At 69.7% G+C, this 82,974-nt stretch carries 70 protein-coding genes, 5 tRNA genes and 2 pseudogenes (1 of these 77 only partly in view); 56 read left to right on the top strand and 21 right to left on the bottom strand.

Annotation, left to right across the window (positions count from 1 at the left end; all coding sequences use genetic code 11):
* Positions 1–98 precede the first annotated feature (98 nt).
* The 5 genes from ACFT7S_RS24920 to ACFT7S_RS24900 all read left to right on the top strand — a co-directional run bounded on the left by ACFT7S_RS24920 (position 99) and on the right by ACFT7S_RS24900 (position 8,218).
* Complete coding sequence (locus ACFT7S_RS24920; RefSeq protein ID WP_382735387.1) at positions 99–716, top strand: TetR/AcrR family transcriptional regulator; 618 nt, start codon at positions 99–101, stop codon at positions 714–716.
* A 347-nt stretch (positions 717–1,063) separates the two neighbouring features.
* Positions 1,064–2,671: a citramalate synthase gene (cimA, locus tag ACFT7S_RS24915; RefSeq protein WP_382735385.1), complete on the top strand. Its 1,608-nt coding sequence runs from the start codon at positions 1,064–1,066 to the stop codon at positions 2,669–2,671.
* 268 nt (positions 2,672–2,939) lie between these two features.
* Entirely contained in the window at positions 2,940–4,307 is a 1,368-nt protein-coding gene (locus tag ACFT7S_RS24910) for a hypothetical protein (protein ID WP_382735383.1), read from the top strand.
* 257 nt (positions 4,308–4,564) lie between these two features.
* The gene (locus ACFT7S_RS24905) at positions 4,565–7,162 is read left to right on the top strand and encodes a SpoIIE family protein phosphatase (protein WP_382735404.1); all 2,598 of its coding nucleotides are present in this window, start codon (positions 4,565–4,567) and stop codon (positions 7,160–7,162) included.
* Between the two features lie 93 nt (positions 7,163–7,255).
* Positions 7,256–8,218, top strand: a complete 963-nt coding sequence (locus ACFT7S_RS24900; protein ID WP_382735381.1) for an NAD(P)/FAD-dependent oxidoreductase — start codon at positions 7,256–7,258, stop codon at positions 8,216–8,218.
* Positions 8,219–8,311: 93 nt separating this feature from the next.
* On the opposite strand, the gene ACFT7S_RS24895 is transcribed toward ACFT7S_RS24900, so the two are convergent.
* Entirely contained in the window at positions 8,312–8,929 is a 618-nt protein-coding gene (locus tag ACFT7S_RS24895; RefSeq protein ID WP_382735380.1) for a YceI family protein, read from the bottom strand.
* A 246-nt stretch (positions 8,930–9,175) separates the two neighbouring features.
* On the opposite strand from ACFT7S_RS24895, the gene ACFT7S_RS24890 reads away from it, so the two are divergent.
* Positions 9,176–9,697: a hypothetical protein gene (locus tag ACFT7S_RS24890; RefSeq protein ID WP_382735378.1), complete on the top strand. Its 522-nt coding sequence runs from the start codon at positions 9,176–9,178 to the stop codon at positions 9,695–9,697.
* A 62-nt stretch (positions 9,698–9,759) separates the two neighbouring features.
* On the opposite strand, the gene ACFT7S_RS24885 is transcribed toward ACFT7S_RS24890, so the two are convergent.
* A complete protein-coding gene (locus tag ACFT7S_RS24885) occupies positions 9,760–10,986 on the bottom strand; it encodes a glycoside hydrolase family 64 protein (RefSeq protein WP_382735376.1) in 1,227 nt (408 codons plus the stop codon).
* Between the two features lie 357 nt (positions 10,987–11,343).
* Here ACFT7S_RS24885 and ACFT7S_RS24880 point away from each other — a divergent pair, with 357 nt between their 5' ends.
* The 4 genes from ACFT7S_RS24880 to ACFT7S_RS24865 all read left to right on the top strand — a co-directional run bounded on the left by ACFT7S_RS24880 (position 11,344) and on the right by ACFT7S_RS24865 (position 19,772).
* Positions 11,344–15,216, top strand: a complete 3,873-nt coding sequence (locus ACFT7S_RS24880) for an endo-alpha-N-acetylgalactosaminidase family protein (protein WP_382735374.1) — start codon at positions 11,344–11,346, stop codon at positions 15,214–15,216.
* A gap of 190 nt (positions 15,217–15,406) precedes the next feature.
* Positions 15,407–17,740, top strand: a complete 2,334-nt coding sequence (locus ACFT7S_RS24875; RefSeq protein WP_382735402.1) for a polysaccharide lyase 8 family protein — start codon at positions 15,407–15,409, stop codon at positions 17,738–17,740.
* Between the two features lie 178 nt (positions 17,741–17,918).
* On the top strand, positions 17,919–19,502 hold the full coding sequence (locus tag ACFT7S_RS24870; RefSeq protein WP_382735372.1) for an acyl-CoA carboxylase subunit beta: 1,584 nt from the start codon (positions 17,919–17,921) through the stop codon (positions 19,500–19,502).
* Between the two features lie 66 nt (positions 19,503–19,568).
* Positions 19,569–19,772, top strand: a complete 204-nt coding sequence (locus ACFT7S_RS24865; RefSeq protein WP_382735370.1) for an acyl-CoA carboxylase subunit epsilon — start codon at positions 19,569–19,571, stop codon at positions 19,770–19,772.
* 86 nt (positions 19,773–19,858) lie between these two features.
* Here ACFT7S_RS24865 and ACFT7S_RS24860 read toward each other — a convergent pair whose 3' ends face one another.
* The 8 genes from ACFT7S_RS24860 to ACFT7S_RS24825 form a co-directional block, all read right to left on the bottom strand.
* Positions 19,859–20,440 (bottom strand): ATP/GTP-binding protein, encoded by a 582-nt coding sequence (locus ACFT7S_RS24860; protein WP_205022613.1) that lies wholly within the window; start codon positions 20,438–20,440, stop codon positions 19,859–19,861.
* Positions 20,421–21,065, bottom strand: coding sequence for a DUF742 domain-containing protein (locus tag ACFT7S_RS24855; protein WP_382735368.1), 645 nt, complete (start codon positions 21,063–21,065; stop codon positions 20,421–20,423). Before ACFT7S_RS24855 ends, ACFT7S_RS24860 begins: the two co-directional genes overlap by 20 nt.
* A 90-nt stretch (positions 21,066–21,155) precedes the next feature.
* Positions 21,156–21,569, bottom strand: a complete 414-nt coding sequence (locus ACFT7S_RS24850) for a roadblock/LC7 domain-containing protein (protein WP_382735366.1) — start codon at positions 21,567–21,569, stop codon at positions 21,156–21,158.
* A 10-nt stretch (positions 21,570–21,579) separates the two neighbouring features.
* Positions 21,580–24,741, bottom strand: coding sequence for a nitrate- and nitrite sensing domain-containing protein (locus ACFT7S_RS24845; RefSeq protein WP_382735364.1), 3,162 nt, complete (start codon positions 24,739–24,741; stop codon positions 21,580–21,582).
* Between the two features lie 349 nt (positions 24,742–25,090).
* On the bottom strand, positions 25,091–25,672 hold the full coding sequence (locus ACFT7S_RS24840; RefSeq protein ID WP_328906053.1) for an ATP/GTP-binding protein: 582 nt from the start codon (positions 25,670–25,672) through the stop codon (positions 25,091–25,093).
* A complete protein-coding gene (locus ACFT7S_RS24835) occupies positions 25,653–26,060 on the bottom strand; it encodes a DUF742 domain-containing protein (RefSeq protein WP_003966010.1) in 408 nt (135 codons plus the stop codon). The genes ACFT7S_RS24840 and ACFT7S_RS24835 overlap by 20 nt, the downstream gene beginning before the upstream one ends.
* Positions 26,061–26,194: 134 nt before the next feature.
* Positions 26,195–26,608, bottom strand: coding sequence for a roadblock/LC7 domain-containing protein (locus tag ACFT7S_RS24830; RefSeq protein WP_024495006.1), 414 nt, complete (start codon positions 26,606–26,608; stop codon positions 26,195–26,197).
* 9 nt (positions 26,609–26,617) lie between these two features.
* Positions 26,618–30,289, bottom strand: a complete 3,672-nt coding sequence (locus ACFT7S_RS24825; RefSeq protein WP_382735362.1) for a nitrate- and nitrite sensing domain-containing protein — start codon at positions 30,287–30,289, stop codon at positions 26,618–26,620.
* Between the two features lie 606 nt (positions 30,290–30,895).
* On the opposite strand from ACFT7S_RS24825, the gene ACFT7S_RS24820 reads away from it, so the two are divergent.
* From ACFT7S_RS24820 to ACFT7S_RS24775, 10 genes are all read left to right on the top strand, one after another.
* Entirely contained in the window at positions 30,896–31,078 is a 183-nt protein-coding gene (locus ACFT7S_RS24820; RefSeq protein ID WP_382735360.1) for a hypothetical protein, read from the top strand.
* A 279-nt stretch (positions 31,079–31,357) separates the two neighbouring features.
* On the top strand, positions 31,358–32,143 hold the full coding sequence (locus ACFT7S_RS24815; RefSeq protein WP_328906056.1) for a fumarylacetoacetate hydrolase family protein: 786 nt from the start codon (positions 31,358–31,360) through the stop codon (positions 32,141–32,143).
* Positions 32,136–33,608 (top strand): glutamate--tRNA ligase, encoded by a 1,473-nt coding sequence (gene gltX, locus ACFT7S_RS24810; RefSeq protein ID WP_382735357.1) that lies wholly within the window; start codon positions 32,136–32,138, stop codon positions 33,606–33,608. Before ACFT7S_RS24815 ends, gltX begins: the two co-directional genes overlap by 8 nt.
* Positions 33,609–33,697: 89 nt before the next feature.
* Positions 33,698–34,417, top strand: coding sequence for an HAD family hydrolase (locus ACFT7S_RS24805; RefSeq protein WP_382735355.1), 720 nt, complete (start codon positions 33,698–33,700; stop codon positions 34,415–34,417).
* 440 nt (positions 34,418–34,857) lie between these two features.
* Entirely contained in the window at positions 34,858–35,442 is a 585-nt protein-coding gene (locus ACFT7S_RS24800) for a hypothetical protein (protein ID WP_382735354.1), read from the top strand.
* Between the two features lie 1,144 nt (positions 35,443–36,586).
* Positions 36,587–36,658 (top strand) — tRNA-Gln (locus ACFT7S_RS24795).
* Positions 36,659–36,677: 19 nt separating this feature from the next.
* A tRNA-Glu gene (locus ACFT7S_RS24790) sits at positions 36,678–36,750 on the top strand.
* Between the two features lie 60 nt (positions 36,751–36,810).
* Positions 36,811–36,883 (top strand) — tRNA-Glu (locus tag ACFT7S_RS24785).
* Between the two features lie 12 nt (positions 36,884–36,895).
* Positions 36,896–36,967, top strand: a tRNA-Gln gene (locus ACFT7S_RS24780).
* A 19-nt stretch (positions 36,968–36,986) separates the two neighbouring features.
* A tRNA-Glu gene (locus tag ACFT7S_RS24775) sits at positions 36,987–37,059 on the top strand.
* 77 nt (positions 37,060–37,136) lie between these two features.
* Here ACFT7S_RS24775 and ACFT7S_RS24770 read toward each other — a convergent pair.
* Positions 37,137–37,298, bottom strand: a pseudogene (locus ACFT7S_RS24770) (transcriptional regulator); the annotation flags it as partial.
* Here ACFT7S_RS24770 and ACFT7S_RS24765 point away from each other — a divergent pair.
* A pseudogene (locus tag ACFT7S_RS24765) lies at positions 37,298–37,441 on the top strand (DUF4188 domain-containing protein); the annotation flags it as partial. The pseudogenes ACFT7S_RS24770 and ACFT7S_RS24765 overlap by 1 nt on opposite strands.
* An 84-nt stretch (positions 37,442–37,525) precedes the next feature.
* Here the strand turns inward: ACFT7S_RS24765 and ndgR are convergent.
* Positions 37,526–38,242: an IclR family transcriptional regulator NdgR gene (gene ndgR, locus ACFT7S_RS24760; RefSeq protein ID WP_003966003.1), complete on the bottom strand. Its 717-nt coding sequence runs from the start codon at positions 38,240–38,242 to the stop codon at positions 37,526–37,528.
* A 174-nt stretch (positions 38,243–38,416) separates the two neighbouring features.
* Here ndgR and leuC point away from each other — a divergent pair, with 174 nt between their 5' ends.
* From leuC to ACFT7S_RS24740, 4 genes are all read left to right on the top strand, one after another.
* Complete coding sequence (gene leuC / locus ACFT7S_RS24755) at positions 38,417–39,844, top strand: 3-isopropylmalate dehydratase large subunit (RefSeq protein WP_382735352.1); 1,428 nt, start codon at positions 38,417–38,419, stop codon at positions 39,842–39,844.
* Between the two features lie 2 nt (positions 39,845–39,846).
* Entirely contained in the window at positions 39,847–40,440 is a 594-nt protein-coding gene (leuD, locus tag ACFT7S_RS24750; RefSeq protein ID WP_382735350.1) for a 3-isopropylmalate dehydratase small subunit, read from the top strand.
* A 104-nt stretch (positions 40,441–40,544) separates the two neighbouring features.
* Positions 40,545–40,772 (top strand): hypothetical protein, encoded by a 228-nt coding sequence (locus ACFT7S_RS24745; RefSeq protein ID WP_382735349.1) that lies wholly within the window; start codon positions 40,545–40,547, stop codon positions 40,770–40,772.
* Between the two features lie 143 nt (positions 40,773–40,915).
* Positions 40,916–41,593, top strand: coding sequence for an HU family DNA-binding protein (locus ACFT7S_RS24740; RefSeq protein ID WP_382735347.1), 678 nt, complete (start codon positions 40,916–40,918; stop codon positions 41,591–41,593).
* A gap of 102 nt (positions 41,594–41,695) precedes the next feature.
* Here ACFT7S_RS24740 and ACFT7S_RS24735 read toward each other — a convergent pair whose 3' ends face one another.
* A complete protein-coding gene (locus tag ACFT7S_RS24735; protein ID WP_382735345.1) occupies positions 41,696–41,899 on the bottom strand; it encodes a hypothetical protein in 204 nt (67 codons plus the stop codon).
* A gap of 10 nt (positions 41,900–41,909) precedes the next feature.
* Positions 41,910–42,593, bottom strand: coding sequence for a 2-phospho-L-lactate guanylyltransferase (cofC, locus tag ACFT7S_RS24730; protein ID WP_382735343.1), 684 nt, complete (start codon positions 42,591–42,593; stop codon positions 41,910–41,912).
* A 149-nt stretch (positions 42,594–42,742) separates the two neighbouring features.
* Here cofC and ACFT7S_RS24725 point away from each other — a divergent pair, with 149 nt between their 5' ends.
* The 3 genes from ACFT7S_RS24725 to ACFT7S_RS24715 all read left to right on the top strand — a co-directional run bounded on the left by ACFT7S_RS24725 (position 42,743) and on the right by ACFT7S_RS24715 (position 45,753).
* On the top strand, positions 42,743–43,495 hold the full coding sequence (locus tag ACFT7S_RS24725) for a lysophospholipid acyltransferase family protein (RefSeq protein ID WP_382735341.1): 753 nt from the start codon (positions 42,743–42,745) through the stop codon (positions 43,493–43,495).
* Positions 43,492–44,502, top strand: a complete 1,011-nt coding sequence (locus ACFT7S_RS24720; protein ID WP_382735339.1) for an NAD(P)H-dependent glycerol-3-phosphate dehydrogenase — start codon at positions 43,492–43,494, stop codon at positions 44,500–44,502. The genes ACFT7S_RS24725 and ACFT7S_RS24720 overlap by 4 nt, the downstream gene beginning before the upstream one ends.
* 78 nt (positions 44,503–44,580) lie before the next feature.
* Entirely contained in the window at positions 44,581–45,753 is a 1,173-nt protein-coding gene (locus ACFT7S_RS24715) for a D-alanine--D-alanine ligase family protein (protein ID WP_382735337.1), read from the top strand.
* Between the two features lie 37 nt (positions 45,754–45,790).
* Here the strand turns inward: ACFT7S_RS24715 and ACFT7S_RS24710 are convergent, their stop codons facing one another.
* Together ACFT7S_RS24710 and ACFT7S_RS24705 are read right to left on the bottom strand one after the other, a co-directional pair.
* On the bottom strand, positions 45,791–46,279 hold the full coding sequence (locus ACFT7S_RS24710; protein ID WP_382735336.1) for a DUF3515 domain-containing protein: 489 nt from the start codon (positions 46,277–46,279) through the stop codon (positions 45,791–45,793).
* Between the two features lie 20 nt (positions 46,280–46,299).
* Positions 46,300–46,533 (bottom strand): Lrp/AsnC family transcriptional regulator, encoded by a 234-nt coding sequence (locus ACFT7S_RS24705; RefSeq protein ID WP_382735334.1) that lies wholly within the window; start codon positions 46,531–46,533, stop codon positions 46,300–46,302.
* 320 nt (positions 46,534–46,853) lie between these two features.
* Between ACFT7S_RS24705 and ACFT7S_RS24700 the strand changes: the two genes are divergently transcribed.
* On the top strand, positions 46,854–47,825 hold the full coding sequence (locus tag ACFT7S_RS24700) for a thiamine-phosphate kinase (protein ID WP_185298270.1): 972 nt from the start codon (positions 46,854–46,856) through the stop codon (positions 47,823–47,825).
* A 10-nt stretch (positions 47,826–47,835) separates the two neighbouring features.
* Positions 47,836–48,645 carry a bifunctional hydroxymethylpyrimidine kinase/phosphomethylpyrimidine kinase gene (gene thiD, locus ACFT7S_RS24695; RefSeq protein ID WP_382735332.1) on the top strand — a complete coding sequence of 270 codons (810 nt, stop codon included), beginning with the start codon at positions 47,836–47,838 and terminating at the stop codon, positions 48,643–48,645.
* Positions 48,646–48,741: 96 nt separating this feature from the next.
* Here thiD and rpmB read toward each other — a convergent pair whose 3' ends face one another.
* Entirely contained in the window at positions 48,742–48,927 is a 186-nt protein-coding gene (rpmB, locus tag ACFT7S_RS24690) for a 50S ribosomal protein L28 (protein WP_003965989.1), read from the bottom strand.
* A 259-nt stretch (positions 48,928–49,186) separates the two neighbouring features.
* Between rpmB and ACFT7S_RS24685 the strand changes: the two genes are divergently transcribed.
* The 9 genes from ACFT7S_RS24685 to mutM all read left to right on the top strand — a co-directional run bounded on the left by ACFT7S_RS24685 (position 49,187) and on the right by mutM (position 58,278).
* The gene (locus ACFT7S_RS24685; protein WP_382735400.1) at positions 49,187–50,803 is read left to right on the top strand and encodes a DAK2 domain-containing protein; all 1,617 of its coding nucleotides are present in this window, start codon (positions 49,187–49,189) and stop codon (positions 50,801–50,803) included.
* A 58-nt stretch (positions 50,804–50,861) separates the two neighbouring features.
* Entirely contained in the window at positions 50,862–53,096 is a 2,235-nt protein-coding gene (gene recG / locus ACFT7S_RS24680) for an ATP-dependent DNA helicase RecG (RefSeq protein WP_382735330.1), read from the top strand.
* Positions 53,097–53,186: 90 nt separating this feature from the next.
* Positions 53,187–53,771, top strand: a complete 585-nt coding sequence (rsmD, locus tag ACFT7S_RS24675; protein ID WP_382735328.1) for a 16S rRNA (guanine(966)-N(2))-methyltransferase RsmD — start codon at positions 53,187–53,189, stop codon at positions 53,769–53,771.
* 26 nt (positions 53,772–53,797) lie between these two features.
* Positions 53,798–54,277, top strand: coding sequence for a pantetheine-phosphate adenylyltransferase (coaD, locus tag ACFT7S_RS24670; protein WP_382735398.1), 480 nt, complete (start codon positions 53,798–53,800; stop codon positions 54,275–54,277).
* Positions 54,278–54,374: 97 nt separating this feature from the next.
* Complete coding sequence (locus ACFT7S_RS24665; RefSeq protein WP_382735326.1) at positions 54,375–55,490, top strand: cell division initiation protein; 1,116 nt, start codon at positions 54,375–54,377, stop codon at positions 55,488–55,490.
* A gap of 149 nt (positions 55,491–55,639) precedes the next feature.
* Positions 55,640–56,305 carry a YceD family protein gene (locus ACFT7S_RS24660; protein ID WP_382735324.1) on the top strand — a complete coding sequence of 222 codons (666 nt, stop codon included), beginning with the start codon at positions 55,640–55,642 and terminating at the stop codon, positions 56,303–56,305.
* 2 nt (positions 56,306–56,307) lie between these two features.
* Entirely contained in the window at positions 56,308–56,481 is a 174-nt protein-coding gene (gene rpmF / locus ACFT7S_RS24655) for a 50S ribosomal protein L32 (RefSeq protein WP_003965982.1), read from the top strand.
* 19 nt (positions 56,482–56,500) lie between these two features.
* The gene (gene rnc, locus ACFT7S_RS24650) at positions 56,501–57,328 is read left to right on the top strand and encodes a ribonuclease III (RefSeq protein ID WP_382735323.1); all 828 of its coding nucleotides are present in this window, start codon (positions 56,501–56,503) and stop codon (positions 57,326–57,328) included.
* A gap of 83 nt (positions 57,329–57,411) precedes the next feature.
* A complete protein-coding gene (gene mutM / locus ACFT7S_RS24645; protein WP_382735321.1) occupies positions 57,412–58,278 on the top strand; it encodes a bifunctional DNA-formamidopyrimidine glycosylase/DNA-(apurinic or apyrimidinic site) lyase in 867 nt (288 codons plus the stop codon).
* 531 nt (positions 58,279–58,809) lie between these two features.
* Here the strand turns inward: mutM and ACFT7S_RS24640 are convergent.
* Positions 58,810–59,700: a CAP domain-containing protein gene (locus ACFT7S_RS24640; protein WP_382735319.1), complete on the bottom strand. Its 891-nt coding sequence runs from the start codon at positions 59,698–59,700 to the stop codon at positions 58,810–58,812.
* 155 nt (positions 59,701–59,855) lie between these two features.
* Here ACFT7S_RS24640 and ACFT7S_RS24635 point away from each other — a divergent pair, with 155 nt between their 5' ends.
* From ACFT7S_RS24635 to ACFT7S_RS24620, 4 genes are all read left to right on the top strand, one after another.
* Positions 59,856–60,137, top strand: coding sequence for an acylphosphatase (locus ACFT7S_RS24635; protein WP_382735317.1), 282 nt, complete (start codon positions 59,856–59,858; stop codon positions 60,135–60,137).
* Positions 60,138–60,575: 438 nt separating this feature from the next.
* Positions 60,576–60,788 carry a hypothetical protein gene (locus ACFT7S_RS24630; protein WP_018551753.1) on the top strand — a complete coding sequence of 71 codons (213 nt, stop codon included), beginning with the start codon at positions 60,576–60,578 and terminating at the stop codon, positions 60,786–60,788.
* 291 nt (positions 60,789–61,079) lie between these two features.
* Positions 61,080–64,658, top strand: coding sequence for a chromosome segregation protein SMC (gene smc, locus ACFT7S_RS24625; RefSeq protein WP_382735315.1), 3,579 nt, complete (start codon positions 61,080–61,082; stop codon positions 64,656–64,658).
* A gap of 247 nt (positions 64,659–64,905) precedes the next feature.
* Positions 64,906–66,324 (top strand): sugar porter family MFS transporter, encoded by a 1,419-nt coding sequence (locus ACFT7S_RS24620; protein ID WP_382735313.1) that lies wholly within the window; start codon positions 64,906–64,908, stop codon positions 66,322–66,324.
* Between the two features lie 41 nt (positions 66,325–66,365).
* On the opposite strand, the gene ACFT7S_RS24615 is transcribed toward ACFT7S_RS24620, so the two are convergent.
* The gene (locus tag ACFT7S_RS24615) at positions 66,366–67,349 is read right to left on the bottom strand and encodes an LLM class flavin-dependent oxidoreductase (protein WP_382735311.1); all 984 of its coding nucleotides are present in this window, start codon (positions 67,347–67,349) and stop codon (positions 66,366–66,368) included.
* A gap of 211 nt (positions 67,350–67,560) precedes the next feature.
* Between ACFT7S_RS24615 and ftsY the strand changes: the two genes are divergently transcribed.
* Positions 67,561–68,772 (top strand): signal recognition particle-docking protein FtsY, encoded by a 1,212-nt coding sequence (gene ftsY / locus ACFT7S_RS24610; RefSeq protein WP_382735309.1) that lies wholly within the window; start codon positions 67,561–67,563, stop codon positions 68,770–68,772.
* Between the two features lie 89 nt (positions 68,773–68,861).
* Here ftsY and ACFT7S_RS24605 read toward each other — a convergent pair whose 3' ends face one another.
* Positions 68,862–69,509, bottom strand: coding sequence for a bifunctional DNA primase/polymerase (locus ACFT7S_RS24605; protein WP_382735307.1), 648 nt, complete (start codon positions 69,507–69,509; stop codon positions 68,862–68,864).
* A 422-nt stretch (positions 69,510–69,931) separates the two neighbouring features.
* Here ACFT7S_RS24605 and ACFT7S_RS24600 point away from each other — a divergent pair, with 422 nt between their 5' ends.
* The 5 genes from ACFT7S_RS24600 to ffh all read left to right on the top strand — a co-directional run bounded on the left by ACFT7S_RS24600 (position 69,932) and on the right by ffh (position 77,635).
* Positions 69,932–71,407, top strand: coding sequence for a hypothetical protein (locus ACFT7S_RS24600; protein ID WP_382735306.1), 1,476 nt, complete (start codon positions 69,932–69,934; stop codon positions 71,405–71,407).
* 344 nt (positions 71,408–71,751) lie between these two features.
* Positions 71,752–73,095, top strand: coding sequence for an ammonium transporter (locus ACFT7S_RS24595; RefSeq protein WP_382735304.1), 1,344 nt, complete (start codon positions 71,752–71,754; stop codon positions 73,093–73,095).
* Positions 73,092–73,430, top strand: coding sequence for a P-II family nitrogen regulator (locus tag ACFT7S_RS24590; RefSeq protein ID WP_266924282.1), 339 nt, complete (start codon positions 73,092–73,094; stop codon positions 73,428–73,430). Before ACFT7S_RS24595 ends, ACFT7S_RS24590 begins: the two co-directional genes overlap by 4 nt.
* A 28-nt stretch (positions 73,431–73,458) precedes the next feature.
* A complete protein-coding gene (locus ACFT7S_RS24585; protein WP_382735301.1) occupies positions 73,459–75,921 on the top strand; it encodes a [protein-PII] uridylyltransferase in 2,463 nt (820 codons plus the stop codon).
* Between the two features lie 166 nt (positions 75,922–76,087).
* Positions 76,088–77,635 carry a signal recognition particle protein gene (ffh, locus tag ACFT7S_RS24580; protein WP_382735299.1) on the top strand — a complete coding sequence of 516 codons (1,548 nt, stop codon included), beginning with the start codon at positions 76,088–76,090 and terminating at the stop codon, positions 77,633–77,635.
* 72 nt (positions 77,636–77,707) lie between these two features.
* On the opposite strand, the gene ACFT7S_RS24575 is transcribed toward ffh, so the two are convergent.
* On the bottom strand, positions 77,708–78,580 hold the full coding sequence (locus ACFT7S_RS24575; protein ID WP_382735297.1) for a methyltransferase domain-containing protein: 873 nt from the start codon (positions 78,578–78,580) through the stop codon (positions 77,708–77,710).
* Between the two features lie 594 nt (positions 78,581–79,174).
* Between ACFT7S_RS24575 and ACFT7S_RS24570 the strand changes: the two genes are divergently transcribed.
* The 7 genes from ACFT7S_RS24570 to lepB all read left to right on the top strand — a co-directional run.
* A complete protein-coding gene (locus ACFT7S_RS24570; protein WP_185298247.1) occupies positions 79,175–79,768 on the top strand; it encodes a hypothetical protein in 594 nt (197 codons plus the stop codon).
* Positions 79,769–79,924: 156 nt separating this feature from the next.
* Positions 79,925–80,362 (top strand): 30S ribosomal protein S16, encoded by a 438-nt coding sequence (rpsP, locus tag ACFT7S_RS24565; RefSeq protein ID WP_185298246.1) that lies wholly within the window; start codon positions 79,925–79,927, stop codon positions 80,360–80,362.
* Positions 80,363–80,364: 2 nt separating this feature from the next.
* Entirely contained in the window at positions 80,365–80,604 is a 240-nt protein-coding gene (locus ACFT7S_RS24560) for an RNA-binding protein (protein ID WP_173316147.1), read from the top strand.
* 86 nt (positions 80,605–80,690) lie between these two features.
* Positions 80,691–81,290 carry a ribosome maturation factor RimM gene (rimM, locus tag ACFT7S_RS24555; protein ID WP_382735294.1) on the top strand — a complete coding sequence of 200 codons (600 nt, stop codon included), beginning with the start codon at positions 80,691–80,693 and terminating at the stop codon, positions 81,288–81,290.
* A complete protein-coding gene (gene trmD, locus ACFT7S_RS24550; protein ID WP_382735292.1) occupies positions 81,287–82,108 on the top strand; it encodes a tRNA (guanosine(37)-N1)-methyltransferase TrmD in 822 nt (273 codons plus the stop codon). The genes rimM and trmD overlap by 4 nt, the downstream gene beginning before the upstream one ends.
* A gap of 127 nt (positions 82,109–82,235) precedes the next feature.
* On the top strand, positions 82,236–82,586 hold the full coding sequence (gene rplS / locus ACFT7S_RS24545; RefSeq protein WP_382735290.1) for a 50S ribosomal protein L19: 351 nt from the start codon (positions 82,236–82,238) through the stop codon (positions 82,584–82,586).
* 44 nt (positions 82,587–82,630) lie between these two features.
* Positions 82,631–82,974, top strand: the beginning of a protein-coding gene (gene lepB / locus ACFT7S_RS24540; protein WP_382735288.1) for a signal peptidase I. The gene runs 427 nt beyond the window's last position; only the first 344 of its 771 coding nucleotides appear in the window; the start codon lies at positions 82,631–82,633; its stop codon lies beyond the right edge, outside the window.

Below are 82,974 nucleotides of genomic sequence, written 5' to 3'. Positions count from 1 at the left end.
GGGCCACGCCGCGTCCAACCCGGCCCTGATCCGCCGGACAGGCCCTAGATCCGGTAGAACGTACGGGTGAACGAGATGCGCTGCGCGTCGGCCGCAGCATGACCCAGCCACCCGCCCGCCGTCGCAATATCGCCCCGCCCCGGGAGTCCGTGCTCGTAGCGGCCATGGCCACCATCGCCGAGCACGGGCTCGACGGGCTGACCATGGCCGGGCTCGGGCGCGAGGTCGGGATGAGCAGTGGGCACCTCCTCTACTACTTCCGGACCAAGGACGAACTGCTCCTCCAGACCCTGGAATGGAGCGAGGGCCGGCTCGGCGCCGAGCGCAGTGCCCTGCTCTCCCGGCAGGCGCCCGTCGCCGAGCGGCTCGACGCGTACGTGGATCTGTACGTACCCGAGGGGCCGCGCGACCCCCACTGGACGCTCTGGCTGGAGGTCTGGAACCGCTCGCAGAACGCCGACGCGGACGCGCGCGGACGGCAGGCCGCGATCGAAGGGGCCTGGCACCGGGACCTGGCGGCGCTCCTCGCCGAGGGGATCTCGCGCGGCGAGTTCCGTTCCGTGGATCCGGACCGCTTCGCCTCCCGGCTGCGGGCCCTGCTCGACGGATTCAGCGTCCATGTCGCCGTCGGCATACCGGGTACGGGGCGCGAGCAGGTCCTCTCCCATGTGCGGGAGTTCCTGAGGGACGCGCTGTTCCCCTCTCCCGCGCCGTGAATCCGCGCTCGGCATCCGCGCCGTGAATCCGGGGGAGCAGCCTGCGACGGACGTCACGACCGCATTCTGAGACGGGCCGGGGGAGGGGGGCAGCGCTGTGCAAGACTGCCTCCGTGTCCTCGTTCGTCATGATTATTGGCAACAGGCGCGCCGGTCCGCAGTGATCGTCCCGTACCACCTGTACGGCGCGGCCACCGTGCCCCAGACCCGCGCGCAGACCTCTCGCACCCGCGAGAGGTTTTTTCGTTTTCCGGCCCTCACCTCGGCCGGGGCGGAGCACGCGGGATGATGGGGGCAAGTGGAGCCCGATCGTCCGGTATCCACTCATCCGACAGGAGTCAGACAGCATGACCACCAAGGCCACAGCCACCGACGACAGCTTCCATGTCTTCGACACCACACTGCGCGACGGTGCACAGCGTGAAGGCATCAACCTGACGGTCGCCGACAAGCTGACCATTGCCCGGCATCTGGACGACTTCGGCGTCGGCTTCATCGAGGGCGGCTGGCCGGGCGCCAACCCGCGGGACACGGAGTTCTTCGCCCGCGCCGCGCAGGAGATCCAGTTCGCCCACGCTCAGCTGGTCGCCTTCGGGGCGACCCGCAGAGCGGGCGGCCGAGCGGCCGACGACCCGCAGGTCAAGGCGCTCCTCGACTCCGGCGCGCCGGTGATCACCCTGGTCGCCAAGTCGCACGACCGCCATGTCGAACTCGCCCTGCGCACCACTCTGGAGGAGAACCTGGAGATGGTCCGCGACACCGTCTCCCACCTCCGTGAGCAGGGTCGGCGCGTCTTCGTCGACTGCGAGCACTTCTTCGACGGCTACCGCGCCAACGCCGAGTACGCCAAGGCCGTCGTCCGGGCCGCCTCCGAGGCGGGCGCCGACGTCGTCATCCTGTGCGACACCAACGGCGGCATGCTCCCCGCCCAGATCCAGGCTGTCGTCGCCACCGTCCTCGCGGACACCGGGGCCCGCCTCGGTATCCACGCCCAGGACGACACCGGCTGCGCCGTGGCCAACACCCTCGCCGCCGTCGACGCGGGCGCCACCCACGTCCAGTGCACGGCCAACGGCTACGGCGAGCGGGTCGGCAACGCCAACCTCTTCCCCGTCGTCGCCGCCCTGGAACTCAAGTACGGCAAGACCGTCCTCCCCGAGGGCGCGCTCGCCGACATGACCCGGATCTCGCACGCCATCGCCGAGGTCGTCAACCTCACGCCCTCCACCCATCAGCCCTACGTCGGTGTCTCCGCCTTCGCCCACAAGGCCGGACTGCACGCCTCCGCGATCAAGGTCGACCCGGACCTGTACCAGCACATCGATCCGGAGCTCGTCGGCAACACCATGCGGATGCTCGTCTCCGACATGGCGGGCCGCGCCTCGATCGAGCTCAAGGGCAAGGAGCTCGGCATCGACCTCGGGGACGACCGCGAGCTCGTCGGGCGGGTCGTGGCACGGGTCAAGGAGCGCGAGCTCCAGGGCTACACGTACGAGGCCGCCGACGCCTCCTTCGAACTCCTGCTGCGCAGCGAGGTCGAGGGCCGGGCCCGCCGTTATTTCCGTACGGAGTCCTGGCGCGTCATCACCGAGGACCGCCCCGACGGCACGCACGCCAACGAGGCGACTGTGAAGCTCTGGGCCAAGGGTGAGCGGATCGTCGCCACCGCGGAGGGCAACGGACCGGTCAACGCGCTGGACCGGGCCCTGCGCGTCGGTCTGGAGCGGATCTACCCGCAGCTGGCCAAGCTGGAGCTGGTCGACTACAAGGTCCGCATCCTGGAGGGCACGACCGGCACCGACTCCACCACCCGGGTACTGATCACCACGGGTGACGGAGCAGGCGACTGGTCGACGGTGGGAGTGGCGGAGAACATCATCGCGGCCTCCCGGCAGTCACTGGAGGACGCGTACACCTACGGCCTCCTGCGGGCCGGCGTCGAGCCCCAGGACTAGGGCCTTTCGTTTGGATCAGGCCAGACCCCTGGATCAGGCCAGACCCCGCGAGCCCGGCATGATCCAAACGAGAGGCCCTGGATCCTCACTGGAGCCGCCACTTCTGGTTGGCGGCTCCGGTGCAGGTCCACGATCTGACGGTGCGGTGGCGAAGCTCCGAGCGCATACCACGCCGCGTGAACGCGCACCCGTACAAAACCGCGTAACAGTACAAAAGAGGCTCAAGTGCGCGGGCGCATTTGCCGCCCACTTGGGTTACTTTCGGAGTATGCGGAAGAGGCTGTTCGCGCTCATGTGGGCCGGCCTGCTGCTGATCTTCTCGGCGGCCGTGCTGGCGATGTCCCCCGCTGCGCCGTCCGCCCTCGCCACGATCGACGACGCCGCCCAGGCTCTGCGCCAGGGCCCGGTCTACGTCGACCCGGCGGCGGCCGGCCAGCTCTCCTCGTCCGAGGCGGACGCCCTGGAGAAGAAGATCAAGGACGCCGACAAACCGGTGTTCGTGGCCGTCCTGCCGCAGTCGGCGGAATTCCCCGAAGAGGGCCTCCTCGCCAACCTGCGCAACGACACCGGGATCACGGGCCTCTACGCGGTCCGTCTCGGCGACGGCTTCGACGCGGGCGCGGACGGCAGCGTGATGCCGGTGCGGGCCGTCGACAATCTGGTCGACTCCGTGAAGACGCAGGACGCCCGGTCTGACGCGGCGACGCAGCTCAACGCCTTCGTCGACCAGGCCGTCGAACAGGCCCGGGGCAACGCACCCGCCTCCTGGTCCGGCGGGGCCGCGGACGACGCGGGACCCTCCGCGACCGGCCTGATCGCACTCGGCGCGGTGGCCGTGGCAGGCGGCGCCGGTGCGTACGCCATCGTCCGCCGCAACCGGCGCCGCAAGGAGGAAGAAGAGCGGGCCGCGCTCGACAAGCTGAGGGTCGTCGTCGACGAGGACATCACCGCGTACGGCGAAACCCTGGAACGGCTCGACTTCCACCCCGCCGAACCGGGCGCCAGCGACACGATGCGCGCCGACTACGAGCGCGCACTCGACTCGTACGAGAGCGCCAAGACGAGGATGGAGCGCGCCGCGCACCCCTCCGAGGTGCGAGGCGTCACCCAGGCCCTGGAGGACGGCCGCTACTCCCTTGCCGTCCTGGAAGCCCGCAGGACGGGCGCGGAACTCCCCGCCCGCCGCCCGCCCTGCTTCTTCGACCCCCGTCACGGTCCCTCGGTCGCCGACGCCCTGTGGACGCCGTCCGGCGGCTCCGCCCGCGAGGTCCCGGTCTGCGGCGCCGACGAGATCCGGCTGCGCGAGGGCGAGGACCCGATGAGCCGCACCGTCGACGTCGGGGACGGCCGCCGCCGCCCGTACTGGGAGGCGGGACCGGCGTACGGCCCCTGGGCGGGCGGCTACTTCGGCGGCGGGCTGCTCCCGGGTCTGCTGGTGGGCACGATGCTCGGCTCGATGCTGTCGTCCCCCGCGTACGCCGGTGAGTACGGCGGCGGTGACTTCGGCTCCGGCTCCGGCGGCGAATGGAGCGGCGGCGATGTCTCGGGCTCCGACTTCAGCTCGTCGGACTTCGGCGGCTTCGGTGACGGCGGAGGTTTCGGGGGCGGCGGAGGGTTCGACGGGGGCGGGTTCTAGAGACGGGGCGGGGCGTCTGCCACACCGTTCGAGAAGCGGCAATCCGTGCTAAACCTGAGATTATGTGGGGTTACGGTCGATTTCGGGCGTGGTTCCGTCGCCCCGCCCGGCGGCCGCATCGGCACAGCGACGGAGGCCCGGGCCATGCCGAAGGGGCGCCGCCCGGCAACGGCAGTGCGGACCGGCCCACGCGTGTACGTGTACGTGTGCGTGCGCTGTTCAGCGTGCGCACGGTGGCCGGGCAGGTCTTCTGCCTCATGCTGGGACTTGTGGTGCTGCTCGTCACCGCCGCGGCCGTCGCGCTCGTCGTCCAGGGGCGGCGCGACACCATGCAGGAGGCCAGGCTCCACACCCTGGGCGTCGCCGAGACCTTCGCCCACGCGCCTGGCATCGTGGCGGCGCTCGACAGCGCCGACCCCAAGACCGCGCTCCAGCCGCTCGCCGAGCAGGTCCGCGAGAGGGCCGATGTCGACTACGTGGTCGTCTCCGACCGCCGGGCGATCCGGCTCACGCACCCGGACCCGGAGCTGATCGGGAAGCACCTCGTCGGCCCGTACCGCAAGGCTCTGGAAGGTGAGTCGTTCACCCGGACCTTCGAGGGGGTCCGCGGGCGCTCGGTCAACTCGGTGGTGCCCGTCCCCCGGCCGGACGGTTCGGTCGCCGGGCTGGTGTCCGTCGGCATCACGGTGGAATCGCTGGAGCACCTGGCGGACCGGAGCCTCCCGTTCATCATCGGTGCGTCGGTGGGGGCACTCGTCCTCGCCGCGGGCGCCGCCGCACTGGTCAGCAGACGTCTGGGCCGCCAGACGCACGGGCTCGGACCGGCCGGGATGACGCGGATGTACGAGCACCACGACGCGGTGCTGCACGCGGTCCGCGAAGGGGTGCTCATCATCGAGCCCGACGGCCGGCTGCTGCTCGCCAACGACGAGGCCCGCCGGCTCCTCGATCTCCCCGCGGACGCCGAGGGCCGGGCCGTGACCGCTCTGGGTCTGGACGACCGCACCGCCGAACTCCTGGCCTCGGGCCGGCGCGTCACCGACGAGGTGCGGCGGGCCGGAAACCGGCTGCTGGCCATCAACCTCCGTCCCACCGACCCGGGCGGCGGCCCTCCCAGCATCGTCGCCACCCTGCGGGACACCACCGAACTGCGCGCGATCACCGGCACGGCGGAGCAGGTGCGGGAGCGTCTCCTGCTCCTGTACGAGGCCGGGGAGCGGATCGGCACCACCCTCGACGTCACCAGGACGGCCGAGGAGCTGACGGAGGTGGCGGCCCCGGGATTCGCCGACTTCGCCTCGGTCGACCTCGTCGACGCGGTCCTGCGCGGCGAGGAACCGCCTCTGCCGACGGGTGACGTACTGGAGATGCGGCGCACCGCCATCGCGGGCGTCGACCCCGGCAACCCCCTCTACCCTGTCGGCCGGGCGGTGGGCTTCATGCCCAGCAGTGCCGGCGCCGTGGGCACGAGTACGGGACACACCTGGATGGAGTCCGATCTGTCGGCGGCGCGGTTCTGGCGGCAGCGGGACCCCGAGCGCGGGGCGAGGGTCCTGGCGTACGGCATCCACTCCCTCATCTCCGTACCGCTGCACGCGCGCGGCGTCATCCTCGGCATGGCCAACTTCTGGCGCGCCGGGAATCCGGAGCCCTTCGACGGGGAAGACCTCTCCTTCGCCGAGGAGCTGGTGGCGCGGGCGGCCGTCAGCATCGACAACGCCCGCCGCTACACCCGCGAGCACGAGATGGCCGTCACGCTCCAGCGCAGCCTGCTGCCGAGGGGGGTGCCCGATCAGAACGCCCTCGATGTGGCCTACCGCTATCTGCCGGCCCAGGCGGGGGTGGGCGGCGACTGGTTCGACGTGATCCCGCTGTCCGGCGCCCGGGTCGCCCTGGTGGTCGGCGACGTCGTCGGCCACGGGCTGCACGCGGCGGCCACGATGGGCCGGCTGCGCACCACGGTCCACAACTTCTCCACGCTGGACCTGCCGCCCGACGAGCTCCTCAGCCACCTCGACGAGCTCGTCGCCCGGATGGACCAGGACGAGACGGACGACGGCTCCGACGTGGGGATCGCCGGGGCGACCTGTCTGTACGCGATCTACGACGGGGTCTCCGGGAACTGTTGCATGGCCAGGGCCGGCCACCCCGGCCCGGCGCTGGTCCTGCCCGACGGGACCGTGGAGTTCCCCGAGACGCCCGCGGGCCAGCCGCTCGGCATCGGCGGCATGCCCTTCGAGTCGGCCGAGTTCAGCGTGCCCGAGGGCAGCCGCCTGGTTCTGTACACCGACGGCCTCGTCGAACGCCGCGACCGGGACTCCGGCATCGGCCTCGACATGCTGCGCACCGCTCTCGCGCACACCGGCCGGACCCCGGAGGAGACCTGTGACGACGTGATCGACGCCCTCCTGCCCACCCGCCCCACCGACGACGTCGCTCTCCTGGTGGCCCGCACCCGTCGGCTCGACCCCGGCCGGGTCGCCCAGTGGGACGTGGAACCCGAGCCCTCGGCGGTCGCCGGAGTCCGCAAGGGAGTGGCCCGCTGGCTCGGCGAGCGGGGTCTGGACGAGGAGGCGTTCGTCACCGAGCTCATCCTGAGCGAGCTGGTCACCAACGCCATCCGCTACGCCTCCGGACCGATCGTGGTGCGGCTGCTGCACGACCGCAGCCTGGTCTGCGAGGTCTCCGATGCCAGCAGCACGTCACCGCATCTGCGCTACGCGGCGACGACCGACGAGGGCGGCCGCGGCCTGTTCCTCGTCTCCCAGTTCGCCGAACGCTGGGGTACCCGCTACACACCCACGGGCAAGGTCATCTGGTCGGAGCAGCCGCTCGGCCCGACCGGCGACGACTAGATCAAGCCACAGTCCGCAATTGCCGTTATGGCAATCAAACTTGTCGCTCCGGCCGCTCTCCGCGCACCATCTCCGTCCATGGAGGTGTTTCGTATGGACGACAGCAAGCGGTACGACGTGGTGGTGGTGGGCGGCGGAGCGGCCGGTCTGAGCGGTGCGGTGGCCCTGTCCCGGGCGAGGCGTTCGGTGCTGGTGATCGACGCGGGACGCCCGCGCAACGCGCCCGCGTCCCACGTGCACAACTACCTGGGCCGTGAGGGCACCGCCCCCTCGGAGCTCCTGGCCGTCGGGCGCGAGGAGGCGGCCGGGTACGGCGCCGAGATCGCCGAGGGCACCGTGGTGTCCGCCGAGAAGCTCCCCGAAGGGGAGGGCTTCCGCGTCGTAAGGGAGGACGGGACCGCTGTCGTGGCCCGCCGACTGCTGGTGACCACCGGCCTGGTCGACGAGCTGCCCCCGGTGCCGGGCCTGGCCGAGCGGTGGGGCCGCGAGGTGCTGCACTGCCCGTACTGCCACGGCTGGGAGGTCAGGGACCGCCCGATCGGCATCATCGCCGTGAGCCCGCCGGCCGTGCACCAGGCGCTGATGTGGCGGCAGTGGAGCGAGGACATCACGCTCTTCAGGCACACCGGACCCGAACCGTCCGACGAGGAGTACGAGCAGCTCGCCGCCCGGGGCATCGCCGTCGTGGACGGGGAAGTGGCCGGGCTGGAGGTGACCGACGACCGGCTCACCGGGGTGCGGCTGGCCGGCGGACGGGTGATCGCCCGTGAGGCGGTCGTCGTCCAGTCCCGCTTCACCGCCCGCTCCCAGGTCCTGCGGAGCCTGGGTCTCGCGACGACCGAGCAGGAGATGGCCGGGCAGGCGGTCGGCACGTACATCGCCGCCGATCCGTCCGGGGCGACAGAGATCCCTGGGGTCTGGGTGGCCGGAAACGTCGCCAATCTGACCGAGCAGGTCATCGGCGCCGCGAACGCGGGGCTGAAGGCCGCGGCGGCGATCAACGCGGACCTGATCGCCGAGGACACCCGCAGTGCGGTGGCCGCGCACCGGAGGTGAGGCGACCGGCCGCACACGACGAGCGCCCGCCTTCCTCCCCGGTGGGGGGATGAAGGCGGGCGCGCTCGGTCGTGCGGTGGTGATCCCGGAGGATCAGGCCTGCGGGGCGGCCTTGATCGCGGAGATGTCGAAGTTCAGCTTGACCTTGTCGCTGACCATCACGCCGCCGGTCTCCAGCGCCGCGTTCCAGGTCAGGCCCCAGTCGGAGCGCAGGATGTCCGTGCCGCCCTCGAAGCCGACGCGCTCGTTGCCGTAGACGTCGGTGGCGGAGCCGTTGAACTCCAGGTCGATGGCGAGCGGACGCGTGACGTCCTTGATGGTGAGGTCGCCGGTGACGCGGTACGTGTCGCCACCGAGCTGCTCGGCGCTCGTGGAGCGGAAGGACATGACCGGGAAGGTCTCGGCGTCGAAGAAGTCACCGCTGACCAGGTGGCCGTCGCGGTCGGCGATGCCGGTGTCGATGCTGGCGATCTTGACGTCGATCGAGGCGGCGGAGTTCGCGGGGTTCGCGCCGTCCAGCGTCAGGCTGCCCTCGTGCTCACCGAAGGAACCGCGCACGTTGGTGACCATGGCGTGGCGCACCGTGAAGCCGATGCTGCTGTGGGCCGGGTCGATCACGTAGTCGCCGGTCAGGGCGGCCAGCGCGGGGTCCACCGCGAGCGTGGCGGTGGTGGACGGGGCGTTGTTGTTCTTGCGGTTGAACAGAGCCATGGCTCCTCCTCGGGGGACGTGATCGAGCGGCTGTCGAATGGTTGTTTAACCTTCAACGAGATTGACTGTAGAGCAATCTAGTTAAAAGTTCAACATCAAGGGTCCAGGCCGGTCCGGAAGTCGCCCTTCCACTCCGCGGGGGAGGCGTCGCCCTCTGGCGAACGCGCGTAGAACTCCGGCACTATCTCCCCTGCCCGTCCAGCGCGACTGCCTCACTCTGATTGTCATGAGCAGGAGGAATCCCCCGTGTCGTACCGCCCCAGGCTCCGCTCGGCCCTGACCGCCCTCGCCCTTGTTCTCGGCGCCTTCTTCGCCCCCGGCATCGGTGTCATCGGAGGCGCGACCGACGCCTTCGCCGTCACCAAGATCAGCCACTCCACGGCGACCTCGATGTTCCGGTCCTCCACCATCACCTGGTCGTCATCGGGCGGCTGTTCCAACCGCAACATCTCCACCTGTACCTCGTTCGAGCAGCTCAATCTGGCCAGCGCCCAGGGTGCCCAGACCCTCAAGAGCGCCACGGGCTGCGCGCTGAACATCACCGGCGGTACGGAGACCGGGCACGCCGGTGGCACGTACTCGCACTGGAACGGCTACAAGCTCGACTTCTCCAAGTCCACCTGCCTCACCAACTACGTCCACGGTGTCTTCACCTACATAGGTCCGCGTGGAGACGGCGCCCCCCAGTACAAGTCCGGCTCCGGCAACATCTACGCGGACGAGGGCAACCACTGGGACGTGACGTACTACAACTGCGGCGGCTGCTGAGCCGTACGCACGGGCGCCCCCGTCCGGCGGGACGGGGGCACCCGCATGCGTCCGTGGCGGTGTCAGGACCCGACGCTCACCGTGAAGCGCCTCGGGTTACCGTCGTGCGCAGCGCCGGACACATCCGGCTCGCCGTCCGGGCGTACGTCGTCGTACGGGAAGGCGTAGCCGATCGGCGAGTTCGCGTGTACGACCCGTGACCAGTGGTTGGTCACCGCGCCCTTGTAGTAGTCCGCCACCGTGGTGCCGTTCGGCTGCTGCGGGTGGCTGAGCATGATCGAGCGGTTGAAGCCCGCCGCGATTCTGGCCAGCAGTGCCTTCTTGTCGTCGGAGTCGCCCGGGTTGTTCGTGAACGGCCCGTGGTTGCAGGTGAAGATGTCCTTCGATGTGGGTCGGGCGAAGGTGTGCCCGCCCTCGAACGTCAGCGTGTCACCGCTGACCCGCCCCGCCAGGGTGCCCCGGCCGCCCTGGAGGTCGATCCGGAGGTCCGTCGAGCGGTACTTCGCCCAGACCTCGTCCACCTGCGCCGTGAACAGATCCCGGAACGGCATCTCCTCCGGCCGGTCGAAGAACGGTGCCATCAGGTTCTGCGGCGAGACGACCCGCAGGACCTTGCCGTCCGGGCCCCTGGTGACCAGCTCGTCCCAGGGCTGCCCGTCGGAGGCGGCTTGCGCGGTGAGGTCGTCGGCGATCCTCTGTACGGCGCCGTCCGGGAGGGGTGCGACGGTGTGCGTGGTGTCGCCCTGGAGGTTCAGGCCGATCGGCAGCGCGGTCACCAGGTCGACGTAGCTGATGTTCGCGTACAGCTGCTGCGGGTTGAACGTGAACTCGCAGAACGACCAGGTCCGCCCGTAGTTCGGGTCGGTGGGTGTCGCGAAGGCCGGCTCGACCAGCGACGGCCCCGGGTTGAGATAGAAGTCCAGCTTGTCGTCGCGTACGAAGTAGATCCTCGCCCCGTACATCTGGGGCAGCGTCAGGACCACCGGTCCGGCGCCTGCCCCCTTCAGAGGAATGGCGCAGTCGACCGGCAACGGGGTCTGCGGAGCGCCGGGGGAGTCGGGGCGGTAGACACTGCCGTCGGCCCGCAGCAGCACCCAGCGGTCGGTGCCCTGCTCGTGGCCGGTCACGTACGCGTTCACCGTGCCCGGCAGCGAACGGTTCTCCAGGGCCAGTTCGCACGTGGCCGGTGCGGCGGAGGCGCGCGGGCTCAGGGCGCTGCCCCAGAGGGGATAGGTGAGCGCGGTCGCGGAGGCGGCGGCGCCTGTCAGGAACAGTCTGCGCGAAATCACGAGGTACTCCCGAGGTGTGGGGGGCCGCAGACGAACATATGGGGGGTGGGTCGGGGAGCTGGCGCTGTGGGGGTGTCTGCGGTGCGCACCACCTTCTCGACGCTCCGGCAGGGCGTCAAGAGTTACGACTGAGAGCGCTCTCAAAAGTCAGATGTCTTCACAACTCAACGCCCAGACGCCGTATTTGGCGACTGGCCGCACTCAATCGCCTACGCCCGGCGAACAGGAACCGAACGCGGCTCCGCTCCGGCCCGCTCCCGCCCCACTTGGACTAAATGAGAGCGGTTGTTGGACTGGTAAGTCCATCCGGGCCGTACGCCGTTGACGGTGTCCGGACACGGGGACTACTCAGGCCACATGTCGCGAAGATTCACTTCGGCGGGCGCTGTCGCCGCCGCCTCAGCAGCCGTCCTGGCGCTCGTGGGGACCAGCCTCCCCGCCGTAGCCGCCGCCCCCGTCCCCGCCGCCGCCGCCGACGCCACCGGCTCCACCGTCATCGGATCGGCGCAGCTGTCGGTCGCCGTCGCCGACGACTTCCCGCGCGTCCTGTCGTACACCGACAAGGCCGGCGGCGAGCAGCTGGCCGGCAGTACCCGGCCGGTCACCGAGGTCACCCTCAACGGAACCGCCCGCACGGTGCAGCTCAAGGGGGCGCCCGACGTCACCGCCACGGCCGCCCGCTACACGCTCACCTTCCCCGATCTGCCGGGCGTCGAGATCGACGCCTCCATCGAGGTCGCCGGGCGCGCCACCACCTTCAAGGTGACCGCCGTACGCGACACCGGGACTTTCCGCGTCGGCACCATCGACATACCCGGCCACGACCTGGTCTCCGTCGGTTCGACGGACACCGGCGCCGCGACCGCCTTCACCCGCCTCGACCCCGACTCCACGAAGACCGCCGACGTCTTCGCGAAGGTCACCGCGGAGACCGCCGCCGACACCGCACCCGTGGGCGCCTCGTACGCCCTCGTCAACACCGGGACCCTCGCCGCGGCCGTCGAGTCCAACTCCTCGTACGACAAGCCCTCCGGGGCCACCGGCGGCGACGACGCCCGCTTCTGGCACCAGGCACGCAAGGCGGCGGACGGCAGCGTCCGGGTCGGCGTCTGGTCCGGGCAGTGGACCTACCGGGGCGCCGGTGCGACGGAGCCCGAGAGCGGCGCGGATCTGCCGTGGGCGAAGGTGGTCGTCACGCCCGACGCCAACGGCGACAAGACCGTGGACTGGCAGGACGGCGCCGTCGCATTCCGCTCCATCGGCGTCACCGCGCCGGGCAGCGACGAGACCGCGAACCGGGTCATCACCCACATCCCGTTCAACTTCGCCAGCCAGGCCACCCACCCCTTCCTCCGGACGCTCGACGACGTCAAGCGGATCTCGATGGCGACCGACGGGCTCGGCCAGATGGCCGTCCTCAAGGGGTACGGCTCCGAGGGGCACGACTCGGCGCACCCGGACTACGGCGGCAACTACAACAAGCGCGCCGGCGGGCTGAAGGACCTCAACACGCTGCTCAAGCAGGGCAAGCAGTGGGGCGCCGCCTTCGGCGTCCACGTCAACGCCACCGAGTCCTACCCCGAGGCGAAGGCGTTCGACGAGCAGCTCGTCGACAAGGCCAGGCCCGGCTGGAACTGGCTCAACCAGAGCTACTACATCGACCAGCGCCGCGACATCAACAGCGGTGATCTGGCCCGGCGTTTCCAGCAGTTGCGCGACGAGACCGACAGCAATCTCAGCCTGCTCTACATCGACGTGTACTACTCGCACGGCTGGATCGCCGACAAGACCATGCAGGCCGTGCAGAAGCAGGGCTGGAACGTCGGCACCGAGTGGGCCGACAAGTTCGAGCGCTCCTCGCTCTGGTCCCACTGGGCCAACGACCTGAGCTACGGCGGCGCCACCAACAAGGGCCTCAACTCGCAGATCATCCGGTTCATCCGCAACGGCGAGAAGGATGTCTGGAACAATGACCCGGTCCTCGGCCAGACGGCGATCGAGGAGTTCGAGGGCTGGACCGGCGAGACCGACTGGAACACCTTCTACAACAACATCTGGCAGAAGAACCTGCCGGCCAAGTACCTCCAGCACCAGAAGATCACCCGCTGGGACAAGGCGGCCGGTGACATCACCTTCACCGGCGGGGTCCGGGGCACGGTCGAGAACGGCAAGCGGACGTTCTACACAGACGGCCGCAAGGTCCTCAGCGGTACGGACTACCTGCTGCCGTGGGACGGTGGCAAGAAGCTGTACCACTACAACAAGTCGGGCGGCACGAGCAGTTGGGCGGTGCCCTCGACGGGCGCGTACACCGTCTACAAGCTCACCGACAACGGCCGGGAGAAGATCAGCACCGTACGCTCGGTGAACGGGAAGATCACGCTGAAGGCCACGGCCGGCCAGCCGTACGTCCTCTACCCGGACCAGGCGCCGAAGGCTGCGGCCCCGCAGTGGGGCGCGGGCAGTCCGGTCGACGACCCGGGCTTCAACGACAACGGGCTCGCCAGCTGGTCGAAGACCGGCACCGCCGCCCGCCACACCGACGAGCAGGGCCGCAACAGCGCGAAGCTCTCCGGCACCGGCACGGCGGCGCTCTCGCAGAGCATCGAGGGCCTGGAGCCCGGCAAGCGCTACACCGCCTCCGCGCTGATCGAGGTGGAACCGGGCAAGACCCGGCTCACCACCCTCTCGGCCGGCGGGAAGTCCATCGCCGTGAGCCGCTCCACCGCCCGGGACCAGGTGGCCGCATCCGACTGGCACGGCAGCTACTTCCAGCGCGCCAAGGTGAACTTCACCGCCCCGGCGAGCGGGCGCACCACGCTCCGGATCGAGGCGGCGAAGGGCAGCACGGCGACGGTACGGGCCGATGACGTACGGCTCGTCGCCAACGCCCCGGCCACCCGCGACAACACCGTCGTGTACGAGGACTTCGAGAACGTCGACCAGGGCTGGGGGCCCTTCCTCAAGGGCGACGCGGGCGGCTCCACCGACCCCCGCACCAGCATCTCCCAGCTCCACGCCCCGTACACCCAGGCCGGCTGGAACGGCAAGCTCATCGACGACGTGCTGGGCGGCAAGGAGTCCCTCAAGGCCCACGAGGAGAACACCGGTCTCGTCTACCGGACCGCTCCCTGGAGCGTGCCGATGACCGACGGCCGCCGCTACAAGGTCGAGTACGACTACCAGTCCACCCACGCCGGAGCCTATGAGTGGGTCGACGGCTACGACCGGATCGGTGCGAGCGGCGACCCCGACTCCGTCGAGACCCGGACCACGGCCATCGGACAGCAGCGCACCACCGGCCACTTCAGCGAGACCGTCACGGCGGGCTGCGGAGACACCTGGACCGGTCTGCGCAAGCGCGGTGACGCCCCCGACGGCGCCGACTTCGTGCTCGACGGCTTCACCGTGACCGACCTCGGACCGGCCCCCGCGAGCGAGCAGGCCGCCTGTGGCACGCTCACCGTGGCGGCGCAGGCCGAGACGCTGGAACCCGGCACCGCCAACACGGTCGCCGCCACGTTCACCAACTACGAGGCGACGGCGGCGACAGGCGTCGAGGTGGCCCTGACCCTGCCCGAGGGCTGGCAGGCGGAGCCCGCGGGCGCCGTCACCTTCGACTCGGTCGCGCAGGGTGCCAAGGTCACCGGCAGCTGGCAGGTCACCCCGCCGGTGGACGCCAAGTACCAGGCGTACAGCCTGAGTTCGGAGGCGTCCTACACGGTCGGCGGTGCGGTCCGGAAGCTCGGCGCGCAGACGTCCGTACGGACCCTGCCGCCGCCGCCCACCACGGACAGCTGGGCCAGTGACCTGGACTGGACGGCCTCCGAGAACGGCTGGGGGCCCGTGGAGCGCGACCTCTCCAACGGCGAGACCGGCACCGGCGACGGCACCCCGCTGAGGATCGGAGGCGTCACCTACACCAAGGGCATCGGCACGCACGCCCCGGCGAAGGTCCGCTACTACCTGGGCGGGAAGTGCACCTCCTTCACCGCCGAGGTGGGCGTCGACGATGCGCAGGCCACCCGCGGCACCGTGCAGTTCTCCGTCGCGGCCGACGGCACGGAGAAGGTGAAGTCGCCCGTCCTGCGGGCGGCCGACACCGCGTGGACGCTCACGGCCGATGTCACCGGAGCCAAGTACGTCGACCTGGTCGTCGGCGACGGTGGCGACGGCAACGGCAACGACCACGCCGACTGGGGCAGCGCCCGCTTCCACTGCGGTAGCTGACCCGTACAGAGGCACGGGCGTGGGACACGGTCCCGCGCCCGTGCCGTGGTGTTTCCGGCTCCGGAGCCCGCACGGAGAAAGCGCTTTCGACCAAAGCCCGCACACCCATTGAAAGGGTCTCGGGACGCGTGCTAAACCAGCGGGCAACAGGTCTACACCACTTGCTCCGGGAGGACTCCCCGTGCCGCTCCTGCCTGCCGACTGGTCCCGCCGCACCTTCCTCGTCACCACCTCGGCCACCGCGCTCGGCGCCGCGTTCGCCGGCCCCGCACGCGCTTCGTCGGGCGCGGACGAATACGACACGCTCAGGGCCCGCTGGGTCGAGCTCGCGCTCGGTACCGGCTTCGACCCGGCCGCCGAACCCTTCGCCTCCCGGCTCCGCGAGACCGGCCAACTCGCCGCCGGCTTCCGGGCGTCGATGGCCCCCGCCGCCGACTCCCTGTGGCCCGGCTACACCTTCGACCCGCCGTCCGGCATCACCCAGAGCTACAGCCGCCTGTGGACCATGACCCAGGCGTACCTGCAGCCGGGCACCGGCCTCACCGCCGACGAGACGCTCCTCGCCGACATCATCAAGGGCCTCGACCACCTCTCGGCGACGGTCTACAACCCCTCGACGACCCGCTACGGCAACTGGTGGGAGTGGCAGATCGGCAGCCCGCGCCTCCTCATGGACATCCATGCCGGGCTCCACGACAAGCTCACGGACACCCGGCGCCAGGCCGCCTGCGCCGCCGTCGACCACTTCATCCCCGATGCCATGCTCACCGACTACACCGGCACGAGCACCGGCGCCAACCGGGTCGACCTCTGCCGCTCCGTCGCCCTGCGCGGCGTCATAGGCCGCAGCCCGGCCAAGATCGCCCTGGCCCGGGACGCCCTCTCGCCCGTCTTCCCGTACGTGACGAAGGGCGACGGCCTCTACGCCGACGGCTCGTTCGTCCAGCACACCTGGGTCGCCTACTCCGGTACGTACGGACAGGTCATGCTCGACGGACTGGGGCGCCTCTTCACCCTCCTCGCCGGATCGGCCTGGGCCGTCACCGACCCGGGCCGCCAGATCATCCTGGACTCCGTCGAGAACGCCTACGCGCCGCTGATCTACAACGGCCTGATGATGGACAGCGTCAACGGACGTGCCATCAGCCGCGGTTACCTCAAGAGTGACGACCGCAAGGTCATGCGCAGCGACCACTTCCACGGACAGGGTCTGATCGCCGCCATCCCGCTGCTCGCGGGCGGGGCATCCGCCGCCGAGCAGCAGCGCTGGACCGCGATGATCAAGGGGTGGATCGACCGGGACCGTACGACACCGCTGCTCACCGCGCCCCAGTTCAACGTCGCCGACCTCGCCCGGCTGCACAGAGTCGCGGCCGCGCCCGTGCCCGCGGCCCCCGAGCCCGTGGCGCACAAGCTGTTCGCCGCCATGGACCGTGCCGTGCACCGGAGGCCCGGCTGGGCGGCCGGCATCTCCATGGCTTCGGAGCGGATCTCGTACTACGAGTGCGGCAACGGCGAGAATCCGCGCGGCTGGCACACCGGCGCCGGAATGCTCTCCTGGTGGCCGGGCGAGACGCGCGGGGACCAGTACACGGACTGGTTCTGGCCGACCGTCGACTTCTACCGCCTGCCGGGAACGACCGTGTCCACCAAGCGGCTCGCCGACCGGGCGGGCGGCGAATGGGGAGCGCCCAGGCCAGCGGTGAAGTGGGTCGGCGGCACCACCGACGGTGAGTTCGCCGCCGTGGGACAGCACCTCAAGGGCCTCGGCTCCACCCTCGAGGCCCGTAAGTCGTGGTTCTGCGTCGCCGATACGGTCGTGTGTCTCGGCGCCGGCATCACCAGCACCGACGGAGTTCCCGCCGAGACGGTGGTCGACAACCGCATGCTCGGCGAGGCCGGCACGAACGCGTTCACCGCCGAGGACCGTACGGCCCCCCGCTGGGCCCATCTGGAGGGTCACGGCGGCTGGGTCTTCCCCGGCGGGGCGGACCTGCGCACCCTGCGCGAGGACCGCACCGGTTCCTGGAACGACATCAACACCACCAGCACCACCGAGCGCCGCACCCGCCGCTACCAGACGCTGTGGCTCGACCACGGCACCGATCCGGTGGACGCCCACTACGCGTATCTGCTGATGCCGGGCGCCTCCCGGCGCACCGTCGCCGCCCGCGCGGCCGACGGCGACTGGCTGAAGGTGCTCGCCAACACCTCCGCCGTCCAGGCCGTGGCGATCCCCTCGCTGGGCGTGACGGCCGCCAACTTCTGGCAGGCGGGCACGGCGGGCCCGCTGACCGTCTCGGCCCCGGCGAGTGTGCTCGTCAGGAGGGGCCGGCGCTCCACTACGCTCAGTGTGAGCGGTCCCGACCGGACCGGCGCCCCCATGGACGTGGTCTGGAACCGGCCGGTGCGGGAAGTCGTCGCCGCCGGCCCCGGCATCGAGGTCCTGGCCACCGGCAAAAGCCTGGTCCTGCGCGTCGCACCCGGCGTAGCGGGCGCCACCCTGCGGTGTGAGATCAGGTAGTCACTGTGCCCGGCGACACACCTCCCGCTTTGTCGGCCCCCGACAAAGCGGGAGGCCTGTGAGCTGGTGGAACGGCTGCCCGGCGTTCTGGTTCTGTCGGGGCCCACCAGGAAACGGGGCAGGAGACTGTACGGAGTCGACGGCACGATTTGTGCGGTCGGCTTCGTAGGGTCAGTACATGACCGTTGTGGACGAGACCCCGAGCGAGCCGAGCGACACGCGTGGCCGGGTGGCCGAACTGCTGGCCCTGCGTGAGCAGGCCCGGCGGGGACCGAGTGACCGCGCGACCGAGGCGCAGCACGCCAAGGGCAAGCTGACCGCCCGCGAGCGCATCGCGCTGCTGCTCGACGAGGGTACGTTCAAGGAGGTCGAGCAGCTGCGCCGGCACCGGGCGACCGGGTTCGGCCTGGAAGCGAAGAAGCCGTACACCGACGGCGTCATCACCGGCTGGGGCACCGTCGATGGCCGCACGGTCTTCGTGTACGCGCACGACTTCCGGATCTTCGGCGGGGCGCTGGGCGAGGCCCACGCCACGAAGATCCACAAGATCATGGACATGGCCATCTCGGCGGGGGCCCCGCTGGTGTCCCTGAACGACGGCGCCGGCGCCCGTATCCAGGAGGGCGTCTCCGCGCTCGCCGGATACGGCGGGATCTTCCAGCGCAACACCCGGGCGTCCGGTGTCATCCCGCAGATCAGCGTGATGCTCGGCCCCTGCGCGGGCGGCGCGGCCTACAGCCCCGCCCTCACCGACTTCGTCTTCATGGTCCGCGAGACCTCGCAGATGTTCATCACAGGACCGGACGTCGTCAAGGCGGTCACCGGCGAGGAGATCACCCAGAACGGCCTGGGCGGCGCGGACGTGCACGCCGAGACCTCGGGCGTCGCGCACTTCGCGTACGACGACGAGGAGACCTGCATCGCCGAGGTCCGCTACCTGATCGGGATGCTGCCCTCCAACAACCGCGAGAACCCGCCCACCGTGGCGAGCGACGACCCGGCCGACCGGCGCGGCGACACCCTGCTCGACCTGGTCCCGGCCGACGGCAACCGCCCGTACGACATGCACAAGGTGATCGAGGAGCTCGTCGACGACGGCGACTACCTGGAGATCCACGAGCGCTGGGCCCGCAACATCATCTGCGCGCTGGCCCGCCTGGACGGCCAGGTCGTCGGCGTCGTCGCCAACCAGCCGCTGGCCATGGCGGGCGTCCTGGACATCGAGGCGTCCGAGAAGGCCGCACGTTTCGTCCAGATGTGCGATGCATTCAACATCCCGATCGTCACTCTGTTGGACGTGCCCGGCTTCCTGCCCGGCGTCGATCAGGAGCACGGTGGGATCATCCGGCACGGCGCGAAGCTGCTCTACGCGTACTGCAACGCCACCGTGCCGAGGATCAGCCTGATCCTGCGCAAGGCATACGGAGGTGCGTACATCGTCATGGACTCCCAGTCCATCGGAGCCGACCTCACCTACGCCTGGCCCACCAACGAGATCGCGGTCATGGGTGCCGAAGGCGCGGCCAATGTCATCTTCCGCCGCCAGATCGCGGAGGCCGAGGATTCCGAAGTCATGCGGGCCCGCATGGTCAAGGAGTACAAGGCCGAGCTCATGCACCCGTACTACGCCGCCGAGCGCGGCCTGGTCGACGACGTCATCGACCCGGCCGAGACGCGCGAGGTCCTGATCGCCTCGCTCGCGATGCTCCGCAACAAGCACGCCGACCTGCCGTCCCGTAAGCACGGCAACCCGCCGCAGTAGCGCAGCCGACGCGGGTGACCCCCGCCGAAGCCCGCGCCATGCTGCCGAGAAGACGGAGACATACCCATGAGCACCACTCCCGCCGAGTCCGTGCTGCGCGTCGAAAAGGGTCTCGCCGACCCCGAGGAGCTGGCGGCCATAACCGCCGTCCTGCTCGCCCGCGCAGCGGCCCAGCCCGCCGCACCCGCCCACCGGGGCCGCAACACCGCCGGATGGCGCCGTCTGGAGCGCACCCCCGGCTTCCGCGCCCCGCACAGCTGGCAGGGCTGAGATCGGCCCCGCGCGCCCCACACGGCGCGCGCGAAAAGGCCCCGCACTCCTTCCGGAGTGCGGGGCCTTTCGTCGTACCGGGACCGTCAGCGCAGGCGGGCCATGAGGGCGTGCTCGACCAGCGTGATGAGCGCGCTCTTGGCGTCCCCGCGGTGGCGGGCGTCCGTCGTCAGAATCGGGGTGTCCGGGCCGATCTGCAGCGCCTCGCGTACCTCGTCCGGTGTATAGGGCTGGTGTCCGTCGAAGCCGTTGAGGGCGATGACGAAGGGGAGGCCGCTGTTTTCGAAGTAGTCGACGGCGGGGAAGCAGTCGGCGAGGCGGCGGGTGTCGACGAGGACGACGGCGCCGATGGCGCCGCGTACGAGGTCGTCCCACATGAACCAGAAGCGGTCCTGTCCGGGGGTGCCGAAGAGGTACAGGATCAGGTCCTGGTCCAGGGTGATGCGTCCGAAGTCCATGGCCACCGTGGTGGTGGTCTTGTCCCCGGTGTGTGTGAGGTCGTCGATGCCCGCGGACGCGGACGTCATCACGGCTTCGGTGCGCAGCGGATTGATCTCCGAAACGGCACCGACAAACGTGGTCTTACCCACGCCGAAGCCCCCTGCCACCACGATCTTCGCCGAGGTAGTGGAGCGGGCCGCTCCGCCGCTAGAGCTTGCGAAGTCCACTGAGCACCCTTTCGAGCAGTGTCACGTCTGGTTGGCCGCCGGCGGCCTCGTCGCCGCCGGGCTGATGGATAGCGACGAGTCCGGCCTCGGCCAGGTCGGCGACGAGGATCCGGGCAACGCCGAGGGGGATCGAGAGCAGGGCCGAGACCTCGGCCACCGACTTGATCTCCACGCAGAGCCGGCAGATCCGCTGATGCTCGGGCAACTGCCCCTGCAGCCGCGACGGATCGGCCGTGGTGCTCACCAGCGCTTCGATGGCGAGCTGGTAACGCGGCCGGGTCCGGCCACCTGTCATGGCGTACGGACGGACCAGCGGGTTGTGCGTCGCGGGTGCGGGCGCCGCGGCCCGCCGCGGCTGCACCGGCTGAATACGGGGCGCCTGGGGTGCTTCGTACGGCTGCCGGGGCTGCTGTTGCCACGAGCCCTGCTGCGGCCAGTCCGAACCCTGCTGGGGCCAGTCGGAGCCCTGCGCGCTCTGCTGCTGGTACGGCTGCTGCTGCTGCTGGTACGGCTGCTGCGCGCCCTGTCTGCTGGGAGCGGAGGGGAAGTTGAAACGGTTGTCGTCGTGCTCACCCGGAACCCGCTGACCACCCTCATATGGGTGTCCGCCTGTGGGTGCTGCCACGTTTCCTCCTCCGAATGCCGGTCGCTGATCCCAGTGGGGCCGCGCCACCGCACCCTATGGCGCGGTGGCGAGAAACGCACTGTCTGACTGTTAGTTAAGAAGACTTCCCTGGAGCTCCGCACGGAGATCCGGTGTAAGGACACTGCCCGTACGATCCACCAGAAGTGCCATTTCGTACCCAACCAGACCGATATCGGCGTCCGGATGCGAAAGGACGGCAAGAGATGATCCGTCGGAGATGGACATGATGAAGAGGAATCCTCGCTCCATCTCCACAACGGTCTGATTCACGGCGCCGCCCTCGAAGATCCGGGAAGCACCCGCCGTCAGCGACGTCAGACCGGAGGCGACGGCCGCCAGCTGGTCGGCGCGGTCGCGCGGGAAACCGTCGGACATCGCCAGCAGCAGGCCGTCCGCGGAGACCACCACCGTGTGCGACACCCCGGGGGTGTTGTCCACAAAGTTGGTGATCAACCAGTTCAGATTCTGCGCGGCCTGGCTCATCGGGCTCACACTAACGCTCCTGGTTGTAGGTATTACTCGTGTCCGACCCCGCATCGCGACCCCGCTGGACTCCGCGGCGCAGATTGCTCAACCTGCCACGGACGTCCTCGGGTGCGCGGGAGACCTGGGGGCCGCCCTGCTGCGTCTGCTCCGCCGTGCCCTCGACCAGATTGGCCTTGGGTACGCGACGGGGGAGACCGGACGGAGTGATCCCGCCCGCCTTCGGGTCGCGGAGCTTCTCCGCCCGCTCCCAGCGCTCGTCGTTCGTGGAGCGCCAGTCGTCGGGGCCATCGCCGTTCACCGGGGCGGACGGCGGCTGCTGCGTGTCCTGTGCCTTCGCCGGGGCCGGCGCCTCGTTGCCACGGCCGGTGGGCTGCCAGTGCTGCACACCGCCCCGGCGCGGGAGACCGGCTTCGGTCACCGCCTGCGCGGTGTTCGGGACGGGGCCCGAACGGTCGAAGCCTACGCGCTCCTGAGTCGCTGCGGGAGCACTCGGAACAGATTCCGCTTCAGCCTGCGGCGCGGGCTCGTACGCCCTCTGATAGCCGCCCTGATCGGGCCAGTCATCCTGGTGGGACGGGGCCGCGGCGGAGTTGAACTGCTCGCCGTACTGGGCCTGCTGGGCTTCCGGAGCGCCATAGGCCGCTTCCGGATAAGCGCCCTGCTGAGCCTGCTGCGGGTAGCCGCCCTCGGTGCCGTACGGCTCGTAGGGAGCCTCGTACGAAGCCTGCTCGTACCCCTGCTGCACGGGCTGCGGCTCCTGGGCGTACTGCTCCTGGCCGTACTGGCCCGGCGCGTACTGCTGCGCCTCGTCCTGGAACACCGGACGCTCGCCGCCGGCCTGGGCCTCCAGCGCGGCCCGTCGCTCCTCACGCAGGAGCGAGCGGCCGACCGGGTCCAACTGCGGCGCGTCCGCGTCCGGTATCTCGTACCGCGAATCGTCGAAGCCGAGCTCCGCCGCCGTACGCATCGTGGTCTGGTGCGGCATCGGGTCGAACGCCGGCTGCTGCTGTTCCGGAATGATCGAGGAGACCGTGAAGTCGTCCTGCGCGGAGGTCTCGCCGCCACCACCGTGGGTGATCGCGTCCGGCAGCATGACCAGCGAGGTGGTACCGGCCTGCTCGCCCGAGGGGCGCAGCTGGACCCGGATGCCGTGCCGGTCGGCGAGGCGGCCGACCACGAAGAGGCCCATGCGCTGCGAGACGGCGGCGTCCACGGTCGGCGGGTTGGCCAGCTTGTGGTTGATGTCCGCGAAGTCCTCGGCGGTGAGGCCGATGCCCTTGTCATGGATCTCGACCATCACGCGGCCGTCGGGCAGCCGGGTCGCGGTGACCCGGACCTTGGTCTGCGGGGAGGAGAACGTGGTGGCGTTCTCCAGCAGCTCGGCCAGCAGGTGGACGAGGTCGGTCACGGCCTGCCCGTGGATCTCGCTCTCCGGTACGCCGGTGAGCTCGACGCGCTCGTACGACTCCACCTCGGAGGAGGCGGCCCGCAGGACGTCGACCAGCGGCACGGGCTGGTTCCAGCGGCGGCCCGGCTCCTCGCCCGCGAGGACGAGGAGGTTCTCGCCGTTACGGCGCATACGGGTGGCCAGGTGGTCCAGCCGGAAGAGGTTCTCCAGCTGGTCCGGGTCGGCCTCGTTGTTCTCCAGGTCGGTGATGAGGGTCAGCTGGCCCTCGATGAGCGACTGGTTGCGGCGCGAGAGGTTGGTGAAGATCGCGTTGACGTTGCCCCGGAGCATGGCCTGCTCGGCGGCGAGCCGGACGGCCTCGCGGTGCACCTGGTCGAAGGCGCGGGCGACCTCGCCGATCTCGTCCTGGGTGTTGATCGGGATCGGCTGGACGCGCGTGTCGACCCGGCCGGGATCGGTCCGCGACAGCTGGTCGACGAGCATCGGCAACCGCTGCTCGGCGATGCCGAAGGCGGCGGTACGCAGCTGGCGCATCGCGCGGCTCATCTGGCGGGCCATGAGACCGGCGACGATGAAGGCCGCGAGCAGCGCGATGATCACGATCAAGGCGTTGACGATGGCGTCGGTCTTGGCGTCGGACGAGATCTCGGCGGCCTCGGTCACGGCCTTGTCGACGAGCTCGTCGCCGACCGTGGAGTATCCGTCGAACTTGGCGGTGGCGGCGGCCATCCAGGTCTCGGGGGTGATCCCCTTCGCCCGCAGCTCGGCCGGCGACTGGCCCTGGCCGATCTGCTGGGCCATGCCGTCGAAGACCGAACCGTCGATGCTCGGCGGCGGCACGAACGGCTTGCCGGCGGCCTGGGCCTGCTCGGCGGCCGTCTTCAGCTGCTTGGCGCCCTCGGCGGCCTTGCCGGCCATGACGGTCTTGAGCCGGGTCGCGTCGGCCTCGGTACCACCGGAGACGAACTCGGCGAGGGCGATCTGCTCCAGGTAGTTGTACGAGCTGAAGGCCTTGACCTGGGCCTGGAACTTGCCGCGCTCCTGGCTGGGACGGACAAGCAGATGCATACCGATGGAGCGCTGAAGCGATTCTGCGGCCTTGGAGAGCTGGATCGCGTAGACCGTGCGGCCGTAGCTGGTGATGTTGCCGGTGCCGAGGCCGAGGTCGTTGGCGAACTCCATCAGGGAGTGCTGGACCTTGGTGTAGCCCTCTTCGGTCTTCACCGGGTCCATGGCCTCGGCATAGGCCGCCTTGCGCAGCTCGGGAAGCTGGGGCTCCTCCACCCTGAACAGCTTCAGCCGGCGCTCCAGGCGTCCGGCCGAGGGCATGTCCTGCACGGCGGTGTCGAACTTCGTCTTCGCCTCGTCCGTGGTGGCACGGGCCTGCTCGACGACGTCGGCGGTGCGCTTGTTCGACAGGAGCGGCTGAGCGGTGAGGTCACGCTCGTTGAGCAGCGCCTGCCCGTACTCCGAGGCCGCGCGCACGATCCGCGCGGTCTTCTCGGCGTCCTGGGCCTCGTTCCAGGTATCGATCGACCCCTTCACCTGGAAGCCGCCCATGATCAGGCCGACCAGCGCAGGGATCAGGAGGATCGCGTTCAGCCGCGTGGGCACCCGCCAGTTGCGCGGGGACAGCCGGCTGGTGGAGCCACCGGCCGGTTCGGGCGCGGACATGTCCGCGGACGACGCCCCGGCGCGGGGCGGCGGGGTGAAGTTGCCCCGTTCCGGCTGCGCCGCGGAGCCCTCGTTGCTTCGCCTCACTCGACCAACAACCTCTCGGCGTCGGCACCAACGTTGTGCCGAAGTTTTCGTTCAGGGCCGTACTACTCGGTAGTTCGACGAATTCCAGCACGGGGACCGGCCGCGTTCCAAACAGTCGGAATGAGCCATTCCGAGTGGTCTACACCGCAGATAAAACGGGCATAAAGAGCGAGCCCCGCCAAAAGGCGGGACTCGCATGAGCAGAGTGGTACCAGTCGGATGCATCGTGTATTGATGCCGAGGCAATTCTCTGTCGAAACGTTATGAACACGGGGGCGGATCGTGTCAAAGGACACAGCCCGCCCCCGTGTGACTACAACAACTTCCGTATTGCAATTCCGACTTGTGTCTACTTGAGACGTGCCATCAAGGCGTGCTCCACCAAAGTGATCAAACCGCTCTTGGCGTCCGCGCGGTGGCGGGCGTCCGTCGTGATGATCGGGGCGTCGGGGCCGATCTGCAGCGCCTCGCGCACTTCTTCGGGTGTGTAGGGCTGGTGTCCGTCGAAGCCGTTGAGGGCGATGACGAAGGGGAGGCCGCTGTTTTCGAAGTAGTCGACGGCGGGGAAGCAGTCGGCGAGGCGGCGGGTGTCGACGAGGACGACGGCGCCGATGGCGCCGCGTACGAGGTCGTCCCACATGAACCAGAAGCGGTCCTGTCCGGGGGTGCCGAAGAGGTACAGGATCAGGTCCTGGTCCAGGGTGATGCGTCCGAAGTCCATGGCCACCGTGGTGGTGGTCTTGTCCCCGGTGTGTGTGAGGTCGTCGATGCCCGCGGATGCGGACGTCATCACGGCTTCGGTGCGCAGCGGATTGATCTCCGAAACGGCACCGACAAACGTGGTCTTACCCACGCCGAAGCCGCCCGCCACCACGATCTTCGCCGAGGTAGTGGCACGGCCCGTCCCGCCGTTAGAGCTTGCGAAGTCCACTGAGCACCCTTTCGAGCAGTGTCACATCCGGCGCGCCGCCGGCCTCTCCGTTGCCCGGCTGGTGGATGGCCACCATGCCGGCTTCCGCCAGGTCCGCCACAAGGATGCGGGCCACGCCGAGCGGCATGGACAGCAGTGCCGAGACCTCTGCCACCGACTTGACCTCACGGCACAGGTGGCAGATCCGCTGGTGCTCGGGGAGCAGGGTCCCCAGGTGCGCCGGGTCGGCCGTGGTGCTGACCAGGGCCTCTATCGCGAGCTGGTAACGCGGCCGGGTCCGGCCGCCGGTCATGGCATAGGGACGGACCAGCGGCTGGTCGCCTTCACCGTCGTACGACGCGTGGTGCAGTGCGCCGTACGGGTCAGGTGAGGCGGGTGGCGGGGTCATGAATCCTCCGGGCGTGACAGCGGTGTGTCGGCTTGCCGTCTGAAGGGGCCGGTGGGGGGTCTGGGGCGGCCGGACGGGTGAGGGTTATGGGCAGTACCTGGGGGGATTGTGCCTGGGGTCCGCTGCATGGCCGCCTAGTGGAGCAGACTGCCCTGGAGCTCGGCGCGCAGGTCGGGCGTGAGGACGGTGCCCGCACGGTCGACGAGGAGGGCCATCTCGTACCCGACCAGACCGATGTCGGCGTCCGGGTGGGCGAGAACGGCCAGCGAGGAACCGTCCGAGACGGACATCAGGAAAAGGAAGCCTCGCTCCATCTCCACAACCGTCTGGCTCACGGCGCCGCCCTCGAAGATCCGGGAAGCACCCGCCGTCAGCGACGTCAGACCGGAGGCGACAGCCGCCAGCTGGTCGGCGCGGTCGCGCGGGAAGCCTTCGGACATCGCCAGCAGCAGGCCGTCCGCGGAGACCACGACGGTGTGGGACACACCAGGGGTGTTGTCCACGAAGTTGGTGATCAGCCAGTTCAGATTCTGTGCGGCCTGACTCATGGGGCTCAACTAGCGCTCCTGCTGGTGAGTGGGGCCGAGATGGAAACCGCCGGTCGACTGGCCGTTGTTGGCCTGCCGACCCTGCTGGATGCCCCGGCGGAGATTGGTCAGACGTCCGCGTACGTCATCGGGCGCACGCGAAACCTGGGGTCCGGACTGGTGATTCTCCTGCTGGGCGGTGCCCGGTACCAAATTGGCACGGGGAACCCGGCGAGGAAGTCCGGAGGTGGTGATCCCGCCCGCAGCGGGCTTCTTGACCCGCTCCGCCTGCCGTACGAGTTCGTCGTTGGGCGAGGGGCGCCAGGTGCTGGTGGCGCCGGTGTCGGTGTCACCACGCCGGGGCATGGGCGGAGCAGCTGCGGCGGACGGAGCCACCGGCGCCTGGGGCTCGGGAGCGGGCGGCTGCTGGCCACCCTGCTGCGGGCCGTGGAACCAGTTCGTCTCAAGGGTGTCGTACAGCGGGGTACGACCGTCCCCGGGACCGGCCGGCGGAAGCGCCTCGGGCTGCGGCTGCTGCGGCAGCGCCGGACGGCGCGGCATCTCACCAGCCGGTGAGGCCCCCGGACGCGGAGCACCGAAGTCGGCGTCCTCCCGGCCACGCTGCCGCGGCGCCGGCATCCCCTGGTTCTGCTGGGGGGCGCCGAAGTCGGGGCGTGCGAACTGGGCGGTACCTGCCGGGTCCTGGGACGCCTGCGGCGCCGAGAAGTCCGGACGGGCGAACTCCGCCGTGGCGCCGGGGCCCTGTTGCTGGTCCGACGAGTTGTACGGCTGGTTCGGCACCGCAGGCCGGGCGAACTGGCCGGTGGTGCCGGGCTCTTCGTGACCGCGCGGGGCGTCCAGGGGAGACTGGCGCTGCGCACCCTGCTCCTCGACACCCCAGCTCGTGCTCTGCGGACGCTGCGGCTGCGGGTTGCCCCCGGGCAGCTCGGCGCGCGGACCACCGGGCGGCGGCAGCTGGCGGCCGGTGCCGCCGGGCTGCTGGAAACCGCCCTGGTCGTTCTGGGCGTGCCTGGCCTGCTGCTGCGGCTGCCGGACGGGCGGGCCGCTCTGCTGGCCCTGCTGACCGAACTGGCCGCCCTGCTGCTGGCCGGGCCGGCTCTGTCCCGAGTGACCGAACAGATTGGGCTGACCCGAGTCCGTACGGCCGGGAGCCTCGCCCTGGCCACCGCGGGCGCCCATGCGGGCACCGCCGCCGAAGGGCGGCGCCTGGTTGGGCCGGCCCGCGTTCTGCGGACCGTTGTTCTGCATGGCGTTGTTGCCCTGCACGCCGTTGCTCTGCATGCCATTGCTCTGGGAGCCGGCAGCGGGCTGCGGCTGACGCGGGCCGCCGTCGCGCGAGGGCAGCGCGGCACGCGGACCGGAGCCCGCACCGACCTGCCCGCGCTGCGCACCGGCTCCGAGCGCGGCCGAGGAGCCCGCCGGGGGGCCGCCGAGACCGGGACGCGGGGCACTGCCCGGGGCACCACCGGCGAGAAGCCCGCCAGGAGCGCCCTGCTGCTGGCCCTGCTTGGACGGGGGCTGCTTGCCTCCGTGGGCGACGTCGACGGGAAGCATGACCAGCGCGGTCGTGCCGCCGGAGTCCGAGGGACGCAGCTGGATGCGGATGCCGTGTCGCAGGGACAGCCGGCCGACCACGAACAGACCCATGCGCCGGGAGACCGAGACATCCACGGTGGGCGGCGACGCGAGCCGCTCGTTGATCGCCGCGAGGTCTTCGGGGGAGAGGCCGATACCCGTGTCGTGGATCTCGACGAGCACGCGGCCGTCGGGCAGCGCGTGACCGGTGACCTTGACCTTCGTCTGCGGCGAGGAGAACGACGTGGCGTTCTCCAGCAGCTCCGCGAGCAGGTGCACGAGGTCGTTGACCACGCGGCCCGCGACCTCGGTGGCGGGCACCGCGGCCAGTTCGATGCGCTCGTACTGCTCCACCTCGGAGGCGGCGGCACGGAGCACGTCGACCAGCGGCACGGGGCGGGTCCACCGGCGGCCCGGCTCCTCGCCCGCGAGGACGAGGAGGTTTTCGCCGTTACGGCGCATACGGGTCGCGAGGTGGTCGAGCTTGAAGAGGGAGGACAGCTGGTCCGGGTCGGCCTCGCGCGACTCGAGCTCGGAGATGAGCGAGAGCTGGCGCTGGATGAGGCCCTGCGAACGCCGCGAGAGGTTGGTGAACATCGCGTTGACGTTGCCTCGCAGCAGCGCCTGTTCGGCGGCGAGCCGGACGGCCTCGCGGTGCACGTCGTCGAAGGCCGCGGCCACCTGGCCGATCTCGTCCCGGGAGTGCACACCGACGGACTCGACGGAGGTGTCGACGTCCTGCGGGTCCGTCTCCGAGAGCTGCTTGACGAGCTCGGGCAGCCGGTCCTGGGCGACTCGGGTCGCGGTGTCCTGCAGCCGCCGCAGCGAGCGGATCATCGACCGTGCGACGACGAACGCGCCGACCAGCGAGACCCCGAGGACGAGGAGGATGACCACACCGTTGAGGATGGCCTCGCGCTGGGACTCCTCACGGAGCTCGCGCGCCTTGCCCTCCATGTCGCTGAGGAGGGTCTCCTCGATGGTCTTCATGGCCTGGATCTTGGTGGAGCTCTGGTCGTACCAGTCCATGTACGAGCGGGACTTCTTGCCCGCCATGCCCGTCGGGCTCTCGAGAACCTGCTTCGCGTACATGTCCGCGGCGTTGATCTCGGGGTGGCCGTTGGTCAGGGACGCCGTCAGTTCGTCGGCGCTGTTGCCCGTGTTCTCGTACGTCGACTTGAACGAGGAGAGGGTCTGCGACTCCTTGCGGAGGGCGTTGCGGCCGAACTGCTGGTCGTTCTTGTCGAGGTTCGTCTTCTCGCTGTTGCCGCCGGGCAGTGCCGCCGCGATGACCGCCCGCTGGACCGAGGCGTACTCCTTGGAGGAGGAGAAGGCCGCCAGGGCCCGGGTCCGCTTGATCATCTCCGGGTTGTTGGTCGCCTGCGCCATGTCCTGCGAGAGACTCAGCAGCGAGGTGATCAACTGGCTGTACCGGTCGATCGTGTTGAGACTCGGAGCGCCCTTGGCGTACGCGTCCTCGCGGATGTCCCTGATCTGGCCGAGCTGCGTCGCGATCTGGTTGACGCTCGCGTGGATGCCGTCGAGGGCCTCGTCGCTGTCGGTGTTGCCGATCGCGTTGGTCGCCTCGAAGAAGGCGTCCTTCGAGCGGTCGGTCTTCTTCCGGGGCTCCGTGACCTTGAAGTCGGTGGGCTTCACGCCGTTGGACAGCGGGCCCGCGGACCTGTCGCGCTCCTCCTGGAGCGCCTGGGCGAGCGCGGTCGCCTGCTTGGTCATCTTGGTCAGCAGCTGCATGTGCTCCAGCTGCTGCATGTCGTTCATGGACTCGTTGATACGGAGTCCGCCCAGCGTGGTCGCCGCCACCACGGGAAGGGCGAGAAGCGAGACCAGACGCGTGCTGATGCGCCAGTTACGGAGCGCTATTCGTGAGCCGGTGTTGACCGGGCCGCGCGACTGGAACGCGCTGACCGGCTCCGCGCCGCTGCTCGTCGTCGGGCCCGATCGCTGTGCGCGGTCACCACTGTCACCGGCCGCGGCCTGCCCGGGGTTCTGGGCGTGCTGGGGCGAGGAACCGCGGTCGTTCCCGCCGCGCGGCTCCTGATCCGCCGGAGCTTTCCCTCGGCCCTGGCGGGCCTGGGGAGACCCCATGCCATCCCTCTTGAAACGTCCCTGCACTAGCGTCGCAACCTCTGGACCAGGCGTCCCTTCCGCGTGCGCGGGTCGGGACGGTGTCGGCGTCGTGGGGCGCTGGACGCGCCCCAAGGTGGTCGTGAGTGACCGGCGTTCTCCCCCTCCCGCCGCCACTCGGCGCTGCGTTGCGCCCTGCGCGCCGGCCTGAAACCCGCGGCGGTGCGTGGAATTCCAGCACAGTGCAGGATCTCCAACAAGGCCCCTGTACCGGCCTGTGACCTGGGTGACACGTTGTGATGAATGCGTAACAAGGTGTGGAGAGTGTTCACGGTCAAACCGGACGATTAGTGATGAGTCGCTTACGGGTAGGGGGTGCCCCAGTCGCGATGATCAGGAGCGGAATGGCGCATTCAGCTATGCAATGTCCGTTTCATGTCACGTGATCGACTGTCCGTGATGCGGTATTTGTCGGTAACTTCGTGAGCAAACTCACACGATGATCGCTGTCTCCCCGGGGCGTCGTGTGGGAATTGGATGTTTAGCCTGACCCTTTACAGGGATGGCGAATCCGACAAGCAGGCGCCCCTTCGGGTGGCGCCCAGACCGACAGGGCCCAGACGGCAGATGAAGACCACGATGATGTTCCGCAACATTGCCAACCCCCGGCGCACGACGCTGGCGCACCTCGAGGACGCCGAAGCGCTGCGGACGCCGGAGCGGCCGGAGCACTCGGTCGATCTGCCCACCCAGACGGCCAACCCCCGCCGCACCATCCTGATGGAAGCCCCGGTCGCGACCGGAGTCTGATCGGCGCTGCTGTCCCCCTCACCCGCGCCAGCGCCTCGCCCGGCGAGGTTTGCCCCGTCGCGGCGTCCGGCACGCACGCTCGCGGCGTTGGCCGAAAGTCCTAGTAGCTCCTCCCCCATAGCCTGAAGGGCACGGGAGGCGCCCCCTCCGAGGGCTTCCGTCCGCCTTGCGATCGCACGCACCGGACGCCGCTCCTTTCGGGGCAAACCTCGCCGGGCGAGGCGCTAGCCTGGAGCGTCAGTCTTCAGCCAGCCAGCAAGTGAGGGGCGACAGCTTCCCGTGCGCATCGCCAGGTTCTCCATCGACGGCAATGTCGCCTTCGGCGCCGTGGAGGGTGAAGGCACCGTTGAATCCGGTGACCTCGTCCTCGACATCATCAGGGGCATTCCGTACACCGACTTCGAGCTCTCCGGCACCAAGGTCCCGCTGAGCAAGGTCCGGCTGCTGCCTCCCGTGCTCCCCAACAAGGTCGTGGCCATCGGCCGCAACTACGCGGAACACGCCGCCGAGCTGGGCAACGAGGTCCCGGAGGTTCCGGTCGCTTTCTTCAAGCCCACCACTTCGGTGATCGGCTCGGGAGACGCCATCGAGTACCCCTCCTTCTCGAACGAACTGCACCACGAGGCCGAACTGGCCGTGGTCATCGGCCGCATGTGCCGCGAAGTCCCGCGTGAGCGCGTCAAGGACGTCATCTTCGGCTACACCTGCGCCAACGACGTGACCGCCCGTGACGCCCAGCAGCGCGAGAAGCAGTGGGCGCGGGCCAAGGGCTTCGACACCTCCTGCCCGCTCGGCCCCTGGGTGGAGACCGACCTCGACCCCACCGACCTCACCATTCAGGCGACGGTCAACGGCGAGCAGCGCCAGCTCGGCCGTACGAGCGACATGATCCGCTCCATCGAGGACCTGGTCGTCCACATCACGGAAGCGATGACGCTGCTCCCGGGCGACGTGATCCTCACCGGAACCCCCGCAGGGGTCGGACCCCTGCACGTCGGCGACGAGGTCGCCGTCACCATCGAAGGCATCGGCACTCTCACCAACAAGGTGATCAAGCGTGGTTAACGGACCTGTCCGCGTACGTTTCTGTCCCTCTCCGACCGGTAACCCCCACGTGGGCCTGGTCCGTACCGCCCTGTTCAACTGGGCGTTCGCCCGGCACAACAAGGGCACCCTGGTCTTCCGTATCGAGGACACCGACGCGGCCCGCGACTCCGAGGAGTCCTACGAGCAGCTCCTCGAGTCGATGCGCTGGCTCGGCTTCGACTGGGACGAGGGCCCCGAGGTCGGCGGCCCGCACGCCCCGTACCGCCAGTCGCAGCGCATGGACATCTACAAGGACGTCGCCGAGAAGCTTCTCGCCGCCGGTCACGCGTACCACTGCTACTGCACCACCGAGGAGCTCGACGCCCGGCGTGAAGCCGCCCGCGCCGCGGGCAAGCCCTCGGGCTACGACGGTCACTGCCGCGACCTGAGCGCCGAGCAGACCGCCGCGTACGAGGCCGAGGGCCGCGTCTCGATCGTCCGCTTCCGGATGCCCGACGAGGCGATCACCTTCACCGACCTGGTCCGCGGCGAGATCACCGTCCAGCCGGAGAACGTGCCGGACTACGGGATCGTCCGGGCCAACGGCGCCCCGCTCTACACGCTGGTCAACCCGGTCGACGACGCGCTGATGGAGATCACCCACGTCCTGCGCGGCGAGGACCTGCTCTCCTCCACCCCGCGGCAGATCGCCCTCTACAGGGCGCTCATCGAGCTGGGCGTCGCCAAGGAGATCCCGCTCTTCGGCCACCTCCCCTATGTCATGGGCGAGGGCAACAAGAAGCTCTCCAAGCGCGACCCGCAGGCCTCGCTCAACCTCTACCGCGAGCGTGGCTTCCTCCCCGAGGGTCTGCTCAACTACCTCTCGCTCCTCGGCTGGTCGATCGCCGAGGACCGCGACATCTTCGACATCGACGAGATGGTCGCCGCGTTCGACATCAAGGACGTCAACGCCAACCCGGCCCGCTTCGACCTGAAGAAGTGCGAGCACATCAACGCCGAGCACGTCCGCAGGCTCGACGTGAAGGCGTTCACCGAGGCGTGCGGCCCCTGGCTGAAGGCCCCGTTCGCGCCCTGGCGCCCCGAGGCGTTCGACGCGGAGCAGTTCGCGATCATCGCTCCGTACGCCCAGACCCGCGTGACCGTCCTCTCCGAGATCACGGCCAACGTCGACTTCCTCTTCCTCGACGAGCCGGCCGAGGACGAGGCGTCCTGGGCCAAGGCGATGAAGGAGGGTTCGAGCGACCTGCTCGTCACGGCCCGCGCCAAGCTGATCGCCGCCGAGTGGAACGCCGAGGCCCTCAAGGCCGCCGTCCTTGCGGCGGGCGAGGAGCACGGCCTGAAGCTCGGCAAGGCTCAGGCCCCGGTCCGTGTCGCCGTCACGGGCCGCACGGTCGGGCTGCCGCTCTTCGAGTCCCTGGAAATCCTGGGCCGTGAGAAGACCATCGCCCGCGTGGACGCGGCGCTGGCGAAGCTCGCCGCGTAGTACCCCCGTAACGGGCATGGGCCCGGACGAGCCGCACGGAGCGGCTTGTCCGGGCCCATGTGCGTGTAGGGGACGGTTAGAGTCGGCCCATGGCGATCAGAGCCGTCCTCTGGGACGTTGACGACACCCTCTTCGACTACGGGTCGGCAGCTGCCACCGGTCTCAGCAGGCATGTGGAGGCCGAAGGGCTGCCCGACGGCTACGCCTCCGCCCAGGACGCGGTGGACGCCTGGGAGGAACTCACCCAGCGGCACTGGGAGCGCTTCGCGGCGGGCCTCACCGACTGGGAGGGGCAGCGACGTGACCGGGCCAGGGATTTCCTCGGCCGTCCGCTCAGCGATGCCGAGGCCGACGAGTGGTTCGGCCGGCACATTCGCCACTACGAGTCGGCCTGGTCGCTCTTCCCGGACACCGTGCCGGCGCTGGACGCGCTGGCGACGGCGTACCGGCATGCCGTCCTGTCGAACTCCTCGCTGGAACACCAGCACCGCAAGCTGACCGTCCTCGGCGTACGGGACCGGTTCGAGTCGGTGCTCTGCGCGGCGGAGCTGGGCATCTCCAAGCCCGAGGCCGCGGCCTTCCACGCCGCCTGCGAGGCGCTCGCGCTGGCTCCGCACGAGGTGGCGTACGTGGGCAATGAACCCGACATCGACGCAGGTGGGGCCGTGGCGGCAGGGCTATTGGGGATCTGGCTGGATCGGGGAGGGCGCGGAGGGCGGCCGGATCTTGTCCGGATTACCGGCCTCGATCAGCTGCCTGGACTGCTGGCAGGCAATACCGTTCCTGTGATCAATGGCTGGGGTGCCTGATCGGGCATTCCTAGCAGCGTGAGCTGGATGGGAATGGCTCCCCGTACGGTGTTGGGAGCTGGACTCGGGTGCTTACCGGTCAGGGCCACTGCCGTCTTACATCGCCGATTGGGCGCGTTGCGGGGTGTCCGTTGCGGGGCTGTCCGGTCCTCGGTGCTCATGCCCGGGGCGCGTGATCCGGCTGTGGAGGCAGCTCTCCCGGTGCGATGCACAGCTCGCACGGCCCCAACCCCAGGTGGGGTGGAGGTTTGTCGGGTCACGCCTTCCCTGCGCCGGGCACGATGGCCCTGGGCACGTCGTCCCTGCACCACTGCGGCGGCGTGGTGCCCCGACGCGGTAATGGTTGCAGGTTGAGTGGTGCATTGGGTGCGGTGGTTGAGGGGGGTCTGCCAGTATCGGCGTCCCCACTGAGTGGTGTAGGCCGCGTCGACGGCAACGACGTGCAGTCCCGCGTGGTGGGCCATGCCGGCGAGCCGGTCGCGGAACTGGGCGGTGGGAATACCGGCGACAGTACGGCGGAACGCTTTGCCGCGTCTGCCGCGCCCCATGGTTTCGCGGCCTGCGTTCCGGGCGTCAGCGAAGTCCAGGTCTTCTACTACGACTGCAACGCACTTTTGCTCATGGGCGATGTGAATCAGCTCGCTGATGGCTGCTCGCAGGCGCCCGTCGCGGGTGGCTGCGGGAAGCCCCGCCAGGTGGAGAGGGATGACGATCGGCTTGTCGGTGGGGTTGCCGTGTCCGTCGAGGACGAAGCCGGCCAGGTGGTCGGCATTCAGGTCAACTCCGAGGACCCGCTTACCGACGATGAGGGACGCCACCTCTGGGACGGCGATTGGCGTGCTGGTTGTGGTGGCCCAAGAGGCATCGACGTACCACCTGCCTCGCCCGGCATCCCGATGGATGTCGTACCTGATGGAGGCGTTCGCTTCGGCTCGATCTCGCCACTCCCCCTGCCGGCGGGTGAACGTGGCGGGCGCGTCCAGCACGTACCGGCCCCGGGGCGCGTTCGCATATGTCTTCCGTAGTGGCGCGGGCAGGACCAGCGCGACCTGTCCCGTGCGCGGGTCGATACTGATTGTGTAATTTCCGAACGGGGCTCCCGACTCACCGTCGGCGGTGAGAAATGCCCGCCGGGCTCTCCAATCGTCCTGCCAGGCGACGGTCAGTGCTTCGTGGTCGGAATGGGTGAGCGGACGGGGCCCGGGTACGGTGTGGTGGAGGTGATGGCGTGAGTTGGCCAGGCGACGGCCGCCCCGGACTACCGACGGCCGCCCTGCGGCGATCTGCCGCCGGGTCTGCATCAGATCGGCCTTCAGCGCTTGCAGGCGCCTCTGCTTCGCGTGCCGCTCCGCTCCGTCCCGGTATCCACGCACCGTGCGCCGTCCCACTTGGACCCGCTCGCCGAACGGCACGGCGAGGCGTGCCTCGATAGCTCTGATGGCCCGGGCCCGTTGAGTGGCTTTGGCACGTAGGGAGCGCATTGCGAGCTGGTACTGGTCCTCACTTACCCGGGTAAGTGATCCCGCCCACCGGGACGAGCAATCGGGCGTCATCGCTTTCTTCCGGCCTGCGCGACCGTTGTCCCTCTTAAGTACGTTGCCCCGTGCGACCCGTGCGACCCGTGCGGCCAGGTCCTGACCCGCCAACGACCCCAGGTGTGCGCCAACGGCAGTCAGTACCACAGTGTCCCGCGCACTTACCCGCAGTCTGGTCCGTACCCGAGCACCGCCCGGAGCCGCCACCACGTACGGAGCCGCAAGCGGGCGGAACGGGCGCAGGTCACGTAGCTTCCCCCCTCTCGTCCGCTTCCCCGCCACTCCGTACTCACCCCACTCGTCATGTCGTGCGTAACCATCCAGGCCCACCGCCTGTCCACCTCAGCATCAGCCGTACTGCAGCTACTACCGGCCTGCATGCGGCGCATTCACTCCGACGTATGAACTCAAATCGAATGCATGTACGCATGTCGGGGTCTGCGTCAGGTGGAGTGCGGGTGGAATGATGTCTGCAGTGACCGGCGCTGGGCCGTTGCGCCAGGAGTGGTCGCTAACCCGTTTTGGAGCGCCGGACACCTTCGGGTAGTGTTCTTCCTGCGCCGCCCGAGCGGGACGAAAGATCCGGCAGGGAAGCGCAGACAGAAATGAAACCCCCCAAGGGGTTGCGTTTCAGTGGGCTATGGTGTAATTGGCAACACTACGGTTTCTGGTACCGTCATTCTAGGTTCGAGTCCTGGTAGCCCAGCGCAAGACTGAAGTAACAAGCCCCCGTTGTGTAGCGGCCTAGCACGCTGCCCTCTCACGGCAGTAGCGCCGGTTCGAATCCGGTCGGGGGTACAGATCCTTCCCGCGAGAACATCTGGGTCGCACCCACGTTCTTGATGCAGGATCGCTAGGGCCCCCGTTGTGTAGCGGCCTAGCACGCTGCCCTCTCACGGCAGTAGCGCCGGTTCGAATCCGGTCGGGGGTACTTGTAACACCATGGGCTATGGTGTAATTGGCAACACTACGGTTTCTGGTACCGTCATTCTAGGTTCGAGTCCTGGTAGCCCAGCGCAAGTCCGAAGTAACAAGCCCCCGTTGTGTAGCGGCCTAGCACGCTGCCCTCTCACGGCAGTAGCGCCGGTTCGAATCCGGTCGGGGGTACAACAGCTCGACAGGAAAAGGCCCTTCACTTCGGTGAGGGGCCTTTTCTTGTGACGGCCGTGACGAGCGCCGGCGGCTCAGAGACCGTTCCGCCGGGCCGATTCCTCGCTCTGTGCCAGACGTCGCAGCGACATCAGCAGCGGCTCGTAGAGCACGGCTGACGCGACCGCGTTCTCCACCTGCTCCGCCTCCGAGGCATAGCTCTCCATGACGTCGAAGTCGTGGACAGCGGCGTGCTCCTGAGGGCCCGTACGAATCGATCTACGCCGATATGCCGGTGTGCGGACTTGCTGCGGCGACCGGCGTGCTGCCGATCGAGGGGCGAGGCCGCCGTGCGGCGGACCGTCTCGCGCACCGCTCGTCCACGGAACGGCGAGGCTGAACGGAAAGACTGAGCGGAAGGGCTGAGGGGGGCCGCCACGGCGCTGGGGCGGCCTTCGGGCAGAAGGGGTGGAGCGGGTGTACGTCAGCCCGTACGGCGCAGGGCCTCGCTCAGCCGTGCTGCCGAGTCGATGACAGCCTGGGCGTGCATCCGGCCCGGGTGACGCGTCAGCCGCTCGATGGGCCCGGAGACCGATACGGCTGCGACCACCCGGTTCGAGGGTCCCCGCACCGGCGCCGAGACCGAGGCGACGCCCGGTTCCCGCTCGCCGATCGACTGGGCCCAGCCCCGGCGGCGTACGCCGGAGAGTGCCGTCGCCGTGAACCGGGCGCCCTGGAGGCCGCGGTGCAGGCGCTCCGGCTCCTCCCAGGCCATCAGGATCTGCGCGGACGAGCCGGCCTTCATGGTGAGCGTGGAGCCCACCGGCACGGTGTCCCGGAGTCCGGACAGCCGCTCCGCCGCTGCCACACAGATCCGCATGTCTCCCTGCCGGCGGTAGAGCTGCGCGCTCTCGCCGGTGATGTCGCGCAGATGCGTGAGTACCGGTCCCGCCGTCGCGAGGAGACGGTCCTCACCGGCCGCTGCCGCGAGTTCCGACAGCCGGGGGCCGAGAATGAAACGGCCCTGCATGTCCCTCGCCACCATGCGGTGGTGTTCCAGTGCCACGGCCAGTCGATGAGCCGTGGGTCGTGCGAGCCCGGTCGCCGCGACCAGCCCGGCGAGGGTGGCCGGACCGGACTCCAGGGCGCTCAATACCAGAGCTGCCTTGTCGAGAACGCCGACGCCGCTAGAGTTGTCCATACGACGATACTCGCGTCTCACTCTGTGAAACGCAAGTTCAATTTCCGGCGGAAGTTGCGAACCTGTACGGGCGGCCACACAACGGCCCGTAGCCACCGCCCCGCACGGGGGTCCGGACGGTGGAGCACCGAATCTCTAGTTGGGCCGGCGAAGACGCCGGCCGGAGGGAAAGCGATGGGTAGGACACTCGCGGAGAAGGTCTGGGACGACCATGTCGTCCGGCGCGCGGAGGGCGAGCCCGACCTTCTCTTCATCGATCTGCACCTGCTGCACGAGGTGACCAGCCCGCAGGCGTTCGACGGCCTCCGGCAGGCCGGACGCCCGGTGCGGCGTCTCGACCTCACCATCGCCACCGAGGACCACAACACCCCGACCATCGACATCGACAAGCCGATCGCCGACCCGGTCTCCCGCGCGCAGCTGGAGACCCTGCGCAAGAACTGCGCGGACTTCGGCGTCCGGCTGCACCCGCTGGGCGACGTCGAGCAGGGCGTCGTGCACGTGGTCGGCCCCCAGCTCGGTCTGACGCAGCCCGGCACCACCGTGGTCTGCGGCGACTCCCACACCTCCACGCACGGCGCGTTCGGCGCGCTCGCGTTCGGTATCGGCACCAGCCAGGTCGAGCACGTCCTGGCCACCCAGACGCTCCCGCTGGCCCGTCCGAAGACCATGGCGATCACCGTCGAGGGCGAACTGCCCGACAGTGTCACGGCCAAGGACCTGATCCTGGCGATCATCGCCCGGATCGGCACAGGCGGCGGTCAGGGCTACATCCTCGAATACCGCGGCTCCGCCATCGAGAAGCTCTCGATGGAGGCCCGGATGACCATCTGCAACATGTCGATCGAGGCCGGCGCCCGTGCGGGCATGATCGCCCCGGACCGTACGACCTTCGACTACCTCCAGGGCCGTGACCACGCTCCCGAGGGTGAGGACTGGGACGCGGCCGTCGCGTACTGGAAGACCCTGCGCACCGACGACGACGCCGTCTTCGACGCCGAGGTCGTCATCGAGGCCGCCGAACTGGCGCCGTTCGTCACCTGGGGCACCAACCCCGGCCAGGGCGCACCCCTGTCGGCCAGCGTCCCCGACCCTGCTTCGTACGAGGACGCCTCGGAGCGGCACGCCGCCGAAAGGGCCCTGGAGTACATGGGGTTGACCGCGGGGCAGCCGCTGCGCGACATCAAGGTCGACACCGTCTTCGTAGGTTCCTGCACCAACGGCCGTATCGAGGACCTGCGTAACGCGGCCTCGATCCTGGACGGCCGCAAAGTCGCCGACGGTGTACGGATGCTGGTCGTCCCGGGCTCCGTGCGCGTCGCCCTCCAGGCCGTCGAGGAGGGCCTGGACAAGGTCTTCACCGCCGCCGGCGCCGAATGGCGGCACGCGGGCTGTTCGATGTGTCTCGGTATGAACCCCGACCAGCTGGCCCCCGGCGAGCGCTCGGCGTCCACCTCGAACCGTAACTTCGAGGGCCGGCAGGGCAAGGGCGGCCGTACGCACCTGGTCTCCCCGCAGGTCGCCGCGGCCACCGCGGTGCTGGGCCATCTGGCCTCGCCCGCCGATCTGTCCGATGCCCTCACGTCCGCCGGAGTCCGATAGCCATGGAAGCATTCACCGCACACACCGGCCGGGCCGTCCCGCTGCGCCGCAGCAACGTCGACACCGACCAGATCATCCCCGCCCACTGGTTGAAGAAGGTCACCAGGGACGGCTTCGAGGACGGACTCTTCGAGGCGTGGCGCAAGGACGAGAACTTCGTCCTCAACCGCCCCGAGCGGGCAGGCGCCTCGGTCCTGGTGGCGGGCCCCGACTTCGGCACCGGTTCCTCGCGCGAACACGCCGTCTGGGCCCTGCAGAACTTCGGCTTCAAGACCGTCATCTCCTCCCGGTTCGCCGACATCTTCCGCGGCAACTCGCTGAAGAACGGTCTGTTGACCGTCGTGCTCGACCAGAAGGTCGTGGACGCGCTGTGGGAGCTGACGGAGGCCGATCCGACGGCCGAAATCACCGTGGACTTGGAGAAGCGCCAGGTTCTCGCGGAGGGCATCACGGCCGACTTCGAGCTCGACGAGAACGCCCGCTGGCGGCTCCTGAACGGCCTCGACGACATCAGCCTCACCCTTCAGAACGAAGCGGACATTGCGACTTATGAGGCGGCAAGGCCGACCCACAAGCCGCGTACAATTGACGTCTGAGCAGCGCTTTTCCAGGACTGCGCCCCCTGCCTTCGGCTAGGGGGCGCAGTCGCTTGTTGAGACCCCGTCGGGCGACAACTCGCCCCAGATGGCACAATCGGTGCATGGAACGCGACAGCCAACTCAGGCTCTATGGCCAAGTCGCCGACCGATTGAAGGAAGCGCACGCAACAGTGCGCGCACTGCAAGTCCCGGAGGGCGTACGGATGGCGCTGTCCCGGAAGCTGCTGGTCATCACGGCTGCGGCGAAGCACGATCTCCCAGATGCAGCAAGGCGTCTGGACCGGTTGATGAAGGACCTCGATGAGGGCCGATTCCCCGAAGGTGACTGACTCTGCGGAACTGCGCAGCAGTCGACTTCGTTGCGGCACTAGGGTGATTAGCCCGTTTCGTGTTTGATTTGCGGTATATATCTGCCTAACGTGCGAAAAAGCTTGAACACTTTCGTTCTGGCAATGTCTCCGAAGGGGAAGACGTGAACAAGGCGCAGCTCGTAGAAGCGATTGCCGACAAGGTCGGCGGCCGTCAGCAGGCCGCAGACGCTGTCGATGCGGTACTCGACGCGATCGTCCGCGCAGTTGTCGCAGGGGACCGTGTCTCGGTCACCGGCTTCGGCTCGTTCGAGAAGGTCGACCGCCCCGCCCGCTACGCCCGCAACCCGCAGACGGGTGAGCGCGTGCGGGTCAAGAAGACGTCCGTGCCCCGTTTCCGTGCGGGACAGGGCTTCAAGGACCTGGTGAGCGGCTCGAAGAAGCTCCCCAAGCACGATGTGGCCGTGAAGAAGGCGCCCAAGGGCAGCCTCTCGGGCGGTGCTTCCACCCGTACGACCACCAAGGCCGCGGCGAAGAAGGCCACCGCCAAGAAGGCCGTGGCGAAGAAGGCCACCGCCAAGAAGGCCGTGGCCGTGGCGAAGAAGACCACCGCCACCGCCAAGAAGACCACCGCGACGGCGAAGAAGGCCACCGCGACCGCCAAGAAGGCCGCCACCGCCAAGCAGGCGGCCGCTCCGGCGAAGAAGGCGACCCCGGCGAAGAAGGCCGCCGTCGCCAGCAAGACCGCGCCCGCCAAGAAGACCACGGCGAAGAAGGCGCCCGCGAAGAAGACCACGGCGCGCAAGACCACGGCCAAGAAGGCCACTGCACGCAAGAAGTGAGAACGGGCAGCGCTCGTTCCTCTCACACGCGCCGGGCCGGGCTCCCTCTGGGGAGCCCGGCCCGCGGGCTTTTCCGCAATCCGGAGCGACCGGCCGGAGTGATCAGAACGTCTGGAGCGTCACCAGGCTGATCCGCGGCGAGGCGCCCTCGCCGCTCATCTCGATCCGCACCCGCTGCCCCGGACGCAGCAGCCGCAGGCCGCCCGCGTCGAAGGCCGGGGCGTCGAAGTCCACCGGGGTGCCGTCGTCGAGAAGCACACTGCCGGTGCGGGTCTCGGAGTCGTACGTATACGCGGTCGCCTGCATGAACGGCAGCTTATCGGTCCCGCGCGGGACCGGCCGAGGCGCGCAGCCCCGCGGTGTGCGGGCCCACCCCGAGGGCCAGAGCCACCCGCAGATCCTCGCCGGTGTCCACGTCCCGGCGGACCGTGTCGATTCCGGACAGCGTAATTTCCGCGGCTCCCGAAGCCAGATGCCGGGCCCTCGAAGGACCACCGAAAGCCGGACACAATTCCACGCGGGGTGCCGCCGACAGAAATGTCGTGCCGATTCTCGCCGCATCCGTCACAAATGCACGGGGAAATGCGGCAGAAAAATCGAGCACCCGCGCCAATTCCTCGGGGCGCAGCGCGGGAAGATCCGCATTGAGTGCGGCCACCGCCGCACCGGTCCGCAGCGCCCGCACCGCACGCGCACCGTGCGACAGCGCCGCGTTGAGCCCGGCCGCCGGTGAGTCCGCCACGATGCGTGCCCCCAGTGCCGAAAGTGCCGCTCCGGCCACCGGATCGTCCGTGACGACCAACACATCCCGCACCGCCGGGCAGGCCAGTGCCGCGGCCACCGTGTCCTGGGCGAACGCCAGGGCCAGGCGGGGTCTCAGCAGTCCGCCCGCCGTCCGCCCCAGCCTGCTCTTGGCCCGCGCGAGCGGCTTCAGCGGGACGACCAGGGACCAGGACCCGGTCAGGTCGGTGTTCGTGGCCATCTCCCCCTCCGTACGCATTGCCACTTATTCTCGCCTGCCGGTGTGACAACCCGGAGGTCCGGCCGGGAAGGCGGGGCGTACGGTGTTCTCGACAGAGCAGGGGCCTGGGGCGAGACTTGACCGTCAGTAGCCAGGCAGCAGGTCAGGTCTTAGAGGAAGGTGTCCGAGTGTCCCGCCGCAGAATCGGCTTCTGGTACCGCCTGGCGGCGGTCATCGCAAAGCCGCCATTGGTGGTTCTGTTCAAGCGCGACTGGCGGGGAATGGAACACATTCCGGCCGATGGTGGATTCATCACCGCGGTCAACCACAACTCGTACCTGGACCCGCTTTCGTACGGACATTTCCAGTACAACACCGGCCGGGTGCCGCGGCTGCTCGCGAAGGCGGGACTGTTCAGTACCCCCTTTGTCGGAATGATGCTGCGAGGCACCGGCCAGATCCCCGTGTACCGCGAGACGACCAATGCGCTGGACGCTTTCCGCGCCGCCGTCGACGCGATCGAGCGGGGCGAATGCGTCGCGTTCTACCCCGAGGGCACGCTCACCCGCGACCCCGATATGTGGCCGATGGCCGGCAAGACCGGCGCCGCCCGGGTCGCGCTGATGACCAGGGCGCCGGTCATCCCCGTCGCCCAGTGGGGCGCCAACCTCGCGATGCCGCCGTACGCCACGGAGAACAAGTTCAGCTTCTTCCCCCGCAAGACCCTCCAGGTACAGGCCGGTCCGCCGGTGGACCTCGACCGGTTCTACGGCATGGAGCCCACGCCCGACGTGCTGCGCGAGGCGACCGAGGCCATCATGGCCGCGGTCACCGCACAGCTGGAGGTCGTACGGGGCGAGAAGGCACCCGCCGAGCTCTACGATCACCGCAAGGCCCGCGCTGAGCAACGGCGCAAGGCAGAGGGAAAGGGACCCACGTGACGCACCCCGCCAAGGCAGCCGTCTTCGGAACCGGCTCATGGGGTACGGCCTTCGGCATGATCCTCGCCGACGCAGGCTGCGACGTGACCCTCTGGGGCCGCCGCGCGGAGGTCGCCGAGGCCATCAACACGACCCGGACCAACCCGGACTATCTGCCGGGTATCGAACTCCCCGCCTCGGTCCGCGCCACCACCGACCCCGCGGAGGCCCTGCGCGGCGCCGACTTCGCCGTTCTCGTCGTGCCCTCGCAGACCCTGCGCGCCAACCTCGCCGACTGGGCCCCGCACATCGAACCCGGCACGGTGCTCGTCTCGATGATGAAGGGTGTCGAACTCGGCACCGCCAAGCTGATGAGCGAGGTCATCGCCGACGTCACCGGGGTCACCGCGGACCGCATCGCAGTCATCACCGGGCCCAACCTCGCCAAGGAGATCGCCGAGCGCCGCCCCGCCGCCGCCGTCGTCGCCTGCCAGGACGAATCGGTGGCCCAGCGCCTCCAGGCCGCCTGCCACACCCCGTACTTCCGCCCGTACACCAACACCGACGTGGTCGGCTGCGAGCTCGGCGGCGCCGTCAAGAACGTCATCGGCCTGGCCGTCGGCATCGCCGACGGCATGGGCCTCGGTGACAACGCCAAGGGCTCCCTCATCACCCGCGGCCTCGCCGAGACCACCCGCCTGGGCCTGGCCATGGGAGCCGACCCGCTCACCTTCTCCGGACTCGCGGGCCTCGGCGACCTGGTGGCGACCTGCTCGTCCCCGCTCTCGCGCAACCACACCTTCGGCACCAACCTCGGCCGCGGGATGACCCTCCAGGAGGCGATCGCCGCCACCCGGCAGACCGCCGAGGGCGTCAAGTCCTGTGAATCGGTGCTCGATCTGGCGCGCCGGCACGGAGTCGACATGCCCATCACGGAGACCGTCGTCGGCATCGTCCACGAAGGCAAGCCGCCGGTCGTCGCGCTCAAGGAGCTGATGGCGCGCAGCGCCAAGCCCGAGCGGCACTGATCCGTTCCCGACGCGCCTCCCGCACGCCCCGTGCCTGCACTCCCCGGCCGCGGGCCTGCAAGGTACGCTCATCGCGATATGAGCAGCGAGAACCTTCCCCAGAGCCCTGAGAGCCCCGAGAGCCCTGTGCGGGGCCGTAAGCCGCGGGTGGCCGTCGTGTTCGGCGGCCGCAGCTCCGAGCACGGCATCTCGGTCGTCACGGCCGGCGCCGTACTGAACGCCATCGACCGGACCAAGTACGACGTCCTGCCGATCGGCATCACGACGGACGGCCGCTGGGCGCTCACCGCAGACGATCCCGGACGCATGGCCATCGCGGACCGCAAGGTGCCGAACGTGGCGCAGCTCGCGGAGTCCGACGAAGGCGGTGTCGTGCTCTCCGTCGACCCCGGCAGCCGCGAAGTCGTCTACACCGAACCGGGCGCGGTCCCCAAGGCCCTCGGTGAGGTCGACGTCGTCTTCCCGATGCTGCACGGCCCCTACGGTGAGGACGGCACGCTCCAGGGGCTCCTGGAGCTCTCCGGCGTGCCCTACGTGGGCGCCGGTGTCCTGGCCTCCGCCGTCGGTCAGGACAAGGAGTACATGAAGCGGGTGTTCACCTCCTTCGGGCTGCCCGTCGGCCCGTACGAGGTGGTGCGCCCCCGCGAATGGGACAACGACCGTCCCACCGCCCGCAAGCGCATCGTGGACTTCGCCGCCGAGCACGGCTTCCCGCTCTTCATCAAGCCCGCCCGCGGCGGTTCCTCGATGGGCATCACGAAGGTCGACAACCTCTCGGGCCTCGACGAGGCGATCGAGGAGGCCCGCCGCCACGACCCCAAGTTCCTTGTGGAGTCGCTGCTGCGGGGCCGCGAGATCGAGTGCGGTGTGCTGGAGTTCGAGGACGGTCCGCGCGCCAGCGTGCCCGCCGAGATCCCCCCGGTCACCTCGCACGACTTCTACGACTTCGAGGCCAAGTACATCGACTCGGCGGCCGGGCTCGTGCCCGCCCCGCTCACCGAGGAGCAGACCGCGGAAGTCCAGCGGCTCGCCGTCGCCGCCTTCGAGGCCACCTCCTGCGAGGGCCTCGTGCGTGCCGACTTCTTCCTCACCGACGAGGGCGACTTCGTCATCAACGAGATCAACACGATGCCGGGCTTCACGCCGATCTCCATGTACCCGCGGATGTGGCAGGAGAGCGGCGTGGACTACCAGGAACTGGTGGACCGGCTGATCCAGGCGGCGCTGAACAGGCCCACGGGCCTGCGCTGACGTTCCTCCGCGCCCGTCGGGAAGACCCAGGGGCCTGCTACAGGCTCTTGGGGACCGTCTTCCCGACGGACGCGGCGAACTCGGCGAGCGGTGTGATGTCGTGGGCGAACTCCTCCGGGAGCGTCACCTCGACGTACGCCTTGCGGTACGTGGTGGTGAACCGCGGACCGGCGCCCTCCCGCTGCTCCAGCAGCCAGTTGACGCCGTCCGCGTCGACCGCGTCCGACTGGGCGTCCTCCATCTTCGAGGGCCGGGGAACGCCGCAGCGCAGTACGATCGCCCCGTCTCCCCATCCGGCCGTGAGGTCGGAGTCCGGCTCGGGATCGCTCCGGTCCATTCCGGCGACGGTCTTCGGCAGCTCCTTGTGCAGCGCCTCGCAGTACGCGGCGGCCTCCGAAGACGGCGTGGGAACCGTGATCGATGCCTGTGCGTCGCTGGAGGAGCAGCCCGCCGCGGCCATGACGAGCACGGCAGCGGAGGGGGCGAGGAAAAGCGCACGGGGGAGCCTGCGGCCGGAGTACGTCACCGGCCCAGCCTAGACGGGGGTCAGAGGTGGACGACCGGGCAGGTCAGTGTTCGTGTGATGCCGTCCACCTGCTGGACCTTGGCCACCACCATGCGGCCGAGCGCGTCGACGGTTTCGGCCTGTGCGCGCACGATCACGTCGTAGGGACCTGTGACGTCCTCTGCCTGAATGACTCCCGGGATCTTCGCGATGGTCTCGGCGACTGTCGACGCCTTGCCCACCTCTGTCTGAATAAGGATGTACGCCTGTACCACGGAACCTCCAGGGCGGCCACGAGGATCATGTGGGGGAAAGGGACGCCACGGTATCGCGTCGCCACGGGCCACGGGGAGACCCGGGGGCCGGATGACGCCCACAGTGTGGCGTACGGAAGACAGAAGTTGACGTATCTCTTGACGGTACCGACAGCAGTGACGGCACGCGACCGCAAGCCCACCGGTGCAGAAGGGGGACGGACATGCCAGTACGTCCCGGGGCGGACAGCCCCTGGCGGCCGACGGACCACGGCCGGGACCTCGGTCCGCTGAAGCAGCCCGGACAGGTGTCCGGTGCGATATATGAGAGGTGAGACTCGGTGAAGGGAACCGTGGGCGAGTTGGGGGAGTTCGGGCTCATCAGAGAGCTCACTTCCCGGCTCACCACCACCCCGGCGGTACGGCTGGGACCCGGCGACGACGCCGCGGTCGTAGCCGCTCCCGACCGCAGGGTCGTGGCCAGTAGCGACATCATGTTGGAGGGGCGGCACTTCCGCCGTGACTGGTCGACGGCGTACGACGTCGGCCGCAAGGCCGCCGCGCAGAATCTCGCCGACATCGCAGCCATGGGCGCCGTGCCCACCGCGCTGCTGCTCGGCCTGGTCGTGCCCGCCGAACTCCCGGTCACCTGGGCGGGCGAGCTGATGGACGGCATCCGTGACGAGTGCCAGGTCGCGGGAGCGGCGGTGGTCGGCGGCGACGTCGTCCGCGGCGACACCATCACCATCGCGATCACCGCTCTCGGCGATCTGCGCAACCACGAGCCCGTCACCCGGGCCGGCGCCAGGCCCGGCGACGTCGTCGCCGTCACCGGCTGGCTCGGCTGGTCCGCCGCCGGCTTCGCCGTGCTCTCCCGGGGCTTCCGTTCACCGCGCGCCTTCGTCGAGGCGCACCGGCGCCCCGAACCGCCGTACCACGCGGGCCCCGCGGCCGCCGGACTCGGCGCCACCGCCATGACGGACGTCAGCGACGGACTCGTGGCGGACCTCGGGCACATCGCCGAGTCCAGCAAGGTCCGCATCGACCTGCGCTCCGGACTCATCGACATCCCCTCGCAGATGTCCGACATCGGCCAGGCCGTCGGCGTCGACCCGTTGCAGTGGGTGCTGACCGGGGGAGAGGACCACGCCATCGTGGCGACCTTCCCGCCGGACGTGAAGCTCCCGGCGCGCTGGAAGGTGATCGGCGAGGTCCTCAACCCCTCGGCGCTGCCCCAGGTGACGGTCGACGGTGCGCCGTGGACCAGCAAGGGCGGCTGGGACCACTTCGGGGACATCGAGGACGCCCAGTAGATTGCCGCGTATGCCCCTACGCACCGCTGTACCGCCTCGTGTCCTCACCGTCGCCGGGTCCGACTCCGGCGGCGGTGCGGGCATCCAGGCCGATCTGAAGACGATGCTGGCCCTCGGCGTGCACGGCATGAGCGTGCTGACGGCCGTGACCGCGCAGAACTCCCTGGGTGTCCAGGGCGCCTGGGAACTTCCGGTGGAAGCCGTACGCGCCCAGTACCGCAGCGTCGTCGACGACATCGGGGTCCAGGCCGTCAAGACCGGCATGCTCTCCTCGGCCGCCCTCGTCGAGACGGTCGCCGCACTCCTCGCGGACACGGACGCCCCCGTCGTCGTCGACCCGGTCGGCGTCTCCAAGCACGGTGATCCGCTGCTGGCCGCCGAGGCACTGGATTCCGTACGGACGAAGCTGCTGCCCGTCGCCACCGTGGCCACCCCGAACCTGGACGAGGTGGCGCAGCTCACCGGTATCGCCGTCACCGACGAGCCCGGGATGAGGCGGGCCGCCGCCGGGATACTGGCCCACGGGCCGCGCTGGGTGGTGATCAAGGGCGGTCATCTGCCGGGTGAGGCCGTGGACCTGCTCACGGACGGCGACGAGGAGCACTGGCTGCGCGCACCCAGGCACGACAACCGGCACACGCACGGCACGGGCTGCACCCTCGCCTCCGCCATCGCGTCCGGTCTGGCACGGGGCGAGGACGTACCGACGGCCGTCCGGGCCGCGAAGGAGTACGTCACCGGGGCGATCGCGGCAGGCTTCCCGCTCGGCGGCGGGATAGGACCCGTCGACCACGGCTGGCTGACGCGTACCTCGCACTGACCGGGCCCCGCAGGGCCCCTGGGCACAGCAAAAAGCCGGTCCACCGAGGTGGACCGGCTTTTTGGGCAACCGGTAAGGCTGCGCTACGACGAGACGTCAGCGCGCGACCTTGCCGGCCTTGATGCACGAGGTGCAGACGTTGAGCCGCTTCGGCGTCCGCCCGACCACGGCACGCACGCGCTGGATGTTGGGATTCCAGCGACGAGACGTACGGCGGTGCGAGTGCGAAATGCTGTTGCCGAAGCTCGGCCCCTTGCCGCAAACGTCGCAGTTGGCAGCCACGGGTCACTCCAAAGACTTCAGATGCACTTACAGTGAATTCCGGCGCGCCGGATTCATTTGACTGAAGTGGCGGTACCGGAGGGAATGGCCCGACTCTCATCGGGCAACCGAAGCAGCATACAACGGCTGCGTCGGAGATACGAAACTACCATGTCTCACCCGGTCGCCCGCCCCGCCCCTGTCCCCGCCGGAGCCACGGCCCCCGGGCTACTCTGCGGTGCAACCCGCCGCCGACGGCCGCTTCAAGGAGGACCATCAGGTGCCGCAGCTCCCCGACGATCTGGACGCCGTCGCGGTGCGCACCTGGTGCTCACTGGCGCTGGAGGCCCTGGGCCGGGAGCGCGAGGAGATCGACGCGATCAATGTGTATCCCGTCGCCGACGGGGACACCGGAACCAACCTCTATCTGACCGTGGAGTCCGCGGCAGCGGCCGTGGAAGCGGTGTTCGCCGCCCACGAGACCGGTTCCTCCGTGGCCGGCCGGGCCGATGCCATACGGGCCATGGCGCACGGCGCACTCATCGGTGCCCGGGGGAACTCCGGCACCATCCTGTCGCAGTTGCTGCGCGGCATGGCCGGGGTACTGGCCGACGGCGGTGACGCGGACCACCTGCGAGCGGCCCTGACCAGGGCGGCGGCGGCGGCACGACAGGCCGTCGCCCACCCCGTCGAGGGCACGGTGCTGACTGTGGCCACCGCGGCGGCCGAAGCGGCGGAACGCACCGACGGGGGCCTCACGGCCGTGGTGGGAGCCGCCTACGAAAGCGCGCGCACCGCGCTCGCCGCCACCCCCGGCCAGCTCGCCGTCCTCGGACGGGCGGGCGTCGTGGACGCGGGCGGGCGGGGCCTGGTGGCCGTACTCGGAGCGCTGCTGGAAACCGTCTCGGGGCAGGCACCGGCGCGGACGTCGTGGGCCGTGCCCGATGTGCTGCCCAGGCCGGCGGACGACTGCGCCGCGGCCGGTGCGGACGGACCGGCCTTCGAGGTGATCTACCTGCTGGAGGCCCGCGACGAGGCCGTCGACCGGCTGCGGACCCGGCTGGACGGGCTCGGCGACTCACTCGTCGTGGTGGGCGGCGACGGACTGTGGAACGTCCACGTCCATGTCGACGACGCAGGCGCCGCGGTGGAGGCCGGGGTCGAGGCCGGCAGGCCGTACCGCATCCGCATCACCCACTTCGGCGCCGACCGGGTCCACGCCCACGCCGAGCCCGCCCAGCGCGCGGTCGTCGTCGTGGTCCCGGGCGACGGGCTCGCGGGGCTGTGTACGGAGGCGGGGGCGACCACCGTGCTCGCGCGCCCCGGAGAGCCGCCCGCCAGCGGCGAACTGGTCGACGCGATCCGCCGGGCCCACGCCCGCGAAGTGGTCCTCCTCCCCAACGACGCGACGCTGCGCCACACCGCCGGGGCCGCAGCCGAGCAGGCCCGCGCCGAAGGTGTCCGGGTCGCCCTGATCCCCACGCGCGCCGCCGTCCAGGGCCTCGCCGCGCTCGCCGTCCACGAACCGGACCGCGGCTTCGACGAGGACGTGGTGGCGATGACCGCCGCCGCCGGAGCCACCCGGTACGCCGAACTGGCCGTCGCCGAGCGGCAGTCGTGGACCATGGCGGGCATCTGCCAGGCCGGTGACATCCTCGGCCTGATCGACGGGGACGTCGCCGTCATCGGAGCCGACGTGCCCGCGACGGCCCGCACCGTCCTGGACCGGATGCTGTCGGCCGGCGGCGAACTCGTCACGCTGGTCCTGGGCGAGGACGTACCGGACACGCTGGCCGACGCGCTGGCGGAGCACGTACGCGAGGGGTATCTGGCCGTGGACACGGTGGTCTACCGGGGCGGCCACCAGGTGGCACCCCTGCTGATCGGCGTCGAGTAGGGGCGCGGGGGCCCGCCACAGGGCGCCCGCCGGACATTTGTCAGTGGCGTGGTGTGCAATGGATCGCGTGTCTTCGTTCGATGAACCCCTGAAGAAGCTGCTCGGCGGAGCCACCGCGAAGGTGATGGCCGAACACCTCGACCTGCACACGGTCGGTGATCTGCTCCATCACTACCCGCGGCGGTACGAGGAGCGCGGCCAGCTCACGGCGCTGTCCGACCTCCCGCTGGACGAGCACGTGACCGTCGTCGCGCAGGTCGCCGACGCGCGGATCATGGTGTTCAACAACGGCAGGGGCAAGCGCCTCGAGGTGACCCTCACCGACGGCAGCGGCCGGCTCCAACTGGTCTTCTTCGGCCACGGAGTCCACAAGCCGCACAAGGAACTGCTGCCCGGCCGGCGGGCGATGTTCGCGGGCAAGGTCTCCGTGTTCAACCGGAAGATGCAGCTCGCGCACCCCACGTACCAACTTCTGGACGCCGGGGCCGCCGAGGGCACGGCCGAGGCCACCGAGGCGGTCGACGCCTTCGCAGGGAAGCTGCTGCCGATCTATCCGGCCTGCAAACAGCTCGACTCCTGGCGGATCGCCAAGGCCGTCGACGCGGTGCTGCCCAGCGCCCAGGACGCCGTCGACCCGCTGCCGCCCGCCCTGCGCGAGGGGCGCGGCTTCGCGACACTGCCCGAGGCACTGCTCAAGATCCACCGCCCGCAGACCAGGGCCGACATCGCGGATGCCAGGGACCGGCTGAAGTGGGACGAGGCATTCGTCCTCCAGGTCGCACTGGCCCGCCGACGCTACGCCGACACCCAACTCCCCGCCGTGGCCCGCAGATCCGTACCGGACGGCCTGCTCGACGCCTTCGACGCGAAACTGCCGTTCACCCTCACCCAGGGCCAGGAGAAGGTCTCCAAGGAGATCTTCGACGACCTGGCGACCGAACACCCGATGCACCGCCTCCTCCAGGGCGAGGTCGGCTCGGGCAAGACAATGGTCGCCCTGCGCGCCATGCTCGGCGTCGTCGACGCGGGTGGGCAGGCCGCCATGCTCGCGCCCACCGAAGTCCTCGCCCAGCAGCACCACCGCTCCATTACCGAGATGATGGGCGAGCTCGCCGAGGGCGGCATGCTCGGGGGCTCGGACCTGGGCACCAAGGTCGTGCTGCTCACCGGGTCCATGGGCGTCCCGGCCCGCCGGCAGGCGCTGCTCGACCTGGTCACCGGCGAGGCCGGGATCGTGATCGGCACCCATGCGCTGATCGAGGACAAGGTGCAGTTCCACGACCTGGGCCTCGTCGTCGTCGACGAGCAGCACCGCTTCGGTGTGGAGCAGCGCGACGCCCTGCGCTCGAAGGGCAAGCAGCCGCCCCATCTGCTGGTCATGACCGCCACCCCCATTCCCCGTACGGTCGCGATGACGGTCTTCGGCGATCTGGAGACCTCCGTACTTGACCAGCTCCCGGCGGGCCGTTCGCCGATCGCCAGCCATGTCGTCCCCGCCAAGGACAAGCCGCACTTCCTGAGCCGCGCCTGGGAACGGGTCCGTGAGGAAGTGGAGAACGGCCACCAGGCGTACGTCGTCTGTCCCCGCATCGGTGACGACGCCGACGAGGCCGCTGAGAAGAAGAGGGAGAAGGGGAAGGGTGCCAAGGGCGCGGCCCCGGAGGACGACGGCGAGAAGCGCCCCCCTCTCGCCGTGCTGGAGATCGCCGAGGAGCTGCGCAAGGGCGCGCTCGCGGGGCTCCGTACCGAGGTGCTGCACGGCAGGATGCACCCCGACGACAAGGACGACGTGATGCGCCGCTTCGCCGCGGGGCAGGTCGACGTCCTGGTCGCCACGACCGTCATCGAGGTCGGTGTGAACGTCCCCAACGCCACCGCGATGGTGATCATGGACGCGGACCGCTTCGGCGTATCCCAGCTGCACCAGCTGCGCGGCCGTGTCGGACGTGGCTCGGCGCCCGGCCTCTGTCTGCTGGTCAGCGAGGCCCATGAGGCGAGCCCCGCCCGGGCCCGGCTCTCCGCGGTCGCCGCCACCCTCGACGGCTTCGAGCTCTCCCGGATCGACCTGGAGCAGCGCCGCGAGGGCGATGTTCTCGGCCAGGCCCAGTCCGGCGTCCGCTCCTCCCTGCGGGTGCTCAGCGTCATCGACGACGAAGAGGTCATCGCCGCCGCCCGCGAGGAGGCCGCCGTCGTCGTCGCTGCCGACCCCACGCTGGAGCATCTGCCGGAGCTGCGTACGGCTCTGGACGCGCTCCTGGACAAGGAGCGTGAGGAGTATCTCGACAAGGGGTGACCGGGACCCGATCGGCCCGGACGCCATATCGTGGGTGTACGACACGCGTACCGACCTGTGTGCCACCCGCGACCCTAGGACCAGACACCCATGACCCGCGTGATCGCCGGCTCGGCCGGCGGACGCCGCCTGGCCGTCCCGCCCGGCACCGGCACCCGCCCCACGTCCGACCGGGCGCGCGAGGGCCTGTTCTCCACCTGGGAAGCGCTCCTCGGCACCCTGGTGGGCATCCGCATCGCGGATCTGTACGCGGGTTCCGGTGCCGTCGGCCTCGAGGCGCTCTCCCGGGGCGGCGTCCACGCCCTGCTCGTCGAGGCCGATGCCCGGGCCGTCCGCGTCGTGCGCGACAACGTCCGCACGCTCGGTCTGCCCGGCGCCGAGGTCCGGGCCGGCAAAGCCGAACAGATCGTGACAGGACCGGCGCCCGGCGAGCCCTACGACGTGGTGTTCCTGGACCCGCCGTACGCCGTCACGGACGTCGATCTTGGCGAGATACTGCTCACACTCCGTGCTCAGGGCTGGCTCACCGGCGATGCGCTCGTCACCGTGGAGCGCAGCACCAGAGGCGGAGAATTCAACTGGCCCAAGGGATTCGAGCCACTGCGGGCCCGTCGCTACGGCGAGGGAACGCTTTGGTACGGTCGCGCCGCCTCTACGTGCGAAGACGCACGATGACCGGACCGGAGAGCGAGGGAATCAAGTTGCGCCGCGCCGTTTGTCCGGGGTCGTTCGACCCCATCACCAATGGACATCTCGACATCATTGGCCGTGCCTCGAAGCTGTACGACGTCGTACACGTCGCGGTGATGATCAACCAGTCCAAGAAGGGACTGTTCACGGTGGAGGAGCGGATCGAGCTGATCCGCGACGTCACTGCCGACTTCGGCAACGTCGAGGTCGAGTCCTTCCACGGCCTCCTGGTCGACTTCTGCAAGCAGCGCGACATCCCGGCGATCGTGAAGGGCCTGCGGGCCGTCAGCGACTTCGACTACGAGCTCCAGATGGCCCAGATGAACAACGGGCTCTCCGGCGTCGAGACGCTCTTCGTGCCGACCAACCCCACGTACAGCTTCCTGTCGTCCTCCCTGGTCAAGGAAGTGGCGACCTGGGGCGGCGACGTCTCCCACCTGCTGCCGCCCAGGGTCCACGAGGCCCTTACGGAGCGTCTGGGCCAGAAGTGAAGCGCTGACCGTCCGTCACCAGGTGTCGGACGGGAGCCGACTGGCCTTACAGTCGTCCCGTCCGTCTCCAACAGCAGCAGAGAGTGGCGAGCACACGGTGGACGTGCAGAAGAAGCTCGACGAGATCGTCGAAGCGGTAGGGAACGCCCGGTCCATGCCCATGTCGGCGTCTTGCGTGGTCAACCGCGCCGAGCTGCTCGCCATGCTCGAAGAGGTACGGGAGGCCCTGCCCGGCTCCCTCGCCCACGCCCAGGAGCTCATCGGCGGACGCGAGCAGCTGGTCGAGCAGGCCCGCCAGGAGGCCGAGCGGATCATCGAGTCCGCCCACGCCCAGCGAGGCTCGCTGATCTCGGACACGGAGATCGCCCGCCGGTCCCAGGACGAGGCCGACCGCATCCTTTCGGAGGCCCGAAAGGACGCCGAAGAGGTCAGGGCCGAGGCCGACGAGTACGTCGACAGCAAGCTCGCCAACTTCGAGGTCGTCCTCACCAAGACCATCGGCTCCGTCGACCGGGGCCGCGAGAAGCTCCTCGGCCGTGGCCAGGGCTACGACGGTCAGGGCTACGAAGGCCAGGGCTACGAGGACCCGGACTTCGCCGAGGCGCCGGAACGCAGCGCCGACCCGGAGACGCTCCAGCGGCGGGCCGACGAGTACGTCGACACCAAGCTCGGCGCCTTCGAGGCCGTACTCGCCAAGACCCTGGAAGCGGTCGGCCGCGGGCGGCAGAAGCTGCACGGCCGGGTCGCCACCGACGACCTCGGGGCGCACATGGCCGCCCAGGACGCGGCGGGCAGCCAGGGGCACACCAGCGACGAGGACCACTGGGCCGGCCTGGCCGAGCTCTCCACGCCGGAGCCCGTGCCCCAGCAGCCCCACTTCCCGGCCCAGGCACAGGACTTCCCGGTCCTGGCACAGCCGGATTTCCCGGTCCAGGCGCAGCCGGAGCCGCAGTACGCGCAGTACGGGTATCAGGACCAGCCCGTCCAGCAGGACGCCTACGGCTACCAGCAGCAGCCCGACCCGTACGCCGCCTACGCGCAACAGGGCTACGACCCGAACCAGGGGCAGGCCCAGCAGCAGGAGTACGGCTGGCCGCAGCAGCCGGCCCAGCCCCCGGCGCAGCAGGGTGAGAGCGCGCTCGACGAGACCAGCCTCTTCGACACCAGCATGATCGATCTGGAGCAGCTGCGCCGCTACGAACAGGGGCGCTGACCGGACCGGGCCGGAGCGGCCGGGACCCGATTGGGTGCTGGGCGGTGCGTCCAGTATCCTGGCTATTCGGTCGCGCCTATGTCCGCGATCCCGGCTGCCCGCTTCTCCATCGAAGCCGGGACAGCCTTCCCCGGAGCAGCGCGATGCACATGATCTCGAAAGCAGGAAAAGCCCTGAACGGCCACCTCGACCACCGCAACCCTCTCGTGTTCGATACGCGTGAGCTGGGTCGGCGTCCTGGTGCCCTCAAGCGGCTGACCCGCTCGGTGGAGGCACCCAAGGATCTGGGTATCGACGGAGTCATCGGTGTGCCGGAAGGCGCACCCCTGGCGCTGAACCTCCGCATGGAGTCGGTCATGGAAGGGGTGCTTGTCACAGGCACCGCCCGTGCGACGGCCGAAGCGGAGTGCGTAAGGTGTCTGGAGCCGCTGAGCCGAGAGGTTTCGGCGGACTTCCAGGAGATGTTCTCGTACCCTGACGCCGATGACCGGGGCCGCAGCAGGACTGCGGAGCCGGTCGACGACGCCGAGGACGACGAGGACAGGTTCTTCCTCGAGGACGGCTTGTTCGACCTCGAGTCAGTGCTGCGTGACGCGGTGGTGCTTGCACTTCCGCTGCAGCCGGTGTGCAAGGAGACCTGTGCCGGTCTGTGTTCCGAATGCGGAATCAGGCTGGACGAGAATCCTGGCCACCACCACGATGCCGTCGACGTTCGTTGGGCGGCACTGCAAGGACTCGCCGAGACCGTTCAGGACGGCGAGAAGGACAACATGGGCGGCGCCGAAGCAGGCGTCGACGAGAAGCAGGAGAAGTAGCCGTGGCTGTTCCGAAGCGGAAGATGTCGCGCAGCAACACGCGCCACCGCCGGTCGCAGTGGAAGGCTGCGGTCCCCACCCTGGTTTCGTGCGAGCGTTGCCAGGAGCCGAAGCTCCAGCACATTGCGTGCCCGAGCTGCGGCACTTACAACAAGCGCCAGGTCCTCGAGGTCTGAGCGGCTGGTGAGAGGCACGATGTCTGAGTTGTCCAGCGCCAAGAAGCAGGCAGACAACGTCAACACAGCCTCGTCCCACACGCTTCTGGAAGGGCGGCTCGGGTATCACCTCGAGTCCGCCCTTCTGGTGCGTGCGCTGACCCACCGTTCGTACGCATACGAGAACGGCGGTCTGCCCACCAACGAGCGTCTCGAATTCCTCGGGGATTCGGTGCTCGGCCTGGTGGTCACGGACACGCTGTACCGCACCCACCCCGACCTGCCCGAAGGCCAGCTGGCCAAGTTGCGGGCCGCGGTGGTCAACTCACGTGCACTTGCGGAAGTGGGCCGTGGCCTCGAACTCGGCTCCTTCATCCGGCTCGGCCGCGGTGAAGAGGGTACGGGTGGCCGGGACAAGGCTTCCATCCTCGCCGACACACTGGAAGCAGTGATCGGCGCCGTCTATCTCGACCAGGGCCTCGGCGTGGCCTCGGAGCTGGTTCACCGGCTCTTCGACCCGCTGATCGACAGGTCCTCCAACCTCGGCGCCGGCCTGGACTGGAAAACCAGCCTCCAGGAGCTCACCGCGAGCGAGAGCCTCGGGGTTCCCGAGTATCTCGTCACGGAGACCGGCCCGGATCACGAGAAGACCTTTACTGCTGCTGCTCGCGTCGGTGGTGTCTCGTACGGCACCGGCACCGGCCGTAGCAAGAAGGAAGCGGAGCAACAGGCGGCGGAGTCCGCCTGGCGCGAGATCAGCGCCGACGCGGAAGCGCGACAGGCAGCGGCCAAGGCCGCCGCCGACGCAGGGGACGCCGTCACCCCTGCCGAACCGTCGCAGCCGAACACGGACGTCGCTCCGGCCTGAATCATGAGAAAGCCCCTCGGTGCCTGGTGCACCGGGGGGTTTTCCCTGTCCCGCACCGCCCAGTTCTCCCGAGGAGCGTCACCGTGCCCGAGCTGCCCGAGGTCGAAGTCGTACGGCGGGGTCTGGAGCGCTGGGTCACCGGGCGCACCGTCGGTGCGGTGGAGGTCCTGCATCCGCGTGCGGTCCGCCGGCACCTGGCGGGCGGGCCCGACTTCGCGGCGCGGCTGCACGGCATCCGCTTCGGCGCGGCCATGCGTCGCGGTAAATACCTCTGGGTGCCGCTCGACGACATGACGTTCTCGCTCCTGGGCCACCTGGGGATGAGCGGCCAGCTGCTCGTACAGCCGCAGGACGCACCCGACGAGAAGCATCTGCGGATCAGGATCGTCTTCGACGACGCCCTCGGCACCGAGCTGCGCTTCGTCGACCAGCGGACTTTCGGCGGGCTCTCGCTCCACGAGAACACTCCGGACGGGCTGCCCGACACCATCGCCCACATTGCCCGCGACCCGCTCGACCCGGCCTTCGACGACGCGGCGTTCCACACGGCCCTGCGCTTGCGCCGCACCACGGTCAAACGCGCCCTGCTCGACCAGACGCTGATCAGCGGCGTCGGCAACATCTACGCGGACGAGTCCCTGTGGCGGTCCCGGCTGCACTACGAGCGGCCCACCGCGACGCTCACCCGCCCCGCGACGACCGCCCTGCTCGGGCACGTCCGGGACGTCATGAACGAGGCGCTCGCCCAGGGCGGCACCAGCTTCGACAGCCTCTACGTGAACGTGAACGGCGAGTCCGGCTACTTCGACCGGTCACTGGACGCGTACGGACGTGAGGGCGAACCGTGCCACCGCTGCGGTACACCGATCCGCCGCCGCGCCTGGATGAACCGCTCCAGCTACTACTGCCCGCGCTGTCAGCGGCCGCCGCGCGCTCAGAGCGTGTCGTAGCGCCCGGCGTTCGTCTCAGGCGTCGCGTACGTACGCCGTCGGAGTGTGGCCGTTCTGCGCTTGATGGGCTCGTTCGGCCATCATTCTCGCGAGCGTTTCGAGCCGGGATGTGGCGAACGCCTGCTCGTCGGCGTCCGTGGATCGTTACGCTCCTGGGCGTCCAGATCGGTCTTTGCATCGATGGTGTGGAAGAACGTGCTCGCGGAGTCCGCGCTGATGAACCCGACGACGCTGATGGAGAGGTCCACGCCTGAATCCGGGTCGCCCATCACGTAGTCGACGGTCTCGGAGGAGACCAGACCAGCACCCTGCGTTCTCGGATTGGTTGTGGGTGGCTCTGTCCGAGTCCAATCGGCCGGCATGCTGCCCGGGCCGGGCCCGGGCCGGGAAGTATCTCCCAAGGACAGACGGGAACTCAGCGTGTGAGATCAAGGCCTCATTCTCACAAGAACCCCGGCCTCCAGGGTGCGAACAGCTCACTCGGTGCGGTACGTGCGGGTCGTGCGAAGCCCCTGACCCGGCGCCGACTTCTCAGAAGCCGAAGTCCTGCGTCCACCAGGGGCCGCCGGAGCCGAAGTGGACGCCGACGCCGAGGGTCTTGTAGTCGCAGTTGAGAATGTTTGCTCGGTGGCCGTCGCTGTTCATCCAGCCGTCCATCACGGCCTGGGCGTCGGTCTGGCCGCGGGCGATGTTCTCGCCGCCGAGCCCCAGCACGCCCGCCTTCGTCGCCCGGTCCCACGGGCTCGCCCCGTCGGCGTCGGTGTGCGAGAAGAAGCCGCGAGCGGCCATGTCCTCGCTGAAGTTCTGGGCGAGGGACGTCAGGCCGCGGGACGTGGCGACCGGGCTGCAGCCGGCCTTCGCGCGTTCCTGGTTGACGAGGGAGAGCACGGCGGTGCGGGCGGACTCGGTCGCGTCGGTGTCCGGGGCCGGGGGCTTCGGGGCCGGGGCGGCGGACGAGGTCTTCGGCGCGGCCGGGGCGGCGGACGAGGTCTTCGGCGCGGCCGGAGTCTTCGTGGCCGGTGCGGCGCTCGTCTTCGTCTCGGTCTTCTTCGTGGGCGCCTTTGTCGACTGCTTCGACTTCTCCGCGGTCTTCGAAGGGGTCGCGGCCGGCTTCGTGGGCTCGGCGGACTTCGAAGAAGCCGAGGTGGAGGGGGCCGCGGGGCGCTCACTGGAGCGGCTCGTCCCGGTGGACGCCGAGGCGCGGTCGGTCGGTGAGGCCGTCGTGCCGCCCTGCGTCAGCAGGTCGGGAGCGCCGCCCGAGCGGATCTGGTCCGCCGAGGAGGTGCCCCGTACGTCGAAGGAGTCACCGCCGGGCAGCAGACCGGAGGTGACGGCGACCGCACCGACGGCCATGGCCGCGGAGACGCCGAGGAGACCCGTGCGTACGGGTATCGAGGCCCGCTTCTTGCCGTGGCGTCCCATGCGTTGTGCCTTTCCTGTGCTCCGGGCGCCCTCGCGGCGTCACCGTGACTCTCAGAAGCCTCACCCGTTCGGGTGAGGCTATTGCGACCGGACTGTACGCCATGGAGTAAAGGGGTGACGTGCTCCGTGAGCAATTGGGCGGTTAGCGTTCGGGTATGAACGAAGATGCACGACTCGTTGCTTGGGTACGCGGCCGAGTACAGCAAGTAGGGTTCCGCTGGTTCACCAGGGCAAACGCTTTGGAGATCGGCGGCCTCCGCGGCTTCGCGCTCAATCTCGATGACGGCAGGGTGCAGGTGGTGGCCGAGGGGCCACGTGAGAATTGCCACCGACTACTGGACTGGCTCCGCTCCGACGACACACCCGGCCACGTGGACGGAGTGACTGAGATCTGGGACACCCCGCGCGGTGGATATGAGGGATTCGCAATCCGTTGAACGGGAGTCGGGGACCCTGCTCCGTTCCGCTCCGTATTCGAGGCGCGGCGAGGCGTGACCGGAGCCCCTCTCGGGGTGGTGCACCCGAAATGACCTGCGAATTGATGGGTCGGCCGATGACGGTTGCGAAGATCGGTCCGGCATGCCAGGCTGCGGCGGTAACGAAGATCTCCACACGCCCCCTGGGCCCCGCAGGAGAGTCGCGCCGCATGATCAATAGGCCGCGCACCCCCGGGATGCCCGCCTCTACGGGCGTGATCGTGTTGACCGTCAAACTTTTTGGTGAGACGCTGAAAACCCCGCGCACCTTAGCTGTTTGGCAGAGCTGTTTGGCAGCAGAACCGCAGTGATGACAGAGCACTGCCGAGCACCGCGGGTGCGATTCCCTCACGACCCACACCGCTTCGGTCGGTCACTCAGTGTGGAGGACCATCCATCATGGCAAAGGCGCTTCTCGGTTACGTCGGCGGTTCCGATCCGCGACTCCTCGCCGAGATGCGACGGCTCCAGCAGCGCGTCCAGGACCTTGAATCCGAGCTTGTCCGGATTCAGGACGAAAACGACGCGCTGAACGCCGCCGCTCAGCACCAGGAGTCGTTGCTCGACAGCATCGACATCGACGTACCCCAGGCGGAGCCCGCGCTGACCTGACCGGTGCCCAGTCGGGGCCGGCCGGGCTGCACACGGCAGCCGCTTGAGTTCACCACCGGAATGCCTTCGTCACGGATCGTCGTCCCTGGTCATCGAGGTTTGCTCGTGAAGCCGCGACCTCGGTCCGTAGCGCAGGCCGAACAAGTACAGGGGACGCCTCGGCGTCCCTTTTTTCTTTCCCCCGCAGTGATTCCCCCCGGCCCGCCCCGGACGTACAGCCCTTCCCCTACCGTCTGATGTGCCCTGCACCTTCATCAGCGAAACCGAGAGTGAAAGGTAGAGTCCGGCGGCGTGCACCTCAAGGCCCTGACCCTGCGTGGTTTCAAATCATTCGCCTCCGCCACGACCCTGCGTTTCGAGCCCGGGATCACCTGTGTCGTCGGACCCAATGGGTCCGGCAAATCCAATGTGGTGGACGCGCTCTCCTGGGTCATGGGTGAGCAGGGAGCCAAATCCCTGCGCGGCGGCAAGATGGAAGACGTGATCTTCGCCGGTACCACCGGCCGGCCACCGCTCGGGCGTGCCGAGGTCTCGCTGACCATTGACAATTCCGATGGTGCGCTGCCAATCGAGTACGCGGAAGTCACCATCACGCGGATCATGTTCCGTAACGGCGGCAGCGAATACCAGATCAATGGCGACACCTGCCGACTCCTCGACATTCAGGAACTCCTCTCGGACTCCGGTATCGGCCGCGAGATGCACGTCATCGTCGGTCAGGGGCGGCTGGACTCCGTACTCCACGCCGATCCGATGGGGCGCCGCGCATTCATCGAAGAAGCCGCGGGCGTGCTCAAGCACCGCAAGCGCAAAGAGAAGGCGCTACGGAAACTGGAGGCGATGGGAGCCAATCTGGCCCGCGTCCAGGACCTCACCGGCGAACTGCGGCGCCAGTTGAAGCCGCTGGGCCGGCAGGCCGCCGTGGCCCGCCGCGCCGCGGTCATCCAGGCCGACCTCCGCGACTCCCGGCTGCGGCTTCTCGCCGACGACCTGGTGCGGCTGAACGAGGCGCTGCGCACCGAGATCGCCGACGAGGCCGCGCTCAGGCAGCGCCGGGAGGCGGCCGAGGCGGATCTGAAGGCGGCCCTGGGGCGCGAGGCGGAGCTGGAGGGCGAGGTACGGCGGCTGGCGCCGCGGCTTCAGCGGGCTCAGCAGACCTGGTACGAGCTGTCGCAACTGGCCGAGCGGGTCCGGGGCACGATCTCGCTCGCCGACGCCCGGGTGAAGAGCGCCACCGAAGCGCCGGACGACGAGCGCGGCCAGGGTTTCAGGGACCCGGAGAGCATGGAGCGCGAGGCCGCCCGGATTCGCGAGCAGGAGGCCGAGCTGACCGCCGCGCTGGAAGCGGCGGAGCACGCCCTGGAGGACACCACCGCCCACCGGGCGGACCTGGAACGGGAGTTGGCCGCCGAGGAGCGCAGACTCAAGGACGCGGCCCGGGCCATCGCCGACCGGCGTGAGGGCCTGGCCCGGCTCCGCGGCCAGGTCAACGCCGCCCGCAGCCGGGCCGGTTCGGCCCAGGCGGAGATCGACCGGCTGGCCACCTCCCGGGACGAGGCCAGGGACCGTGCCGTCGCCGCCCAGGAGGAGTACGAAGCTCTCAAGGCCGAGGTGGACGGCCTGGACGCCGATGACGCGGAGCTGGGTGAGCGGCACGACGCGGCCAAGCGGGAGCTCGCCGGGGCGGAGGCCGCACACAGTGCGGCCCGGGAGGCCGCCACGGCGGTGGAACGGAAGCGGGCCGCGGTGGCCGCCCGCCACGAGGCACTGGCGCTGGGCCTGCGCCGCAAGGACGGCACGGGCGCGCTGCTCGACGCGCAGAACCGGCCCGCCGGGCTGCTCGGCCCGGCCGCGGAGCTGCTCACCGTGGTGCCGGGGCACGAGATCGCGGTGGCGGCGGCCCTGGGCGCCGCGGCCGACGCGATCGCGGCCACGGACCCGGCCACCGCGGCGGACGCGATCAGGCTGCTGCGCAAGCAGGACGCGGGGCGCGCGGCGCTGCTGCTCGGCGCAGATCCCCGGTTGCGGGACACCGCTGTCGAGGATGGTTCCGGCGCCGGTGCCGGACGGGCGCCCGCTGTCGTGGATCTGGTGAGCGGGCCGGCCGAGCTGATGGGCGCCGTACGGAGACTGGTGCGGGACATGGTGGTCGTCGGCACGCTGGAGGACGCCGAGGACCTGGTCGCCGCCCACCCCGAACTGATCGCCGTGACCGGTGAAGGCGATGTGCTGGGTGCCCACTTCGCGCACGGCGGTTCGGCAGGGGCGCCCAGCCTCCTCGAAGTGCAGGCCTCGGTCGACGAGGCCGCCGCCGAGCTGACGGAGCTGGCCGTACGGTGCGAGGAGCTCGCCGCCGCCCAGCAGTTCGCGGGGGAGCGGCGGCGTAGCTGCGCCGCCCTCGTCGAGGAGCTGGGGGAGCGCCGCCGGGCGGCTGAACGCGAGAAGTCCGGGGTGGCCCAGCAGCTCGGCCGGCTCGCGGGGCAGGCCCGTGGCGCCGCAGGGGAGGCGGAGCGCACGACCGCTTCCGCGGCCCGCGCCCAGGAGGCGTTGGAGCGGGCGGCCGAGGAGGCCGAGGAGCTGGCCGAACGGCTGCTGGTCGCCGAGGAGACCCCGGTCGAGGAGGAGCCCGACACCTCCGTACGTGACCGGCTCGCCGCCGACGGGGCCAACGCCCGCCAGACCGAGATGGAGGCCCGCCTCCAGGCCCGCACGCACGAGGAACGGGTCAAGGCGCTCGCCGGGCGCGCCGACTCCCTCGACCGCGGCGCCCGCGCCGAACGAGAGGCCCGCGCCCGCGCAGAACAGCGCCGCGCCCGGCTGCGCCACGAGGCCGAGGTCGCCTCGGCGGTGGCCTCCGGCGCCCGTCAACTGCTCGCGCACGTGGAGGTGTCCGTCGTACGGGCGGAGGAGGAGCGGGCCTCGGCCGAGGCGGCGAAGGCCGAGCGCGAACGGGGTCTGGCGGCCGAGCGGGGCCGGGGCCGCGCGCTCAAGGACGAACTGGACAAGCTGACCGACTCGGTTCACCGCGGGGAAGTGCTGGGCGCCGAGAAGCGGTTGCGGATCGAGCAGCTGGAGGCGAAGGCCCTGGAGGAGTTGGGGGTGGAGCCGGCCGGGCTGGCCGCCGAGTACGGTCCCGACCAGTTGGTGCCGCCGTCCCCGGCGGCCGAAGGCGAGGAACTGCCGGACGATCCGGAGCATCCGCGCAACCGGCCGCAGCCCTTCGTGAGGGCCGAGCAGGAGAAGCGGCTCAGGGCCGCCGAACGGGCGTATCAGCAACTCGGAAAGGTGAATCCGCTCGCCCTCGAGGAGTTCTCGGCCCTGGAGGAGCGGCACAACTTCCTCTCCGAGCAGCTTGAAGACCTGAAGAAGACCCGGGCCGATCTGATGCAGGTGATCAAGGAGGTCGACGAGCGGGTCGAGCAGGTGTTCACCGAGGCGTTCCGGGACACCGCCCGTGAGTTCGAGGGCGTTTTCTCGCGGCTCTTCCCGGGCGGCGAGGGACGGCTGATCCTGACCGACCCGGACAACATGCTGACCACGGGTCTGGACGTCGAGGCGCGTCCGCCGGGCAAGAAGGTCAAGCGGCTTTCCCTGCTCTCGGGCGGTGAGCGGTCGCTGACGGCCGTGGCGCTGCTGGTCGCGATCTTCAAGGCAAGGCCCAGCCCGTTCTATGTGATGGACGAGGTCGAGGCGGCACTCGACGACACCAATCTCCAGCGGCTGATCCGGATCATGGAGGAGCTCCAGGAGAGCTCGCAGCTCATCGTGATCACGCATCAGAAGCGGACGATGGAGGTCGCCGACGCGCTGTACGGCGTCTCCATGCAGGGCGACGGTGTCTCCAAGGTGATCAGCCAGCGTCTCCGCTGACCTCCGCCGGCCACTGCTGACCTCCCTGGCCTCTGCGGACCTTTACTCAATCGTCACGACTTCAACGCACCTTTTGGGTGCTCCTGGGTAGATGTAGGCCTTCGCCCGACGTTTGACTTCGACACTTGAACGCATAGTCTCTGCAACGTCGTTTTTACCTTCAAGTGGTGGCGCCTAGGAAGTTATGTGCCACTTGGGAGAGCTCGCCCCCCACGCCTGACGTAGCGGCCAGGCATCAGGAGTTCATGTGACCAGCACAGCGAACGGACCGGCGTCCGGGGCCCGAGAGGCTCATCCGGACCACCTCGGCCATGTCATCTTCATTACGGCAGCCGCAGCGATGGGCGGCTTCCTCTTCGGATACGACAGCTCAGTGATCAACGGCGCGGTGGAGGCGATCCGCGACCGGTACGACATCGGTTCCGGGACACTTGCCCAGGTCATCGCCATCGCCTTGATCGGCTGTGCGATCGGCGCCGCGACGGCGGGACGTATCGCCGACCGGATCGGGCGCATCCGGTGCATGCAGATCTCCTCGGTGCTGTTCACCGCCAGTGCCATCGGCTCGGCGCTGCCGTTCTCGCTCCTCGACCTGGCGCTGTGGCGCGTCGTCGGCGGTTTCGCCATCGGTATGGCTTCGGTCATCGGACCCGCGTACATCGCCGAGGTCTCACCCCCCGCCTACCGCGGCCGGCTCGGCTCCTTCCAGCAGGCGGCCATCGTCATCGGCATCGCCATCTCCCAGCTGGTCAACTACGGGATCCTCCAGATCGCCGACGGCGACCAGCGCGGCGAGATCGGCGGCCTCGAAGCCTGGCAGTGGATGCTCGGCGTGATGGTCGTCCCCGCCGTCCTGTACGGACTGCTCTCGTTCGCGATCCCCGAGTCGCCGCGCTTCCTGATCTCGGTCGGCAAGAGGGGCCGGGCCAGGGAGATCCTGGCCGAGGTCGAGGGCGAGCATGTGGACCTCGACGCACGGGTGGCCGAGATCGAGACGGCCATGCACCGTGAGCACAAGTCCAGCTTCAGGGATCTGCTCGGCAGCCGCTTCGGCTTCCTGCCGATCGTCTGGGTCGGTATCGGACTGTCGGTCTTCCAGCAGCTCGTCGGCATCAACGTGGCGTTCTACTACTCGGCGACGCTGTGGCAGTCCGTCGGCATCGACCCGACCGACTCGTTCTTCTACTCGTTCACCACGTCGATCATCAACATCATCGGCACGGTGATCGCGATGGTCCTGGTGGACCGGGTGGGACGCAGGCCGCTCGCCCTGGTCGGCTCCTGCGGTATGGCGATCGCGCTTGCCTTCGAGGCGTGGGCGTTCTCCGCGGATCTGGTCGACGGCAAACTGCCCAACACCCAGGGTGTCGTCGCGCTGATCGCGGCCCACGTCTTCGTACTCTTCTTCGCCCTGTCGTGGGGTGTCGTCGTCTGGGTCTTCCTCGGCGAGATGTTCCCGAACCGGATCAGGGCCGCCGCACTCGGCGTCGCCGCATCCGCGCAGTGGATCGCCAACTGGGCGATCACCGCGAGCTTCCCGAGCCTCGCCGACTGGAACCTCTCCGGCACCTACATCATCTACACGGTCTTCGCCGTGCTCTCGATCCCCTTCGTGCTCAAGTTCGTGAAGGAGACCAAGGGCAAGGCGTTGGAGGAGATGGGCTAATCCCCGCTGCCCCTCTCCTCGAACAGAGGAACCGCCCCGGTTCAGCCCTGCTGAGCCGGGGCGGTTCCGCTCCCGGCCACCTCGCAGAACAGCCGCAGGCTGCGCCACCCCTCCTCGACGGGCATCCCGCCGCACAGCGGATGCAGCACCAGGCTGTCGGCGTCCAGCTCCGCGCACTGCTGCGGCGTGAGGATCCGGTACACGCCCTCGGCGCGCAGCTCCTCCACCGTCGTCGCTGTCGAGCGCACGGCCGAGCGGATGTCCTTGGACTGCCAGGAGGCGTACGTACGCGCCTCGTGCAGGAAGTGCTCGCCGTAGTGCGCCCAGGTCCGGTCCGGGTCCTCGGAGAGATGCAGCAGCGGGGTCTTCGCGCCCGGCATCATGCAGAAGCCCTCGGTCCCGTACTCCGCGCGCTGCTGGTGGTAGTACGCCTCCAGCTCCGGCAGATGCGCGCTGGGGAAGAACGGCAGTCCCAGCCGTGCCGCCCGCCGCGCCGCGGCCCGCGAACTGCCGCCCACCAGGAGCATCGGACGGGGCCGGGTGTACGGGCGTGGGGTGACCCGGACCGTACGCCCCCGGTACGGGAACGGCTCTCCGGTCCACGCCAGCAGCAGCGTCTCCAGCAGCTCGTCCTGGAGCCGGCCGCGCCGGCCCCACTCGACGCCCGCCCGCTCGTACTCCTCGGGCCGGTAGCCGATACCCGCCACCGTCACGAGGCGGCCGGCGCTCAGCAGGTCGAGGACCGCGATGTCCTCGGCCAGCCGCAGCGGGTCGTGCAGCGGGCCGATGATCGCGGAGACCGTGACCGCGATCCGCCGGGTCGCCCCGAAGACCGCACCGGCGAAGACGAAGGGGGAGGGCAGCCAGGAGTTGTCCGCCCCGTGGTGCTCCTCGGTCTGCACCGTGTCGATGCCGTGCTCATCGGCGTACCGGGCCATCTCCAGCGCCGCACGGTAGCGGGCCGAGAGTGCGTCCGAGGTGGCTGCGGGGTCGACGAGATTGAACCGGAGCACTGTGAACGGCATGGCATGTCCCCTTCGCCGGATCGGCCTGGCGAGGCGGCACGGTAGCTGACGTGGCGTCAGAAAGGTAGGGCGTCGGTCCTGCTGCCCGGTAGCGGCCGGGCCTCGCCGAAGGTGCCTGTTACCGCCAAAAGGTGCATTACGCCCCCGTGTGCCTCCGGGTGGCAGCCGGAGCGGTGCCCCCGTCGCGGCCGTGGCCGATACTGGACGGGTTATGGAACTCGTCGAAATCGTCATCCTTGCCGTAGTCATCGCCCTGGTCGCGGTCGGCCTGATCAGCGGGCTCGTGGTCAGCAGCCGCAAGAAGAAGCAGCTGCCGCCCTCGCCGCCGTCGAGCACGCCGACCCTCACTCCTCCCGCCGAACCCCATGTCGGCGAGGAAGCCGAGGCGCCCCGCGACGAAGCGCGGCGCACCATCGAGGAGGCCGGTCTCCCGGATACCGCGGAAGCCCCGGCCACCGCCGAACCGGAGGCGCCCGCCGCCCCCGCGATCGAAATCCCCGAGCCCACCGCCGGCCGTCTCGTACGGCTGCGCGCCCGGCTCGCCCGCTCCCAGAACTCACTGGGCAAGGGCCTGCTCACGCTGCTGTCCCGCGACAACCTCGACGAGGACACCTGGGAGGAGATCGAGGACACCCTCCTCACCGCCGACGTCGGCGTCGCTCCCACCCAGGAACTCGTGGAGCGGCTCCGCGAACGGGTCCGCGTACTCGGCACCCGTACCCCCGACGAGCTGCGCAAGCTGCTGCGCGAGGAGCTCGTCGCCCTCCTCGGCACCGACTTCGACCGCGCGGTCAAGACGGAGGGCGGGGCCGAGACCCCCGGCGTCGTGATGGTCGTCGGTGTCAACGGCACCGGCAAGACCACCACCACCGGCAAGCTGGCCCGGGTGCTCGTCGCCGACGGCCGCAGCGTCGTGCTCGGCGCGGCCGACACCTTCCGCGCCGCCGCAGCCGATCAGCTCCAGACCTGGGGCGAGCGCGTCGGTGCCCGCACCGTCCGCGGACCCGAGGGCGGCGACCCCGCGTCGATCGCGTACGACGCGGTGAAGGAAGGTATCGCCGAGGGCGCCGATGTCGTGCTCATCGACACCGCGGGCCGTCTGCACACCAAGACCGGTCTGATGGACGAGCTCGGCAAGGTCAAGCGGGTCGTGGAGAAGCACGGACCGCTCGACGAGATCCTGCTCGTCCTGGACGCGACCACCGGACAGAACGGCCTGGTGCAGGCGCGCGTCTTCGCCGAGGTCGTCGACATCACCGGCATCGTCCTCACCAAGCTGGACGGCACCGCCAAGGGCGGCATCGTCATCGCCGTCCAGCGCGAGCTGGGCGTACCGGTGAAGCTGATCGGCCTCGGCGAGGGTCCCGACGATCTCGCCCCGTTCGAGCCCGAGGCGTTCGTGGACGCGCTGATCGGCGACTGACGCCGCACACCGGGCCGTCGCGTACGTATACGTATGAGGGCCGGACAAGCCGTGTGCCGGCTTGTCCGGCCCTCATGTGTGCCCGCGCTCTACAGGCGGTGGCAGATGTACGCCAGCGTGCCCAGCAGCAGCCGCGCCTGCGGGGGAGCGCCCGCGGTGTCCGGCGACGGCGGGCGCAGCCAGCGGACCGGTCCCAGGCCCCCGAGGTCGGAGGGCGGGGCCGTGATGTGGGAACCGGGGCCCAGGGCCCGCAGATCGAGGTCCGCGTCGTCCCAGCCCAGCCGGTAGAGCAGCTCGGGCAGTTCGGCCGCGGCCCCGGGGGCCACGAAGAACTGTGCGCGCCCGGTCGGTGTGGCGGCCACCGGGCCGAGCGGCAGTCCCATCCGCTCCAGCCGCACCAGTGCGCGGCGCCCGGCCGCTTCGGCGACATCGAGGATGTCGAAGGTGCGGCCGACGGGGAGCAGCATCGCGGCGCCGGGCACCTCGGCCCACGCGCCCGCGGCGATGCCGAGCGGGGCGCCCGCCGGGACCTCCTGGGCGAAGTCCAGCGGATGCGCACCGGGAGCGGCGCAGGCCGTGTCCCCGCACGAGCAGTTGCCGGCGGAGGCCCGCGCGCCCGGGGTCACCGCCCAGCCCCAGAGTCCTGTGTACTCGGCCACCGCTGTGCCGTCGGCCGAACGGCCGCGGCGCCGCGAGCCGGATCGCATCTCACGGATGCCGCCGATCGTGAAGCCCATGCCCCCTCCAACGGGTCCGACTCACCGGTGGTTACGACCCGGAGGCATTGATCCGCCCGCCGTTTCGTCGTCGATCCGTTGTGGTGCGGGTGCTGCGGGGGGTTGTGCGCCACGCTCTGCGCCCCCGAGTGCTTCATTCCGCCCTCTGTTGATCGCCGCTTGTCAAGTGAATCGCGGCAGGCGCCAGGCGCGTTCATCCGAAGGGGTGGCGAATGGTGGCGTTTCTGTAAGGGCCCTCGCGAGAGGCGTGATCGTAGGATTACCGTCGGTACACGAAGCCTGGAAGTATGGGCGCCCACGGGTATGCCGGAGGCAACCCGACTTCTTGTGCGAGGGCATGCAACCTCCGTACGGGCAGCATCGATGCACGGCATTCTGATAGTGGTTCGCGCGACAGGTTTCGGCGGGATGGGGGCGTTCCAGTGAGTGGCAGCGGCGCAGGCGAGACGAATGCCGGAAAGCGCCCCAATGGGCAATTGGGATCATGGTTCGTGCGCAGCGGCTGGTCAAAGGGCGAACTCGCGCGACAGGTGAACCGGAGGGCGCGTCAGATGGGCGCCCACCACATCAGCACCGACACCTCCCGGGTGCGGCGCTGGCTCGACGGCGAACAGCCCCGCGAGCCGATCCCGCGCATCCTCTCCGAGCTCTTCTCGGAGCGTTTCGGCGCCGTCGTCACCGTCGAGGACCTCGGACTGCGTACGGCACATCAGTCGCCCTCCGTGTCCGGCGTCGACCTGCCGTGGGCGGGCCCGCAGACCGTCGCCCTGCTGTCCGAGTTCTCCCGCAGCGACCTGATGCTCGCCCGGCGCGGCTTCCTCGGCTCCTCGCTCGCCCTCGCCGCGGGCCCCACCCTGATCGAACCCATGCAGCGCTGGCTGGTGCCCGTCCCCGCCGCCGGGCCCGCCGAACCCGAATCACCGGCCTCGGCCCGCCGTCCCTCCCGGCTCTCCGGCCCCGAGCTGGACCTGCTGGAGTCCACCACGGCGATGTTCCGCCAGTGGGACGCCCAGTGCGGCGGCGGACTGCGGCGCAAGGCAGTCGTCGGACAGCTCCACGAGGTCACCGACCTCTTGCAGGAGCCGCAGCCCGAGGCCACCGCCACCCGGCTCTTCCGGTGCGCGGCCGAACTGGCCGAGCTGGCGGGCTGGATGAGCTACGACGTCGGGCTCCAGCCCACCGCCCAGAAGTACTTCGTCCTCGCCCTGCACGCCTCCAAGGAGGCCGGCGACAAGCCCCTCGGTTCGTACGTGCTCTCCAGCATGAGCCGGCAGATGATCCACCTCGGACGGCCCGACGACGCCCTGGAACTCATCCATCTCGCGCAGTACGGCAGCCGGGACTGCGCCACCCCGCGCACCCAGGCCATGCTGTATGCGATGGAGGCCCGCGCCTACGCCAACATGGGCCAGCCCAGCAAGTGCAAGCGAGCGGTCCGGATGGCCGAGGACACTTTCCTCGACGCAGGACTCGACGGTGATCCCGAGCCCGACTGGATCAGGTTCTTCTCCGAGGCCGAGCTCAACGGGGAGAACGCCCACTCCTACCGTGACCTGGCCTATGTGGCCGGCCGCAGCCCCACGTACGCCTCACTGGCCGAGCCCGTCATGGAGAAGGCGGTCGAGCTCTTCGGCGAGGACGACGAACACCAGCGGTCGTACGCACTGAATCTGATCGGCATGGCCACCGTCCATCTGCTCAAGCGCGAGCCCGAGCAGTCCACCGTGCTCGCCACCCAGGCCCTGAAGGTCGCCAGGAAGGTCCGCTCCGAGCGGGTCAACACCCGGCTCCGCAAGACCGTCGACACCGCTGCCAGGGACTTCGGCGATGTCGCCGATGTCGCCAGGCTCACCGAGCTGCTCCACGAGCAGCTGCCGGAGACCGCCGAAGCGGTCTGATCCGGCTCCGTCACCACCGGCCACGACGACCATCCCGTACAGCCCGACTCGGCTCCCCCATTGCCAGATCATCGGATGGTTGTCGTGGCCGGTTCACGTCTCCGGCCGTTTCAACCGCACCGTATGCGGCGCGGAACGCATGGTAGGCAGCGCAGTGCTTACGCCACTCCCGGTTCATTCGGACGTAACACACCGCGCCTCTTCGTCACTGGGGCGAAACACCGTGCAGCATCTGCGGAAACGGTGCTGGGCCAATCTCATGGCGCATAACCGGCCCGCACTTTTTTCCCCGTGGCCCCGCACTCTCGCCCGCACGCGGCCGCACCGACGACGAGGAGACGCCGATGCCCCCAGGCATCATGACGCTTGCCGCAGACGCCCCTGAGCTGTCTGCCGCCAACACCGGGTTCATGCTCATCTGCTCGGCTCTGGTGATGCTCATGACTCCGGCCCTGGCCTTCTTCTACGGAGGCATGGTCCGCGTCAAGAGCACCCTCAATATGCTGATGATGAGCTTCATCAGCCTCGGGATCGTCACGATCCTGTGGGTGCTCTACGGATTCAGCCTCGCCTTCGGGACCGACTCCGGCTCGATCATCGGCTGGAGCTCGGATTACGTCGGCCTCAGCGGAATCGGCATCACCGAACTCTGGGACGGCTACACCATCCCGGTCTACGTCTTCGCCGTCTTCCAGCTGATGTTCGCGATCATCACCCCGGCCCTGATCAGCGGCGCACTCGCCGACCGGGTCAAGTTCACCTCGTGGGCCCTGTTCATCACGCTCTGGGTCACCGTCGTCTACTTCCCGGTCGCGCACTGGGTCTGGGGCGCGGGCGGCTGGCTCTTCGAGCTGGGCGTCATCGACTTCGCCGGTGGTACGGCCGTCCACATCAACGCCGGTGCCGCCGCTCTCGGCGTGATCCTCGTCATCGGTAAGCGCGTCGGCTTCAAGAAGGACCCGATGCGGCCGCACAGCCTGCCGCTCGTCATGCTCGGTGCCGGTCTGCTCTGGTTCGGCTGGTTCGGCTTCAACGCCGGCTCGTGGCTGGGCAACGACGACGGCGTCGGCGCGGTCATGTTCGTCAACACGCAGGTCGCCACCGCCGCCGCGATGCTCGCCTGGCTCGGTTACGAGAAGCTCCGCCACGGCTCCTTCACCACCCTGGGTGCCGCGTCCGGTGCCGTCGCGGGCCTCGTCGCCATCACCCCGTCCGGCGGTGCGGTCAGCCCCCTCGGCGCGATCGCCGTCGGCGCCATCGCCGGTGTGCTCTGCGCCATGGCGGTCGGCCTGAAGTACAAGTTCGGCTACGACGACTCCCTGGACGTCGTCGGCGTCCACCTCGTCGGCGGTGTCGCAGGCTCCCTGCTCGTCGGCCTCTTCGCCACCGGCGGTGTCCAGTCCGACGCCAAGGGCCTCTTCTACGGCGGCGGCCTCGACCAGCTCGGCAAGCAGGCCGTCGGGGTCTTCGCGGTCCTGGCGTACTCTCTGGTCGTCTCCGCGATCCTCGCCTTCCTGCTGGACAAGACGATCGGGATGCGGGTCCCCGAGGACGTCGAGGTCTCCGGCATCGACCAGGTCGAGCACGCCGAGACGGCGTACGACTTCAGTGGCGCCGGAGGCGGCGCGGCTCCGCGCACCGCAGGACCGGGCACGACGGCAGCTCCGAAGAAGAAGGTGGACGCATGAAGCTCATCACCGCAGTCGTGAAGCCGCACCGGCTCGACGAGATCAAGGAGGCCCTCCAGGCCTTCGGTGTCCAGGGCCTCACGGTCACGGAAGCCAGCGGCTACGGGCGCCAGCGCGGACACACCGAGGTCTACCGCGGTGCCGAGTACACCGTCGACCTCGTACCGAAGATCCGTATCGAGGTACTCGTCGAGGACGAGGACTCCGAACAACTCATCGACGTTGTCGTCAAGGCCGCCCGCACCGGCAAGATCGGTGACGGCAAGGTCTGGAGCGTGCCGGTCGAGACCGCGGTCCGCGTACGGACCGGGGAACGCGGCCCCGACGCGCTCTGAGCGTCCCGTACAACCGAAAGGCAGCTGGGTGACGAGTTCTGAAGTGACCACCGAATCCGAAGAATCGGGACCCAGCGGCTACGCGGCGGCCCGGCTGCGCCTCCTCCAGGAGAAGGCGCAGTCCGGGCCGCCGCGCCGTGCTGCCCTCGCCGCACTGACCGACGACTGGCTGAACGCGCTCTTCACCACCGCGGCCGCGGAAGCGGGCGTCCGGGGCGCCGCCCTCGTCGCCGTCGGCGGTTACGGCCGGGGCGAGCTCTCCCCGCGCAGCGACCTCGACCTACTGCTCCTGCACGACGGCAGCGCCGACGCCGCAGCCATCGCCTCCCTCGCCGACCGGGTCTGGTACCCCGTCTGGGACCTCGGCCTCGCCCTCGACCACTCCGTACGCACCCCCGCCGAAGCCCGTAGGACGGCGGGCGAGGACCTCAAGGTCCACCTCGGACTGCTCGACGCCCGGCCCGTCGCCGGGGACCTCGGCCTCGCCGCCGGACTGCGCACCGCGATCCTCGCCGACTGGCGCAACCAGGCACCCAAGCGCCTCCCGGCCCTGGACGAACTCTGCCGCGAACGGGCCGAGCGCATGGGCGAGCTCCAGTTCCTCCTGGAACCCGACCTGAAGGAGGCCCGCGGCGGCCTGCGCGACGCCACCGCCCTGCGCGCCGTCGCCGCGTCCTGGGTCGCCGACGCCCCGCGCGAAGGGCTCTCCGAGGCCCGCCGCATCCTCCTCGACGCCCGCGACGCCCTCCACCTCACCACCGGACGCGCCACCGACCGTCTCGCCCTCCAGGAGCAGGACCAGGTCGCCGCCGAACTGGACCTCCTGGACGCCGACGCGCTGCTCCGCCAGGTCTACGAGGCCGCCCGCACCGTCTCGTACGCCACCGACGTCACCTGGCGCGAGGTCAACCGGGTGCTGCGCGCCCGCTCCGTCCGGCCCCGGCTGCGCGCGATGCTCGGCGGCGGACTGGGCGGCGGCAAGCCCGTCCCCGACCGCACCCCGCTCGCCGACGGGGTCGTGGAGGCGGACGGCGAGGTCGTCCTCGCCCGCACCGCGCGCCCCGAGAAGGACCCGGTCCTCACCCTCCGGGCCGCCGCGGCCGCCGCCGAGTCGGGGCTGCCGCTCTCCCGCCACCTCGTACGTCACCTGGCGAGCGCCGCCCGCCCGCTGCCCGTGCCGTGGCCCGCCGAGGCCCGCGAGGAACTGGTCACCCTTCTCGGGGCGGGCGAGGCCACCGTGGGGGTCTGGGAAGCGCTCGAATCGGAAGGGATCATCACCCGGCTGCTGCCGGACTGGGAACGGGTCCACTGCCGCCCGCAGCGCAACCCCGTCCACACCTGGACCGTCGACCGCCACCTCGTCGAAACGGCCGTACGCGCCGCCACCCTCACCCGCCGCGTCGGCCGCCCCGACCTGCTCCTCGTCGCCGCGCTCCTCCACGACATCGGCAAGGGCTGGCCCGGCGACCACTCCGTCGCGGGCGAGGTCATCGCCCGCGACATGGCAGGCCGCATCGGCTTCGACAAACACGACGTGGGCGTCATCGCCACTCTCGTACGCCACCATCTGCTGCTCATCGAGACCGCCACCCGGCGCGACCTCGACGACCCGGCGACGGTGCGTTCCGTCGCCACCGCAGTGGGCACCACCTCGACCCTGGAGCTCCTGCACGCCCTGACCGAGGCCGACGCCCTAGCGACCGGCCCCGCCGCCTGGAGCACCTGGCGCGCCTCCCTGGTCACCGACCTCGTCGGGCGCGCCGCCGCCGTACTCGCCGGAGAGGCCCCACCGGAACCGGAACCGGCCGCGCCCAGCGCCGAACAGGAACGCCTCGCCATCGAGGCCCTGCGCACCGGTGAGCCCGTACTCTCCCTGCACGCCCAGACCGAGACCCACCCCGAGGACGGCGAACCGGAACCGGTCGGCGTCGAACTCCTCATCGCCCTGCCCGACCGCCCCGGCGTCCTGCCCGCGGCGGCCGGAGTCCTCGCCCTGCACCGCCTCACGGTCCGCGCCGCCGATCTGCGCGCCGTCGAGCTCCCCACCGAGCTCGGCGACACCGCCGATCTGCTGCTGCTCAGCTGGCGGGTCGCCGCCGAGTACGGATCGCTCCCGCAGGCCACCCGGCTCCGCGCCGACCTCGTGCGGGCCCTGGACGGCTCCCTGGACATCAGGGCCCGCCTGGCCGAACGCGAAGCGGCCTACCCCCGCCGGCGCGGGGTCAAGGCCCCGCCGCCCCGGGTGACCGTCGCCGCGGCGGGTTCCCAGGTCGCCACGGTGATCGAGGTCCGCGCCCAGGACGCCCCGGGGCTGCTGCACCGGATCGGCCGGGCTCTGGAGCAGAGCTCGGTACGGGTCCGCAGCGCCCATGTCTCGACGCTCGGCGCGAACGCGGTGGACGCGTTCTACGTCACGGACACCGACGGGAACCCGCTGCCCGATGCCCGGGCGGCAGAGGTGGCCGGAGAGGTCGAAAAAGCCCTCGGCTGAGGGCCGCCGCCCACCTGTCGTCCGCCCGCCGCTCCGCCCGCCGGAGCGGCGGATCGGCCCCCGTCCGTCACGAGAAATGGGCGAGGGCTTTGTGTTCTCCGGTGGCCGGATACCCTGGAGGGCGACTGACCTGCCCCGCCCCCGACCCTGAGGACCGACGAGCGCCGTGTTCGATACTCTCTCCGACCGCCTTGCCGCGACTTTCAAGAACCTCAGGGGCAAGGGCCGCTTGTCCGAGGCGGACATCGACGCCACGGCTCGCGAGATCCGTATCGCCCTGCTGGAAGCCGATGTCGCGCTCCCCGTGGTCCGTGCCTTCATTGCCAAGGTCAAGGAGCGGGCGCGCGGCGCCGAGGTCTCCCAGGCCCTGAATCCGGCCCAGCAGGTCGTCAAGATCGTCAACGAGGAGCTCGTCGGCATCCTCGGCGGCGAGACCCGGCGCCTGCGGTTCGCGAAGAACCCGCCCACCGTGATCATGCTGGCGGGTCTCCAGGGTGCCGGTAAGACGACCCTCGCCGGAAAGCTCGGTCTCTGGCTCAAGGGCCAGGGCCACTCCCCGCTGCTCGTCGCCTGTGACCTCCAGCGCCCCAACGCCGTCAACCAGCTCAGCGTCGTCGCCGACCGCGCCGGAGTCGCGGTGTACGCGCCGGAGCCGGGCAACGGCGTCGGTGACCCGGTCAAGGTCGCCAAGGACTCCATCGAGTTCGCCAAGACCAAGGTCCACGACATCGTCATCGTCGACACCGCGGGCCGCCTCGGTATCGACCAGGAGCTGATGCAGCAGGCCGCGGACATCCGCGACGCCGTCAGCCCCGACGAGATCCTCTTCGTCGTCGACGCGATGATCGGCCAGGACGCGGTCAACACCGCCGAGGCCTTCCGTGACGGCGTCGGCTTCGACGGTGTGGTCCTCTCCAAGCTCGACGGTGACGCCCGCGGTGGCGCCGCCCTGTCGATCGCCCATGTCACGGGCAAGCAGGTCATGTTCGCGTCGAACGGCGAGAAGCTCGAGGACTTCGACGCCTTCCACCCGGACCGTATGGCCTCCCGCATTCTCGACATGGGTGACCTGCTCACCCTGATCGAGCAGGCGGAGAAGACCTTCAGCCAGGAAGAGGCCGCTCAAATGGCCTCCAAGCTGGCGTCGAGCAAGGGCAAGGACTTCACGCTCGACGACTTCCTGGCGCAGATGGAGCAGGTCAGGAAGATGGGCTCCATCTCCAAGCTCCTTGGGATGCTGCCCGGTATGGGGCAGATCAAGGAGCAGATCAACAACATCGACGAGCGTGACGTGGACCGTATGGCCGCGATCATCAAGTCGATGACCCCGAAGGAGCGCGCCGAGCCGACGCTCATCAACGGCTCGCGCCGGGCCCGTATCGCCAAGGGTTCGGGCGCCGAGGTCTCCGCCGTGAAGAATCTGGTGGAGCGGTTCTTCGAGGCCCGCAAGATGATGTCGAAGATGGCCCAGGGCGGCGGCATGCCCGGGATGCCTGGAATGCCGGGCATGGGTGGCGGCCCCGGCCGTCAGAAGAAGCAGATCAAGCAGGCCAAGGGCAAGCGCAAGAGCGGTAACCCGATGAAGCGCAAGGCCGAGGAGCAGGCAGCGGCGGTACGCCGCGAGCAGGCGGCCCAGGGCGGCGCGCTGGGTCTGCCGGCGCAGGAGGACAAGAACTTCGAGCTGCCGGACGAGTTCAAGAAGTTCATGGGCTGATCGCCGAGAGGCCAGCTGTAAGGGGCGCCCTCCCAGGGGGGCGCCCCTTACTCATGTCCCGAGTGTGCCGTATCAGGAGACGCACACCAGATAACGGAACACGTTGGGCATCCACACCGTGCCGTCCGGGCGGCGGTGCGGATGCAGCGCCTCCGCGACCTCCTTCTCGACCTGGGACCGGTCGGTCGCCCGAACGGCGGAGTCGAAGAGCCCGGTCGACAGCAGGCCGCGCACCGCACTGTCCATATCGGCGTATCCGAACGGGCAGGACACCCGGCCCGAACCGTCCGGCTTCAGCCCGGCCCGCGCCGCCACGTCCTCCAGATCGTCGCGGCGGGCCGCCCGCAGTCCGGCGGACCGAGGTGCACGGGCCGATTCCGCGAGCCGGGCCGCCACTCGCAGCACCGGCGCTGTGGCGCACCGCTCGGGCGGCCCCCAGCCGGTCAGGACCACGGTGGTGCCCCGGGCGGCCAGCCGCACCGCCGATTCCAGCGCGGGCGAGAGCCCTTCGGAATCACCGGTCACACAGCCGATCGGGTTGAACGCGGTCAGGAGGTTGTACGGGGCCTCGCCCGCTGCCGCGGCAGCGGCCGACGGGCCACCGACGAAGAGCCTCGGCTGCTCCGCCGCAGGCTGATCCGGGCCGCCGTCCCACCCCGTATCGGGCAGGAGGCGCTCGCGGGCCAGCGCGAGCCGTTCACGGTCGGTGTCGACGCCGGCGACGCGTGCGCCGCGGGCTGCCGCGATCAGCAGCGCCAGCCCGGAGCCGCAGCCGATGGAGAGCATGCGCGTGGCGGCCCCGACTTCGAGCCGCTGGTACACCGCTTCGTACAGCGGTGCCAGCATCCGCTCCTGGATCTCGGCCCAGTCGCGGGCACGGGTACCGGCGTCCACCGTGGCGGACGAATCCGCATACCTGTGGTGCCGGACGAGCGTTGGTGTCATGAAAGCGCCCCAATCCGCCAAGAGGTCGGTCGTGCCCGAGTGGACGGCCCCCCGTGTGCGTACGCCCGCAGTCCCCCCGTATGTCAGAGAACTCCGCATCCGCGGTCTCGTCCAGGGGTTGAAAGGCAATGCTTGTGCGCCCCGGTCGTGCACCCCCGCCGACCAGCAGCTTCGGTGGACGGATTCGCACGACGTCGGGCCCTGCGGGCTCCTGCTCTTCCCTCCCCAGTCTTACCCGACACGCGACCCGGAGCACGTCGAGCACTCCATGCCCCGTACTCACCCCCGTACTCAGCGGGTCCGTGACGCGGGCGGGCCGGTGTCCGGGGCGTACGGAACGCCGGGTAGTGTCGCCCTCGTCCCGGCCGCCGCCGGCGCACCCCGGAGCCCGTCGGGGCTCCCGCGCCGCCCCCGCGACTACGCGCCGGACGTACGAGGCGCTACGTACCACCTTGGTGTGAGCTGTGAGGCTTCTCCGCAGATCTGCGCACCCGCCCTCGTCCGGACGCATCAACGGCAACTGACTGGTACGTGCAAATTATTTGGGATGCCCCGGAATAGGAACACCGGGGCACTCAGGCTCGTTGTCACGACGTGAGCACGACACCACCTGTACTTGCCGCAGAGCTGGCACAGGCGTGGGCCGATATTCAGCGGTACCACCCCGAGCTGCCCGATCTTGCCGCGCCCGAGTCCCTGATCGGAGAGTCGTCGTCCGCCTGTGGCGCCGAGCTCTCTTTCGAGCGACTGCTGCATGAGGCAGTCCACGGCATCGCCGCCGCGAGAGGTGTCCGCGACACCTCACGCGCCGGCCGTTACCACAACCGACGATTCCTTGCGATCGCAGAGGAGATGGGCCTCGATCATGCCGAGGAACCCCATCCCAGCAGTGGATTCTCGCTGGTCACCCTGAACCCGGAGGCCAAGCGGAGGTACCGACCGACCATCGAACGGCTGCAGCGCGCCCTCAAGGCGCACACCGTCGCCACCGCCGCCGACACCAAGCGTTCCTTCCGCGGGCCGGCCGCCCGGCACGGCTCCTCCGGAGGTGGCGTGCGGGTCAAGGCCGTCTGCGACTGCGGACGCAATGTGCGCGTGGTTCCCTCGGTCCTCGCACAGGCCCCCATCGTCTGCGGCGGCTGCGGAAAGCCGTTCCGGATTCCGGAAGCGGCGGTCGCGGTGGGGTGACCCGATGCGGTGTGGCACAATGGACAGCTGTACTCGACAGTCGCATAGGACCCCTCTCTCCTCCGACTGACGCGTCCGTCGGGCACGCGAGTACCGCAACCCCACGTGGCATCTTCGTTGTGCCCAACCACGTCAAGACCAGGAGACACCACTTCCGTGGCAGTCAAGATCAAGCTGAAGCGTCTGGGCAAGATCCGTTCGCCTCACTACCGCATCGTCGTCGCCGACTCCCGTACCCGCCGTGATGGTCGGGCCATCGAGGAGATCGGCCTGTACCACCCGGTACAGAACCCCTCGCGTATCGAGGTCAACGCAGAGCGCGCGCAGTACTGGCTGTCTGTCGGCGCCCAGCCGACCGAGCCGGTTCTCGCGATCCTGAAGCTCACCGGCGACTGGCAGGCCCACAAGGGCCTTCCGGCCCCGCCGCCGCTCCTGCAGCCGGAGCCCAAGGCTGACAAGCGCGCCCTGTTCGAGGCTCTGACCTCGGACGGCGACGAGGCCAAGGGTGAGGCCATCACCCAGAAGGCCAAGAAGGCCGACAAGAAGGCGGACGAGGCGGCTGACGCTGCGTCCACCGAGTCGACCGAGGCCTGAGCATGCTCGAGGAGGCTCTCGAGCACCTCGTGAAGGGCATCGTCGACAATCCCGACGATGTGCAGGTCGCCTCGCGCGACCTGCGCCGTGGACGCGTGCTGGAAGTCCGGGTTCACCCGGACGACCTCGGCAAGGTGATCGGCCGTAACGGCCGCACCGCTCGCGCTCTGCGTACCGTCGTGGGTGCCATCGGCGGCCGCGGTATCCGCGTCGACCTCGTCGACGTGGATCAGGCTCGCTGAAGAGTTGAACACCGGCCAGGGCCGGGGAGGGCTTTCGAGCCGTCCCCGGCCTTTGTCGTCCGTAAACGATCACCTGGAGAAGTAGCGTGCAGTTGGTAGTCGCACGGATCGGCCGTGCCCACGGCATCAAGGGCGAGGTCACCGTCGAGGTACGCACGGACGAGCCCGAGGTGCGGCTCGGCCCCGGTGCCGTCCTGGCCACCGAGCCCGCCGAGACGGGTCCGCTGACGATCGAGACCGGCAGGGTCCACAGCGGAAGGCTGCTGCTCCGTTTCGAAGGCGTACGGGACCGTACGGGCGCGGAGGCCCTCCGTAACACCCTGCTGATCGCCGAGGTGGACCCGGACGAGCTTCCGGAGGACCCCGAGGAGTTCTACGACCACCAGCTCATGGACCTCGACGTGGTCCTCGCCGATGGCACCGAGATCGGCCGGATCACCGAGATCACGCACCTGCCGTCCCAGGACCTGTTCATCGTGGAGCGCCCGGACGGCAGCGAGGTGATGATCCCCTTCGTCGAGGAGATCGTCAGCGAGATCGACCTGGAGGAGCAGCGCGCGGTCATCACCCCGCCGCCCGGGCTGATCGACGCGAGCGAGGCCGTGGTCGCCACCTCGCGCGACGAGGAGGGCGAGGAGGGCGAGGAGGGCGACGAGTCCATCCCGTCCGGGGACGGGACCCGATGAGGCTCGACGTCGTCACGATCTTCCCGGAGTACCTGGAGCCGCTGAACGTCTCGCTCGTCGGCAAGGCGCGCGCCCGCGGCCGGCTCGATGTGCACGTCCACGACCTCCGGGAGTGGACCTACGACCGGCACAACACGGTCGACGACACCCCCTACGGGGGCGGTCCCGGCATGGTCATGAAGACCGGCCCCTGGGGCGACTGCCTGGACGAGACGCTGGCCGACGGCTACGAGGCCGGGGCGCACTCCCCGGTGATCGTGGTGCCCACGCCCAGCGGCCGGGCCTTCACCCAGGAACTGGCCGTCGAGCTCTCCGAGCGGCCGTGGCTGATCTTCACGCCCGCCAGGTACGAGGGCATCGACCGCCGGGTGATGGACGAGTACGCCACCCGTATACAGGTCATCGAGGTGTCCATCGGGGATTACGTCCTGGCCGGCGGGGAAGCCGCCGTACTTGTCATTACGGAGGCCGTGGCACGGCTGCTGCCGGGCGTCCTCGGCAACGCCGAATCGCACCGCGACGACTCCTTCGCACCGGGTGCCATGGCCAATCTGCTGGAGGGCCCCGTCTACACCAAGCCGCCCGAATGGCGCGGTCGCGGTATTCCGGAGGTTCTGCTCAGCGGTCACCACGGCAGGATCGCGCGCTGGCGCCGGGACCAGGCCTTCCGTCGTACCGCGCTCAACAGGCCGGATCTGATTGAGCGTTGCGAGGCATCGGGCTTCGACAAGAAGGACCGCGAGATGCTTTCCATCCTCGGCTGGTCCCCGGAGCCCGGCGGCCGATTTTGGCGCAGGCCCGAGGCCGTGGAAGAATAACGCTGCTGTACGTCCGGTGTGCGCCCCTGCCACAGGGGGAAAGACGCCCGCCCGACGCGATCAGCACCCGAATCTTCTCCCTCTCTCCCGTCGATGACCTGTGGCATCGGCGAAGAAAGCAGACAACATGTCTCATCTGCTCGATGGCGTCAACGCCGCTTCGCTGCGTACCGACGTCCCGGCCTTCCGCGCCGGTGACACCATCAACGTCCACGTGCGCGTGATCGAGGGCAACCGCTCCCGTATCCAGCAGTTCAAGGGCATCGTCATCCGTCGCCAGGGCGCGGGCGTCAGCGAGACCTTCACGGTCCGCAAGGTCTCCTTCAGCGTCGGCGTCGAGCGCACCTTCCCGGTGCACAGCCCGATCTTCGAGAAGATCGAGCTCGTCACCCGCGGTGACGTCCGTCGCGCCAAGCTGTACTTCCTCCGTGAGCTGCGCGGCAAGGCCGCGAAGATCAAGGAGAAGCGCGACCGCTGAGCTGACTCCAAGGCCATCGGCACGGCCGGATAAGCTTCGGCCCGATGGACACGGACACACAGCACATGGAGCGCGATCGCTCCTCCGGACCCGAAGAGGGGCCGGGGGAGGGGTCGCGCTTCTCGCGTATCCCGGGCCGGATATCCACCGCGATGTCCTGGCGGCGGGCCGTCTCCCTGGGGGCCGCCCTCACGGTGGTGCTGCTGCTGTTCAGCAACTTCGTGGTGCAGCCCTTCCTGATTCCCAGCGGCTCGATGCAGTCGACGCTGCGGGTCGGGGACCGGGTCCTCGTCAATAAACTGGCGTACCGTTTCGGCTCCGCACCGCAGCGCGGCGACGTGGTGGTCTTCGACGGGACGGGCTCCTTCGTACAGGAGACGTCCGGGGG

This window comes from Streptomyces sp. NPDC057136 (genome assembly GCF_042670885.1).
GTDB lineage: Bacteria > Actinomycetota > Actinomycetes > Streptomycetales > Streptomycetaceae > Streptomyces.
This window is presented reverse-complemented; position numbering and strand designations above follow the sequence as displayed.

Bases quoted from the DNA above. Each gene is read 5' to 3' on its own strand.
- ACFT7S_RS24905 (WP_382735404.1), top strand. From the start codon at position 4,565: ATGCTGGGACTTGTGGTGCTGCTCGTCACCGCCGCGGCCGTCGCGCTC.
- ACFT7S_RS24560 (WP_173316147.1), top strand. From the start codon at position 80,365: ATGCTCGAGGAGGCTCTCGAGCACCTCGTGAAGGGCATCGTCGACAAT.
- cimA (WP_382735385.1), top strand. From the start codon at position 1,064: ATGACCACCAAGGCCACAGCCACCGACGACAGCTTCCATGTCTTCGAC.
- ACFT7S_RS24735 (WP_382735345.1), bottom strand. From the start codon at position 41,899: ATGCAGGCGACCGCGTATACGTACGACTCCGAGACCCGCACCGGCAGT.
- ACFT7S_RS24880 (WP_382735374.1), top strand. From the start codon at position 11,344: ATGTCGCGAAGATTCACTTCGGCGGGCGCTGTCGCCGCCGCCTCAGCA.
- ACFT7S_RS24895 (WP_382735380.1), bottom strand. From the start codon at position 8,929: ATGGCTCTGTTCAACCGCAAGAACAACAACGCCCCGTCCACCACCGCC.
- ACFT7S_RS24660 (WP_382735324.1), top strand. From the start codon at position 55,640: ATGATCTCGAAAGCAGGAAAAGCCCTGAACGGCCACCTCGACCACCGC.
- ACFT7S_RS24825 (WP_382735362.1), bottom strand. From the start codon at position 30,289: ATGGGGTCTCCCCAGGCCCGCCAGGGCCGAGGGAAAGCTCCGGCGGAT.
- ACFT7S_RS24910 (WP_382735383.1), top strand. From the start codon at position 2,940: ATGCGGAAGAGGCTGTTCGCGCTCATGTGGGCCGGCCTGCTGCTGATC.
- cofC (WP_382735343.1), bottom strand. From the start codon at position 42,593: ATGCGTACGGAGGGGGAGATGGCCACGAACACCGACCTGACCGGGTCC.
- ACFT7S_RS24805 (WP_382735355.1), top strand. From the start codon at position 33,698: ATGGCGATCAGAGCCGTCCTCTGGGACGTTGACGACACCCTCTTCGAC.
- ACFT7S_RS24850 (WP_382735366.1), bottom strand. From the start codon at position 21,569: ATGAGCCAGGCCGCGCAGAATCTGAACTGGTTGATCACCAACTTTGTG.
- ACFT7S_RS24575 (WP_382735297.1), bottom strand. From the start codon at position 78,580: ATGACACCAACGCTCGTCCGGCACCACAGGTATGCGGATTCGTCCGCC.
- ACFT7S_RS24745 (WP_382735349.1), top strand. From the start codon at position 40,545: ATGGAACGCGACAGCCAACTCAGGCTCTATGGCCAAGTCGCCGACCGA.
- rsmD (WP_382735328.1), top strand. From the start codon at position 53,187: ATGACCCGCGTGATCGCCGGCTCGGCCGGCGGACGCCGCCTGGCCGTC.
- ACFT7S_RS24630 (WP_018551753.1), top strand. From the start codon at position 60,576: ATGGCAAAGGCGCTTCTCGGTTACGTCGGCGGTTCCGATCCGCGACTC.
- trmD (WP_382735292.1), top strand. From the start codon at position 81,287: ATGAGGCTCGACGTCGTCACGATCTTCCCGGAGTACCTGGAGCCGCTG.
- ACFT7S_RS24865 (WP_382735370.1), top strand. From the start codon at position 19,569: ATGAGCACCACTCCCGCCGAGTCCGTGCTGCGCGTCGAAAAGGGTCTC.
- rplS (WP_382735290.1), top strand. From the start codon at position 82,236: ATGTCTCATCTGCTCGATGGCGTCAACGCCGCTTCGCTGCGTACCGAC.
- ACFT7S_RS24830 (WP_024495006.1), bottom strand. From the start codon at position 26,608: ATGAGTCAGGCCGCACAGAATCTGAACTGGCTGATCACCAACTTCGTG.
- leuD (WP_382735350.1), top strand. From the start codon at position 39,847: ATGGAAGCATTCACCGCACACACCGGCCGGGCCGTCCCGCTGCGCCGC.
- ACFT7S_RS24835 (WP_003966010.1), bottom strand. From the start codon at position 26,060: ATGACCCCGCCACCCGCCTCACCTGACCCGTACGGCGCACTGCACCAC.
- recG (WP_382735330.1), top strand. From the start codon at position 50,862: ATGGATCGCGTGTCTTCGTTCGATGAACCCCTGAAGAAGCTGCTCGGC.
- ACFT7S_RS24900 (WP_382735381.1), top strand. From the start codon at position 7,256: ATGGACGACAGCAAGCGGTACGACGTGGTGGTGGTGGGCGGCGGAGCG.
- ACFT7S_RS24615 (WP_382735311.1), bottom strand. From the start codon at position 67,349: ATGCCGTTCACAGTGCTCCGGTTCAATCTCGTCGACCCCGCAGCCACC.
- ACFT7S_RS24640 (WP_382735319.1), bottom strand. From the start codon at position 59,700: ATGGGACGCCACGGCAAGAAGCGGGCCTCGATACCCGTACGCACGGGT.
- ftsY (WP_382735309.1), top strand. From the start codon at position 67,561: ATGGAACTCGTCGAAATCGTCATCCTTGCCGTAGTCATCGCCCTGGTC.
- thiD (WP_382735332.1), top strand. From the start codon at position 47,836: ATGCCCCTACGCACCGCTGTACCGCCTCGTGTCCTCACCGTCGCCGGG.
- ACFT7S_RS24920 (WP_382735387.1), top strand. From the start codon at position 99: ATGACCCAGCCACCCGCCCGCCGTCGCAATATCGCCCCGCCCCGGGAG.
- leuC (WP_382735352.1), top strand. From the start codon at position 38,417: ATGGGTAGGACACTCGCGGAGAAGGTCTGGGACGACCATGTCGTCCGG.
- ACFT7S_RS24870 (WP_382735372.1), top strand. From the start codon at position 17,919: ATGACCGTTGTGGACGAGACCCCGAGCGAGCCGAGCGACACGCGTGGC.
- ndgR (WP_003966003.1), bottom strand. From the start codon at position 38,242: ATGGACAACTCTAGCGGCGTCGGCGTTCTCGACAAGGCAGCTCTGGTA.
- ACFT7S_RS24590 (WP_266924282.1), top strand. From the start codon at position 73,092: ATGAAGCTCATCACCGCAGTCGTGAAGCCGCACCGGCTCGACGAGATC.
- ACFT7S_RS24635 (WP_382735317.1), top strand. From the start codon at position 59,856: ATGAACGAAGATGCACGACTCGTTGCTTGGGTACGCGGCCGAGTACAG.
- rnc (WP_382735323.1), top strand. From the start codon at position 56,501: ATGTCTGAGTTGTCCAGCGCCAAGAAGCAGGCAGACAACGTCAACACA.
- ACFT7S_RS24820 (WP_382735360.1), top strand. From the start codon at position 30,896: ATGAAGACCACGATGATGTTCCGCAACATTGCCAACCCCCGGCGCACG.
- ACFT7S_RS24595 (WP_382735304.1), top strand. From the start codon at position 71,752: ATGCCCCCAGGCATCATGACGCTTGCCGCAGACGCCCCTGAGCTGTCT.
- ACFT7S_RS24715 (WP_382735337.1), top strand. From the start codon at position 44,581: ATGAGCAGCGAGAACCTTCCCCAGAGCCCTGAGAGCCCCGAGAGCCCT.
- ACFT7S_RS24605 (WP_382735307.1), bottom strand. From the start codon at position 69,509: ATGGGCTTCACGATCGGCGGCATCCGTGAGATGCGATCCGGCTCGCGG.